This window comes from Nocardia mikamii NBRC 108933 (genome assembly GCF_001613505.1).
GTDB classification, from domain to species: domain Bacteria; phylum Actinomycetota; class Actinomycetes; order Mycobacteriales; family Mycobacteriaceae; genus Nocardia; species Nocardia mikamii.
The window spans coordinates 172,399-287,741 of sequence record NZ_BDCM01000003.1 but is presented as its reverse complement, the minus strand read 5'-3'; the positions used below and the strand labels follow the sequence as shown (position 1 = coordinate 287,741).

The 115,343-nt window shown below is 68.4% G+C and carries 98 protein-coding genes, 4 tRNA genes, 3 pseudogenes and 1 riboswitch (2 of these 106 only partly in view); of the genes and pseudogenes, 51 read left to right on the top strand and 54 right to left on the bottom strand.

Going from position 1 to position 115,343, the window contains the following annotated elements:
- The 3 genes from NMI01S_RS02820 to NMI01S_RS02810 form a co-directional block, all read left to right on the top strand.
- Nucleotides 1-981, top strand: partial view of an alpha/beta hydrolase gene (locus NMI01S_RS02820; protein ID WP_062994428.1) — the 3' portion only. The gene continues 777 nt to the left of window position 1, outside the view; 981 of the gene's 1,758 nt are visible here — the last part of the coding sequence; its start codon lies beyond the left edge, outside the window; its stop codon occupies nt 979-981.
- A 58-nt stretch (nt 982-1,039) separates the two neighbouring features.
- Complete coding sequence (locus NMI01S_RS02815) at nt 1,040-1,684, top strand: CPBP family intramembrane glutamic endopeptidase (protein WP_062994744.1); 645 nt, start codon at nt 1,040-1,042, stop codon at nt 1,682-1,684.
- 93 nt (nt 1,685-1,777) lie between these two features.
- Nucleotides 1,778-2,164: a sterol carrier family protein gene (locus NMI01S_RS02810; RefSeq protein WP_062994743.1), complete on the top strand. Its 387-nt coding sequence runs from the start codon at nt 1,778-1,780 to the stop codon at nt 2,162-2,164.
- Between the two features lie 18 nt (nt 2,165-2,182).
- On the opposite strand, the gene NMI01S_RS02805 is transcribed toward NMI01S_RS02810, so the two are convergent.
- Complete coding sequence (locus NMI01S_RS02805; protein ID WP_062994742.1) at nt 2,183-3,460, bottom strand: YhgE/Pip domain-containing protein; 1,278 nt, start codon at nt 3,458-3,460, stop codon at nt 2,183-2,185.
- Between the two features lie 175 nt (nt 3,461-3,635).
- On the opposite strand from NMI01S_RS02805, the gene purF reads away from it, so the two are divergent.
- Nucleotides 3,636-5,258, top strand: coding sequence for an amidophosphoribosyltransferase (purF, locus tag NMI01S_RS02800; RefSeq protein ID WP_062994427.1), 1,623 nt, complete (start codon nt 3,636-3,638; stop codon nt 5,256-5,258).
- A gap of 97 nt (nt 5,259-5,355) precedes the next feature.
- Here the strand turns inward: purF and NMI01S_RS02795 are convergent, their stop codons facing one another.
- Nucleotides 5,356-5,979: a TetR/AcrR family transcriptional regulator gene (locus NMI01S_RS02795; RefSeq protein WP_062994426.1), complete on the bottom strand. Its 624-nt coding sequence runs from the start codon at nt 5,977-5,979 to the stop codon at nt 5,356-5,358.
- Complete coding sequence (locus NMI01S_RS02790; protein ID WP_062994425.1) at nt 5,966-6,832, bottom strand: alpha/beta fold hydrolase; 867 nt, start codon at nt 6,830-6,832, stop codon at nt 5,966-5,968. The genes NMI01S_RS02795 and NMI01S_RS02790 overlap by 14 nt, the downstream gene beginning before the upstream one ends.
- Nucleotides 6,833-7,019: 187 nt before the next feature.
- Here NMI01S_RS02790 and purM point away from each other — a divergent pair, with 187 nt between their 5' ends.
- Nucleotides 7,020-8,138: a phosphoribosylformylglycinamidine cyclo-ligase gene (gene purM / locus NMI01S_RS02785; RefSeq protein ID WP_062994424.1), complete on the top strand. Its 1,119-nt coding sequence runs from the start codon at nt 7,020-7,022 to the stop codon at nt 8,136-8,138.
- A 298-nt stretch (nt 8,139-8,436) separates the two neighbouring features.
- On the opposite strand, the gene NMI01S_RS02780 is transcribed toward purM, so the two are convergent.
- From NMI01S_RS02780 to ygfZ, 4 genes and pseudogenes are all read right to left on the bottom strand, one after another.
- On the bottom strand, nt 8,437-8,643 hold the full coding sequence (locus NMI01S_RS02780; protein ID WP_036497777.1) for a DUF3073 domain-containing protein: 207 nt from the start codon (nt 8,641-8,643) through the stop codon (nt 8,437-8,439).
- Nucleotides 8,644-8,828: 185 nt separating this feature from the next.
- Nucleotides 8,829-9,791 carry an asparaginase gene (locus NMI01S_RS02775; protein WP_062994423.1) on the bottom strand — a complete coding sequence of 321 codons (963 nt, stop codon included), beginning with the start codon at nt 9,789-9,791 and terminating at the stop codon, nt 8,829-8,831.
- Nucleotides 9,792-9,979: 188 nt separating this feature from the next.
- Nucleotides 9,980-10,618: pseudogene (locus tag NMI01S_RS02770) on the bottom strand (MOSC domain-containing protein); the annotation flags it as partial.
- Between the two features lie 23 nt (nt 10,619-10,641).
- On the bottom strand, nt 10,642-11,757 hold the full coding sequence (ygfZ, locus tag NMI01S_RS02765; RefSeq protein WP_062994422.1) for a CAF17-like 4Fe-4S cluster assembly/insertion protein YgfZ: 1,116 nt from the start codon (nt 11,755-11,757) through the stop codon (nt 10,642-10,644).
- A gap of 164 nt (nt 11,758-11,921) precedes the next feature.
- On the opposite strand from ygfZ, the gene NMI01S_RS02760 reads away from it, so the two are divergent.
- The 5 genes and pseudogenes from NMI01S_RS02760 (at nt 11,922) to cydC (ending at nt 19,645) form a co-directional block, all read left to right on the top strand.
- Nucleotides 11,922-12,836 (top strand): aminodeoxychorismate lyase, encoded by a 915-nt coding sequence (locus NMI01S_RS02760; RefSeq protein WP_062994421.1) that lies wholly within the window; start codon nt 11,922-11,924, stop codon nt 12,834-12,836.
- Nucleotides 12,837-13,003: 167 nt separating this feature from the next.
- Nucleotides 13,004-14,452: a cytochrome ubiquinol oxidase subunit I gene (locus tag NMI01S_RS02755; RefSeq protein WP_062994420.1), complete on the top strand. Its 1,449-nt coding sequence runs from the start codon at nt 13,004-13,006 to the stop codon at nt 14,450-14,452.
- 10 nt (nt 14,453-14,462) lie between these two features.
- On the top strand, nt 14,463-15,524 hold the full coding sequence (cydB, locus tag NMI01S_RS02750; protein WP_062994419.1) for a cytochrome d ubiquinol oxidase subunit II: 1,062 nt from the start codon (nt 14,463-14,465) through the stop codon (nt 15,522-15,524).
- A gap of 6 nt (nt 15,525-15,530) precedes the next feature.
- Nucleotides 15,531-17,315 (top strand): annotated as a pseudogene (gene cydD, locus NMI01S_RS02745) (thiol reductant ABC exporter subunit CydD); the annotation flags it as partial.
- A 485-nt stretch (nt 17,316-17,800) separates the two neighbouring features.
- Nucleotides 17,801-19,645 (top strand): thiol reductant ABC exporter subunit CydC, encoded by a 1,845-nt coding sequence (gene cydC, locus NMI01S_RS02740; RefSeq protein WP_439956221.1) that lies wholly within the window; start codon nt 17,801-17,803, stop codon nt 19,643-19,645.
- 355 nt (nt 19,646-20,000) lie between these two features.
- Here cydC and NMI01S_RS02735 read toward each other — a convergent pair whose 3' ends face one another.
- The 6 genes from NMI01S_RS02735 to NMI01S_RS02710 all read right to left on the bottom strand — a co-directional run bounded on the left by NMI01S_RS02735 (nt 20,001) and on the right by NMI01S_RS02710 (nt 24,312).
- Nucleotides 20,001-20,792, bottom strand: a complete 792-nt coding sequence (locus NMI01S_RS02735) for a heme-binding beta-barrel domain-containing protein (protein ID WP_062994418.1) — start codon at nt 20,790-20,792, stop codon at nt 20,001-20,003.
- 215 nt (nt 20,793-21,007) lie between these two features.
- Nucleotides 21,008-21,313 (bottom strand): DUF1416 domain-containing protein, encoded by a 306-nt coding sequence (locus NMI01S_RS02730; protein ID WP_036497793.1) that lies wholly within the window; start codon nt 21,311-21,313, stop codon nt 21,008-21,010.
- A gap of 6 nt (nt 21,314-21,319) precedes the next feature.
- Complete coding sequence (locus NMI01S_RS02725; RefSeq protein ID WP_036497794.1) at nt 21,320-22,153, bottom strand: sulfurtransferase; 834 nt, start codon at nt 22,151-22,153, stop codon at nt 21,320-21,322.
- A 64-nt stretch (nt 22,154-22,217) separates the two neighbouring features.
- Nucleotides 22,218-22,703, bottom strand: coding sequence for a DUF4395 domain-containing protein (locus NMI01S_RS02720; protein ID WP_062994417.1), 486 nt, complete (start codon nt 22,701-22,703; stop codon nt 22,218-22,220).
- 359 nt (nt 22,704-23,062) lie between these two features.
- Entirely contained in the window at nt 23,063-23,509 is a 447-nt protein-coding gene (locus NMI01S_RS02715; protein ID WP_062994416.1) for a thioredoxin family protein, read from the bottom strand.
- Nucleotides 23,506-24,312: an LmeA family phospholipid-binding protein gene (locus tag NMI01S_RS02710; RefSeq protein ID WP_036497841.1), complete on the bottom strand. Its 807-nt coding sequence runs from the start codon at nt 24,310-24,312 to the stop codon at nt 23,506-23,508. The genes NMI01S_RS02715 and NMI01S_RS02710 overlap by 4 nt, the downstream gene beginning before the upstream one ends.
- Nucleotides 24,313-24,613: 301 nt before the next feature.
- On the opposite strand from NMI01S_RS02710, the gene NMI01S_RS02705 reads away from it, so the two are divergent.
- From NMI01S_RS02705 to NMI01S_RS02675, 7 genes are all read left to right on the top strand, one after another.
- Nucleotides 24,614-25,387 (top strand): winged helix-turn-helix transcriptional regulator, encoded by a 774-nt coding sequence (locus NMI01S_RS02705; RefSeq protein ID WP_062994415.1) that lies wholly within the window; start codon nt 24,614-24,616, stop codon nt 25,385-25,387.
- 212 nt (nt 25,388-25,599) lie between these two features.
- A complete protein-coding gene (mshD, locus tag NMI01S_RS02700) occupies nt 25,600-26,601 on the top strand; it encodes a mycothiol synthase (RefSeq protein WP_062994414.1) in 1,002 nt (333 codons plus the stop codon).
- 228 nt (nt 26,602-26,829) lie between these two features.
- Nucleotides 26,830-27,942: a phosphate ABC transporter substrate-binding protein PstS gene (gene pstS / locus NMI01S_RS02695; RefSeq protein WP_062994413.1), complete on the top strand. Its 1,113-nt coding sequence runs from the start codon at nt 26,830-26,832 to the stop codon at nt 27,940-27,942.
- Nucleotides 27,943-28,046: 104 nt separating this feature from the next.
- Nucleotides 28,047-29,018: a phosphate ABC transporter permease subunit PstC gene (pstC, locus tag NMI01S_RS02690; protein WP_062994740.1), complete on the top strand. Its 972-nt coding sequence runs from the start codon at nt 28,047-28,049 to the stop codon at nt 29,016-29,018.
- Nucleotides 29,018-29,917, top strand: a complete 900-nt coding sequence (gene pstA / locus NMI01S_RS02685) for a phosphate ABC transporter permease PstA (RefSeq protein WP_062994412.1) — start codon at nt 29,018-29,020, stop codon at nt 29,915-29,917. Before pstC ends, pstA begins: the two co-directional genes overlap by 1 nt.
- Before the next feature lie 19 nt (nt 29,918-29,936).
- Nucleotides 29,937-30,713 (top strand): phosphate ABC transporter ATP-binding protein PstB, encoded by a 777-nt coding sequence (gene pstB, locus NMI01S_RS02680; RefSeq protein ID WP_062994411.1) that lies wholly within the window; start codon nt 29,937-29,939, stop codon nt 30,711-30,713.
- Nucleotides 30,714-30,948: 235 nt separating this feature from the next.
- Entirely contained in the window at nt 30,949-32,589 is a 1,641-nt protein-coding gene (locus NMI01S_RS02675) for a DHA2 family efflux MFS transporter permease subunit (RefSeq protein WP_062994410.1), read from the top strand.
- A gap of 66 nt (nt 32,590-32,655) precedes the next feature.
- Here NMI01S_RS02675 and phoU read toward each other — a convergent pair whose 3' ends face one another.
- The 5 genes from phoU to NMI01S_RS02650 form a co-directional block, all read right to left on the bottom strand.
- Nucleotides 32,656-33,327: a phosphate signaling complex protein PhoU gene (gene phoU / locus NMI01S_RS02670; RefSeq protein WP_062994409.1), complete on the bottom strand. Its 672-nt coding sequence runs from the start codon at nt 33,325-33,327 to the stop codon at nt 32,656-32,658.
- A 98-nt stretch (nt 33,328-33,425) separates the two neighbouring features.
- A complete protein-coding gene (locus NMI01S_RS02665; RefSeq protein WP_062994408.1) occupies nt 33,426-35,960 on the bottom strand; it encodes an LCP family glycopolymer transferase in 2,535 nt (844 codons plus the stop codon).
- A gap of 169 nt (nt 35,961-36,129) precedes the next feature.
- Nucleotides 36,130-37,281 (bottom strand): tRNA dihydrouridine synthase DusB, encoded by a 1,152-nt coding sequence (dusB, locus tag NMI01S_RS02660; RefSeq protein WP_062994407.1) that lies wholly within the window; start codon nt 37,279-37,281, stop codon nt 36,130-36,132.
- 112 nt (nt 37,282-37,393) lie between these two features.
- Nucleotides 37,394-38,359, bottom strand: a complete 966-nt coding sequence (locus NMI01S_RS02655; RefSeq protein ID WP_062994406.1) for an acyl-ACP desaturase — start codon at nt 38,357-38,359, stop codon at nt 37,394-37,396.
- A 326-nt stretch (nt 38,360-38,685) separates the two neighbouring features.
- A tRNA-Lys gene (locus NMI01S_RS02650) sits at nt 38,686-38,758 on the bottom strand.
- Nucleotides 38,759-39,677: 919 nt separating this feature from the next.
- Between NMI01S_RS02650 and NMI01S_RS02645 the strand changes: the two genes are divergently transcribed.
- The 8 genes from NMI01S_RS02645 to NMI01S_RS02610 all read left to right on the top strand — a co-directional run bounded on the left by NMI01S_RS02645 (nt 39,678) and on the right by NMI01S_RS02610 (nt 47,033).
- Nucleotides 39,678-40,343 (top strand): TetR family transcriptional regulator, encoded by a 666-nt coding sequence (locus NMI01S_RS02645; RefSeq protein ID WP_030517458.1) that lies wholly within the window; start codon nt 39,678-39,680, stop codon nt 40,341-40,343.
- A 91-nt stretch (nt 40,344-40,434) separates the two neighbouring features.
- Nucleotides 40,435-40,507 (top strand) — tRNA-Glu (locus NMI01S_RS02640).
- 28 nt (nt 40,508-40,535) lie between these two features.
- Nucleotides 40,536-40,609: transfer RNA gene (locus tag NMI01S_RS02635), tRNA-Asp, on the top strand.
- 32 nt (nt 40,610-40,641) lie between these two features.
- A tRNA-Phe gene (locus NMI01S_RS02630) sits at nt 40,642-40,715 on the top strand.
- 207 nt (nt 40,716-40,922) lie between these two features.
- Complete coding sequence (locus NMI01S_RS02625; protein ID WP_084512337.1) at nt 40,923-42,131, top strand: PucR family transcriptional regulator; 1,209 nt, start codon at nt 40,923-40,925, stop codon at nt 42,129-42,131.
- A 211-nt stretch (nt 42,132-42,342) separates the two neighbouring features.
- Entirely contained in the window at nt 42,343-43,788 is a 1,446-nt protein-coding gene (locus NMI01S_RS02620; RefSeq protein WP_062994404.1) for a class I adenylate-forming enzyme family protein, read from the top strand.
- Between the two features lie 27 nt (nt 43,789-43,815).
- Nucleotides 43,816-45,618 (top strand): DUF3556 domain-containing protein, encoded by a 1,803-nt coding sequence (locus NMI01S_RS35530; protein ID WP_062994403.1) that lies wholly within the window; start codon nt 43,816-43,818, stop codon nt 45,616-45,618.
- On the top strand, nt 45,615-47,033 hold the full coding sequence (locus tag NMI01S_RS02610; RefSeq protein ID WP_062994402.1) for a phytoene desaturase family protein: 1,419 nt from the start codon (nt 45,615-45,617) through the stop codon (nt 47,031-47,033). The genes NMI01S_RS35530 and NMI01S_RS02610 overlap by 4 nt, the downstream gene beginning before the upstream one ends.
- Before the next feature lie 53 nt (nt 47,034-47,086).
- Here NMI01S_RS02610 and NMI01S_RS02605 read toward each other — a convergent pair whose 3' ends face one another.
- The 9 genes from NMI01S_RS02605 to NMI01S_RS02565 form a co-directional block, all read right to left on the bottom strand.
- Nucleotides 47,087-47,773 carry a hypothetical protein gene (locus NMI01S_RS02605; protein WP_062994401.1) on the bottom strand — a complete coding sequence of 229 codons (687 nt, stop codon included), beginning with the start codon at nt 47,771-47,773 and terminating at the stop codon, nt 47,087-47,089.
- Between the two features lie 44 nt (nt 47,774-47,817).
- On the bottom strand, nt 47,818-48,948 hold the full coding sequence (locus NMI01S_RS02600) for an FAD-dependent oxidoreductase (RefSeq protein ID WP_062994400.1): 1,131 nt from the start codon (nt 48,946-48,948) through the stop codon (nt 47,818-47,820).
- Nucleotides 48,945-49,823 carry a DUF1295 domain-containing protein gene (locus tag NMI01S_RS02595; RefSeq protein WP_084512201.1) on the bottom strand — a complete coding sequence of 293 codons (879 nt, stop codon included), beginning with the start codon at nt 49,821-49,823 and terminating at the stop codon, nt 48,945-48,947. Before NMI01S_RS02595 ends, NMI01S_RS02600 begins: the two co-directional genes overlap by 4 nt.
- A gap of 104 nt (nt 49,824-49,927) precedes the next feature.
- Entirely contained in the window at nt 49,928-50,590 is a 663-nt protein-coding gene (locus NMI01S_RS02590) for a TetR/AcrR family transcriptional regulator (protein WP_062994398.1), read from the bottom strand.
- Nucleotides 50,591-50,663: 73 nt separating this feature from the next.
- Nucleotides 50,664-51,812, bottom strand: a complete 1,149-nt coding sequence (locus tag NMI01S_RS02585; RefSeq protein ID WP_062994397.1) for an acyl-CoA dehydrogenase family protein — start codon at nt 51,810-51,812, stop codon at nt 50,664-50,666.
- Between the two features lie 11 nt (nt 51,813-51,823).
- Nucleotides 51,824-53,011, bottom strand: a complete 1,188-nt coding sequence (locus NMI01S_RS02580) for an acyl-CoA dehydrogenase family protein (protein WP_062994396.1) — start codon at nt 53,009-53,011, stop codon at nt 51,824-51,826.
- The gene (locus NMI01S_RS02575) at nt 53,008-54,648 is read right to left on the bottom strand and encodes a class I adenylate-forming enzyme family protein (protein ID WP_062994395.1); all 1,641 of its coding nucleotides are present in this window, start codon (nt 54,646-54,648) and stop codon (nt 53,008-53,010) included. The genes NMI01S_RS02580 and NMI01S_RS02575 overlap by 4 nt, the downstream gene beginning before the upstream one ends.
- A gap of 26 nt (nt 54,649-54,674) precedes the next feature.
- Nucleotides 54,675-55,409 (bottom strand): SDR family NAD(P)-dependent oxidoreductase, encoded by a 735-nt coding sequence (locus NMI01S_RS02570; RefSeq protein WP_062994394.1) that lies wholly within the window; start codon nt 55,407-55,409, stop codon nt 54,675-54,677.
- 13 nt (nt 55,410-55,422) lie between these two features.
- Nucleotides 55,423-56,235, bottom strand: coding sequence for an enoyl-CoA hydratase/isomerase family protein (locus NMI01S_RS02565; RefSeq protein WP_062994393.1), 813 nt, complete (start codon nt 56,233-56,235; stop codon nt 55,423-55,425).
- Between the two features lie 201 nt (nt 56,236-56,436).
- Between NMI01S_RS02565 and NMI01S_RS02560 the strand changes: the two genes are divergently transcribed.
- Together NMI01S_RS02560 and NMI01S_RS02555 are read left to right on the top strand one after the other, a co-directional pair.
- Complete coding sequence (locus NMI01S_RS02560) at nt 56,437-56,616, top strand: hypothetical protein (protein ID WP_036497946.1); 180 nt, start codon at nt 56,437-56,439, stop codon at nt 56,614-56,616.
- A gap of 120 nt (nt 56,617-56,736) precedes the next feature.
- Nucleotides 56,737-57,438 (top strand): polyprenol monophosphomannose synthase, encoded by a 702-nt coding sequence (locus NMI01S_RS02555; RefSeq protein ID WP_062994739.1) that lies wholly within the window; start codon nt 56,737-56,739, stop codon nt 57,436-57,438.
- 19 nt (nt 57,439-57,457) lie between these two features.
- Here the strand turns inward: NMI01S_RS02555 and NMI01S_RS02550 are convergent, their stop codons facing one another.
- Nucleotides 57,458-58,906 carry an HAD-IB family hydrolase gene (locus NMI01S_RS02550; RefSeq protein WP_062994392.1) on the bottom strand — a complete coding sequence of 483 codons (1,449 nt, stop codon included), beginning with the start codon at nt 58,904-58,906 and terminating at the stop codon, nt 57,458-57,460.
- Complete coding sequence (locus NMI01S_RS02545) at nt 58,903-61,266, bottom strand: glycerol-3-phosphate 1-O-acyltransferase (RefSeq protein ID WP_084512198.1); 2,364 nt, start codon at nt 61,264-61,266, stop codon at nt 58,903-58,905. The genes NMI01S_RS02550 and NMI01S_RS02545 overlap by 4 nt, the downstream gene beginning before the upstream one ends.
- Before the next feature lie 240 nt (nt 61,267-61,506).
- On the opposite strand from NMI01S_RS02545, the gene NMI01S_RS02540 reads away from it, so the two are divergent.
- A complete protein-coding gene (locus NMI01S_RS02540; protein WP_174554442.1) occupies nt 61,507-62,820 on the top strand; it encodes a salicylate synthase in 1,314 nt (437 codons plus the stop codon).
- 120 nt (nt 62,821-62,940) lie between these two features.
- Here the strand turns inward: NMI01S_RS02540 and NMI01S_RS02535 are convergent, their stop codons facing one another.
- Nucleotides 62,941-64,587, bottom strand: a complete 1,647-nt coding sequence (locus NMI01S_RS02535) for a (2,3-dihydroxybenzoyl)adenylate synthase (protein WP_062994390.1) — start codon at nt 64,585-64,587, stop codon at nt 62,941-62,943.
- Nucleotides 64,588-64,752: 165 nt separating this feature from the next.
- Between NMI01S_RS02535 and NMI01S_RS02530 the strand changes: the two genes are divergently transcribed.
- The 3 genes from NMI01S_RS02530 to NMI01S_RS02520 all read left to right on the top strand — a co-directional run bounded on the left by NMI01S_RS02530 (nt 64,753) and on the right by NMI01S_RS02520 (nt 67,604).
- The gene (locus tag NMI01S_RS02530) at nt 64,753-65,634 is read left to right on the top strand and encodes an oxidoreductase (RefSeq protein WP_062994389.1); all 882 of its coding nucleotides are present in this window, start codon (nt 64,753-64,755) and stop codon (nt 65,632-65,634) included.
- Nucleotides 65,635-65,756: 122 nt separating this feature from the next.
- Nucleotides 65,757-66,227, top strand: a complete 471-nt coding sequence (locus NMI01S_RS02525) for a carboxymuconolactone decarboxylase family protein (protein ID WP_062994737.1) — start codon at nt 65,757-65,759, stop codon at nt 66,225-66,227.
- A 288-nt stretch (nt 66,228-66,515) separates the two neighbouring features.
- Complete coding sequence (locus tag NMI01S_RS02520; protein WP_062994388.1) at nt 66,516-67,604, top strand: 3-deoxy-7-phosphoheptulonate synthase; 1,089 nt, start codon at nt 66,516-66,518, stop codon at nt 67,602-67,604.
- A 70-nt stretch (nt 67,605-67,674) separates the two neighbouring features.
- Here NMI01S_RS02520 and NMI01S_RS02515 read toward each other — a convergent pair whose 3' ends face one another.
- Nucleotides 67,675-68,844, bottom strand: a complete 1,170-nt coding sequence (locus NMI01S_RS02515; protein WP_062994387.1) for a pyridoxal phosphate-dependent aminotransferase — start codon at nt 68,842-68,844, stop codon at nt 67,675-67,677.
- A 229-nt stretch (nt 68,845-69,073) separates the two neighbouring features.
- Here NMI01S_RS02515 and NMI01S_RS02510 point away from each other — a divergent pair, with 229 nt between their 5' ends.
- Nucleotides 69,074-69,274: a hypothetical protein gene (locus NMI01S_RS02510; RefSeq protein ID WP_030513254.1), complete on the top strand. Its 201-nt coding sequence runs from the start codon at nt 69,074-69,076 to the stop codon at nt 69,272-69,274.
- Between the two features lie 94 nt (nt 69,275-69,368).
- Here the strand turns inward: NMI01S_RS02510 and NMI01S_RS02505 are convergent, their stop codons facing one another.
- Entirely contained in the window at nt 69,369-70,310 is a 942-nt protein-coding gene (locus tag NMI01S_RS02505; protein WP_062994386.1) for a sigma-70 family RNA polymerase sigma factor, read from the bottom strand.
- Nucleotides 70,311-70,376: 66 nt separating this feature from the next.
- Here NMI01S_RS02505 and NMI01S_RS02500 point away from each other — a divergent pair, with 66 nt between their 5' ends.
- From NMI01S_RS02500 to NMI01S_RS02485, 4 genes are all read left to right on the top strand, one after another.
- A complete protein-coding gene (locus tag NMI01S_RS02500) occupies nt 70,377-70,967 on the top strand; it encodes a GNAT family N-acetyltransferase (protein ID WP_062994385.1) in 591 nt (196 codons plus the stop codon).
- A gap of 144 nt (nt 70,968-71,111) precedes the next feature.
- Nucleotides 71,112-72,770 carry a DNA repair helicase XPB gene (locus NMI01S_RS02495; protein WP_039776139.1) on the top strand — a complete coding sequence of 553 codons (1,659 nt, stop codon included), beginning with the start codon at nt 71,112-71,114 and terminating at the stop codon, nt 72,768-72,770.
- Nucleotides 72,771-72,837: 67 nt separating this feature from the next.
- On the top strand, nt 72,838-73,503 hold the full coding sequence (locus NMI01S_RS02490; RefSeq protein ID WP_062994384.1) for a DUF3239 domain-containing protein: 666 nt from the start codon (nt 72,838-72,840) through the stop codon (nt 73,501-73,503).
- Nucleotides 73,504-73,589: 86 nt separating this feature from the next.
- Nucleotides 73,590-75,020 (top strand): M1 family metallopeptidase, encoded by a 1,431-nt coding sequence (locus NMI01S_RS02485; protein WP_084512192.1) that lies wholly within the window; start codon nt 73,590-73,592, stop codon nt 75,018-75,020.
- Nucleotides 75,021-75,051: 31 nt separating this feature from the next.
- Here NMI01S_RS02485 and NMI01S_RS02480 read toward each other — a convergent pair whose 3' ends face one another.
- The gene (locus NMI01S_RS02480) at nt 75,052-75,840 is read right to left on the bottom strand and encodes a hypothetical protein (RefSeq protein ID WP_062994383.1); all 789 of its coding nucleotides are present in this window, start codon (nt 75,838-75,840) and stop codon (nt 75,052-75,054) included.
- Between the two features lie 276 nt (nt 75,841-76,116).
- Here NMI01S_RS02480 and NMI01S_RS02475 point away from each other — a divergent pair, with 276 nt between their 5' ends.
- On the top strand, nt 76,117-76,635 hold the full coding sequence (locus NMI01S_RS02475; RefSeq protein WP_157126014.1) for an LppU/SCO3897 family protein: 519 nt from the start codon (nt 76,117-76,119) through the stop codon (nt 76,633-76,635).
- A 39-nt stretch (nt 76,636-76,674) separates the two neighbouring features.
- Here NMI01S_RS02475 and NMI01S_RS02470 read toward each other — a convergent pair whose 3' ends face one another.
- Complete coding sequence (locus NMI01S_RS02470; RefSeq protein WP_062994734.1) at nt 76,675-79,029, bottom strand: helicase-associated domain-containing protein; 2,355 nt, start codon at nt 79,027-79,029, stop codon at nt 76,675-76,677.
- Between the two features lie 41 nt (nt 79,030-79,070).
- Between NMI01S_RS02470 and NMI01S_RS02465 the strand changes: the two genes are divergently transcribed.
- Nucleotides 79,071-79,259: a hypothetical protein gene (locus NMI01S_RS02465; RefSeq protein WP_030513263.1), complete on the top strand. Its 189-nt coding sequence runs from the start codon at nt 79,071-79,073 to the stop codon at nt 79,257-79,259.
- A 156-nt stretch (nt 79,260-79,415) separates the two neighbouring features.
- Here NMI01S_RS02465 and NMI01S_RS02460 read toward each other — a convergent pair whose 3' ends face one another.
- Both NMI01S_RS02460 and NMI01S_RS02455 read right to left on the bottom strand, forming a co-directional pair.
- Complete coding sequence (locus NMI01S_RS02460) at nt 79,416-80,057, bottom strand: resuscitation-promoting factor Rpf1 domain-containing protein (protein ID WP_062994382.1); 642 nt, start codon at nt 80,055-80,057, stop codon at nt 79,416-79,418.
- A 9-nt stretch (nt 80,058-80,066) separates the two neighbouring features.
- Nucleotides 80,067-80,277, bottom strand: a riboswitch (cyclic di-AMP (ydaO/yuaA leader).
- 263 nt (nt 80,278-80,540) lie between these two features.
- Entirely contained in the window at nt 80,541-80,774 is a 234-nt protein-coding gene (locus NMI01S_RS02455) for a hypothetical protein (protein ID WP_062994381.1), read from the bottom strand.
- A 207-nt stretch (nt 80,775-80,981) separates the two neighbouring features.
- On the opposite strand from NMI01S_RS02455, the gene NMI01S_RS02450 reads away from it, so the two are divergent.
- Nucleotides 80,982-81,410 (top strand): cold-shock protein, encoded by a 429-nt coding sequence (locus NMI01S_RS02450; protein WP_174372251.1) that lies wholly within the window; start codon nt 80,982-80,984, stop codon nt 81,408-81,410.
- A 34-nt stretch (nt 81,411-81,444) separates the two neighbouring features.
- Here the strand turns inward: NMI01S_RS02450 and NMI01S_RS02445 are convergent, their stop codons facing one another.
- From NMI01S_RS02445 to NMI01S_RS02435, 3 genes are all read right to left on the bottom strand, one after another.
- Nucleotides 81,445-81,984, bottom strand: a complete 540-nt coding sequence (locus NMI01S_RS02445; protein WP_036497932.1) for a DUF2771 domain-containing protein — start codon at nt 81,982-81,984, stop codon at nt 81,445-81,447.
- A complete protein-coding gene (locus NMI01S_RS02440) occupies nt 81,981-83,735 on the bottom strand; it encodes an MFS transporter (RefSeq protein WP_062994380.1) in 1,755 nt (584 codons plus the stop codon). The genes NMI01S_RS02445 and NMI01S_RS02440 overlap by 4 nt, the downstream gene beginning before the upstream one ends.
- Before the next feature lie 90 nt (nt 83,736-83,825).
- Nucleotides 83,826-84,605, bottom strand: coding sequence for a glutaminyl-peptide cyclotransferase (locus NMI01S_RS02435; protein WP_062994379.1), 780 nt, complete (start codon nt 84,603-84,605; stop codon nt 83,826-83,828).
- A 47-nt stretch (nt 84,606-84,652) separates the two neighbouring features.
- On the opposite strand from NMI01S_RS02435, the pseudogene NMI01S_RS35755 reads away from it, so the two are divergent.
- Nucleotides 84,653-85,361: pseudogene (locus NMI01S_RS35755) on the top strand (DUF3027 domain-containing protein); the annotation flags it as partial.
- 733 nt (nt 85,362-86,094) lie between these two features.
- Nucleotides 86,095-88,935, top strand: a complete 2,841-nt coding sequence (locus tag NMI01S_RS02425) for a sacsin N-terminal ATP-binding-like domain-containing protein (RefSeq protein WP_245716678.1) — start codon at nt 86,095-86,097, stop codon at nt 88,933-88,935.
- Nucleotides 88,936-88,947: 12 nt separating this feature from the next.
- On the opposite strand, the gene NMI01S_RS02420 is transcribed toward NMI01S_RS02425, so the two are convergent.
- Both NMI01S_RS02420 and NMI01S_RS02415 read right to left on the bottom strand, forming a co-directional pair.
- Entirely contained in the window at nt 88,948-89,574 is a 627-nt protein-coding gene (locus NMI01S_RS02420; RefSeq protein WP_036497939.1) for a TetR/AcrR family transcriptional regulator, read from the bottom strand.
- An 87-nt stretch (nt 89,575-89,661) separates the two neighbouring features.
- Nucleotides 89,662-89,898 carry a DUF2530 domain-containing protein gene (locus NMI01S_RS02415; RefSeq protein WP_030513273.1) on the bottom strand — a complete coding sequence of 79 codons (237 nt, stop codon included), beginning with the start codon at nt 89,896-89,898 and terminating at the stop codon, nt 89,662-89,664.
- Between the two features lie 36 nt (nt 89,899-89,934).
- Here NMI01S_RS02415 and NMI01S_RS02410 point away from each other — a divergent pair, with 36 nt between their 5' ends.
- Nucleotides 89,935-90,399, top strand: a complete 465-nt coding sequence (locus tag NMI01S_RS02410) for a MarR family winged helix-turn-helix transcriptional regulator (protein ID WP_062994377.1) — start codon at nt 89,935-89,937, stop codon at nt 90,397-90,399.
- 28 nt (nt 90,400-90,427) lie between these two features.
- Here the strand turns inward: NMI01S_RS02410 and NMI01S_RS02405 are convergent, their stop codons facing one another.
- The 5 genes from NMI01S_RS02405 to pdxH all read right to left on the bottom strand — a co-directional run bounded on the left by NMI01S_RS02405 (nt 90,428) and on the right by pdxH (nt 96,135).
- Complete coding sequence (locus NMI01S_RS02405) at nt 90,428-90,817, bottom strand: YccF domain-containing protein (RefSeq protein WP_218020912.1); 390 nt, start codon at nt 90,815-90,817, stop codon at nt 90,428-90,430.
- A 63-nt stretch (nt 90,818-90,880) separates the two neighbouring features.
- Nucleotides 90,881-92,083 (bottom strand): GNAT family N-acetyltransferase, encoded by a 1,203-nt coding sequence (locus tag NMI01S_RS02400; RefSeq protein ID WP_062994375.1) that lies wholly within the window; start codon nt 92,081-92,083, stop codon nt 90,881-90,883.
- 332 nt (nt 92,084-92,415) lie between these two features.
- Complete coding sequence (locus NMI01S_RS02395; protein ID WP_081879230.1) at nt 92,416-93,771, bottom strand: citrate synthase; 1,356 nt, start codon at nt 93,769-93,771, stop codon at nt 92,416-92,418.
- Nucleotides 93,772-93,954: 183 nt separating this feature from the next.
- The gene (locus NMI01S_RS02390) at nt 93,955-95,247 is read right to left on the bottom strand and encodes an MFS transporter (RefSeq protein ID WP_174554435.1); all 1,293 of its coding nucleotides are present in this window, start codon (nt 95,245-95,247) and stop codon (nt 93,955-93,957) included.
- A gap of 114 nt (nt 95,248-95,361) precedes the next feature.
- On the bottom strand, nt 95,362-96,135 hold the full coding sequence (gene pdxH / locus NMI01S_RS02385; protein WP_084512189.1) for a pyridoxamine 5'-phosphate oxidase: 774 nt from the start codon (nt 96,133-96,135) through the stop codon (nt 95,362-95,364).
- Between the two features lie 173 nt (nt 96,136-96,308).
- Here pdxH and NMI01S_RS02380 point away from each other — a divergent pair, with 173 nt between their 5' ends.
- Both NMI01S_RS02380 and NMI01S_RS02375 read left to right on the top strand, forming a co-directional pair.
- On the top strand, nt 96,309-97,451 hold the full coding sequence (locus tag NMI01S_RS02380) for a citrate synthase 2 (protein WP_062994373.1): 1,143 nt from the start codon (nt 96,309-96,311) through the stop codon (nt 97,449-97,451).
- Between the two features lie 80 nt (nt 97,452-97,531).
- Nucleotides 97,532-98,422 carry a polysaccharide deacetylase family protein gene (locus NMI01S_RS02375; protein ID WP_245716676.1) on the top strand — a complete coding sequence of 297 codons (891 nt, stop codon included), beginning with the start codon at nt 97,532-97,534 and terminating at the stop codon, nt 98,420-98,422.
- Between the two features lie 29 nt (nt 98,423-98,451).
- Here the strand turns inward: NMI01S_RS02375 and NMI01S_RS02370 are convergent, their stop codons facing one another.
- A complete protein-coding gene (locus NMI01S_RS02370) occupies nt 98,452-99,267 on the bottom strand; it encodes a hypothetical protein (protein ID WP_245716675.1) in 816 nt (271 codons plus the stop codon).
- A gap of 138 nt (nt 99,268-99,405) precedes the next feature.
- Here NMI01S_RS02370 and serC point away from each other — a divergent pair, with 138 nt between their 5' ends.
- The 3 genes from serC to NMI01S_RS02355 all read left to right on the top strand — a co-directional run bounded on the left by serC (nt 99,406) and on the right by NMI01S_RS02355 (nt 102,981).
- Nucleotides 99,406-100,533, top strand: coding sequence for a phosphoserine transaminase (gene serC, locus NMI01S_RS02365; protein WP_062994372.1), 1,128 nt, complete (start codon nt 99,406-99,408; stop codon nt 100,531-100,533).
- A gap of 307 nt (nt 100,534-100,840) precedes the next feature.
- Entirely contained in the window at nt 100,841-101,932 is a 1,092-nt protein-coding gene (gene sepH / locus NMI01S_RS02360; protein WP_062994371.1) for a septation protein SepH, read from the top strand.
- Between the two features lie 317 nt (nt 101,933-102,249).
- On the top strand, nt 102,250-102,981 hold the full coding sequence (locus NMI01S_RS02355; protein WP_063920648.1) for a DUF6928 family protein: 732 nt from the start codon (nt 102,250-102,252) through the stop codon (nt 102,979-102,981).
- 9 nt (nt 102,982-102,990) lie between these two features.
- On the opposite strand, the gene NMI01S_RS02350 is transcribed toward NMI01S_RS02355, so the two are convergent.
- Complete coding sequence (locus tag NMI01S_RS02350) at nt 102,991-103,293, bottom strand: DUF2537 domain-containing protein (protein ID WP_062994369.1); 303 nt, start codon at nt 103,291-103,293, stop codon at nt 102,991-102,993.
- The gene (locus NMI01S_RS02345) at nt 103,290-104,093 is read right to left on the bottom strand and encodes a TrmH family RNA methyltransferase (RefSeq protein WP_062994729.1); all 804 of its coding nucleotides are present in this window, start codon (nt 104,091-104,093) and stop codon (nt 103,290-103,292) included. The genes NMI01S_RS02350 and NMI01S_RS02345 overlap by 4 nt, the downstream gene beginning before the upstream one ends.
- A gap of 139 nt (nt 104,094-104,232) precedes the next feature.
- Here NMI01S_RS02345 and NMI01S_RS02340 point away from each other — a divergent pair, with 139 nt between their 5' ends.
- On the top strand, nt 104,233-104,595 hold the full coding sequence (locus tag NMI01S_RS02340) for an FKBP-type peptidyl-prolyl cis-trans isomerase (RefSeq protein ID WP_062994368.1): 363 nt from the start codon (nt 104,233-104,235) through the stop codon (nt 104,593-104,595).
- Between the two features lie 6 nt (nt 104,596-104,601).
- Here the strand turns inward: NMI01S_RS02340 and NMI01S_RS02335 are convergent, their stop codons facing one another.
- From NMI01S_RS02335 to NMI01S_RS02315, 5 genes are all read right to left on the bottom strand, one after another.
- Nucleotides 104,602-105,768, bottom strand: coding sequence for a YhgE/Pip domain-containing protein (locus tag NMI01S_RS02335; RefSeq protein ID WP_062994367.1), 1,167 nt, complete (start codon nt 105,766-105,768; stop codon nt 104,602-104,604).
- Between the two features lie 76 nt (nt 105,769-105,844).
- Nucleotides 105,845-107,227, bottom strand: a complete 1,383-nt coding sequence (locus NMI01S_RS02330; RefSeq protein ID WP_062994366.1) for a sensor histidine kinase — start codon at nt 107,225-107,227, stop codon at nt 105,845-105,847.
- 37 nt (nt 107,228-107,264) lie between these two features.
- Nucleotides 107,265-107,969 carry a response regulator transcription factor gene (locus tag NMI01S_RS02325; protein ID WP_387248391.1) on the bottom strand — a complete coding sequence of 235 codons (705 nt, stop codon included), beginning with the start codon at nt 107,967-107,969 and terminating at the stop codon, nt 107,265-107,267.
- Nucleotides 107,970-108,045: 76 nt separating this feature from the next.
- Entirely contained in the window at nt 108,046-108,426 is a 381-nt protein-coding gene (locus NMI01S_RS02320; protein WP_062961902.1) for a hemophore-related protein, read from the bottom strand.
- Nucleotides 108,427-108,557: 131 nt separating this feature from the next.
- Nucleotides 108,558-110,669, bottom strand: a complete 2,112-nt coding sequence (locus tag NMI01S_RS02315) for an AMP-binding protein (protein WP_062994364.1) — start codon at nt 110,667-110,669, stop codon at nt 108,558-108,560.
- A gap of 318 nt (nt 110,670-110,987) precedes the next feature.
- Here NMI01S_RS02315 and NMI01S_RS02310 point away from each other — a divergent pair, with 318 nt between their 5' ends.
- The 3 genes in view from NMI01S_RS02310 to NMI01S_RS02300 are tightly spaced (at most 7 nt apart) and all read left to right on the top strand, a layout consistent with a single transcriptional unit that may run on beyond the window.
- Nucleotides 110,988-114,650, top strand: coding sequence for an ATP-binding protein (locus NMI01S_RS02310; RefSeq protein WP_084512323.1), 3,663 nt, complete (start codon nt 110,988-110,990; stop codon nt 114,648-114,650).
- Nucleotides 114,647-115,060, top strand: a complete 414-nt coding sequence (locus tag NMI01S_RS02305) for a roadblock/LC7 domain-containing protein (RefSeq protein ID WP_011207200.1) — start codon at nt 114,647-114,649, stop codon at nt 115,058-115,060. The genes NMI01S_RS02310 and NMI01S_RS02305 overlap by 4 nt, the downstream gene beginning before the upstream one ends.
- A 7-nt stretch (nt 115,061-115,067) precedes the next feature.
- Nucleotides 115,068-115,343, top strand: the 5' portion of a protein-coding gene (locus NMI01S_RS02300; protein WP_025347064.1) for a DUF742 domain-containing protein. It continues 99 nt past the right edge of the window; 276 of the gene's 375 nt are visible here — the first part of the coding sequence; it begins with the start codon at nt 115,068-115,070; the stop codon falls past the right edge of the window.

Sequence of the window (115,343 nt, the reverse complement as noted above, 5' to 3'; positions counted from 1 at the left end):
TGGTTCGTCTCCCACGGACCCGATGCCTTCCGGATCGGCGCGGTGACGGGTAAGCCCGCGCGCGAACCGGTCCGGGTCTACGTCGGCCTCGGCTCGGCGGGCGAGGGGCGGACCCAGGAGCAGCTGGCGGTCGCCGAACTGGAACGCACCCACGCCTTCGACCGCAAGGTGCTGGTCATCGTCACCACCACCGGAACCGGATGGGTGAACTCGACGTCCGCCGGTGCGCTCGAGTACATGTACGGCGGCGACACCGCGATCCTGGCCTCGCAGTATTCCTACCTGCCCAGCGTGCTGTCGTTCCTCGCGGACCGGGAGAAGGTCGCGGTGGCGGGGAAGAAGATGTTCGACGCGGTCTATGCCGCCTGGTCGGCGCGGCCGCCGCAGTCGCGGCCGAAACTGTTGGTCTACGGGGAGAGCCTGGGTTCGCAGGGGTCTGAGGCGGCCTTCGACGGGCTGGCCGATCTGCGCACCAAGGTGGACGGCGCGCTGTGGGTGGGGCCGCCGAATTCGAATCGGCTGTGGAAGCAGTTCGTCGAGCGCCGCGATCCCGGCACCCGCGAGGTGGAGCCGATCTACGCCGACGGTCTCGTGGTCCGATTCGCCTCCGGCGCACCGGATCTGGCGAAACCGTCACCGGAATGGCGGCATCCGCGCATCGCCTATCTGCAACACCCCTCCGACCCGATCGTCTGGTGGTCGCCGGATCTGATCTTCTCCCAACCGGATTGGCTCTCCGAACCGCGCGGCTCCGACGTGTCCACGCAGATGCGCTGGTGGCCGCTGGTCACCTTCTGGCAGGTCGCCGCCGACCTGACCAACGCCCAGGGCGTCAGCGACGGGCACGGCCACAACTACGGCACCCTGGTCCTCGACGGCTGGGCGGCCGTGCTGCCACCGCCGGAGTGGAATTCTCAACTGCAGGAGAACATTCGGACTCAGCTCGAACTGTCCGAGGCATTCGAACGCGTGGTGAAATGAGCGGCGGGATCGCCGCCGCCACGGCGGAGAACGCGCACTTCGCACGGTGCGGGTCGAGATGAGTCGCCGAGGCGCGGTACGCGCTCTTCCGGCAGCCTGCGTCGCCCTGATGTGGAGCAATCTCGTGTTGCCGCGGCTGGGGGCGGGCATACGAGGTCGCACACTCGCCAACGCCGCGTTCGCGACCGGATACGCCGCTGTCTTCGGTGGTAGGCCGGAGTGGCTCTCCCGGCGCGGATTCACCTGGGGCGCAGTCGTATTCGGTGCTGTCGGTGCTGCGTACGGCGTGGGCCTCGCCGTGCCGGGAATCCGTGATCGGATAGCGGCGGTCGCCGATCGCGAGCCGGAGGTGAGTACGGCCGAATGGGTCGGCCTCCACATTCCGGTGGGCACCGTCTACAGCGAGGAACTGATCTTCCGGGGCACGCTGGATCGGCTGTTGGAGGATGCGGGGCCCGTGCGAAGGCATTGCGGCGCACTGATATTCGGTCTCTGGCACATTCATCCGGCGCGCTCGGCGGGCGACGATGTCGCGGCCACCGTCGCCGTCACCGGCGCCGGTGGCCTGCTCTTCTCGTGGCTTCGACGCCGCACCGGTAGTGCGACGGCGCCGGCGCTCGCGCACCTCGCCCTCAATGCCGGAGGCGCCCTGGCCCCGTCCGCGGCCGCCCGGCTGCGCGGCCGGAGTCCGTCTCACCGCTAGGTGCGCGTCCTCACCGTCCAGGTGCCGGCGGGCCCGGATGCCGCGTGCCGCCACCTGCGCGATATGTCCGAGCGGCTCGCTACCCTCGGTGGAATGGCGCGACATTCGGCTGTGGACCCTGCTCAGGTGCGTGATTCGGTGGCCGCGGTCGGTGCGTGGCTGCGCGACGAGTCGGCGGCACAGCCGGGGCGGTCCGAGCTGGCGGCGGCCGTGCGCGGGACCGCGCGGAGTCTGGCCGCGGCGGCGCCGGGCGCCTCGGTGGAGGTGCGGGTACCGCCCTTCGTGGCGGTGCAGTGCATCGAGGGTCCGCGGCACACCCGGGGCACGCCGCCGAACGTGGTGGAGACCGACGCGCGGACGTGGCTGTTGCTCGCGACGGGACTGCTCGATTTCGACACCGCGGTGGAGACGGGCGCGTTGAGCGCGTCCGGAATCCGGGCGGGGGAGTTGGCCCGCTGGCTGCCGCTGGTGGCGCTGTGAATCCGGGGGCTCGGTGAACTAGGCCGGGGCGGGCTCGGTGCGGTTGATCGGCTTGCGCTCCAGCCCTTTTCGGTCGTAGAAACGCGTCACGATCAACCCGAGCGCCAGACCGATCCCGAGGCCGAGCACAGTCATCCAGAATCCGCGGGTGAAACCGGCCGCGCCGTTGCCGTCGAAATACAGCAGCGAACGCACCGCCAGGAAGACCTGATGCATGGGTTCGAACGTGGCCAGCCAGCCGAGATACTTCGGCGTCGCCTCGATCGGCACCGTGCCGCCCGACGACGGCAGCCCCAGCACGATGAACAGGATCATGTTGACCAGCAGACCGGCCGAGCCGATCGCGGCCAGGATGGAGATACCGGTGAATCCGACTGCGATGATCGCGAGCACGCCGTAGAGATACAGGCCCAGTGGATTGTCCAGAGGCATTCCCAGTGCCGCGCCGATACCGAGCAGAATCGCGGAGACCACCACCGCGGCGACCGCCATGACCGCCCACTTGATCAACAGCGTGCGGAGTCTGGAGACCGGTGTGGCGGGATAGTGCACGTACCACGGCCCGTATTCGGTCGGCACGAAGCCGAGGGCCGAGTCGATCATCGTGTGCACGATCATCGCGCCGAGCATGCCGGCCATCAGCAACAGCAGGGCGTAGAAGAAGGCGGTCAGCCCCTGGCCGGATCCGCCCGGCAGGGGATGGAACTCCTGCACCAGGATCTCCAGCGGCTGCGCCAGCGTGAGGCGGGTCGCGCCGGACAGTTCGGGAGCAGGCGGGCCGCCCGGCGCCGGGGTGAGCTGAGCCCGCACCTGCTCGACGAGCTGCTGACCCACCTTGTCGTTGATCTGTGGCAGCGCCTGATTACCGAAACGCACCACGATCTGGGTCGCGTAGGTGCCCGACCGCGGATTGGTCATCAGGGTGATGATCGGACGCTCGATATCGCCGGGTATGACACTGCCCACACCCAGGATCCCCAGCCGCTTGCTGAAATCGCTCGGAATGACGACCGCGCCGTAGACCTGGCCGTTCTGCATCTGCTGCTGGGCCTCCGGCAGCCCGAGTACGCGCAGATCGATCTGATCGGCGGGCACGGCGGCACGCAGCCCGTCGGCGACCTGGTCGCCGAAGTTCACGCGTTTTTCCTGGCCGGGTGCGCCGAGCGTGTCACCCACGTCCTGGTTGACCAGGGCGATCGGGAAGTCGTGCAGATTCCGCTGCGGATCGACGACATAGTCGAGATACAGCAGGCCCAGCAACGCTGCCACCACTGAGAGGACCGCCACAGGGAACATCCATCGAAACGGAATCAGCCGCCGCAGATTTCGACTTTGTAGTGCGGTGTCGGTGCTCGCCACGGTCGAACCGTAGCAGCAAACAGCTCGCCACCCGGCGGATCCGGACGTGGGTTTCGCGCGGATGACCCGTAGAATGATGAGTGCCCCCCGCCCGACTAACAGGGAGCAAACGGTGACCCACGCCGATCTGTCTACCCCGAAGACCGCCGCAGGCCGAAACACCTCCGCAGTCGACAACACCTCCGCAGTCGACGAGCCTGAGAACGAGCCCCGCGAGGAGTGTGGCGTCTTCGGCGTCTGGGCTCCGGGCGAGGACGTGGCCAAGCTCACGTATTACGGCCTCTATGCCTTGCAGCACCGTGGACAGGAGGCCGCCGGTATCGCGGTCGCCGACGGTTCGCAGGTGCTGGTGTTCAAAGACCTCGGCCTGGTTTCGCAGGTCTTCGACGAGCAGACGCTGGCGGCGATGCCCGGGCATATCGCCATCGGGCACTGCCGGTACTCGACCACCGGTTCCACCATCTGGGAGAACGCGCAGCCGATCTTCCGGACCACTGCGGTCGGCACCGGACTCGCGTTGGGACACAACGGAAATCTGGTCAACACCGCCGAATTGGCGACCCGGGCCCGGGAATTGGGTCTGATCAACGGCCGCCTGCCGGGAAGCTCGATCACCGCCACCTCGGATTCGGATGTGATGACCGCGCTGCTGGCCCATGCCGCGGCCGACAAGAGCATCGAGCAGGCGGCCATGGAGTTGCTGCCCACGCTGCGCGGCGCCTTCTGCCTGACCTTCATGGACGAGCACACCCTCTACGCGGCGCGAGACCCGCAGGGTGTGCGGCCGCTGTGCCTGGGCCGCCTCGACCGCGGCTGGGTGGTTGCCAGCGAGACCGCCGCGCTCGATATCGTGGGCGCTTCGTTCGTCCGCGAGATCGAGCCGGGCGAACTGCTGGCGATCGACGCGGACGGGGTGCGTTCGCTGCGGTTCGCCAATCCCGAACCGAAGGGCTGTGTTTTCGAATACGTCTACCTGGCCCGGCCGGATTCGACGATCGCCGGTCGCTCGGTGCACGCCACCCGGGTCGACATCGGCCGCCGGCTGGCCGCCGAACATCCCGTCGACGCCGATCTCGTGATCCCGGTGCCGGAATCCGGTACGCCCGCCGCGGTGGGCTACGCCCAGGGATCCGGTGTGCCCTACGGCCAGGGACTGATGAAGAACGCCTACGTGGGCCGTACCTTCATCCAGCCCAGCCAGACCATCCGCCAGCTCGGTATCCGGCTCAAGCTCAACCCGTTGCGCGAGGTGATTCGCGGGAAGCGGTTGATCGTGGTCGACGACTCGATCGTCCGCGGCAATACCCAGCGCGCCCTGATCCGGATGCTGCGCGAGGCCGGGGCGCTGGAGATCCACGTGCGCATCGCCTCACCGCCGGTCAAATGGCCCTGCTTCTACGGCATCGACTTCGCCTCGCCGGCAGAGTTGATCGCCAACGGCGCCGGACCGGAACTGGCTGGGGGGTCGCAGGATTCGGAAGCGGCGATGGTCGAGAGCGTGCGCCGTTCCATCGGCGCCGACAGCCTCGGCTATATCTCGCTCGAGGGCATGATCGCGGCCACCGAGCAGCCGCGCACCCGGCTGTGCTGCGCTTGCTTCGACGGCAAATACCCGATCCCGCTGCCCGACGAGGCCGCCGTGGGCAAGAACGTCCTCGAGGGGATCCTTTCCGGCAAGCCGGAATCGGAACTGCTGGGCGAGAACGCCAACGCGAGCGCGCTGAGCCGCCCCTGAGCGGCACGCATGACGTGGCCGGGCCTGTCGTCGTGGCGGCCCGGTGTAATTCGACCTGTGGCGCAAGCGCATTCGCCGTCGAACCCGCTTCGCGGGTCTAGGGGCTCGGTGACGTGCTCGGCGGTGTGAGCAATCCGCCGACCATCATCAGAATGCACTGTTCGGCCTCGGCTCCGGCCGCATCCGGATCGTCGGCGTGCGCGACGATCATGCCCGCCTCGGTGACAGCGGCCAGAATCAGTTGGGCCAGGGTGCGGACCGGGACCGCGGGTGCGAGTCCGGACTTCACGGCCAGTTCCAGCTGATTCATGATCAGACCGAGGCCGTGGCGCGCTTCCATCTCCCGCCAGCCTTGCCAGCCGAGTACGGCCGGACCGTCCGACATGGCGATCCGGACCGTCTCCTGCCGGCGGCTGGCCCCGAGGAAGGTGTGCAGGCCGGTCGCCATCGCGGCCAGCAGATCGGTCGGGTCGGGCAGGGCGTCGATCGCATCCCGGATCTCCTGGGTGTTGTCCGCCTCGAGTTGTTCCAGTACCGCGATGAACAGGCCGCGCTTGTCGCCGTAGTGATGATGCAGCGCGCCGCGGGTGACACCGGCCGCGGCGACGATCTCCTCCGCCGACACCGCGGAATATCCGCGTTCGGCGAACAGCCGCCGCCCGGCCGCTTCGAGACTCGCCCGCGTCGCGCGTGATCTGTCCTCCTGGCTACGGCGTGGCATGCAGCCGAGTGAACTCCACGATCAACTGGCTGAGCAACTCGGGCTGGTCCTCGGCGATGAAGGTGAGCGAATCCTCGATCGTGCGCAGGGTGGCGTCGGGCAGATCGTGTGCCAGCCGCTGCGCGAACTCGAGCCGGAACACCTTGTCCTCGGGTGCCCAGGCCAGCAGCACCGGCAGATCCCACTCGCCGAAACTGCGTGCGGCCGCGAGGGTGTGACGCTTGTGGATATCGCGCAGGAACCGGCGCAGGTCGGCGCGGATCGCCGCGGAGTTGCGGCTCGGCAGCAGATACGAATCCGCGATCTCGTGCGGCAGCGGCTGTTTGGTGACCAGCCCGTACGCGATGGGCAGACGCTGCGCCGGCCGGAAGCGCAGACTCTGCAGAACCGCGGTGAGCAGGCCGGGTACGCGCGAGAGTCGCGGCAGGGGAGTGAACGGCTGCGGGAAGAACTTCTCGTAGGCGTCGCAGTTGGTGAACACCACACGTCCGACCCGGCTGCGGTCGCGCGACAGCATGATCTGTGTGATCGCCCCGCCGGTGTCGTTGGCCACCAGGGTGACGTCGGTGAGATCGAGTTCCCGCAGGAACGCCGCGATCAGATCGGCCGCGCCGGTCGGGGAGAGGTCGGCGGCAGGCATCGGCTCCGAATGCGAGCCGAACGGCCAGTCCGGGGTGAGGCAGCGATGCCCGGCGGCGGCGACGTCCGGCACCACCTTGCGCCACAGATCGGCATTGACGAGCAGGCCGTGCACGAAGACCACGGGCGAACCGGAACCGGTGTCGTGACAGCGGATGCGGCCGCCGGGGACCGCGACGTGTCGAACCGGGCCGAGGCTGGTGCTGATTCCCATGACATGCCTTCCGGAGTGGGGGTGATGTGTTCCAGAGTTACCTACATACCGTATGTATGTCAATGGCTGATGTGACGGTAGCCTCGAATCCGTACGTGCAGCCCAATACCGGTGCAGTCTCGTTATCCGGCTCCGGTAGCGTGATCAGGCATCTGTCCGCCGATTCGGTTTGGAGCTTTCCCGAACAATGACTGAGCAGACCCCGAGTGGTGCCGGTGTGAACGACACAGGCACCGACGAGGCCCAATCCGGAGGCGCGTCCTACGCCGCCGCCGGTGTCGACATCGAGGCCGGCGACCGCGCAGTCGAGTTGTTCGCGCCGCTGGCCAAGAAGGCCAGCCGGCCCGAGGTACAGGGCGGTCTGGGCGGTTTCGCCGGATTGTTCGCGCTCAAGGGTGGCTACCGGGAACCGCTGCTGGCCGCCTCCACCGACGGTGTGGGCACCAAGATCGCGGTCGCGCAGGCGCTGGACAAGCACGACACGGTCGGCCTGGACCTGGTCGCCATGGTCGTCGACGATCTGGTCGTCTGCGGCGCGGAACCGCTGTTCCTGCAGGACTACATCGCCGTCGGCAAGGTGGTTCCGGAACGGGTCGCGCAGATCGTGTCCGGTATCGCCGAGGGCTGCATCCAGGCCGGATGCGCGCTGCTGGGCGGCGAGACCGCCGAGCATCCGGGCCTGATGGGCGCCGACGACTACGACATCTCCGCGACCGGCGTCGGCGTCGTGGAGGCAGACGAGGTGCTGGGACCGGACCGGGTCCGCCCCGGTGACGTCGTCATCGCGATGGGCTCCTCGGGCCTGCATTCCAACGGTTACAGCCTGGCGCGCCGGGTGCTGCTCGATATCGATCGGATGGCCCTCACCGGGCACGTCGAGGAATTCGGCCGCACCCTGGGCGAAGAGTTGCTGGAACCTACCAAGATCTATGCCAAGGATTGTCTGGCGCTGATCGCCGAGACCGATGTGCGCACCTTCGCCCACGTCACCGGCGGCGGCCTGGCGAACAATCTGGCCCGGGTGCTGCCGGCCGGGCTGGTCGCCGAAATCGACCGCGGCACCTGGAATCCCGCGCCGATCTTCAAGCTGATCGCGCAGCGTGGCCGGGTCGAGCGGGCTGAGATGGAGAAGACCTTCAACATGGGCGTCGGCATGGTCGCCGTCGTCGCCCCCGAGGATGCCGATCGTGCGCTCGCGGTGCTGACCGCGCGGCATATCGAATGCTGGACCTTGGGATCGGTCAAGAAGGCCAAGGACGCCGACGCCGCGCGGGTGGCGCTACTCGGCGAACACCCCCGGTTCTGACCGGAAACTCGATCGCCTCCTCGAACCCGGGTACGGCCCGGTTCGGGGAGGCGATTGTCGTTCGGCTGAGCCGCTGCGGCATCCGAAGGCGACCGGCGGAAGCGCAGCTGGGCGGCAGTGTGCCGAGGCACGTTCAACCCGGGTAGTGCCGCCCTCGGTATCACTGATACCCGCGGCGGCAACCCGTACTACGAGCCCTCATCGAGGTGGGATCGGTCGACCCTATCGGCCGAAAACGCTGCCCGACGTGCGAAGGGGGAGGCCCCTCAGGCCTCCCCCTGCAGCACGTCGATCGGAGTCAGCGGCGCCAGTCGTCGTAGTCCTCATCTTCCTCCCAGCGCTTGAGCGATTCGTCCGAATCGTGTTCTTCGGACAGCACACCGCTCCGCCGGGGGGTGTGCCCCGACAGCTCGCGCTGAAGGCTCGCGAAGTCGGTCGACGGCGAGCTGTACTTCAGCTCGCGTGCAACCTTGGTCTGCTTTGCCTTAGCCCGGCCACGGCCCATGGCTGACCCCCTCGCGTCACTGCGGGGCGGCCTGGGGTGGTTGGCGGCCCCGTTCGAATTAATAATCTTCCTGACAGACACTTTAGCGTGTGTCAGGCGGTCGCGCTTCCAGGAGTGGGTGAAGACTGCGGAACATCCACCGTCGGCGGGGCGGTCCGGCGGACCTTCGCCGAAATGGTGAGCTGCTACACCGCGCCCGGGATTGCCCGGATGATGCCGACCCGCGCCCCGCCGCCCAGGACCGGCGGCCCGGCGAGCGCGGTGTGGGCCTCGGTCCACTCGACCCCCATACGCTGGAGAATCGCCTGCGTCAGCGGCATCCGGGCCCGGTCGTGGCCGTCGTCGATCTTGTAGGCGAAGGCGCGGCCGTCCGGCAGGGCCCCCGCGTGCACACCGTCCGCCCCGATCTTGCAGACCAGACCCGGGGTCGCGCGCATGGTCTCGAGATCGGGGGCATCCGTGCCCGAAATCACTCGCGGATGGTGGCGAATCGCGTCCGCGACCCGGCGTTCCGGCGATCCGGGGGCCGCGGTGGCGAGATGGGCGTAGGCGCGGGCGAGGTTGATCAGTGAGACCGGGACGATCGGCAGGCCGCAGCCGTCGATGCCGAGATCGGTCTCGGGTTCGCCGGTGATGTCGGCGATCGTGGCCGTGACCGCCTGCTGGAGGGGATGGGAAGGGTCGAGATACCCGGTCGTCGGCCAGCCGTTGATCACACAGGTCGCCAGCATCGCGGCATGTTTGCCCGAGCAGTTCATGTAGATCTTGCGAGGGGCCGAGTGCCGATCGCGACCGGCCAGGGCCTCGGCGCGGGCCTGTTCGCCCATCGGCAGATCCGGCGGGCACTCCAGGCTGTTCTCGTCGAAGCCGAAGCGGTCCAGCAATCGCCGCACCAGCGCCAGATGGTCGGGTTCGCCGAAATGCGAGGCGGTGGCGATGGCCAGTTCGGCCTCGTCCACCGGCTCGAAACCGTTGCGCAGCAAGGTGATCGCTTGCATGGGTTTGTTGGTCGACCGCGGGAAGATCGGCAGATGCACCTCACCCAGGGCGAGCGAGGGCTCCCCGTCGGGTTCGACGATCACCACCGACCCCCGGTGCACACATTCGCGGAAGCCGGAGCGAACCACTTCCACCAATTCCACACTCATGGCCGGTCTCCTCGCTCCGCGCTGCCGGAAGCCGCTGCACTCGATTCCTCCGCCCGCAGCACTGTCCCGCTCGGCATCGCCGAGTGCGGTGTCCCGGCCCCGGCCGCCGCCGGCTTCGATGCCGTCCGGCCCGCCGCCGCGATGCCGACCCCCTCCGCGGATGCGGTGACCCGCGCCCCGTTGGCGGCCCGCCGCGCATGCCGGGCGATCTGCATGCGCACATCGTCGGAAATCGTCGGTTCGGCGGCGAGCAGATGCTCCAGCCGGGCCGGATCGTGGCCGGTGAACAGGTCGCGGACGGTGATGCCGTGCTCGGGAATGTGGTCGACGTGCACCCGGTCACCGGCACCGATCGTGCCCTCGGTCAGCACCCGCAGGTAGGCGCCGGTATCGGCCCGCAGGGTGAAGCGCTTGACCCACTGCTTCTCACCGGACCAGTGCCCGAAGGTCGCGCACGGCACGCGCGGTGCGCTCACCTCGAGCACCGCCTCGCCGACGCGCCAGCGTTCCCCGATCACCGCATCGCTGACCGGCAGCCCGGACACCCGCAGATTCTCACCGAACCAGCCGGGCGCCAGCGTGCGGCCCAACTGCTCGCCCCATTGCCGCGCGTCCTCGTCGGCGTAGGCGTAGACGGCCTGGTGGACGCCGCCGTGATGTGTCGTATCGCATACGTGGTCACCGGCCAGGCCCAGTGCGCGGACCGCGACCCGGTCGGCGACCGGGCGCTTGTCGATCGCGGTCCGGCCGACCCGGCTCACCTTCGCGGGTACCTCGAGTTCGGCATGCAGGACACAGACCGCGAGCACGTGGCCGATCGCGCCGATTTCCCGGGGCGCTGCGGGCGCGCTCACCGGCCGCGCAACTTGTCCACGGCGAGCCGGCCGGCCTGCGGCTCGTCATCGGACGGGATCGAATCCGGATCGATGGCGGCGGCCATCGGACCGGCCTCCAGCCGGGTGTCGGCGGGGATGGCGCGTTTGACCAGCGCGAGTGCGATCGGCCCCAGTTCGAAATGGTCGATCACCGTGCCGAGCCTGCCAACCGCGCGACCGCCGGCGGTCACCGCGTCACCGGCCGCGGGCCGGGCATCGGCGGAGCCGTCCAGGTGCAGCAACACCAGATGCCGCGGTGGTTTACCGAGATTGTGCACGCGGGCGACGGTTTCCTGCCCGCGATAGCAACCCTTGTTCAGATGGACCGCGCCGAATTCGTCCGGGCCGCCGATCCAGTGGGCCTCGTGCGGAATGGTCCGGTCGTCGGTGTCGACACCGATACGCGGGCGCAGCGCGGCCACTCGCAGCGCCTCGAATGCCCACAGTCCGGCCGGTTCGGCGCCGGCCGCGGTCAGCGCCGTCCACAGCTCGCTCAGCCGCTCGCGCGGCACGACCAGGTCGTAGGAATGCTCGGTGGGCCACGGCATCCGGCGCAGGAATCCGCCGCCGGGCAGGGCGACCGCGCCGTACACCTCCGGCAGCGCGGCGATGCCGAGCGTCTCGGTCAGCTCGCTCACTCGCGGTCCGAGCAGGCTCAGGACCGCGTGATCCGGTGCGGCCTCGGGTTTCGCGTCGGCCCAGAAGACCATCTTCTGCAGGAAGTCGAGCAGCGCGGGGCCGCGGTCGCCTTCGGTATCGATCCACACCGTGCCGTCGAGTTCGGTGAGCACGAAATGGTGCTGGACGCGGCCGTTGAGGTCCAGATCCAGATTCTCGGCGGAACGGCCGTCGCTCAGGTCGGCGATGTGCTGGCTGGAAATCGTGTGCAGCCAGCTCAGCCGTTCGGCGCCGGTGATCCGCGCCACGAAACGATGCGAACGGTCCACGAGGGCGACGCGCTGGGCCGCGGCACGCTGTTCCCCGAAGGGATCGCCGTAATGCCAGGCGACCGCGGCATCGGGACTATCGGGCGGGCCGGGCACGGCCCCTGGGAGACCGAGCAGTGGACTGGGGGCGGCAACCACGGACACGTTTCCACAATAGGCGGTCGCGCGGGCCCGCGCCGCGCCACGGGTTGCCGCAGGTGTGCGGTGAGTATGCCGTGGATATGCCTGTCGCCCCGGGGCTCGCCCGGGCGTTGCCGGACGATTGCGTACCCACGCCTGGAGCGCTCGATTCGCCTAGGCTGCCACGCATGGTGGATCGAGTTCTGGTGACACTCGACGGTACCGTCCGGAATCCGGACGAGCCGTTGCTCTTCGCGGACGACATCGGCGCGTTGCGCGGCGACGGCGTCTTCGAGACGGTGCTGGTGCGTGACGGTAAAGCGAGTGCGTTGGAACTACATCTGGCTCGGCTACGCCGCTCGGCCCAGGCACTGGACCTGCCGGATCCCGATGTCGCCCAGTGGCGCACCGCGGTGGAATCCGCGGTCAAGGAATGGGGGTCCGACCGCGAGGGTGTGCTGCGCATGATCGTGACCCGGGGTCGCGACGGCGCCGAGTCCAGACGGGTCGGTTCGGGGGAACTGTCGGGCCCGGCACCGGATCTCACCGGCTACGTGCTGGTGAGCGCGGTCGCCGAACGGGTGAGTAAGGCTCGCGCCGAAGGTATTTCGGTGATCACCCTCACGCGCGGCATCTCCACCGAACTCGCGACCACCGCTCCGTGGCTGCTGCTCGGCGCCAAGACGCTCTCCTATGCGACGAATATGGCGGCGCTGCGCTTCGCGGCCCGCCAGAATGCCGACGACGTGATCTTCACCAGCACCGAGCATCGAGTACTGGAGGGGCCGCGCTCGACGGTCGTGATCCAGCGCGACAAGCAGTTGCTCACCCCGCCCGCGCGCGACGGCGTACTGCCCGGCATCACCCAGCGAGCCCTGTTCGCCGCGGCGGGAAAGGCCGGCTGGGACTGCAGCTACAAATCGCTGTTCACCGCGGATCTCGTTACCGCCGACAGTGTTTGGCTACTGTCGAGCATTACGCTCGCCGCGCGGGTGGCGACGTTGGACGGGCTGCGGATGTCGGCGCCGGATTGTGCCGAAGAGATCGTGGATCTCGTGAATCGCGGGATCGAACGGGCCTGGAATATCGCCGACTGGACCTGATTCGACCGTCGTGGCGGAGCGTCGGAATCGGAACCCGTTACCGCGCAGCAATAATTGTTGGAATGTCGTGACGTAGGACTCGTTGCCCCACGGCTGTTCCGGCGTAGGCTCTACTACGACATGTCGTAGTACGTGTGGATGTCCCGCATGACACAGGAGGCCGCCGGATGGATGTCGTCGACGTCTCACGTTGGCAGTTCGGGATCACGACCGTCTATCACTTCATCTTCGTCCCGCTCACCATCGGCCTCGCGCCCTTGGTCGCCGGGATGCAGACCGCGTGGGTGATCACGGGTAAGGATCATTGGTACCGGCTGACGAAGTTCTTCGGCAAGTTGTTCATGATCAACTTCGCACTCGGCGTCGCCACCGGCATCGTGCAGGAGTTCCAGTTCGGCATGAACTGGAGCGAATACTCGCGCTTCGTCGGCGACGTCTTCGGCGCTCCGCTCGCCATGGAGGGCCTGGCCGCGTTCTTCCTGGAATCGACCTTCCTGGGCCTGTGGATCTTCGGCTGGTCGCGGCTGCCGAAACTGATCCACCTGGCCACCATCTGGCTGGTCGCGATCGGTGTGAACGCCTCCGCCTACTTCATCATCGCCGCGAACTCGTTCATGCAGCATCCGGTCGGCGCCCGCTACAACCCCGAATCCGGCCGCGCCGAACTGGAGAGCATCGGCGCGCTGCTGACCAACAACACCGCGCTGGCGGCCTTCCCGCACGTCGTCGCGGGCGCGTTTCTCACGGCCGGCACCTTCGTGGCCGGTATCGGCGGCTGGTGGATGGTCCGCAATGCCCGCTCAGGTCATCCGGAGCTGCTCGCCGAGGCTCGCAGCATGTGGCGACCGGCCGCCCGCTGCGGTATGTGGGTGATCGTGATCGCCGGTATCGCGCTGGTGTTCACCGGCGACATCCAAGGCAAGCTGATGTTCAAACAGCAGCCGATGAAGATGGCCTCGGCGGAATCGTTGTGCCACACCCAAACCGACCCGGACTTCTCGGTGCTGACCGTCGGCACGCACAACAACTGCGACAGCGTCACCCACGTGATCGAGGTGCCCGGGGTGTTGCCGTATCTCGCCGTGGGCAAGTTCAGCGACGTCACACTGCAGGGCGTCAAGGACCTTCAGCTCAGCTACAACGACAAGTACGGCCCGGGCGACTACCGGCCCAACCTGTTCGTCACCTATTGGACCTTCCGCGCCATGATCGGCTGGGCGATCGGTTCGGCCGCCATCGCGCTGCTGGGCTTCTGGATGACCCGGCGCGGGCGGATACCGGATCAGCCCTGGTTCAAGTGGCTGAGCCTGATCTGCATTCCGACGCCGTTTTTGGCCAACAGCGCGGGCTGGGTGTTCACCGAGATGGGCCGCCAACCGTGGGTGGTCGCACCGAATCCGACCGGTAACCCGGCCATCCGGATGACCGTGCAGCAGGCCGTCTCCGGACATACCGCCGGCACCGTGCTGACGTCGCTGATCGTCTTCACCGTGCTGTACGGCGCCCTGGCCGTCGTGTGGTTCTTCCTCATGCGGCGCTACGTGATCGAGGGGCCCGAATCGCCACCCACCGAGACGGAAACGCCTGCGGTCGAGAAGCTTTCGTTCGCGTACTGAGGAGCCGAGGATGAGTCTGCCCGAATTCTGGTTCTTGCTGATCGGTGTGCTGTTCACCGGCTACTTCGTGCTCGAGGGCTTCGATTTCGGCGTCGGAATACTGATGCCGATCATCGGACGCGGCGACCAGACGCGAAAACGCGCCGTACTCAACACGATCGGTCCGGTCTGGGACGGCAACGAGGTGTGGCTGATCACCGCCGGCGGTGCGATGTTCGCCGCCTTCCCGGAGTGGTACGCCAGCCTGTTCTCCGGGTTCTACCTGGCGCTGCTGCTGATCCTGGTGGCGTTGATCGTGCGTGCGGTGGCGATCGAATGGCGCGGCAAGATCCACGACCCGCGCTGGTACCGGTGGTGTGACGCCGCGATCGTCTTCGGTTCCTGGGTGCCCGCGCTGGCCTGGGGGCTCGCCTTCGCGAATATCGTGCACGGGGTACAGCTGAACGCGCACAAGCAGATCGAGGGCGGTCTGCTCGGCCTGATCAACCCCTACGGTCTGCTCGGCGCCCTGACGTTGCTGCTGTTGTTCATCCTGCACGGTGCGGTCTTCATCGCCTTGAAGACCGGCGGCGATATTCGTGACAGCGCCGAGCGGATCGCCCGCGTCGTCTGGTTGCCTGCCACCGTGGTCGCCGGCGCGTTCGCGCTGTGGACGCAGTTGGCCCACGGCCAGGGATGGACGTGGATTCCGTTGGGCGTGGCGGTCTTCGGCCTGCTGCTCGCGGGCGGTGCGGTGCTGCGGCACCGTGACGGCTGGGCATTCACCGGCACCGCCGTCACCGTGGTCGCCGCGATCGTGCTGCTGTTCGGTGCACTGTTCCCGTACGTGCTGCCGTCCACCATCGACGCCGCCTACGGGCTCACCGTCGACGGCCGGATGGTGGACGGACATCCCACCGTCAGCGCCTCCTCCACGCACTACACGCTGGTCGTGATGAGCTGGGTCGCGGTGGTGCTGACTCCGGTCGTGCTGATCTACCAGGGCTGGACGTACTGGGTCTTCCGCAAGCGCATCACCGTCGAGCAGATCCCCGCGCCGATCGGCCTGTCGATGCGCAGCGGCGCGCGGTAGGTCCCGATGGCCCGACCCGTCGACCCCCGGCTGTGGCGCCACGCCCGCTCGGCCCGCCGCTACCTGATCGTCAGCGTGGGACTGTCGCTGGTCATCACGGCGGGCATCGTGGTCGCGGCGCTGATGCTGGCCCGGATCGCGGCGGGCGTCATCACCGATCCCGGCCGGCGCACGGTCGGCGCGTGGACGGCCGAGCTGGCGATCCTGGCGGCAGCCATCGCGGTGCGGACGCTGGCGAGCTGGTGGCAGTCGCGGCTCGCGCATCGGGCCGGAGCGCAGGTGGTCGCGGAACTGGAGAATTCCGTGCTGGCCGCCGGAGCCGCCCTGCCGCCGCGCGAAATGGAAAGCCGGCGTACCGAACTCGCGGTGGTGGTCGGCGACGGACTGGGCGGTCTGCGCGCCTACCTCACCGGCTATCTGCCGGCGCTGCTGCTCGCGATGCTGGTACCGCCCATCGTGCTGACCGTGATCGCCGTGCACGACCTCGCCGCGGCGATCATCATCCTGGTGACGCTGCCGTTGATCCCGATCTTCATGATCCTGATCGGGCTGATGACCCAGGGCCGTGCCGCCGACGCCCTGGCCGCCACCACCCGGCTGTCGGAGCAGATGCTCGACCTGTTCGCCGGGATGCCGACGCTGCGGGCGCTCGGCCGGGAAACCGGTGCGGCCGAAGACGGTTCGCCGACCATGCGACATCGCGTCCGCGAACTGGGCGAGGCGCTGCACAAGCGGACCATGGCGACACTGCGGATGGCGTTCCTGTCGTCGATGGTGCTGGAAATGCTGGCCACCCTGTGCGTGGCACTGGTCGCCGTGTCGATCGGCATGCGGCTGGTCTTCGGGCATATGGGGTTGTATGCGGGCCTGCTGGGCCTGATCCTCGCCCCGGAGGTCTATCTGCCGCTGCGTGCGGTCGGGGAGAGATTCCATGCCGCGCAGGACGGAATGGCCGCTGCCGAACGAGCTTTCGGGGTTTTGGACCCGGACGGCTCGGTCGCGGGCCACGTGCCCAGCGGATCTCCCCGGGCAGATGCCCCCACGGCTCGGCGATACGGCGAACCGCCCGCGGTGCGAGTCCCGGCGACGGTCGAACCGGGGGCCGAAGATATCGAGCTGTGTGATGTGTGGGTGCGCGCGCGGGACGGGGACGCCCCCGCCGGATTGTCGGGTGTGCTGCGTCCGGGGGCGGTGACCGCTCTCGTCGGCCCCAACGGAAGCGGGAAATCGACTGCGCTGCAAGTGATATTGGGTTTGATGTCACCGGACCGGGGTGCGGTTCTGGTGGGCGGGCGCCCGGTCGGCGAGTTCGATCCGGACGTATGGTGGTCGCATATCGCCTGGTTGCCGCAACGCCCGGTGCTGCTGCCCGGCACCTTGCGCGAGAACCTCGAACTCTTCGGCGCCCGAGCCCGCGCGGCCGGGTGCGGTGAGAACGGCGACGAGGCGGCCCGCCGCGCCGCAGCCGTCGACAAGGCCTGCGCGGCAACGGGTTTCGACGAGGTCCTCGCCGAACTTCCGGACGGGTGGGACACCGTGTCGGGCCCCGGTGGCCTCGGCCTGTCCCTCGGCCAGCGCCAACGCCTGGCATTGGTACGTGTACTGGCCGCCGACCGCCCGATTCTGCTGTTCGACGAGCCCACCGCCCATCTCGACGAGCGCAGCGAAGCCACCGTTCTCGCCGCCCTCACCGAACGGGCCCGCGCGGGTGCGACGGTCGTCGTGGTAGCGCACCGGCCGTCGGTCCTCGCGATCGCCGATCACATCATCGAGGTACGCGCTCGGACGGCGTCGAATCCGGCGGAACATCCTGCCGCGCAACAGGAGCCGGCCTATCTCGACCGTGGCCGGGCGCAGCCACCGATCGACGGGTTCGGCGGTTCGCGGGCGTGCGACGACCTCGAAGAAGGACTGGCGAATCGCGCCGCAGGGCGGGCTCGGCGCACGGGCGATGGCTTTCGCGAAAATCGCGACCTTCCCGGCGGCGCGGATCGTCACCCCGAATCCCCGGGCACGGAAGGACAGGACGCCACCTGTTCCGGGCCAGGTACCTCGCGGTCGGATGGTGTGCCGGAGCGCACCGGGGACGCGGACGCGAAAACGTGCCCCGAGCGGGCTCGCGAATCGGATGGTCCGGAGCACGTCGCAGATCGGGCGGGCCAGGTGCCGGGTGGCGATGAGCACCCACCGGGCACGCCCGTTGCGCCGATCGGCAGCGGCCCGGCGAGGACGGGGGAGTGGACGCCGTGAAATCCCTGTGGTCCGAACTACGAGAGCTGCGGCGAATTTCGGAGATCTCGCCGTGGCGCGTGGTCGTATCGATCTGCTGGGGGACGATCGCGCTGGGCAGTGGACTGGCGTTGGCGGCGTTGGCGGCGTGGCTGATCGCGCGGGCGTGGCAGATGCCGCCGGTGCTGGACCTCAGCGTCGCCGTGGTCGCGGTGCGGGCGCTGGGTATCTCCCGCGGGCTGTTCCGCTACATCGAGCGGCTGGCGACCCACGACGTGGCACTGCGCGCGATGACCACCGCCCGTACGTCGGTATACGCGGCTCTCGCCCGCGCCGATTTCTGGACCCTGCGACGCGACGGCCGGTCCGAGGGCGACGTCACCGGTTCGACGGAACGCGGCGCCGACGGTGCTTCTGGTTCGTCGTCCACGCTGCGGCGTGAGAGCGCGGGCGACTCGCGCGATGCCGGTCGAGCCGAGCGGCTGCGACGTCGGCCCGCGGGCCTGGCACCTGCGGGAGAAGCCGGCCGTCCGGACTCGGGTAGCGGTGCCGGACGGGGGACCGGTCTACTGCGCCGGGGCGATCTGCTCACCCGGATCGGCGCCGATATCTCTGACCTGGGCGCGGTGATCGTGCGGGCGGTGGTTCCCATCGTGGTGGCGATCCTGCTCTCGGTCGCCGCCGTCGCCCTGCTCGCGACCATTTCCGTGCCGGCCGGTGTGATCCTCGCGGTCGCCCTGCTGGTCTCCGGCGGGTTCGCGCCCTGGCTGTCCGCGCGGGCGGCCAGGGACGCCGAACTGGCCGTGCAATCCGATCGTGGCGAGTTCCGGGCCGCGGCCGTCACCGTGCTCGATCACGCCGCCGAGCTACGAGTCGCCGGACGGCTCGACGCGGCGATGACGGCGGCCACGACCGCGTCGGCACGCGCGGTGCGCGCCGAGGACCGGGCGGCCGCACGCAGCGCCTGGGCGGCCGCGGCGACCCCGCTGTCCGTCGGAGCCAGCGTGCTCGGCGCGTTGCTGATCGGAATCGTGTTGTACGGCAACGGCTTCGGCGCATCGGCCGAGCCCCTGCAACCCGCACCGGCGGGCGGTATCACCCCGATGGCCTTCGCGATACTGGTGTTGCTGCCACTGTCGGCATTCGAGGCCGTGGCGGTGCTGCCCGCCGCGGCGCAGGCCCTCACCAAGGGCCGCGCCGCCCTGCGCCGCATTCGTGCCCTCGACCCGGCCGAGCCGGCGGCGCGGGCTGTCGCTGTCGACGACGATGCCTCGGCGCCGGCCGATGGCGCGTCCGGTGATCTGCGCGCACGGCTGATTCGCGCCCTGCCCGACCTTCCGCCGGGCCGCCGGATCGCGGTGATCGGCCCGAGCGGGGCGGGTAAGACCACGCTGCTGATGAGCTGGGCCGGACTGTTCGACACACCGCGCGCCGGCCGGACCTTCTTCGCCGAGGACGCCCACGTCTTCGGTACGTCCGTCCTGGAGAACCTCCGGGTGGCGCGCGGCGACGTGACCGATGCGGAGGCCGAAAACGCTGTGCGCGCGGTCGGTTCCGGTCCGTGGCTCGACGCCCTGCCGGACGGGGTGGACACGGATCTGGTCGGCGGCGCGGCCGCACTCTCGGGCGGGCAGCGCCGCCGTCTGCTGCTGGCGCGCGCTCTGGTCGCCCCCGCCGACACCCTGCTGCTGGACGAACCCACCGAACATATGGAGGCGGGGGCGGGTGCCGAACTGCTGCGCGCGCTGCTCGACGAAACCAGCGGGCTCGTCGACCCGGACCGCACGGTGGTCGTCGTCACCCATCAGCTGCCCCCCGATCACGGCGCCGACACCGTGGTCACGGTGGCACCCGGCGGCGAGATATCGATCACTCGCCGCGTCACCGCCTGATCCGGCGAACGCCCAGGTCGGCGCCGGGATTCGGCTCTGCGAAAAATCCGTTGCGGCCCCTCGCCCGCGGCCGGTAGTTTCGTCTGTACACGGGAAAGGAGGTGGTTCGAAGAATGGTTATTCAGAGGACGCGTGAGGTGGCTGCCGGTTGAGCGCCACAGCCGCGGTCTTCGAACCGCGGCCCGCTGCAGTGGATTCGGTCCCCGCGCGAGCGCTGAACTAATCCCAGGCAGTCACCCGGCCCCCGAGCCCCCGGTTTGTCCGACCGGGACCGCGAGAGACCAGTCTCCGCGGTAAGGCTCGGGGGCCGTGCTCTTTCCGCCTGAGATCAGGGCCGACGTTGCCCGGGCTCGGCTCAGCCGATGTAGCGCTGGAGGCGGGCGGAGAGGCGGGGCTTCAGGGCGCCGTCGGCTTCCACTCGTTCCTCGACGTAGCCGAGGTCGCCACCTTCGACGATGCCGTACAGGCGTTTGGCGCCGCCGACCACCGCGCCGGACTGGCTGCGGATCACGACATCGGTGGCCAGTTCCCAGGACGACTGGGTCAGGGCCTGACCGTAGAAGAGTTCGACGATTCCGGAGCTGTGGGTCAGCAGGAGTTCGATGACCTCGTCGTCGCCGTCGATGCCGACCCGCCAGAAGCCGCTTTCACGCAGATCGGGGCCGGAGTAGTCGCCTTCGGCGTCGATGACCCAGGAACGGGAATCCCAGGACAGATAGTCGCCGCCGTCGTGGGAGACGATGATCTGCTGGCCGAAGTGGTAGTCGCCGCCGCGCTCGGGATCGTTGCCCTCGCCCTCCCCGCGCCAGACGCCCACCAGGGGCAGCAGCGCGAGCATGGAGGCGCTCAGATCGGGACCCAGCCGCAGATTCGCGGTGTCCTCGGGCAGCGGCAACCCCGGCAGCTGCGGGATGTTGCGGCCGCCGGTGGATTTGGCGCGCTCGGCAGCGTCGGCTACCGCCTCGTCGCCACTGCGGCGAGCCGCGTCATCCGTACTGCGGCGAGCCGCATCATCGGAACTGCGGCGAGCCGCATCATCCGTACTGCGGCGAGCCGCGTCATCGGGCTCGCGCCCCTCGGCGTGCGCCTGTGAGGCGTGACCGTTGGTCGCTGCGTTTTCGACGTTCTCGCTCGCCGAATCGGTCACGACTCGGTGAAGAGCCGGTAGAGGACGTACAGCCCGAACCAGGCGATCAGCACGGAGCAGATGACCAGCAGAATCTCGAAGGTTAAGACCACATATCGGAGTTTAACGACCCGCCCGGCGAAGACGAAAACGGCCCCGGGAAAACGAATCCCGGGGCCGTTCGCGTGCGATGAGCGCAGTTTTCCGGCGCCTGCCGGCGACGCTCCGCGTCGGTGTTACTTGGCGACGCTCACGTCGACGTTGTGGACGCCCGCCCCTTCGGGGCTGACCTTGGCCGAACCGTTGCCGGCCGACGACAGGGCCCGGATGGTCCAGGTGCCGGGCGCGGCGAAGAAGCGGAAATCACCGGTGCCGGAGGCCACGACCTCGGCGGTGAACTCGTCGCTCGAGTCCAGCAGGCGGACGAAGGCGCCGCCTACCGGGTTACCGTCCGCATCGAGGACGCGTCCGGTGAGGACGGTCTCCTTCTCGGTGTCGACGTTGGCCGGAAGGGCCTGACCCTGGGTAGGTGCTGCACACATATCTATTTACGCTCCCAACTCGATCGGTGCACCGACGAGGGAGCCGTATTCGGTCCAGCTCCCGTCGTAGTTCTTGACGTTCTTGTGGCCCAGCAGCTCCTGCAGCACGAACCAGGTGTGCGACGAGCGCTCACCGATGCGGCAGTAGGCGATGGTCTCCTTCTCGCCGTCCAGGCCCGCTTCCTTGTAGATGGAAGCCAGTTCCTCGTCGGACTTGAAGGTTCCGTCCTCGTTCGCGGCCTTGCTCCACGGCACGTTGATGGCGCCGGGGATGTGGCCGGGACGCTGGCTCTGCTCCTGCGGCAGGTGCGCGGGAGCGAGAATCTTGCCGGAGAACTCGTCGGGCGAACGCACGTCGACGAGGTTCTTGACGCCGATGGCCTGGATGGCGTCGTCGCGGAAGGCGCGGATCGACAGGTCCTGCTCGGAGGCCTTGTAGGTGGTCGCCGGACGGGTCACCGCGTCGGTCGACAGCGGGCGGGCGTCGAGCTCCCACTTCTTGCGGCCGCCGTCGAGCAGCTTGACGTTCTGGTGGCCGTAGAGCTTGAAGTACCAGTACGCGTAGGCCGCGAACCAGTTGTTGTTGCCACCGTAGAGAACGACGGTGTCGTCGTTGCCGATACCGCGGGCCGACAGCAGATCCGAGAACTGCTCCCGGTTGACGAAGTCACGCCGAACCGGATCCTGCAGATCCTTCTTCCAGTCGAGCTTGACGGCACCTTCGATGTGGCCCGTGTCGTAGGCGGAGGTGTCCTCGTCGACCTCGACGATCACGACGCCGGGGGTGTTGAGGTTCTCTTCGACCCAGTCTGCGGAGACCAGGACATCGGAGCGAGCCATGTTGTTCCTTTCGATGTGACTTGCCGGGGTATGTGGAGAGATGAACGGTGGATTGTGGGGCCGGTCAGTTCGTCGAGCTGCCCGAAGTGACCGGGGTTCGCGAGGTGACCCGCTGGGCGAGCGGATAGATCTTGCAGCCCAGGCAGATTCCGAACGCCGCGTTGAGGAACGCCGCGAACAGCGCGAAGGCGGTGAAGATCGCACCCACCACGCCGGAGCCGGCCGCGAAGCCGACGAAGCCGACGATCGCGAAGACGAGACCGACCAGCTGCGCGAACCGCAGCGGCGGCACCGGCTCGGTCTCGGTCGCCGGACCGACGCGCGGCGCGACGAAGGTGGCGAACAACCACCCGTAGGGGCTGCGCCGCGGGCCGTACAGGGCGCCGAGGGCGAAGACGATCGCCTGCAGGGCGATCAGCACCGCCGCGGCGGGCGTGGAGAAGGCGGAGACGATCAGGACCAGCACGAGGACACCGGTGGTGATCCACGCCGCGAACCGCGGTCCGCGGACGTCCACCTGACCGGTGGGTGAGTTGGTGTTCTGAGGCACGGGGGCTCCTGCGCTGAAGGAAGGCTTATCTGGCTTATCCGGTTGCGGGTTATCCGTCAGATAGGTCGGATCACCGGGGGATCGAGGAGATCTCACACGCGGTGGAGAAACCGGTCGGCGGCAGGGATACGAAAGGCCGACCGGCTACATGCACAGGCAGCAACAACCGCCGAGGCGGCACAGATCGACTGTGCGGCGTCGGGTGAGCATCAGCTCTCGGCGGGTTTGCACGCCAAGCAGTTTACCCGGTTTCGGGAGGGAATTGGACCCGGGGTACGAAACTCGACCGGGCGCCGGGCGCGTGGACGGCTCGCGCGCCGCGCGAAACGACGCTCGTAAAGCCCTTGTGAGCAGGAAGTTCAGGCCGCCTCGGGGACCGTCAGTGGCGCCAGGGCACTACGCAGATCGGTGGCCTTGGGCACACCGGAGATCCGGAACCGCTCTCGCCCGTGGGCGTCGAAGACGAACGTGGTGGGCAGCGACAGGACGTTGAGCTCGCGCGCGAGTTCGGCCTCGGCGTCGATATCGATCTCGACGTCGCGGGGCGGCTGCACGGTATCGGCCAGATCGGCGACCACCCCGGCCACCACCCGCCGGACCGCGGCGCAGGGACCGCACCATTCGGCGGAGAAGTGCACAACGGCCGGTACCGCCTCGGTGACACCGACCGCGCTGAGCAGTTCGGTGCGGGAACCCGCGATCTCGGTGGTCTGGGCGGTCCGCACGCGGCCCTCGCGGTAGCGCAGGGCGACACCCGCGGCCACCCCGGCCAGCAGGACGACGGCCAGAATCGTGAGTTCAATCATGGTCGGGCAAACCTGTCCATATCAATGCGAATATTCTCCCCTTCACCCTCTACCACGATATTGCCGCCGATGGCCTGCACCTTCTTCGGGGGCACCCCGAACGGCAGATCCTTGGTGTCGATGGTGCGGGTGAAGCGGGCCAGGACCGCGGCCTTGTCCAGGTCGGGACCCAGTTCGGCGGCGGTGGTCGTCGGCGCGTTGCTCTCGACGCCACCGTGATACAGGTCGGTGGCCACCAGTTTGATCTGATCGCCGTCGAGGAACAGATCGGCCTTCACGCTGACCCGATCGGTACTGCGGGTCTCGGGTCCGAGCTGGATGGTGCCGGTGAGGACCAGCGCGCCCTGGGTGGTCATGCCCGAGCCGCCGGAACCGCCGGTGCCGTCGGATTTGTCGGCCGGGCGGGTGACCACCTCGAGGTCCGGAATGTTGAACAGCCGCCCCAGTTCGACCGGCTCGATCCGCATCCGGCCGGCCACCTGGTCGACCATCACCGAGCGCATGTCGTTGTCCACCAGATCGTGCATCGACAGGTGGACGCCGTTCAGGGTGGCTTCGACCAAGATTTCGCCCGGGATGTCGGGACGGTTCGCGCGTGCCCGGATCTCGAGATTGCGGTAGTCGCCGCGCGCGGTCTGGGCCAGGAACGGAAATCCGTGAATGGTCACTTCGGGGTCGGCGCTGAGTTCACCGCCGGCCCGCAGCGACCGCGAAACCCGGTACTCCGAGTAGGCCGCCGCAGTGAAATCGACCACTACGGCGATCGCGACCACCAGCAGCAGTCCGACGATCAGTTTTCTCATCCACATGCTCCGAGTTCAGGCCGTCCGGGCGCGCGGAACGCGGCGGTCGCGCGCGGAGGGGTGCCAGGCGTGGGTGTCCCGAGAAGAGGCTACCCGGTACGAAGATATCTGCCCGGACGGTGCGGGGCGCGCGGGTGTGGGCCCGGCGGTGGCCATCACCCCTGGTCCCCGTGCGAGTGCGGAATACATGATCGGGGCCCCGCACGCGCTAATGTAGGCACGAATTACCAGTGCCGACGCGCATGGATTCGCGAATGACGTCGAGGTTGCCCGCGGACATGCCAGATTGGGAGGAGAGCCGGTGGAGCTGCTCCTGCTGACCTCCGATCCGAACCCGGAAGCCGTGCTGCCGTCGCTGGCGCTGCTGCCGCACAATGTGCGGCCCGCGCCCACCGAGGTGGCGTCGCTGCTCGAGGCGGGGACGGCGGATGTGGCTCTGGTCGATGCCCGCACCGACCTGGCCGCCGCGCGCGGACTGTGCAGACTGCTCGGCAGCACCGGTTCCTCGGTGCCCGTGGTGGCGGTGCTGACCGAGGGCGGTCTGGTCGCGGTCAACGCCGATTGGGGACTGGACGACATCCTGTTGCCGGGAACCGGCCCCGCGGAACTCGACGCCCGATTGCGTCTGCTGGTCGCACGCAACGGCGGCGCGGCCAGTCCGGAGAACACCGGCAAGATCACGCTCGGCGAACTGGTCATCGACGAGGGCACCTATACCGCGCGGTTGCGCGGCCGCCCGCTCGACCTGACCTACAAGGAATTCGAGCTGCTGAAATATCTCGCGCAGCACGCCGGCCGGGTCTTCACCCGCGCGCAGTTGCTGCAGGAGGTCTGGGGTTACGACTTCTTCGGCGGAACCCGCACGGTCGACGTGCACGTGCGGCGGTTGCGAGCCAAACTCGGCAGCGAATACGAGTCGCTGATCGGCACCGTCCGCAACGTCGGTTACAAGGCGGTTCGCCCGGCGCGCTCGGCCAACAACAAGGGCGGTGAGCAGCCGGCCGGCATACCGGACGAGGGCGACGACGGCGCCGACGACAACCAGTTGACCCAGGTCAACGGCAGTCCGTCCTGAGGTCTGTGGGCCGGGGCGCGAACGGGACGCCGGTGCGGTTGGTTGCGGCGCGGCCGCTCGGTCGGCGAAAAGGATTGCGCCCGAACGAAACCGGCAGCCGGGACAGATGCCGGCCGCGGGCGGGAATCACGGCGGTAGCCGCGCCGGTTGTCGGAAGGGGCCGGTTGTCGGAAGAGCCGGTTGGCCGGCGGACGTGAACGGATGAGCGAGGAATGGGTGTGAGCGTGCAGGTGCCGGACTGGACCACCGAATTGGCTCCAGCGACCGCGGCGAAGATCGTGGACCTGGTGGAACGCGCGAGTGCCGCCGACGCGGTCGCGCCGATCTCCGAACAAGCGGTGCTCTCGGTGACCGCATCCGGGCCGGCCGAACACGACCGTGCCGATGCCGATGCCGATGCCGGTGCCGGTGCGCCGGTCGGACGGACGCGGCACCTCGCCGTCGAGCGCGACGGCGAATTCGTCGCGTACGCGAATCTCGTTCCCGCGCACGGTGATCACCCGGCGATGGCCGAAGCCGTCGTGGATCCGCGGGTGCGCGGACGCGGGATCGGCGCGACGCTCGTCGCCGCGGCCCTCGAAGCGGGTGGCCCGGGTGCGCGGATCTGGGCGCACGGCAATCTGGCGCCGGCGCGGGCGGTCGCGGGGCGGCTCGGACTGACCGTCGCGCGGGAGCTGTGGCAGATGCGACGGGCCCTGGCGAAGGCTCCGGGCGGCGATCGGGCAACCGTCGAGCTACCGGAGCTGGAGGTGCCCGCCGACATCGTGCTGCGGACCTATGCCGGGCCCGCCGACGACGCGGAGCTCCTGCGGGTCAACAACGCCGCCTTCGACTGGCATCCGGAGCAGAGCGGCTGGACCGAGGCCGAGATCGCGGTCCGGCGGGCGGCGCCCTGGTTCGACCCGAAGGGTCTGTTCATTGCCGCCGATCCCGCGGATCCCACGCATATCCTGGGCTTTCACTGGACCAAGGTGCACGAACCGGACGAAACCTCGGACGCGGTCGGTGAGGTCTATGTGGTCGCCATCGACCCGGCCGCCCAGGGGCGCGGTCTGGGGCGCGTGCTCACCCTCGCGGGCCTGCACTATCTGCGCGATCGTGGTCTCGGCGCGGTGATCCTCTACACCGAGGCCGACAACACCGCGGCCGTGCACACCTACACTCGTCTCGGGTTCGAGACGGCCCACATCGACGCCGCCTACACCGCCCGGTGATCCGCCCTCAGTAACGCTGCGGCAAATCTCACAGGTTCGAACCGCAATCGCGCCGGGTTGTTCACTCTGCGTTCACTTGCCCAGGTCCCGCTGTCAACCGGACGAATCTACTTTGATCGTGGGCGGCATTCGCTGCTCGGTGCGCAAGTTCTCTGCGAACGGCCACCCACAGGACCCGTCCGGTCGTTGAGGGATCGGACGTGTACGAAGCGTTTCCCGGAGGAACAGGTGAATTTCAAGCGCAGCGGCGCTCTCCTCGGCGTGCTGGCGGCAGCCGGCACTCTGACACTGACTGCCTGTGGTAGCGACGACAACTCGGCCGCGACCGGTAACACCACCAAGGTCGATGTGGCCTGCGGTGGCAAGAAGGCTCTGAAGGCCAGCGGATCCTCCGCTCAGAAGAACGCGATGGACCGCTTCATCGCCGCCTACGAGCAGAACTGCGACGGCGCGAAGCTGGACTACACCTCCAGCGGCTCCGGCGCCGGCGTGAACGAGTTCGTCGGTGGCCAGACCGATTTCGGTGGTTCGGACTCGGCTCTGGACCCGAAGAAGGACGAGCCGAAGAAGGCCGCCGACCGCTGTGGCGCACCGGCCTGGAACCTGCCGACGGTCTTCGGTCCGATCGCCGTCACCTACAACCTCGACGGTGTCACCAACCTGACCCTCGACGGCCCGACCGCGGCGAAGATCTTCAACGGCACCATCACCAAGTGGGACGACCCGGCGATCAAGGGCCTGAACCAGGGCGTGAACCTGCCGTCGGACCAGATCCACGTGATCTTCCGCAGCGACGAGTCGGGCACCACGGACAACTTCCAGCGCTACCTGGACGCCGCCTCCAACGGCGCATGGGGCAAGGGTGCGGGCAAGGCGTTCGCCGGCGGCATCGGCGAGGGCGCGAAGGGCAACGAGGGCACCTCGGCCGCCATCAAGAGCACCAAGGGCTCCATCACGTACAACGAGTGGTCCTTCGCCCGGTCGCAGAACCTGTCCACCGCGCAGATCATCACCGACGCCGCGGTGAAGCCGGTGGCGCTCAACGCGGAGTCGGCCGGTAAGGCCATCGCCTCCGCGAAGATCGTCGGTCAGGGCAACGACCTGATCATCGACACCAACTCGTTCTACAAGCCGACCGACCCGGGCGCCTACCCGATCATGCTGGCCACCTACGAGATCGTGTGCTCGAAGTACGCCGACGCCGACACCGGCAAGGCCGTCAAGGCGTTCCTGACCTCGGCGATCACCAACGGTCAGAACGGACTCGAGGACTCCGGCTACGTGCCGATCCCGGATGCGTTCAAGACCAAGCTGACCACCGCGATCAACGCCATCTCCTGATTGCGAACCCCATGACCGTCCACGACGAAGTCACCGCCGCGGGCCAGTCGGATTCGACCGGCCCGCGGACGGGCAATGAAGTCCCGCCGGGAGATACTTCCTCCATGCCGAGTGAGTCGAGCACCAAGCCGGCCGGTCGCGACACCGGCGGTCACAGCCGCCGGGGGGAGACCGTTTTCCGTTCCCTGGCCACGGCCGCCGGGGCGACGATCGTCGCGGCGATCGCGCTCATCGCGCTGTTTCTGCTGATTCGCGCGGTGCCGTCGGTGGCGGCGAACAAGGCGAACTTCTTCACCAGCGCCGAGTTCAACGTCACCAATGCCGACAACATGCACTTCGGCATCCGCGACCTGTTCATGGTCACGGTGCTGAGTTCGCTGCTGGCACTGCTGATCGCCGTGCCGCTCGGTGTCGGTATCGCGTTGTTCCTGACGCAGTACGCGCCGAAGGTGTTGTCGCGTCCGTTCGCGATGCTGGTCGATCTGCTCGCGGCGGTGCCTTCGATCGTGTTCGGTCTGTGGGGTTTCCTGGTGCTGGCCCAGAAGCTGGCACCCTTCGAACAATTCCTGAACGACAAATTGGGCTGGTTCTTCCTGTTCAAGGACGGCAACGTCTCCATCAGCGGCGGTGGCACGATCTTCACCGCCGGTGTCGTGCTCGCGGTGATGATCCTGCCGATCATCACCTCGGTCAGCCGCGAGGTCTTCCACCTGACTCCCCGGGCGCACATCGAGGCCGCGCAGGCCCTGGGCGCCACCAAATGGGAGGTGGTGCGGATGACCGTGCTGCCGTACGGCCGCAGCGGTGTGATCGCCGGTTCCATGCTGGGCCTCGGCCGCGCGCTCGGTGAAACCATCGCGGTGCTGATCGTGCTGCGTACCGCCGCGACACCCGGCCACTGGTCGCTGTTCGACGGCGGCTACACCTTCGCCTCCAAGATCGCCTCGGCCGCTTCGGAATTCAGCCAGGCGCTGCCCACCGGCGCCTACATCGCGGCGGGCTTCGTCCTGTTCGCGCTGACCTTCATCGTCAATGCCCTGGCTCGGATCGCCGCCGGCGGGAAGGTGAACGGGTGATGACCACCACGTTGGACAAGCCGATCAAGGCGCCCACGTTCCGCCACGTGAGCCTGGGCCGCAAGGTTCGCAACAACCTCGCCACCTCGGTCATGTGGCTGTGCTTCGGCATCGCGCTGGTGCCACTGGGCTGGGTGCTGATCCTGGTGCTCAACAAGGGTTTCCACGCGATCGTCAGCAGCGGCTGGTGGACCAAATCGCAGAAGGGCGTGCTGCCCGACCAGTTCGCGGGCGGCGTGTACCACGCGATCTACGGAACGATCGTGCAATCGGCGGTCGCCGCGGTGATCGCGGTGCCGCTGGGCATCATGGCCGCGGTCTACCTGGTCGAATACGGTCGCGGCTGGCTGGCGAAGACGACCACCTTCATGGTCGACATCCTCGCCGGTGTGCCCTCGATCGTGGCCGCGCTGTTCGTCTTCGCGCTGTGGATCGCCACCTTCGGTTTCCCGCAGTCGGCCTTCGCGGTGTCGCTGGCTCTGGTGCTGCTGATGTTGCCCGTGGTGGTGCGCAGTACCGAGGAAATGCTCAAACTCGTACCCGACGAATTGCGCGAGGCCTCGTACGCGCTGGGCATTCCGAAATGGAAGACGATCCTGCGGATCGTCGTGCCCACCGCTCTGCCCGGCATGATCAGCGGTATGTTGCTCGCGGTCGCCCGCGTCATGGGTGAAACCGCGCCGGTGCTGGTCCTCGTCGGCTATTCGAAGTCGATCAATTTCGACATCTTCAACGGAAACATGGCCTCGCTGCCACTGATGATCTACCAGGAACTGGCCAACCCGGAAGCGGCCGGCCGGATGCGAGTGTGGGGCGCGTCGCTGACGCTGATCCTGATCATCGCCCTGCTGTACATCGGCGCGGCCGTGGTCAACAAACTGCTCACGCGGAATCGATAGAAGCGAACGGAATACGACAATGGCCAAGCGGATCGACGTCAAAGATCTCAACATCTACTACGGCAAATTCCACGCCGTATCCGATGTGTCGCTGACCGTATTGCCGCGCAGCGTCACCGCTTTCATCGGTCCGTCCGGTTGCGGTAAGTCGACGGTGCTGCGTTCGCTCAACCGCCTGCACGAGGTGACGCCGAATGCCCGTGTCGAGGGCGCGGTGCTGCTCGACGGTGAGGACATCTACGGCTCCGCGGTCGACCCGGTCGGCGTGCGGCGCACCATCGGCATGGTGTTCCAGCGGCCGAACCCGTTCCCCACCATGTCGATTCGCGACAACGTGGTGGCCGGACTGAAGCTGCAGGGGGTGCGCAACCGCAAGGAGCTCGACGAGGTCGCCGAGCGCTCGCTGCGCGGCGCCAACCTCTGGAACGAGGTGAAGGATCGTCTCGACAAGCCGGGCGGTGGCCTGTCCGGCGGTCAGCAGCAGCGTCTGTGCATCGCCCGCGCGATCGCGGTCTCGCCCGACGTGCTGCTGATGGACGAGCCGTGTTCGGCGCTGGACCCCATCTCCACGCTGGCGATCGAGGATCTGATCTCCGAGCTGAAGAAGGAATACACGATCGTCATCGTCACCCACAACATGCAGCAGGCGGCGCGTGTGAGTGACCAGACGGCGTTCTTCAACCTGGAGGCCCAGGGCAAGCCCGGCAAGCTCATCGAAATCGACGAGACCGAGCGGATCTTCTCCAACCCCACCCAGAAGGCGACCGAGGATTACATCTCCGGCCGCTTCGGCTGAGCTGTACCGCCTCCTCAGGCGTCTGGTGGGGTGCGCCCCATCCGAGTTCGGAGACCCCGTCGCTGGTGCGACGGGGTCTTTCCGGTTCCGGACTACGGGAACGACGTATGACACACATCACATAGCCGGTCGGAGTGTGTCCTCACTCATCTCCTACCGTAGTCGGTTGTCTGAAACTGGCGGTAACAGTTACCTTTCTCCTGAACTAAACCGATCGTTATAGTCAGGAGGCGGGATGACGGTGTCAACGGCGAGACCTGTACCCCAGCAGGGGATTCCGATCGCGACGCGGATGCGGATCTTCGCGTTGATCGCGATCTGTCTGGCCGAACTGCTGGTCGTACTGGACAACACGCTGGTCAATGTGGCTCTGCCGTCGATGGCGGTGCAGTTGCAGGCGCGGATGAGCGGACTGCAGTGGATCGTGGACGCGTTCACCCTGGCGTTCGCCGGGCTGCTGCTGCCGCTCGGCCATCTGGGCGACCGTTACGGCCGCCGCCGGCTGATGATCATCGGCCTGGCGGGCGTGGCCGTCATGTCGGCCGCCGGTGCGATGTCCTCGGGCCTCGGCCAGGTCATCGCCGCGCGCGCCGGCATGGGCGTCTTCGCCGCCGCGGTCTTCCCGGCGACGCTGGCGTTGATCATCAACCTGTTTCCGGAGGCGCGCGCCCGGGCCGCGGCCATCGCGCTGTGGACCGCCATGGCCGGTATCGCGGTGGCGATCGGACCGGTGACCGGTGGGTGGCTGCTCGAAAACTTCAGCTGGCACGCCGTGTTCTGGATCAACGTGCCGATCGCGGCGATCACGATCGCGGCTGTGCTGGTCGTCGTCCCGGAATCGCGGGCCGACCACAGCGGCCGGCTCGATGTGCTCGGCATCGGCCTCTCGCTGGTGGCGGTCACGACGCTGGTGTGGACGATCATCGAGGCGCCGAAGCACGGCTGGCTGTCCGGGCGCAGCGTCGGCGGTTATGCGCTCTCGCTGATTCTGCTTGCGCTGTACGTGATCTGGGAGTTGCGGGTCGAATCACCGGTGCTGAACATGCGGCTGTTCCGGATCCGGCGCTTCTCGATCCCGGCTCTGGCGATCACCGTCTCCTATTTCTGCGCCTTCGGATTCCTGTTCCTGATCACCCAGTACTTCCAAGGGGTGAAGGAATTCAGTGCCCTCGAATTCGGCATCCACTCCTTGCCTTTCGCGGCGGCCGTGGGCTTCGGCGCGCCCCTGGCGACGCTGGCCGCGCAGCGTATCGGCACCACCGCCACCGTGGTGTGCGGTCTGCTCCTGCTGGCGGCCGGAATGTTCTTCGCGGGCCGGGTGACCGTCGAAACACCCTATCTGGGAACGGTTCTGGTCTCGATGGTGCTGATGGGCATCGGCTTCGGCGTCGTGCAGGGGCCGGCCACCGAATCCATCATGGGGGCGGTGCCGATCGAGGAGGCGGGCGCCGGATCGGCGGTCAACGACACCACCCGCGAGGTGGGCGGCACCCTCGGCGTCGCCGTCCTCGGCTCGATCATGACCTCCGTCTACACCGGACGAGTCGGCGCCCGCATCGACGCGATCCCGGACGCGATCATGAATCCGACCCAGAAGAGCCTGGCCCGCGACACCCCGATCAGCGTGCTGGAGATCGTCAAGGCACCGATCAGCCCGTTCTTCACCGGCGCGAAAGCCGATCTGGTGCATGCCATGAAGGTGGCCGCCCTCGCGGGCTCGACGGCCGCATCCTGGGCGGCGGTCGGCGCACTACTGGTCTGCGCGGCGCTCGTCGCGGCACTGTTGCCCTGGAAACCTCAGCGCGGCGCGTCGTTACTGCTGGGCCGAACCACGGAGGAAGTCCCGGCGAAAGCCGAAACCATCAGCCGCACATGAAAGCTCGCTGCCCGTCCGCGATCCGGACGGGCAGCGGCCTCCGTCCGGACGGGCGGGACGGCTCTCTCAGATCTTCTCGGTCTCGGCGTCCGGGTCGGGCGGCAGCACACCGGTCACGAGGAAGACGACCCGGCGGCCGATCTCGACCGCATGGTCGGCGAAGCGCTCGTAGTAGCGGCCCAGCAGCGTGACATCGACGGCGGCGGCCACGCCGTACTTCCATTCCCGGTCCATCAGCAGCGAGAACAGGTGGCGATGCAGATCGTCCATCGCCTCGTCGTCCTCGTTGAGCTGCGCGGCCCGCTCCGGATCGCGCGTCTCCAGGACCTCCTTGGCGGCGGCACCCATATTCACCGCGATGCGGCCCATCTCGGCGAAGTAGCCGTTCACCGATTCCGGGAGCGCGTGGTTCGGGTGCCGGCGGCGGGCCACCTTGGCCACATGCAGCGCCAGCACACCCATCCGATTCACATCGGAGACGATCTGGATGGCGCTCACCACCTGCCGCAGATCGCCGGCCACGGGCGCCTGCAGCGCCAGCAGGGCGAAGGCCTTCTCTTCGGCTTGCGCAATCATCTCGGCGATCCGGTCGTACTCGGTGATCACCTGTTCGGCCAGGGAGATGTCGGCCTGCAGCAGCGACTGGGTCGCCCGCTCCATGGCCGAGCCGGCCAGTCCGGCCATCTCACCCAGAAGATCGGCGAGTTCGGCCATTTGTTCGTTGTAGATGACACGCATGAAACCAAAGACTAGTTCCCGGCTCTGACCAAGTCACGAACGGTGGGTGAATCGTCGGTGCCGGGCGGACCGGCGATGTCGTCGCAGGTGAGCGCGGCTCACTTGCAGAGGTCGTCGCCCGCGTTGACGTGTTCGAGGTCGGAGGGGAGTGTGACCGGCGTCGCGGCGGTATCGGTGGCTCCGGCCGGGGCGGGAACCGGCGACCCGAACGCGGTCGGCGTGCCGACGGTGCCGGAGAAGTCCGCGCCGAGGGCCACCTCCACGATGCTGCCCAGGCTCGAGGAGACGGCCAGTTTCGCGCCCGGCAACGCCGAGGCAACCGTCGCGGCCTCGGCCTCGTGACCGGCCGAGTAGCGGACCGTGGTGTTGTCGATCGTGCCGCCGGAGTAGTTGCCGACGTTGTAGATCTGGAAGCCGTCGGAAGCGAACCTGGTCGCCGCCGTACTCGCCACGCCGGTCACTCCGGATCCGTTGGAGACCTGCACCGACACCGTGCTCGGATCCACAGCGGTCAACTGCGGCGGGGCCGGAGCCGGAGCAGCCTTGGACGGTTCCGGCGCCTTCTTCTCACCCGGCAGCGGCTGGTCGTCGATGATCGCCTGGAAGATCGCCTTGATATCCGATTCGCGGGGAATCTCGTTGCCGTAGGAGGTGGTGCCCGCGGTCGGCACAGTCAGGAACGTGATCGCGCCCGCGCTCACCTTCTGCAGCGAGCGGCCCAGCATCAGCAGATCCTTGGTGTTGACGTTGTCCATGAAGGCGTGGCTGCTGAACGCGCTGATGAAGCCGTTGAGCTTGCCGATGTCGAAGAGCACCTTCGAGGACAGGGCACCGCGCAGCAGCGAGGACAGGAACAGCTGCTGGCGGTGGATGCGGTCGTAGTCGCTGCGCTCCTCGCCCTGGACGTGGCGGGCGCGGACGTAGTCCAGCGCGGTCGGGCCGTTGAGGATCTGACGGCCCGGATTCGGCAGCACCGTACCGAGCTCCTCGTCGACCAGCGGCCGGTTGGTGCACACCTCGACACCGCCGATGGTGTCGACCATCGACTGGAAACCGCTGAAGTCGATGCCGACGAAGTGGCTGATCTTCAGGCCGGACAGTCTCTGAATCACCTTGGTCAGGCATTTCGGCCCGCCCAGGGCGTAGGTGGCGTTGAGCTTGTCACCGATCGCGGAGGGGAATTTCGCGTCGGTGTATTTGGCCTTGTCGTTGTCCCAGCCCTCGCATTCGGGGCGGCTGACGTCGAGGTCACGGGGGAACGAGACGGCGACCACGCGGGAGCGGTTCGCCGGAATGTGCACCAGCATCACCGTGTCCGACCGTGAACCCTCGGCATCCTCGGTGGTGCCGGCGCCGAGCTGGCTGTCCACACCGGCGCGGGTGTCGGTGCCGACGATGAGGAAGTTCTCGTCACCGGTCTGGCCGCCGGGATCGACGATATCGGAGGAATTCTCGTCCAATGCCGATACCTGGGTGAAACCGTTGTCGGTGGCGCGCAGGTAGTTCCAGCCGACCCCGGTCATCACGAGCGCCAGTACCGCACACATCGACGTGGTCACCCGGGCCGCGAGCCGGGCACGCCGGCGTCGGCGCTGCCGGCTCGCCGCCAGCCGCGACAACGGCGGCTTGCCGACCGTCTCGGGGCCGGCCGAAGCCGTTGCCTCCGTGCCGGATTCGTCGTCGGGTACCGGCAGCTGGTCGGTCACCTGCTCGGCGACGGGCGCTTTGACGGTGCCGGGCCGATCCACCGGACTGTCGGCGGCCGGAGCACGCTGGACCGCGGTCTGCTGGGCATCGGCGGAAACCGGTGCGGCACTCCGCGTTGCGGTGGATTCCGGTCGTTGCGATCCCGGTTTCGACGCTGCGCGTGGAGCGGATGCGCCCCCGAGACGACGCGGGTCCGCGGCCGCACCCGGCGGAACCGGAGCGGCCGGCGGGCGTGTGCCCGCCGCGGGTTCACGCTGCGCGGCGGCCGGTCCGGGTTGGGGCGGCGCGACCTTCGGATCGGCTCGCCTGCCCGGTGCCGCAGGTGTGGCGGACTGCTCGGAACGCGGTCGGCGAGTGCGCGGATCGGGGGCCGGGCCGGATGTACCGCTCGCGGTGTTGCCGTCGGCAGGTTTGCGGCCGCGTGGGTTCGGGATGGCGCTCGATGCGCCGGTCGGTGCCTTCCCGCGGACCGCGGGTCCGGCTGCGGCCGGACGCGGCCCGCCGCCGGGGGCGAGGTCGCGTGGGTCGTCACGGCGTTCGCTGCCCCGGCCGGGCGGGTTCCCCGGCTGGGCGCCGCCACCGGTCGCACGGTTCGCGCCGGTGGCGGGCCGGGCGGCGGTGTTATCCGTTGCGCGCCCGCGGTTTCCGGCCTGACGGCCGGTGTTCTCGGGCTGCGGGGTGCGGCCGCGGCCGGTGCCGCTCTCGTTCGCGGTGCGGCGCTTACCGGCCTCGTCCTTGCGGCGGCGCTCGATACGTTCACTGTCGACCCGCTGCACGAGGTCGTGGACGGTGATCGGCTTGGAGCTCTGCGGTTCGTCCGCACGCCGGTTACGGGGGGCGTCGTCGGAATCCGGCGCAGGGTATCGCTCCCACGGGGCGCGACCTCCGGGCCGGGACGAACGCCCGCGCCGATCGTCGTCACCCACCAACGAACCTCACTTCACTCTTCGTCGCGACCGGAGCTGTCGATTCCATCACTCCGGTGGCGGCACGCGCAGTCACATCCGGCCGAATCGGCTCCAGCCATGATAACGATTACGGCACAGTTGGCCACTTCTCAACCAGCCATCACTGTCGGCGCAGGTCGGATGCGCGTCAGCCTCCGCTGTGCATCACGTCGGCGGCCGAGGGCACGGTGGGATCCTCGGGATCGTCGAGCCAGCCCTCCGGCAGCACCACCTTCGCGGCGGGGGAACCCTGGCGCCCGCGCGGTCCCTGCGCATCCGCGGGGAACGGCACGTCCGGCGGCAATTGCTCGATCAGCTCGCGCAGCTGTGTGAGACTGCCCACGGTCGCGAAGCTGCGGCGCAGCTGCGAACCCAGCGGGAAGCCCATGAAATACCAGGCCATATGTTTGCGGATATCGCGCATGGCCTTGTCCTCGCCGTCGTGGTCGACGAGCAGGGTCGCATGCCGGTACAGGATTTCGCCGACGCGGCCCAGCCGCGGTCCGTCCGGAATCGGTTCCCCGCGCAGCGCGGCGCTCAGTTCGGCGAACAGCCACGGCCGGCCCAGGCAGCCGCGCCCGACGACCACACCGTCGCAACCGGTTTCGGCCATCATCGCGAGTGCGTCTGCGGCGCTGAAGATATCGCCGTTGCCGAGTACCGGAATCGTGGTGACGGCCTCCTTGAGCCGCGCGATGGCCGACCAGTCGGCGGTGCCGGAATACAGCTGCGCGGCGGTACGGGCGTGCAGCGACACCGCGGCGGCGCCCTCGGCCTCGGCGATGCGACCGGTGTCGAGATAGGTCCGATGATCGTCGTCGATGCCGATGCGGAATTTGAACGTCACCGGCACACCGGCGGGTTCGGCCGCCGCGACCATCTCCCGCACGATCTCGGCGAACAGCCGTCGCTTGTAGGGCAGCGCCGCACCGCCACCGAGCCGGGTCACCTTCTTCACGGGGCAGCCGAGGTTCATATCGATGTGGTCGGCCCAGCCCTCGCCGACGATGATGCGCACCGCCTCGCCGAGCGTCTTGGGGTCCACGCCGTAGAGCTGCATCGAGCGGGGATGCTCGTCCTCGTCGAAAGCCATCATGTGCAGCGTCTTCTCGTGCCGCTCGACCACCGCGCGGGCGGTGATCATCTCGCAGACGTAGATCGAGGTGCGGCTGCCGAATTCGCGGCACAGCTTCCGGAACGCGACATTGGTGATCCCGGCCATGGGCGCGAGCACCACCGGCGGATCGACGGGGTAGGGGCCGATTCGCAATCCGGTTCTGGTGTCGAGTGCCGCGGTCACGAGTTCCAGTGTCCCATCCGAATGGCAGTGCGAGAGATCACAGGTCCCCCAGTGCGTGCGACGGGACCGGTGCTGTACGGCACCGGTCCCGGTCGTCGTCGTGCGGGCGAGCTCAGCTCGCCACGGTGAGGTCGCGCTCGCGCTTGGCGGCCTCGCGGGCCAGCATGCGGTCGCGCTGCTCCTCGAACTTCAGGACGTCCTTGCCCAGCTTGTCCAGGAACAGGCCGAGCCGCTCGCGGGTCTGCTCGCCGCGCGCGGTGAAGTCGTCGCGCTCGAAGATCTGCCACTTCTTCAGCACCGGCTGCACCACGTCTTCGAGGTGCTGACGCAGGTCGTAGATGCCGTGCTTGGCCATCAGCACACCGTTGCGGCGGAAGTTCGGCATTCCGGCGCCGGGCATCTGGAAGTTCTCGAGAATGAGGGTGATCGCGTCGAGGGCCTGATCCGGCGCCAGATCCAGCGCCGCACCGCACATGTTGCGGTAGAAGATCATGTGCAGGTTCTCGTCGGCGGCGACACGCTGCAGCATGCGGTCGGCGATCGCGTCGTCGCACACCTTGCCGGTGTTGCGGTGGCTGACGCGGGTGGCCAGCTCCTGGAAGGTCACGTAGGCGACCGAGTGCAGGAAGCCGGCGTCGGCCTCGGCGGGGGAGGCGAAGCCGTTGGTCATGTGGACCATGCGGGCCTGTTCCAGCGCCACCGGGTCCACGCCGCGGGTGACCACGAGGTAGTCGCGCATCACGATGCCGTGGCGGTTCTCCTCGGCGGTCCAGCGTCCGACCCAGGTGCCCCAGGCGCCGTCCTGGGAGAAGTTCTCGGCGATTTCGCGGTGGTAGGAGGGCAGGTTGTCCTCGGTGAGGAGGTTGGTGATCATCGCGGCCTTCGCCACTTCACTGAGCTTCGACTGCTCCGGATCCCAGTCGACACCGCCCAGCGCGGCGAAGTTGCGGCCCTCGTCCCACGGCACGTAATCGTGCGGGTGCCATTCCTTGGCCATCGAAAGGTGCCGGTTGACGTTTTCTTCGGCAACCGGCTCCAACTCCGTCAGCAGCTCGAGTTGAGTCAGATCCCTTGCCATACATACGCCCTTCGGTGTTGTCCTGCGATATTGCTGGTCGCCCCCCTGCTGGCCGTGCCGCAGCCGCCCATACCTTACGGCACCGTAGGTGTGATACGAAGCGCACCTGTATGAGTTCACAGCGTCGGTGACAGAACTCATATGGGTGTTCGGCACATGCCCCAACCGGTTGCGAGTGTAGGGGGGAGACCTGTGCCCCAACGGTGTATCGGCTGGGAGGCCCGAACGTTAGCCGAGTATCGGATTGCACAGGTCCGGGGCACCCGGGCCGCGGGACGACGCCGGAGACGGCGATGGGCCGGAGCTTTCACTCCGGCCCATCGGTGTGCCCCCACCAGGGCTCGAACCTGGGACCTGCGGATTAAAAGTCCGTAGCTCTACCAACTGAGCTATAGGGGCGCGGTCCGCAAGTCTAATGTTTCGCGCGCGGAAGTGGTAACCGGTATCCGTGTGACGGTGTGGCGGTGGGTATCTGCCCTGGTCGCGCGGCGTTCGACGGCGGGGTGACCGCTCCCGCGAGCGGGATCGCCGTCGGTGATATCCGGGCGCCCCCCGCAACGCCGGGCGGCGCCCGCCTCGACGGCCCGAGGGATCCGGACACCGGGCCCGCCGGTTCCGGAGCGCCGCGGCGTCCCGTATACCCGGCCGATTGCCGGGCAATCGCCTTGCTCAGCAATTTGTTTCAGCGCGGAAGTGTGGAAACATTGTCCAAACGTAGTGCGTGACAACATATTTGGTACGGGAGGTGATCGTGTCGGTGGATCCGCCCGGTGGCGACCGCAGCGGCCGGGATGAGTCCCGGGTATCCACGGCGCCGGCCGGTGGTGGTGAACATTGCTGGGGCGCGCCGGAATTCGCATACCCGGGCGCTAACCGGGCATTTGCCACAACCGGTTCCGGTTCCCGGTGAAGTGACTCCCCGGTACGTGGCGCGTCGTCCCGGGATTCGGGGTACGGTGATCGCTTGGTGAATTCCGGCGAATCCGGGAGATCTTCCGGCCGTTGGGATTCGGCCGAAGATTGTGGTGCCGGCACATCTCGCGACCGGCCGGGCCGGTCACGAGGTCGGAGGAGGCGACGTCGCAGGAGGCGGATCCGAGACGAACAAAACGCCCGGGTGCGCACCCCCTGCGGCGCACCCGGACGTCGAAACTATACCAGCTGGTGTGTTTCAGGTATCCCTGCGAATTTTCGTACCAAAAGTCTGAAAGCCGGGCGTTAGCCCGGAATTAAGTATTTGAAAATCTAATAACTTCTCGTCGAGGACCGTCCCCTATCGGTTCCTCCGGCGGCAAGCAGCTTCGGAGGCGTTTCGAGCATGGCACGGCAGCAAGAGCGGGCCCGCCGGACACGGGCGGCGATCATCAGGTCCGCCGCCGTTGAATTCGGGAAGAGCGGCTATGCCGCGGCATCGCTGAATCGCATATTGGAGGGATCGCGCGCGACCAAGGGCGCGATGTACTTCCATTTCGACTCCAAGGAGGATCTGGCCCGGGCGGTGCTGGACGCTGCCGTCGAACGATATCGGGCGACCACCGAAAGGTGGCTGGCCAGAACGGATCTCGAGCCGCTGGACATCATGCACGGGATGATCGACGAGGTCGCGCTGCGCTTGGAGAACGACATCATCGCCCAGGCGGAGTTCCGGCTCGTGATCGAACCGGAGTTCTATCAGGACGCGCGGGCCGGCGGCAGTCGCATCGTCAGCCGGTCGGCGCGGCTGCTCGCGGTGCGCGCCGTCGACCGCAAGCAGCTGCGCCTGGACACCGACCCGGACCGCTTCACCCGCACCCTGGCCGCCGCGCTGGCCGGACAGCGCTACATCATCGATCTGCTCGGTGGCGGGGTCGATCTGCGCACCCGATTCACCGAGGCGCTTGAGGTGATCATCGAGGCGATGGCGACTCAGGATTGGCTCGAGGAGTTCCGCCGGCACGGCTGGAAGGCCTCGGCACGCCTGGAAGATCTGAATCTGGGCCTCTGACCAGCCGATTTGGGAATAGCGCAAAGCCTGTCATAAGCTATGCGAGCTCCCAACGGAAGCCGTTGAGGTACGGACCGGAGAGATCCGGCGGGCCCCCTTCGTCTAGCGGCCTAGGACGCCGCCCTTTCAAGGCGGTAGCGCGGGTTCGAATCCCGTAGGGGGTACGGTGGCAACACCGTTGAGAGCATGCAAGGCCCTGTGGCGCAGTTGGTTAGCGCGCCGCCCTGTCACGGCGGAGGTCGCGGGTTCGAGTCCCGTCAGGGTCGCTTTGTTGTACGGCATTCGGTTCGGGTGCCCCGGCCAGGTAGCTCAGTTGGTACGAGCGTCCGCCTGAAAAGCGGAAGGTCGCCGGTTCGATCCCGGCCTTGGCCACTTCAATCCCCTCGACCTGCGGTCGGGGGGATTTTTTCGTGTCCGGGTTGCCAGGGACAGATATGAATCGCTCGTTTGTCTCGGGGAGACGAAATCTGCGCGGAACGGCGGTCGGGGCGGGGTTGGGGGCCTACCGTCCGTGGTGTGGTGAAGGCGCGGAATGGTGACCTCGGGTCGGGCGAGTATGTCGCTCGGATCGCCGCGCGGATGAACGAGCAGGTGACCGGGGTCAGCTCGCTGATCAAGGATGCGCTCGAGCAGCTCATTCCGGAGTTGCGGGGGGATGCGCGGACGGTGGAGTTGCTGGGGGCGAGTGTCGAGGGGAATGTCGACACGATTCTGCATGCGCTGCGGCACGGGATCGCGGTGGAACGGATCACCGCGCCGACCGCCGCGCTCGAATACGCGCGGCGGCTCGCGCAGCACGGGGTGCCGGTGAATGCGCTGGTGCGGGCGTACCGGCTGGGTCAGCGGCGGTTGACCGAGCTGGTGTTCGCGGAACTGCACTCCATCGATATGGAGCCGACGACGCGGATCGCGGTGATCGAGGAGATCACCGACGTGCTGTTCGCCTACATCGACTGGATCTCGCAGCAGGTGGTCGCGGTCTACGAGGAGGAGCGCGACCGCTGGCTGGAGAATCGGAACAGTGTGCGCGCCATGCGCGTTCGGGAGGTACTGGCCGAGGACACCACGGTCGACGTCGATGATGCCACCGCCGCGATCCGATATCCGCTGCGCCGGCACCACGTGGCGATGGTGCTCTGGTATCCGGACGCCGACTCCGACAGCGACGACCTGGCGCGGTTGCAGCGGTTCGTCCGGGAACTCGCCGGCGCGGTCGATGTGGCTGCCGCCCCGCTGTTCGCCGCGGCCGACCGCACCAGCGGATGGGTCTGGCTGCCGTACACCTCGGATCCCGGTGAGCCGGCCGCGCGGATCCGCCGGTTCGCCGCCGCCCGCCCGGACGCACCTCATATCGCGATCGGCGCCGCGGGGGTGGGAGTCGAGGGGTTCCGCCGCTCGCATCGCCAAGCCCAGCGGGCCCGCACGGTGGCGGCCCGGAGTGGGGCGGCGGACAAGGTCGTGGCGGCCACCGATCCGGGCTTGACCGCGGCCGCACTGCTCGGCGAGAACCCGGCGGCCGTCCGGGACTGGGTCGCCGACGTCCTCGGCCCGCTGGCGACCGACACCGCCGGCGACGCCCGGCTGCGCGACACCCTGCGGGTGTTCCTCCGCGCCGGATCCAGCTACAAGGCCGCGGCGCAGGAACTGGATCTGCACTACAACTCGGTGAAGTACCGGGTGAGCCGGGCGGTGTCCCGGCGCGGGCGACCGATCGCCGCCGACCGGCTCGATGTGGAGATCGCGCTGCTCGTCTGCCATTGGTACGGCAAATCGGTCCTCATGCGCTGAGCCCGCGACCGCGCGCCGATACATGCACGGGCGCGGCCCAACGCTGAGGGCCGGGTGGACGGCACCGTGGACGGAACCCGGCGGGGGCGCAGATTCTTTGTCTCGCGAAGACGACACTTCCGGAGTAATTCGTCCACATACGACGGTGTGGTCCAGCTCACTAATTTCTACCGTTGACGTGTCCGTTCGAGACCGAGGATTCAGGACCGTCATGCACCTTTCCGAGTTACCCGACCTTCGCGGCCGGCACGACCCCGCCGGACCCTGTGTGGCCGACGATCAAGTCGAGTTGACCAACGCCGAGTTCGCCGATGCGGTACGGCGCGCGGCCAGTGCCCTTGCCGCGCACGGAGTTTCCTCCGGCGATGTCGTCGCGGTGATGTTGCCCAACACTGTGGCACTGGTGGTGTCCCTGTTCGCCGCATGGCGTCTGGGCGCCGCGGTGACGCCGATCAATCCGTCGCTGGTCCCGGCCGAGGCCGGCTATCAGGTCGCCGATGCCGGGGCCGAGGTGCTGGTCACCGATCGGCCGATGGATATCGGGGTCACGGTCCTCACCCCTGCCGCGCTCACCGCGCGACCGCCCGCCGCTGTCGCCCCCGAAACTCGCGACGACGCGCTGGCCCTGCTCGTCTACACCAGCGGGACCACCGGGCGGCCCAAGGGCGTCATGCTCGATCACGCGAACCTGAACGCCATGTGCGCCATGGTGATCGGTGCCTTCGAACTCACCGCCGCAGACCACAGTCTGCTGGTGTTGCCGCTGTTCCATGTCAACGGCATCGTGGTGAGTACTCTCTCCCCGCTGCTCGCCGGCGGGCGCACCACGATCGCGGGACGGTTCAGCCCGAACGCGTTCTTCGACCGGCTCGAACGTAGCCGCGCCACCTACTTTTCCGCGGTGCCGACCATCTACACGATGCTGGCCGATCTGCCGCCGGACACCACCCCCGATACCTCGGCGGTGCGATTCGCGGTCTGCGGCGCCGCCCCCGCCAGTGCCGAACTGCTGCGCAAGTTCGAAAATCGTTACGGCATACCGATCATCGAGGGCTACGGGCTGTCCGAGGGCACCTGCGCGAGCGTCGTCAATCCGCTGCGCGGCAGCCGCAAGCCGGGCACGGTCGGTCTCCCGCTGCCCGGCCAGACGATCCGCATCGCCGACCCCGACGGCAATCCGGTCGCCGACGGTGTCACGGGTGAGGTGCTGATCCAGGGCCCGAATGTCATGCGCGGCTATCTGAACCGGCCGGAGGACACGGCCCGCACGATCATCGACGGCTGGCTGCACACCGGCGATATCGGCCGCATCGACGAGGACGGCTACCTCGTCCTGGTGGACCGCGCCAAGGACATGATCATCCGCGGCGGCGAGAACATCTATCCCAAGGAGATCGAGAGCGTCGTCTACCAGCTGCCCGAGGTCGCCGAGGCCGCGGTGGTCGGCCGGGCCAGCGAGCTCTACGGCGAGGAGCCCGTGCTGTTCCTCGCACTGAACTCCGGCGCCACCCTCACCGCCGAACAGGTGCTCGCCCATACCCGGCGGAATTTGTCGAAATACAAACTGCCGGTGGCGATCACATTCCTCGACGATCTGCCCAAGAACGCCGTCGGCAAACTCGACAAACCGTCGCTGCGCCGCGCGCCTACCGCCTGATCCGCCCCACGAGAAGGAGATATTCCGATGGGATTCACCAAGCCGGATCTGCCGGCAGTCGATCCGGACACGTTCCTGCAGAAACCGCTGATGGAGCGAATGCGCATCCTCGGCGCGGATTGGGCCGAAAACGGCTTCGGCTCACCGAAGATGGTGCACTGCGTCTACATCCTCAAGCTGGTCGTGCTCTACGCGATCGGCGGAATCACGGTGGCCACACTGACTTCCGGGCTCCCGGCGTTCTGGCATGTGGCCGAATGGTGGAATCAGCCGATCGTCTATCAGAAGGCGGTCGTCTGGACGGTGCTGCTGGAAGTCGTCGGTCTCGCCGGTTCGTGGGGGCCGTTGGCCGGCAAGGTGAAACCGATGACCGGTGGCATCCTCTTCTGGGCTCGGCCCGGCACCATCCGGCAACGCCCGTGGGCGTGGGTCCCCGGCACCGGCGGTGATCGCCGCACCTGGTTCGACGTCACCCTCTATCTGGCCCTCCTGGCGAGTCTGGTGATCGCGCTGGCTCTGCCCGGCGCGCACAGTGATTCGCTCGCGGCGGCACTGCCGGACAACGCGTCCGGGCTCATCGCTCCCGCCGCGCTGCTGGCGCCGATCGTGCTGCTGATTCTCAACGGCCTGCGCGACAAGGTCATCTTCCTCGGTGCCCGCGGCGAGCAGTATCTGCCGGCGCTGATCGCGTTCACGGTGTTCCCGTTCGTCGACATGATCGTCGCGTTGAAACTGCTGATCGTGGTCGTCTGGGTGGGTGCCGGATTCTCCAAACTCGGCAAGCATTTCTCCAACGTGGTGCCGCCGATGGTGTCCAACAGCCCGTCGGTGCCGTTCAAGTCGGTCAAACGCGCGCACTACAAGGACTTCCCACGCGATATGCGTCCCTCCGGCGTCGCGCATTTCATGGCCCACGTCAACGGCACCTGTGTGGAGATGCTGGTTCCGCTGGTGCTGCTGTTCTCCACGAACAAGTGGGTGACGCTGATCGCGGTGCTGATCATGGTGATCTTCCACCTGTTCATCGTGTCCACCTTCCCGCTGGCCGTGCCGCTGGAATGGAACGTGCTGTTCGCCTACGCCACCGTCTTCCTTTTCCTCGGATTCCCGGCCTGGAACGGGTACGCCGTGTGGGACATGTCGCCGGTGTGGCTGGTCGTCCCGGTGGTCGCCGCGCTGCTGTTCTTCCCGGTGCTCGGCAATCTGCGGCCCGACAAGGTCTCGTTCCTGCCGTCGATGCGGCAGTACGCGGGCAACTGGGCCTCGGCGGTGTGGACGTTCGCTCCGGGCACCGAGGAGAAGTTGAACCGGGTGACCCGCTCGGCCAGCAATCAGATCGACCAGTTCATCGAATTCGGTTACGAACCGCAGTGGGCGGAGATCACCCTGCAGAAGACGATCGCCTGGCGCACCCTGCACAGCCAGGGCCGCGGCCTGTTCTCGCTGCTGATCGCGCGGCTGCCGGATATCGATTCGCGCACGGTCCGGGAGGGGGAGTTCCTCTGCAACTCGATCGTGGGGTTCAATTTCGGTGACGGCCACTTCCACGACGAGGAGATGATCCGCGCGGTGCAGGACGAGGCTCGCTTCGAACCCGGCGAATGTGTGGTCGCCTGGGTGGAATCGGAGGCGTTCGGCAGCGGCGTGCAGCACTACAAGCTGATCGACGCCGCACTGGGCGTGGTCGAACGCGGCACCTGGCGGGTCGCGGACGCGGTCGCCGAGCAGCCGTGGTTGCCGAACGGCCCGATTCCGTTGCGGCCCACCTGGGTTCGCTCCGCTTCGGTGAGCGCCGAGCCGACGCCGGACGATTTCGGAGTGGTGGCGTGACAACAGCTCTGGTGGTCGGCGGCGGGCCCAACGGACTCGCCGCCGCCGTCGCCCTCGCCTCCGAAGGGGTCGAGGTCACCGTGCTCGAGGCGGCCGAGCAGATCGGCGGCGGCACGCGCAGCAGCGAGGCCATCGTCCCCGGCCTGCTGCACGACCACTGCTCGGCCATCCACCCGATGGCCGTCGGTTCGCCGTTCCTCGCGGGTCTCGGCCTGGATCGTTACGGGCTCACCTGGCGACTGCCGGAGATCGACTGCGTGCATCCGCTCGACGACGGCACCGCCGGCGTGCTGTATCGCTCGGTGGAGCGGACCGCGGCCGGACTCGGACGTGACGAATCGCGTTGGCGGCTGATGTTCGACCGCCCGGTGCGCCGCTACGACGCGTTGAGCGAGGACATCATGCGGCCGCTGCTGCGCGTACCGCATCACCCGCTGACGTTGGCTCGGTTCGGGTTGCCGACACTGCTGCCCGGTTCGGCCGTCGCCCGGGTGTTCCGGACCGAGCAGGCACGCGCACTGTTCGGAGGCGTCGCGACCCATGCCTTCCGGCCGCTGCACCATCCGCTCAGTTCGGCCGTCGGCCTGGGCATCCTCACCGCCGGCCATCGGTACGGCTGGGCGGTGGCCGAGGGCGGATCACAGTCGATCGCGAATGCGCTGGCGGCACTGCTGGCGGAGCTGGGCGGAAAGATCGAGACCGGGGTGCGGGTCGAGTCGGCGGCCCAGTTGCCACCGGCCGACATCACCATGTTCGATCTGGCGCCCGATGCCGTCGCTCGCATTCTCGGCGATCGGTTACCGCGGCGAGTTCGGCACGCGTTCGCCCGTTTCCGGCGCGGGCCCGGGGCCTACAAGGTCGACTTCGCGGTCGCCGGTGGGGTGCCGTGGACGGCTCCGCACGCGCACCGGGCCGGGACGGTCCACCTCGGTGGGACCTACGCGGAGCTGGCCGCCGGTGAACGCGAGATCCACGCGGGCCGGATGCCCGAGCGGCCCTTCGTGCTGGTCGGACAGCAGTATCTGGCCGATCCGCAGCGTTCGGCGGGTGACATTCACCCGGTGTGGAGTTACGCCCATGTGCCCAACGGGTATTCGGGCGACGCGACCGAGGCGATCGTCGCGCAGATCGAGCGGTTCGCTCCCGGGTTCCGGGAACGCATTGTGGGACAGGCGGTTCGCTCGACCACGGAGATGGACGTCTACAACCCGAACTATGTCGGCGGCGACATCATGACCGGCGCCAAGGACATTCGCCAGCTGATGTTCGGACCGCGAACCACGTTGTCCCCCTACAGTCTCGGCGTTCGCGGCATGTACATCTGCTCGGCCGCGACCCCGCCCGGGCCGGGCGCTCACGGCATGTGTGGCGCCAATGCCGCCCGGCTCGCGGTGGCCGAAGTGGTGGACCGGTAGACGATTCGGGGCGGCGAGACGGAGATCGGCTCGGAGAAAGCCCCGCGTCGTCTTCACTTCAAGACGTTGACCGCCCGCGCGATGACCAGGCCCGCGGTGATCAGCGACAATGCCGATTCGGCCATCATCAGCGTCTTGGCCCAGCGCGTCATCGGCATCACGTCCGTGGGGCTGAAGGCGGTGGCGTTGGTGAACGAAAGGTAGAGATAATCCACGAATTCCGGCTCCCAGTCGGCGGGGGAGAGGTCGGGATTCTGCATCTGGACGAACAGGAAATCCGGAAGCGGTTTGCGGGCATGAGCCCGTGCGGCGGGGCCGCCGCGATCGAATTCCCAGAACCAGAGCGCGAATACGGTGACATTGGTCAGCCAGATCGCCGCGCCCGAACCGAGCAACACCGGGGGATCGTCGCTGAGGGTGCCGTTGATCAGTCCGGCCACCAGCCGGAACACCGACCAGGCGGTGGCGATGCCCAGCAGCGCGGACAACCCCAGGCTGCACGAGCGCAGCCAGGTCTCCTCCCGGTCGAGCCGAACGGGACTGCTCACCACCAGCACGATCAGCAGCACCGTCTCCAACGTCGGCAGCAGCCAGATCGGCCGGAGTTGGAAGTGATCGGGTAGCAGCAGCTGCAGGACGATGATGCCCACCATCGCCGCCGTCGCCGCCCACCGCGATTCGCCGGTCGTGCGGCGCGCCCACGCCGGAACGTCGTCGGTGTCGTTCTCGGAACCGCTCACCCGTGCAGTATTGCCCGCTCCGTGTCTATCGGCAGCACGGCACGCTACCGGTGCTCGCCGGAGCCGGAGTTCGCTTCGGCCTCGCGGACGCCACCGTAGATGCCGCGCCGGACGACGAATCGCTGGAGCGCATCGGTGGTCCGGAGCGGGAAACGGAAGCTGCGCCCGTTCGGTGCGAACACCGTCAGGCCGTCGCGCTGGACGCCGAGCACCGAACCCCACCGGCGCTTCGGCGGCCGGTACCCACGAAGGGCGGTGCCGTTCGTGTGCGCACGGATGTTGTGTGCCACCACTTTGTGGCCCTGATTGCGCGCCGAGGAGCGCAACCGATCGGTGGCCGCGACGTCGCCCACCGCGAAGACATCGTCGTAACCGGCGACGCGCAGGGTGGGCAGCACCCGGACGAATCCGCGCTCGTCGAGCATGTCGGCCGGAAGCCACGCGGTGTTCGGCCGGATCCGCCCGATCGCCCAGACGACCACATCGGCGGACGTCGGCGGCTGGCCGGTGGACCACTTCACCGGCCCGGAGGTGAGATCCGGGGCGGGCGGCGGTATCGCGCGACGGCCGGGGTGGATCACGACTCCGAGTGCGCCGAGCCGGGATTCGACCCGCGTCCACACCCGGTGGTGGTGTTCGGGGAGGGCCCGCTGCCCCGGGAAGTAGAGATGGACGTCTTTGGCCGGCCAGCGTTCGGCGATCTGCGCCGCACAGCTCACCGCCGCCGCGCCCCCGCCGACGACCGCTACCGTGCCCGCGTCGGCGATGCGCCGATGGGACGAGGCGAGGTCGGCGTCGACGTCGGCACGGTCTTGCAGGGTGGGGTGCCGCCAGAAGCCGTTGGTCACCCCGGTGGCGATCACCAGGAGGTCGTACGGCTCGTCGCTCGAGGATCCGTCGACACGCCGCACCCGGACGGTCCGGTGCGCGGTGTCGAGTGCGGTGGCGCTGCCGTGCACGATGCGCATCCGGTCGAGACCACGAAATCGGTCGTAGGCAATGCGATAGTCGCGCATCCACTCCTGCGGGCGGGCCAGTCGCAGGCCGAGTTCCTGGCCGCTGACGAAGCCGGGCTTGGTCGTGATGCCCACGAGGTCGGCGTACCGGCCGAGCCGGGTTCCGGTCAGGACACCGGTATCGCCCAGTCCGACGATGACGACCCGAGGTGCGGTCATACCGCTCGTTTCCGTGGTGGCAGCGGCACGAATGCCGAAACCCGGTGCACCACATCGCGATACGCGGGCCGTCGCTGGAGGCTGCGCTGTTCCATCATCGGAATGCTCACACCGACGAACATCGCGACCATCGCCACCACGCCCGCGAGAACCCACCAGCTGCCCGGGGCGGCGGCCAGACCGAACAGGCCGAACGAGAGCCAGACGCCGCACTCCCCGAAATAGTTCGGATGCCGCGACCACGCCCACACCCCTCGGTCCATGACCTGGCCGGGGTTCTCGGTGGCGGTGAAGCGATGTATCTGCAGGTCGGCGACGGCTTCCAGGGCCACCGCGCCCGCACCGATCACGAAGGCGACGACGTCGAGCACGCCGAACGGTGCGCCGGCGCGCGTCGCGACCACGTACACCGGAATCATGCCGGCGAACACCTGCAGCGTGGGAAAGACGTGGATCCCGAACAGATCCGCGGCGAAGGCGAATCTGCCCGCTCGCTCCCGCACCATCGGATAGCGCCAATCCTCGTGGTGCATCCCGGGAAATGTGGTCACCCAGTTGGCGGTGAGCCGCACCGCCCACACCAGCATGACGGCGATCATCAGCCACCAGCGCGCGGGTTCGGACGGCTCGCCGCTGCGGATCCACCAGTAGAAGGCCAGCAGTGGCGGGATCACGCTCCAGTACGGGTCGTAGAAACTGGAATTCTTGTAGATCCGGCTGAATACGAAGACCACGATCGTCGCGATCAGATCGGCGATCAGGCCGTCCAGCCACAGCAGTCCGGTGTCCGGACCCCACAGCAGCCACACCAGTGCCACCCCGACGGCTACCACATAGGCGGCCGTGACTCGAACCAGGGAGTCCGCTCTGCTCATGAGCGCACTCTATGCACCATGCATGCGGAGCGACGCGGGATTCGGGCAAGACCGTGCTGATCGTGCAAAGCGCCGGTACGAGACAGCGTGACCGACACGTTGATTCACTCCATGAGATGTCGATATTCGTCCGCGGCGCCGGGGGTGAGCAGAGTGGGAAGCACGAAACGCACCTGTGCCCGGATGTATTGCTCGACGGTGTAGCGCGGCGCGAAATGCCACTGTTTGAGGGCCCAGGCGTGGGCGAGCATCATCAGGTTGAAGACGACGAGATCCGGATCCAGGTCGTTCATCAGCCCGGCCGCGATTCCCGCTTCGACGGCGGCCCGCAGCGGGGCCGAGGTTTCGACCTCGAGTTCCTTGATCCGTTCCCGGCCCTCCGGATCGAGGGTCCGGCTCTCCCGATAGGTCAGGACCACGGCGTCGAGGTTCTCGTCGACGATTTCCACGTAGTGGCGGAAACCGGCGACGAGCCGCTCCACCGGATCGTCGCCGACCGCGTCCATGGCCGGATCCAATTCGTCCCGGAAGGCGTCGAGGATGTCGACGATGGCCGCGAGCAGCAGGTCTTCCTTACCGCCGAAATACTTGTAGATGAGCCCGACGCTCACATCGGCCTGATCCGCGAGCGCCTGCATCGACATCTGATGAAAGCCGGTGGTCTGCATGACGGCGACGGCCGCGTTGAGGAGTTGGCGCCGGCGCGAACTGGTTCGCACCGCACGCACCGCCTCCTCGAGTTCCATCGGTGCGGATCGCTTCGCCATCGGGCATACCTTTCCGTATCTGCGCAGTCGAATGAACGACGGTTCACTCAACTCTAGAGTGGTCCACCGAGAATCAGATGCCCAGCTCCTTCGCGATGATCGTCTTCATGATCTCGGTGGTGCCGCCGTAGATGCTCTGAATACGCGCGTCGACGAACGCCCGAGACACCGCGTATTCGCGCATATAGCCGTAGCCGCCGTGCAATTGCAGACAGCGGTCGGCCACCCGCATCTGCAGTTCGGTGGTCCACCATTTCAGCCGGGCGGCGCGGGCCGCGGTGAGGCCGCCGGCGATGTGTTCGGCGAGGCAGTCGTAGAGGAAGGTCCGCGCGATATCGAGTTCGGTCGCCAACTCCGCGAGCACGAATTGCGTGTTCTGAAAACTCGCGACCGAGGTGCCGAAGGCCTTGCGTTCACGCACGTAGTCCAGGGTCTGCGCGAGTACGCCCTCGGCCGCCGCGACCGCGCCGACCGACAGCGACAGCCGCTCCTGCGGCAGGTTCCGCACCAGCTGATAGAAGCCCTCGCCCTCCGCGCCGAGCCGGTTCGCCACCGGCACCCGCATCTCGGTGAAGCTCAGTTCGCTGGTGTCCTGGGCGTGCAGGCCGATCTTCTCCAGGTTGCGGCCGCGGCCGAATCCCGGTGTGCCGGCCTCGACGACCAGCAGCGTCAGCCCCCTGTGCTTGTCCTCGCCGGTGCGGACCGCGACCACGAACAGGTCACCGTTCTGCCCGTTCGAGATGAAGGTCTTACTGCCGTCGACCACGTAATGCTCGCCGTCGCGGACGGCGGTGGTGCGAATGCCGGTGAGGTTGCTACCGGTACCCGGTTCGGTCATGGCGATTCCCAGGACGGTCTCGCCGGTGACGACGCCGGGCAGCCAGCGGGCCTTCTGCTCCTCGTCGGTGAGATCGGTCAGATAGGGCAGCACCACATCGTTCTGCAGGGAGAACGCGATACCCGCCGCGGCCGCACCCGCCCGCGTGATCTCCTCGATCACGATGGCGTGGTAGCGGAAATCCTCCACCCCCGGACCGCCGAAACGCTCCGGGACCGGGAAGCCGAGCAGTCCCAGCTTGCCGGCCTCGGTGAACAACGATCGGTCCAGGCAGCCGGCCCGTTCCCAGTCCTCGTGGACCGGTGCGACCCCCTGCCGGACGAAATCGCGCACCACGGAACGGAATTGGCGGTGTTCGGAGTCGTACTCCAGTCGTGCGTTCATGAGACCTCTTGTCAGCGGAAGGCGTTCTGGCCGGTGAAGGCCTGGCCGAGCACGAGTTGGTGCATCTCCGGCGTCCCCTCGTAGGTGAGCACGGATTCGAGGTTCACCATGTGCCGGATGACCGGATATTCGAGCGAAATACCGTTGCCGCCGAGGATGGTTCGCGCGGTGCGGCAGATCTCGATCGCCTCGCGGGTGTTGTTGAGTTTGCCGAAACTCACCTGTTCGGGGCGCAGTCCCACCGAATCCTTGAGCCGGCCCAGATGCAGTGAAAGCAGCTGGCCCTTGTGCAGTTCGACGGCCATATCGGTGAGTTTCGCCTGGGTCAGCTGGAATCCGGCGATCGGGCGGCCGAACTGGTTGCGCTGCATCGAATAATCGCGGGCCGCCTGCCAGGCCGTGCGGGCGGCGCCCATCGAACCCCAGATGATGCCGTAGCGCGCCTCGGACAGACTCGACAGCGGCGCCTTCACACCCCGGCCCTCGGGCATCATCGCCTCGGCGGGCAGGCGCACGTCGTCGAGGACCAGTTCGCTGGTGATCGAGGCGCGCAGCGACAACTTGTGCTTGATGGTGTGCGCGCTGAATCCCCGGGTGTCGGTGGGCACGATGAACCCGCGGATGCCCTCGTCGGTATCGGCCCACACCACCGCGACATCGGCGATCGAGCCGTTGGTGATCCACATCTTGCGCCCGTTGAGGATCCAGTCGTCACCGTCTCGCTTGGCGCGGGTCCGCATGGCCCCCGGATCGGATCCGACATCCGGTTCGGTGAGGCCGAAGCAGCCGATGATCTCGCCCGCGGCCATACCCGGCAGCCACCGCTGCTTCTGTTCCTCCGAACCGTTGTTCCAGATGGAGAACATGGCCAGTGAGCCCTGGACCGAGACCAGGGACCGGATACCGGAATCGCAGGCTTCGAGTTCGAGACAGGCCAAGCCGTAGTGCACGGCCGAGGCGCCACCGCATCCGTATCCCTCGAGGTGCATGCCGAGCACACCGAGTCTGCCGAATTCGCGGGCCAGATCGCGAGCGCCGGGCAGGTCGCCGGCTTCGAACCAGTCGGCGATATGGGGGGTGATGTTTTCGGCGCAGAAGCCGCGCACACTGTCGCGGACGGCCCGCTCGTCCTCGGTCAGCAGCGAATCGATGGCCAGCGGGTCGAGTGCGTCGAATGCGGGGGGACGTTTCGCGCTCATGGGTTTTCCTTGTCCGGATAGGTGAACAGGCCGGCCGCGGCGTCGTCGCGGGCCTGTTCGGTGAGTTTGTAGTGCAATTTCTTGCCGGTGGCCGACACCGGCAGCGAATCGACGAAGCGGTAGGCGCGTGGGCGTTTGAACGCCGAGAGCATGGGATGGGTGCGGCAGTGCCGGTCCAGCTCGGCCACGCCGACGCCGGGCTCTGCGGCGACCACGTAGGCCACCACCACCTGCCCCCAGCGCTCGTCGGGAATGCCCACCACCAGGCAGTCGTCTACGCCGGGATGTTCGTTGAGCGCCTCCTCGACCTGGACGGGATGGACGTTCTCGCCGCCGGACAGCAGCATGTCGTCCTTACGTCCGACGATGGTGACGAATTCCTGCTCGTCCCAGGTGGCGAGGTCACCGATATACAACCAGCCGCGATGGAACTTGCGGGCCTCCTGGTCGGGCGAGTCGACATAGGCATTGGCGCCCTTCGGGGATCGGACGATGATCTCGCCCACCTCCGTGCCGTCCTTGGCGACGGTCTCCTCGGGCTCGGCCGGCCGGTCGTCGAATACCCGCACCACCGCCACGTCGTCGTCGATACACGCGCGCCCGGCGGTTCCGGCCATGGCCGGCAGATCGGTCGGCCGCAGAAAGGTGTTCCAGAAACCTTCGGTGCTGCCGTAACCGTTGAAGATGTTGGGATTCAACACCTTCTGATACCGCAGCGCGGCCTCGCGTTCCAGCGGAGCGCCCATCGTCACGATGCCGCGCAGGCTCGACAGATCGCGCCGCCTGGTCTCCTGCGCGTGGGCGAGCATGGCCAGATTGGTCGGCGCGCCGATGAGGAAGGTCAGGCCGTAGCGCTGCACGTGGTCCAGGGTGGTGCCGGCGTCGAAGGCGCGCATCGGCACCAGCGACGAGCCCAGGTAGAACGTGGGATTCGGTCCCGCGCAATACAATCCGCCGCGGTGGAACCACGGGGTCATGTTCAGCGTCTTGTCCTCGGGCGACAACGGGAAATGCATGACGACGTCGTGCGCGCTGAAGATCTCCACCAGGCTGTTGAGCGGTACTCCCTTCGGCATCCCGGTGGTGCCGGAGGTGTAGAGGCGGGTGGTCTCGTCCCACACCGTGCGCTGCGTGTCGAGCGGCCGCGCCGTCGTCGCGAACAACTCGTCGAAGCGGACCGCGCCCGGGAGCGGTTCGCCCGGACCCGAAGCCACCAGCAGTTCGGGACGGAAGGCGCTGCGCTCCAGGGCCTCTCGCACCATAGGCGTGAGTTCGGTGTCGTAGACGAACACTCGGGGGCGGCTCGACGCGAGGATGTAGGACGTCTCACCGGCGGCGAGCCGGAAGTTCATCGGCGAGCCGACGGCACCGGCGGCCTGCGTCGCCAGATACAGCTCGGCGAACTCGACCCCGTTGAACAGCTGATATGCCACGACGTCACCCGGCTCGACACCGACGTCGGCAAGGCCGGTGGCCAACCGGTCGACACGGTCGCCCAGGTCGGCGTAGGTGACGGTCCCGGTCGCCGGATCCTCGATCGCCGGGTGCCGGGCGTAGCGGTGGACGTTGCGCCGGAAACCGTTGAGATAGGTGAAATCGTGTTCGAAGTACTGCCGGTAGGCGTGGGCGTCGTACATCTGGTCCTCCGAAGTCGGCTCGGCGCTCAGCCGGCCATGGTGAGTCCACCGCTGACGCTGAGCACCTGACCGGTGATGAACGAGGCGTCGGGGGAGGCGAAGAACAGGGCCGGGGCGGCGACCTCTTCCGGCCGGGCGAGGCGGCGGAACGGAATCGCCTTGATCAGAGCCTGTTTCAACTTCTCGTCCTGGGCCTGGAACAGCGGGGTGTCGGTCGGGCCGGGGCAGACGCAGTTGACAGTGATCGAATAGCGGGCCATCTCGCGCGCCAGGGATTTGGTCAGGGCGATCACGCCGCCCTTGGCGCCGGCGTAGATGGTTTCTCCCGAGCTGCCGACGCGTCCGGCGTCGCTGGCCAGGTTGATCACCCGCCCGCCGCCTGCCTCCACCATGCCCGGCAGGAACGCGCCGCACATATGCACCGGTCCCAGGTAGTTGATCGCCACCACCTTCTGCGCGAATTCCGGTGTGGCGTTGAGGAATTTGTCGGTGCGATCCCAGCCGGCGGCATTGACCAGGATGTTCGGCACGCCGACCTCGGCGTGCACCTGATCACGCAGGGCCTGCACCTGGGCGGCGTCGGCGATGTCGACCTTCATCGCGACGATGCGGTCGGACTGCTGTTCGGCGGTGCGCTCGGCGGCGTCGAGGTCCAGGTCGGCGGCCACGACCCGGTCGCCGCGGGCGGCCAGGGCCAGGGTGATCGCCCGGCCGATGCCCGATCCCGCTCCGGTGACCACCGCAATGGTGTTGTCGCTCATGATGTCCGGCTCCTCAGTTGCCGGTGACCGCGCGGGCGGAGGGGAAGTCGGGGGCACGCTTCTCGCGCAGGGCGGTATAGCCCTCGGTGACATCCGGGCCCATGAAGCAGAGCATTTCGTAGGCGGCGGACTGGTCGAAGATCGGACCAGCCTGCTTGAGCCAGTTGTTGAGCGCCTTCTTCGTCCACCGGATGGCCAGCTGCGAACCGCCGGCCAGCTTGTTCGCGACCGCCAGCGCGTCGTCGAGTACCCGGTCGCGCGGCACCGCGCTGGTGACCATGCCGATGCGCTCGGCCTCGGCGCCGCCGACCATCTCGCCGGTCAGCAGGTAGTACTTGGCCTTGGCCATACCGGACAGCAGCGGCCAGAGGATCGCCGCGTGATCGCCGGCGGCCACGCCGAGCTTCACATGCCCGTCGCCCAGTTCGGCGTCCTCGGCGCAGATCGAGATATCCGAGAGCAGGGCCACGACGAGCCCCGCGCCGACCGCGACGCCGTTGATCGCGGCGACGACCGGCTTCTCGCAATTGATCATGTTGTAGACCAAGTCGCTCATCTCCTGCAGCATGTTGGCCACCCGCTCGTGGTTGCCGGCCATGCGCTCGACCATCGCCAGGTCACCGCCGGCGGAGAACGCCTTCCCGGCGCCGGTGATCACCGCGACCCGGGTCTCGGGATCGGCGGAGACATCCGTCCAGACCCGGGCCAGCTCGGCGTGCATCTGCTCGTCGGCGGCGTTGTATTTCTCCGGTCGGTCGATGGTGATCAGCAGGACACCGTCGTCCGGGCGTTTGAACGTGAGCTGGGAATAGGTCGAGAAATCCATGGCACTTCCTTCTGCTCCGACGAACCGGCGAGCGGATCGCCGCCGCGATGAGTGAATTGGTATTTGTTGTGAATGAACGTACATTCAACGCATATGTGTGTCAAGGACCACAGTCGCCGCTCGGCCCCGGCCCGAGGCAGTCCGACGTGCGGATTCGCCGGTTTCCTGACAGGCCGGGCGCCGGATGCGACGATGATCGGCATGGGCGATTCCGACGATCAGTGGTACTACTGCCTCAAACATCACCGCGCCGAACAGGGCAAGCGGTGCTGGTTCGCCGATCGGATGGGGCCGTATCCGGACCGCGCCACCGCCGAGCGGGCGCTCGAGATCGTGCGCGAACGCAATGCCCGCGAGGATGCCCGCGACGGGAGAGACTGAGCCGCTCGTGCCCTCTCAGGTGGGTGGGCTACGGTTCTCCAGAGCACGTCGTGCCCGGATCCGGGCACGCGCAGTCAGGTCGAATCGAGTGGAGGGCGACTTGTGAAGGTGACCGTGGTGGTGCCGACCTACAACGAGCGGGAGAACCTGCCGGTGGCGGTGGAGCGGCTGACCGCACTACCGGTCGCCGATCTGCATGTTCTGGTGGTCGACGACAACTCCCCGGACGGCACCGGCGAGGTCGCCGACAAACTGGCCGCCGACCTGCCCTCGGTGGTGGGTGTGCTGCACCGCACCGAGAAGGACGGCCTCGGCCGCGCCTACATCGCCGGCATCACCGCGGCCCTCGACCAGGGCGCCGACGTGGTGATCCAGATGGACGCCGACCTCTCCCACCCGGCCGAGGTGATTCCGGCCATGCTGGAGAAGCTCGAGACCTCCGATGCCGGTGTGGTCCTGGGATCCCGCTACGTCGAGGGCGGCTCCACCGCGGCGGAGTGGAAGTGGTACCGCAAGGCGCTGTCGGCGTGGGCGAACTTCTACGTCAACGCGATCCTGCGGCTCGGTGTCAGGGACGCGACCGCGGGATTCAAGGCGTGGAAGGCGGACACGCTGCGCGCCATCGATGTGGCGTCCATCCACAGCAACGGCTACTCGTTCCAGGTCGAGATGAACTACCGCACGATCAAGCAGGGCATCTCGATCGCCGAGGTGCCGATCCGCTTCGAGGAGCGCACCAAGGGCGCGTCGAAGATGAGCCTCAAGGTGCAGCTGGAATCGGCGCTGATGCCGTGGAAGCTGTTGTTCGGCCGCCGCGTCTAGCGACTGGAGCGTCCGGAGGTCAGGGCACCGCCACCACCGCCGCGTCGACCGGCCAGTCCCGCAGCGTATCGACGAACAGTTGCCGCACCCGCGCGATGTCGTCGTCCATGTGCTGGGGATCCCAGCCGCTCACATCGATCGGTGCCAGCACCGCCACGTCCACCGTGCCCTTGCGCACGATTGCCGAGTTCCGCCAGGCGATTTCGCCCGCGTTGCGGATGACGAGCGGAATGATCGGCACTCCGGCTTCGATCGCGATGTGGAAGGCGCCCTTCTTGAACGGGCCGATGCGTGGCGTCATCGAGCGCGTGCCCTCCGGCGCCACCACGAGCGAGAGTCCGCCGCGCAGGGTGTCGACGACCGGTTCCAGCGCCGCCTTCGCGCCGGTGGTGTCGGAGCGATCGATGAAGGTCGCCTCGGCGAACCGCAGCAGCGGGCCGAAGACCGGATTGGTGGTGACCTCCTTCTTCACCACCGCGGTGAATCCCGAGCGCAGCACCGCGGCCAACACCACCATGTCGAACTGGCTCTGGTGATTGAACAGGAAGACCGCCGGACGGGGCTGCCGGGCGTGCTCGGCGCCCACCACCCGCACCCGCACGCCGGTGGTCCGCAGCGTCGCGTCGGCGGCGGTGGCGATCATGGCGTCGGCCATCGCGCGGTGGCGGCGGGTGGCCGCGCGGGAGACGACCCCGAAGGCCGCGCCGCTCAGCAATCCGGTGAAACCTACCGCGGTACGGGCGAAGTCGGTGACACCCGCCGGGTCCCGCGGCTTGAAGGTCAGGGTCGGCCAGTCGCGTTCACCGGCGGTCATCGACATCCGCGGACCCGGATTCACCGCGACCGGATGGCCGACCGTTTCCAGCAGCGGAACGTCCGGGGCCGCATCGGCATAGGCGTAACTGCCGGCGGGATCGATATCGTTTTCGGCGGCGAAGCGGCGCACCGCCGCGGCCTTCTCGGTGCGCCACAGCGGTTTTCCCTCGGTGAAGCCGGTGAGCACACCGTCGGCGGTGGCCATCGCGGTGTAGAGCACATGGTCCACGCCCAGTTCCCGGGCCACCGGCAGCACCTGGAAACGGGTGAGGCTGGTGACGATCACCACCGTATGCCCGGCCGCCTCGTGCTCCCGGATCAGTTGCCACGCTTCGGGATACACGTGCCCGTGCACGGTACTGCGGAAGAGCTGTTCGCCGAGTTCGGTCAGCTCCTGTTCGGAACGGCCCACCCATACCCGGGCGACGCGCTGCAGGAACCGCTCGTATTCGCCCTCGGTCCGCGAACCGCGAATGCTGTAGAGCATCGTGTCGGTCAGCGCCCGGCGCGAGTCGCGCCCGCGTAGCAGGCGCAGCGGCGCGGCGGCGGGCGCGAAGCCCGCGACCACCGTTCCGCCGAAGTCGAAGACGGCCGCCACGCGCGGGCCCTGCGGCCCGGTCCGGATGGCGGAAATCGCTTCGGAAAGGTTCACACTGTCCCCTGCGGTGCGCGATTGGACGGGTCGAGGGCGGCCGCACGGGAAATGCGGATACCGATGGTGCGCAGTTCGTCGGCGAGTTCTCGCCGACGCCGCGCGAGATCCGGGGTGTCGGGATCGAGCAGACCGTGATTTTCCGCGAGTTTCATCGCGCTGGAGAACAATTCGGAGGACACCGACTCGGTGCTGTGCAGCCGTTGCTGCAGCAGCATCTGGCGTCCCACGGCCAGGCATTCGTCGACGAACTGTTTGCGGTCCAGCGGCGCGGCCGGATCGGCGGCGGCCAGGCGCTCGGCCACCACCAGCTGGGCGTCGAAGAACGACCGCACGACGCGGTGCGCCATGATGAAACCCGAATCCGCCAGTGCGCAGACCAATTCCGCGGCGCTGGCGCGCTGCTCCCAGTGCGGATCCAGCAGTAGCAACTCGGCGTTCATCGCCGCCGCGAATTCGACCCGGTCGGGAAAGAAGAATTCGAACTTCAGTAGATCGCGCAGCCGGTAGGCCGCATCCCAGATCACTTCGATACCGGGAGCGGCGCCGGCTTGTTCGTCGGCCACCTCGAGGATCGCCAATTCCAGGATCGCGCGGTCCACGAACCAGTGCACCGCGCTGTTGCGGTAGAACGCCGCCTCCAGATGGGCGCCCGCTTCGATCGAATACACCGGTTCCAGCCCACCGCGGTAGACCGTCACCACCTTGGCCAGCGACAGCTGTTCCAGCACCACCGCCAGGCCCTGATCGTCGCGCAGCGTATCCAGCTCGCCGGTCGGAAGGGCGCGCCGCTCGATGTATCCGCGGACCGGCTCCAGCGTCTGACGTACCTCGCCGAGAGTGAGCGCGCGCTCGTGCACACCCAGCAGGGCCAGCGTCACCAGTGCGTTGACCGTGACCGGCGTGACCGCGTTGATACCGACCGCCACCTCGAAGGCCAAGCGCTGCACGGCCTTACGCTGCCGGTCCGTCGCTTCCTCGCTGTCCGGGGCCGGCGATTCCGGATCACCGTGTGCGGCCAGCCGGTCGCGGGCCGACAGTGGGGCGCCGAAGCGGACGTAGACCCGCCCCGCGGAATGCTGCTGGCTGCGGATGTAGCGGGCCAGCCAGGTCAGCCCCTCGGGCTTCTTGGTGCCGCCGACCTGTTCGGTGGCAATGGATCCCAGTTCGTTGAGCCGCTCGTAGGTGATCGACACCGGCACCAGCATGACATCGTCGATGCGCCGCGAACGGATGGCCGAGGCCAGATAGTTCAGCAGTCCGAACCGGGGCGGGCGCAACTTCCCGGTACGGGTGCGCCCACCCTCGAAATACCACTCCAGATTGAAGCGTTTGGCGAGCAGATAGGCGAAGTACTCCTCGACCACGGCCTTGTAGATCTCGTCGTCGCCGAAGCTGCGGCGGATGAAGACGGTGCCGGTGCGGCGCGCGATCGGCCCCATCGGCCAGAAGCTGAGATTGGCGCCGCCGATCACGTGGTTGGGTGGAAAGTCGTTGCGCGCCAACGCGTCGCCGAGGACGAATGCGTCCACGTAGGAGCGGTGCGAGGGCAGGAACACCAGCGGATAGTTGCGATTGAGCCGCCGCAGCGCGGCCAGTCCGGACCGGTCGCAGTCGATCTTCCAGGCCGAGGCGTGCACCGGCCGCATCGCCTGGGTGAACAGATCCGAGATCAGCCGGCTCTGCGCGGCCACGAGTTCCCGCAGTGCCTTCTCGGCCCGGCGGTACACCTCGCGGGGTTGCGTTCCGGTCTCGGTGGCGATGGCGTCGAGGCGGCGCAGGAAGTCGGGGGAGTCGAGAATCTCCTCGACCACCATCCGGGGGACCTTGTAGCGGTCGCCGATCACCGATCGTTCGGCGCGTTCGAGCGCCACCGTGCCCGCGCGGACGATCGCCCGCGCGAACGGTTCCGAACTGTCCGCGGCCCCGGGGTTGTTCGCGCGCAGATCGCTGAGCCGCGCGGGCTGTCCGGTGAGGATGAGATGGCGGTCGGGCGCCTTGTTCACCAGCCGGCGCTGGAGCAACCGGTGTGGCCGGCGCGGATCGCTCAACAGCGCCAGGTCGGCGAAGGTGGTGCGCCGCACGCCGTCTCGTTCCGGCGGGAGCCACAGCACCCGGATCGGGATCACCAGCGGGTCGTCGCGGCGGCCGACGAGCCGGGCGGCGATGGCCGCGGCGTCCAGGTCGATCTGGGTGACGGGAGCGTCGATGCCGAGTTCGGCGGCGATCCCGCCCTCGGCGAGCCAGCCGCCGATCAATTCGCGTTCCACCGGCGACACCGCGTCGACCAGGGCCACCGCCGAGCGCGGCAGATCCTTCGCGGTACTCGGAGCCGGATTGCCGGCGGCGTGATCGATCATGGCGGGCCCCTCCTCGACGGCGCTCCACCATTCAAGCTCGCGGAAGCGGATTCGCGCAGGAAGTTGGCCACGACGCTCGCAAAGCGAGTCCGATGTGTGCTCCGGCACAATACCCGCAAGCACAGGTAATGCTAACCTCACCTCTGGTAGTTAGGTAAGCATAACCTTGGAGGAACGGTGTCGACCACGGACGAGCGGGTGCGAAACGGTTACGGGGACGGTCCGGGGGCGACGGGGCAGCTGGCAACGGGGACGGAGGTGACGGGCACGGCGCCGGCGATCGCACCCGCCGACGCCGTGGCGGCGCTCGCCGCGGCCGACCGCTTCGGCGAGTACGTCGGCTACGAGGGTCCCGACGGCTGGGTGTTCGCCGCCGATCCGATCGGCAGCATCGAATTGGATTCCGGCGAACTGCGTGTCGAGTGGGAGGGCCGGACCACCGTCGAGCCGTGGCAGGGCCGTCCGGCCGCGGTCGTCGACGCGGCGCTGGCCGCGCTCCCGCTGCAGGGGCGCAACGCCTACGGCTGGATCGGATTCGAATTCTGCGCTTGGGCGCTGGGCGCCGATGCGCACGTACCGGCCCGAACCACCCTGGCGCATCTGATGATTCCGCGCATCGAGGTGCGCATCGACGCCTCCGGTGTGCGGGTGTCCGGTGCGACGCCCCGCGAGACCGCGGAGATCCACGAACTGATCGCCCAGGCGAATGCGCAACCTCCGGCCCGGCCGCGGCCGGTGGATGTCACCATCGACCCGACCGACTACCGAGGCCGGGTCGCCGAGGCGGTCGACGAGATCCGGGCCGGGCGGTATCAGAAGGTGATCCTGTCGCGGAAGGTGGATCTGCCCTTCCCCGTGGACGTTCCGCAGACCTATCGGCTCGGGCGCGCCAACAACACGCCCGCCCGCTCGTTCCTGTTGCGGCTGGGCGGCCTGGAGGCGGCCGGATTCAGTCCCGAACTGGTGGCCTCGGTCGACCGGCACCGGGTGGTGACGACCGAGCCGCTGGCCGGCACCCGCGCCTTCGGCCGCGGTGAGACGGCCGACGCCGCCGCCCGCGAGGAGCTGGTCGGTGATCCGAAGGAGATCGTCGAGCACGCCATCTCGGTGCAGACCTCGTTCGGCGAGATCGCCGCGGTGGCCGAGCCGGGCAGCACCGCCGTCTCCGATTTCATGGCGGTGCGTGAACGCGGCAGCGTGCAACATCTGGCCTCCACCGTGCGGGGCACCCTCGCCGAGGACAAGAGTGCCTGGGACGCGCTGGAAATGCTGTTCCCCTCGGTGACCGCCTCCGGCATCCCCAAGCGCACCGGCGTGGACGCGGTGTTCCGCCTCGACCACGACGCTCGCGGCCTGTATTCCGGTGCGGTGGTGACCGTTTCGCCTGGCGGCGCGCTGGAGGCCACGCTGGTGCTGCGGGCGATCTACCAGACCACGGAGGGCGCCTGGCTGCGCGCCGGGGCCGGCATCGTCTCCCAGTCGCGCCCGGAACGCGAATTCACCGAGACCTGCGAAAAGCTGGGCAGCGTAGCGCCGTACGTCGTCGAAGCCTGACGGAGCGGAACACGGACCGAGCCCGGCGGGGGTTCCCGCCGGGCTTCTTCGTACCGGGCGCTTGAGCCGAATCCTGTTCGGCGGCACGGCTGTTCGGCGGCGGCTGTTCGTCGGCGAGGCTCAGCGCTGTGCGGTCGCGGACTCCGTGTCGTAGCGGGCGCGCAGGACCTTCTTGTCGATCTTGCCGACGGCCGTGAACGGCAGCGCGTCGGCCTGCTCGAGGATGTCGGGCAGTTTGTAGGTCGCCAGGCCGCGAGCGGTGAGGAATTCCTTGACCTCGACCAGGCTCGGCATCTCGCCGTCGATCACCAGGACGGCACAGACCTTTTCGCCGAGGGCCGCGTCGGGCAGACCGACCGCGGCCGCATGACGGACCGCGGGGTGGGCCATCAGGTGTTCCTCGAGTTCGTCGCAGGAGATGTTCTCGCCGCCGCGATTGATCACATCCTTGATCCGGCCGGAGACGATCAGATGCCCGCTCGGTAGTTGCCGCACCAGATCACCGCTGCGGTAGTAGCCGTCGGGGGTGACGGCGCGGGAATTATGTTCCGGGGCGCGGTAATAGCCGCGGATGGTGTAGGGGCCGCGGGTGAGGAGTTCGCCCTCCTCGCCGGGTGGGACGTCGTTGCCTTCGCCATCGACCACGCGGACCTCGTCGGCGGGGGAGAGCGGGCGACCTTGGGAGACCACGATCGTTTCCTCGGGGTCGTCGAGGCGGGTGTAGTTGATCAGCCCCTCGGCCATGCCGAACACCTGCTGCAGTGTCGCGCCCAGCGCCGGAGTCACCTCGCGAGCGTTGACCTCGGCCAATTTCGCGCCGCCGACCTGCAGCAGCCGCAGGCTCGACAGATCGGCCTCCTCCCATTCCACTGCCGCACACCACAATTGAGCCAGCGGCGGTACCACCGCCGTCACGGTGACGCCGTGGCGTTCGATGGTCGCGAACGCGTTCTCCGGACTCGGGTCGGCCAGCATGACGATCGACGCGCCCGCCGCGACCGTGCCCAGAATGCCCGGGCACGACAGCGGGAAGTTGTGCGCGGCCGGCAGTGCCGCCATGTACACGTCGTCGGAGGTCAGCCCGCAGACCTCGGCGCTGGCGCGGGCGTTGTAGTGGTAGTCGTCGTGGGTGCGGGCGATGAGCTTCGGCAGGCCGGTGGTGCCGCCGGAGACGAGCATCACCGCGATACCGGACGCGTCGACGTCCGGCAGCGAATCGCCATCGCGCGCAATGGTTCTCAGATCGACGTACGCGCCGGGATCACCGAGGACGAAGATCGTGCGCAGCGACGGCACCCGCTCGGCCACCGCGGCCGCCAGCTCGCGGTAATCGAAGTCGCCGACCTTGTCGGCCACGATGTAGCCGGCGGCGCCGGAGAGCCGGGTCAGATGTTCGATCTCGGCCTGCCGATGGGCCGGCAGGGCCAGTACCGGCACGATCGCGGCGCGCAGGAGCCCGAACAGCACCTCCACGAATTCGATCACGTTGGGCAGTTGGACCACGACCCGGTCGCCGGGCTCGAGTCCGGAGGCGAGCAACCCGTGGGCCGTGCGGTCGGCGCGGCGATCGAGTTCGGCATAGTCGATCGGTCCGGCGTCGGTGTGCAGGGCGGTTCGCCGAGGCCGGGTGCGGGCGGCGTCGCGCAGCAAGTCGCCCAGCGGTTCGCCGCGCCAGTAGCCCGCGGCTCGGTAGCTCTCGGCGAGTTCGGCCGGAAACGGTACGAAACCGTCGAGCAGGTCCTGCTGGGCGGGGGATATCGAAGTCACGGGTATCGCCTCACGGGTCGAGCTGCGCAGTATCGAAGCTGCCTTAGATAGGTTAGGCAACCCTATATTAGAAGTAGTGGTGACATGTCCGGGTGGTCCGAAACGCCGCGGCCCGGCTCCGCGACAAGAGCGCGCACCCGCCCGTGCCCGCCTAGACTCGTGCGGGTGAGCGGTTGGAACATCTCCGATATTCCGGACCAGAGTGGGCGCACGATCATCGTGACCGGCGCGAACAGCGGACTGGGCGCGGCCACCACCCGGGCCTTGGCGCAGGCCGGTGCGCAGGTGATCATGGCCTGCCGCGACGAGGTGAAGGCCCGCGCGGTCGCCGACACCATCGGTGAACGGGTGCAGGTGCGCCGGCTCGACCTGGCCGACCTGTCCTCGATCCGCGAATTCGCGCGCACGATCGATGGCGCCGACGTGCTGATCAACAACGCCGGGGTGATGGCCCTGCCGCTGCGCCGCACCGCCGACGGCTTCGAAATGCAGTTCGGGACCAACCATCTCGGCCATTTCGCGCTGACCGGCCTGCTGCTCGACAAGATCTCCGATCGCGTCGTCACGGTGTCCAGCGGCGCCCATATGATCGGCCGCATCGACCTCGCCGATCCGAACTACCAGCACCGGCGCTATGAGCGCTGGCGCGCCTACGGGCAGTCGAAACTGGCGAATCTGATGTTCGCCTACGAACTCCAGCGCCGCCTCACCGCGGCCGGTTCGCCGAAGGTGTCGGTGGCGGCCCACCCCGGCTACGCCAGCACCGAACTGCAGTCGCACACCGAGTCGTTCCTGGACGCGATCATGGCCCTGGGCAACCGGATTCTCGCCCAGTCGGCCGAAATGGGCGCGCTGCCAAGCCTTTACGCCGCCACCGCGAAGGTCGAACCCGGCGCGTTCTACGGCCCGACCCACCTCGGCGGCCTGCGCGGCTACCCCGAGCGCTGCGGCTCCTCGGCCGCCTCCCGCGACGAGGTCACCGCCCGCCGCCTCTGGGACCTGTCCGAACAACTCACCGACGTCACCTACTCGTTCGCCCGCCGGTGAGTCGATCCCCCTTCCACGTGACCGGCATCACTTCCGGTGATGTCACACCCCGTGGGTGCTCTTCCGTCATCTCTGTGTAGCGACGCCGCGCCGCGCGGCTCACTTTCCACAGGAGGATGGTCATGGAACCCCGTTTCGCTCTCTTCGCCAACGAGATCGCCGCCAAGTTCGTCAAGCGGATCGGTAACGCCGGCCAGGTCGTGGACAACTCGCCGCTGCCCAAGGCCACGCAGGAGTTGGTCAAGCTGCGCGCCAGCCAGATCAACGGGTGCGGCTTCTGCACCGATATGCATTCCAAGGACGCGGCCGCCGCGGGGGAGACCTCGGTGCGGCTCAACCTGGTCGCCGCGTGGCGCGAGGCGATCGTCTTCACCGAGGCCGAGCGGGCCGCGCTCGCGCTGACCGAGGAAGGCACCCGCATCGCCGATGTCCACCGCGGCATCAGCGAGCAGACCTGGGAGCAGGTGCGCAAGCACTACGACGACGAGCAGATCGGCGCTCTGATCTCGCTCATCGCGCTGATCAACGCCTACAACCGGCTCAACGTCATCGCCGGCACCCCGGCCGGCACCTACGAGCCCGGCATGTTCTGATTGCCGCACGCGAATTCGGGCCCGGCACAGGATCGTTCGATCCCGGCCGGGCCCCGTCGCATCCACGGCGGCTGTGGGGACCGTCACGTCCGCCCACCCGACCGGACCCGCCCGCACCGCGCCCCTGGTACAGTCGCCCTCGTGCAGCGCGCGTATTTCTGGTTTACCAAGCCGGCCCCGGGTGGGTCGGTCGGTGACCCGCGCTGACCTTCTCCCACCCCGAGCCGGACTGCAGACCGGCTCCACGGGATTTCGCTCGGTGGGTCGGCCTGAGAAAAGGAACCCGTCATGACCACCGCAGCCGATGTCGACGCCGCACACAGTGACCTCGACGATCAGCGCACGCTGAGTATCAGCCCTCTCCTCTCGCCCGCCGAGGTTCGCCGCGAGCATCCGATCGACGATGCGCTCGCCGATACCGTGCGGGCCGGTCGCGCCGCCACCGTCGAAGTCCTCGACGGCGCCGACGACCGCCTGATGGTCGTCGTCGGCCCGTGTTCGGTGCACGACCCCGAGGCTGCCCTCGACTACGCGCGCCGCCTGGCCGCCAAGAGCGCCGAACTCTCCGACCGGCTGCACGTCGTGATGCGCGTCTACTTCGAGAAGCCGCGCACCACCCTCGGGTGGAAGGGCCTGATCAACGATCCGCATCTGGACGGTTCGTTCGACGTCAACACCGGTCTCGGACTGGGGCGGCGGCTGCTGGTCGACATCACGGGTCTCGGCCTGCCCGTGGCCTGCGAATTCCTCGATCCGATCACCCCGCAGTACATCGCGGATCTGGTGTCCTACGGCGCGATCGGCGCGCGCACGGCGGCCAGCCAGGTGCACCGGCAGCTCTCCAGTGCGCTGTCGATGCCGGTCGGGATCAAGAACGGCACCGACGGCGATGTGCAGGTGGCCGTGGACGGGGTGCGCGCGGCCGGGGCCAGCCACGTCTTCCCCGGCACCGATCTCGACGGCCGCTCGGCGCTCATCCGCACCAGCGGCAACCCCGACTGCCACGTGATCCTGCGTGGCGGTAGTGCCGGCACGAACTACGACGCCGCCTCCGTCGCCGAGGCCTGCCTGCGCCTGGAGAAGTCGGGACTGCCGCAGCGGGTGGTCGTCGATGCCAGCCACGGCAACAGCAACAAGGACCACAACAAGCAGGTCGACGTGGTCACCGATATCGCCGAGCGGATCGCCGCCGGCGACCGCGCGGTGGTGGGTGTGATGATGGAGAGTTTCCTGGTCGCCGGCCGTCAGGACCTCACCCTCGGCCACGCCGACGAACTGACCTACGGCCGGTCCATCACCGACGCCTGCCTGGACTGGGAGACCACGGCGGCGCAGCTGGACCGCCTCGCCGACGCGGTGGCCCGGCGCCGGGGCTGAGACATGGTGGCGGTCACCTTCGCTCGCGGCTCGCGGCGTTGGTGACCGCGCGATCGTGCGCCACCGGCGATCACACGTGGGCCGCGTGCAGACGGCGGACCGCCTCGTCGAGTGTGTCGTCCCGCTTGCAGAACGCGAAGCGCACCAAGCGATTCCACGAGTCGCGGTCGTCGGCGAAGACTTCGATCGGGACCGCGACGACGCCGAGCCGCTGCGGCAGCTCCCGGCAGAAGACCAGCGCGTCGGCAGAGCTCAGCGGGCTGATGTCGGCGCAGACGAAATACGTCGCATCGCTGCGCTTGACCAGGAATCCGGCGTCGGCCAGTGCTTCCGACAGGCGAATGCGTTTGTCGGACAAGCTGTTACGAAGGTCGGCTACCCACTGCTGCTCGTTCTCGAGGGCGTAGGCGACCGCCGGTTGGAACGGCCCGCCGCCGACGAAGCTCATGAACTGCTTGGCGGCCAGCAATCCGTCGATCAGCGGTGCCGGGCCGCACGCCCACCCGATCTTCCAGCCGGTGACGCTGAATGTCTTCGCGGCACTGGAGATCACGACCGTGCGCTCGAACATGCCGGGCAGCGTCGAGATGCTGATATGGGTGTTGCCGTCGTAGACGAGATGTTCGTACACCTCGTCGGAGACCACGATCAGATCGTGCTCGCGGGCCAGTTCCGCGATCGCCTCGAGGTCGGCCCGGGACAGGATCGCCCCGGTGGGGTTGTGCGGCGAATTCAGCAGCAGCATACGGGTTTTCGGGGTGATCGCCGCGCGCAGGCTGTCCAGGTCGAGGACGAATCCGTTGCCGTCGGGCACCAGCCGCGCGGTGCGGCGGGTGGCGCCCGCCAGGGCGACCACCGCGGCGTAGGAGTCGTAGTACGGCTCGATCAGCACCACTTCCTCGTCGGCCTCCACCAGGCCGAGCACCGCCGCCGCGATCGCCTCCGTGGCGCCGACGGTGACCACCACCTGCGAGTCGACGTGGTAGTCCACGCCGTAGCGTCGTTTCCGGTCCGCCGCGATCGCCCGGCGCAGAACCGGCATGCCGCGCCCCGGCGGGTACTGATTCAGCCCGTCGGCGATGGCGGTGCGGGCCACCTCCAGCATCGCGGCCGGGCCGTCCGTATCGGGGAATCCCTGACCGAGGTTGACCGCGTCGTGGCGCACGGCCAGTTCGGTCATCTCCGCGAAGATCGTGGCGCGGAACGGGCGCAGGCGGGCGACGGTGGGGATGGCTGACATGGTCCCAACGTAGCGATATCGCCCCCGTGGCCGCGGCGCGCACCCCGGCCCGGGGACCGGGTCGATGCTTGCCGTGCGTTCGCCAGGGTTGCGACGCGATAGCGAAAGGGTATGTTTCACATTTCATTCGTGCGTTTGACCTGCGTTGTTGTGTGGTTTCCCGATGGCGGCTAGCCTCCCCGTGTTCTATCTCACAACCACTTCGGTGGTGGCTCGAAAGGGGCGATGTATGGCCTCCTATCTCGACCTTCTGCTGCATCCGGCGGCGGGAACGGTCCTCGGATACATCAACGACACCCTGCACAACATCTTCAGCAACGATTGGGGCTGGGGTTCCTCGACGCCGAACTGGGGTACCGGATCGTCCACGGGCAACTGGGGACTCGGTTCGAGCACCCCGGACATGTGGACCGGTTCGTCCACTCCGTAGTCCGTCGATACAGCAGTGACGACCTTGTCGTGGTGTGGGTCCCTCAGGGGAGAGAAGAGGTCGAGCCGCCGGGACGCTCGATGCGTTCCGGCGGCTACGCCGGATCCCGGGGCAGGCGAATGCCACCGAGCTTCGCGGGATTGGCGATATCGTAAGTGCCCCAGATCAATCCGTCGCGGACGGTGAAGCCGACCACGCGCGGTGGTGATCCCGGCGCGCCGTCGCGCGGGGCGCGCTCGTGCAGCAGCAACCCGAGTTGCCCGTTGACGCCGACGAATTCGAATCGATCGGAATCGGTGGGCGAGAGTTCGGCCCGGTCCACCTGATACATCCGGATGAGCCCGAGGACGAACCGCGCGATCTTGTCCGCGCCGACGATCGTCCGCGCGGCCGTCTTCGCGGTGCCGCCGGTATCGCCGATGAAGACGGAATCCGGATGCAGGGCCGCGACGACCGCGTCCACATCGCCGGAATACAGCGCCTCGAGCAGTCGCTGCACGGCAGCGAGATGTTCGGTGTCCGACACCGGTTCCGGGGCCGCGGCCAGCGATTTCCGGGCCCGGACCGCGAGTTGCCGCGCCGCCTCCGGCGTCACCTCGAGCAGTTGGGCGATCTCGTCGAACGGCACCGAGAACCCGTCGTGCAGGACGAAGGCCACTCGCTGCGGCGGCGTCAGCGCGTCGAGGACCACCAGCGCGGCGAAACGGCAATCCTGTTTGCGCACCACCGTTTCCAGCGGATCCGGCAGATTCGACGGCGTCACTGCGGTGACGATCGGCTCCGGAAGCCATTGCCCCACATAGCTTTCCCGCCGGACAGCGGCGCTGCGCAGCCGATCCAGGCAGATCCGGCTGACCACGGTCGTCAGCCAGGCGCGCAGGTCCTCGATCTCGGACTGGTGGGCGGTGGCCAGTCGCAGCCAGCTCTCCTGCACCGCGTCCTCGGCGTCGGCCACGCTGCCGGTCAGCCGGTAACCCACCGACAGCAGATGCGGCCGATGGGATTCGAACAGATCGGCGAGCAACGCGGCAACCATTGGCCCGATTCTACGGTCGCCGGAAATCCGCTGGGCCACCGCAGGGTTGCGTGCCAGCATGAAGCGGTGGAGGACTGTGTACTGACCGACGAGACGGTGTGGTTGTCGCGCCCGCGCGAGGCCGATATCGACGCGATCGTCGCCTGCTGCCGGCAGCCGTCGATTCCGGAGTGGACGACGGTGCCGGTGCCGTATCGGCGGGCCGACGCCGTGGGATTCCTGACCGATATCGTCGCGCCCGGGTGGGCGGCCCACAGTCCGGTCTGGGCCGTGCGCACGGCGGCGGACGGGCCGGTGGCCGGCATGGTCGGCCTGGAAGCCGGCTCGCAGCCCGGGGCCGCCGAGATCGGCTTCTGGCTCAGCGCCGAGGTGCGCGGGCGCGGGTTGATGACCCGCAGCGTCGGGCTGGTCTGTGATTTCGGTTTCGCCGCCGACGGGCTCGGCCTGAGCCGCATCGAGTGGCGGGCGTTCGTCGGCAACCTCGCCTCCGCCGCGGTGGTGCGGCGGACCGGCTTCCATTACGAAGGTCTGCTACGCGGGGCCGGCGTGCAGCGCGGCGTGCGCAGGGATTCCTGGATCGCCGGGCGGCTGGCCGGTGATCCGCCGCGGCCGGCCACCGACTGGCCGCCCCTGCGCGGGCCCGGATCGGCACGCTGAGCCGCTTCCGGGTGCGAGTGCGCTCACAGCGAACATCTGCCCAGCTCGCGTAGGGTTGATGAAGGTTTGTCGGGGGGTCCGGCAACAATGTGGGACGTATTCCCCGAGCGCAGGGGGCCGACCCGAGAATCTGGAGGAGGTGCCGTGACGGACGGACCGCTCATCGTGCAGAGCGACAAAACCCTGCTGCTCGAGGTGGATCACGAGCAGGCCGATGCGGCCCGGCAGGCGATCGCGCCGTTCGCCGAACTCGAACGCGCACCCGAGCACGTGCACACCTACCGGGTGACACCGCTGGCGCTGTGGAACGCGCGGGCGGCGGGGCACGACGCCGAACAGGTCGTCGACGCGCTGGTCAACTATTCGCGCTACGCGGTGCCGCAGCCGCTGCTGGTCGACGTCGTCGAGACCATGGCCCGCTACGGGCGATTGCAACTGGTCAAACATCCCGCGCATGGGCTGGTGCTGGTCAGCCTGGATCGTGCTGTGCTGGAAGAGGTGTTGCGGCACAAGAAGATTCAGCCGATGCTCGGCGCCCGCATCGACGACGACACGGTCGTCGTGCACCCCTCCGAGCGCGGTCGGATCAAACAGATGCTGCTGAAGGTCGGGTGGCCGGCCGAGGACCTCGCCGGATACGTCGACGGCGAGGCCCATCGCATCGATCTGGACTTCGGCACCCACGAATGGCATCTGCGCGACTATCAGGAGCTGGCCGCCGATTCGTTCTGGGCCGGCGGTTCCGGTGTGGTGGTGCTGCCCTGCGGCGCGGGCAAGACGATGGTCGGCGCCGCCGCGATGGCCAAGGCCCAGGCGACGACGCTGATCCTGGTCACCAACACCGTGGCCGGTAGGCAGTGGAAGCGGGAACTGCTCGCGCGCACCTCGCTGACCGAGGACGAGATCGGGGAGTACTCCGGCGAGCGCAAGGAGATCCGCCCGGTCACCATCGCCACCTATCAGGTGATCACCCGCAAGACCAAGGGCGAATACAAACACCTGGAACTGTTCGACAGCCGCGACTGGGGCCTGGTCATCTACGACGAGGTCCACCTGCTGCCCGCCCCCGTGTTCCGGATGACCGCGGATCTGCAGTCCCGGCGCCGGCTCGGGCTCACCGCGACGCTGGTGCGCGAGGACGGCCGCGAGGGTGACGTGTTCTCGCTGATCGGCCCGAAACGCTACGACGCGCCGTGGAAGGACATCGAGGCGCAGGGCTGGATCGCGCCGGCCGACTGCATCGAGGTGCGGGTCACGCTCACCGAAGCCGAACGCATGGCCTACGCCACCGCCGAACCGGAGGAGCGCTACAAGCTCTGCTCCACCGCGCGCACGAAGCTCCCCGTCGTCGAATCCATCCTGGCCCGGCACCGCGATGCGCCCAGCCTGGTGATCGGGGCCTATCTCGACCAGCTCGACGAACTCGGCGAACATCTCAACGCTCCGGTCATCCAGGGCTCGACACGGACCAAGGAGCGCGAGGCGCTGTTCGACGCGTTCCGCAACGGCGAAATTCCGGTTCTCGTGGTCAGCAAGGTGGCGAACTTCTCCATCGATCTGCCGGAAGCGTCCGTGGCCGTTCAGGTTTCGGGCACTTTCGGTTCCCGTCAGGAGGAGGCCCAGCGCCTGGGCCGGTTGCTGCGCCCGAAATCCGACGGCGGTCAGGCGCACTTCTACTCGGTGGTGGCACGTGACACGCTGGATGCCGAATACGCGGCCCACCGCCAGCGTTTCCTTGCCGAACAGGGGTATGCCTATCGCATCACCGATGCGGACGACCTGCTGGGCCCGGCGATCGGGTAGGCGCGGCCGGTCGGCCGTGGTGGCGCCGCTGGGTTACCGCTGCCGGACAGATGTAAGGATTTGAGACGTGCGACGCTTCGAATTCGCGGTCGACCGCGAACATGCCCGGGCGGTGAACGAAGTCGTCCGCGATATCCGGCGGCTGCGGATACTGGCCTTCACCGCGGCCATCGTGCTCGGTCTCGGCACCGCTGGGCTGATCTGGCTGAATCACCCGTACTCGTTCCTGCTGGCGGTGGCCTTCGCGTTGGCGACCATCACCGCGCTGTTCGTCGCGCTGTGGACGCCGTACCGCTCGCGCATCGAGAAGTTGTACGCCGAGGGCGAGCTGGTTCCGGCCGTCGTCTCGGGGCGGCACCCGAAAGGGATCACCCTGCTCGCGCTGGTGAACCTCGCCAAGCCCGGGGCCGTGCCCCGCTACGCGCTGATCACCCGCGTGGTGCGCGCGCTGCCGGGGCACGAGACCGACGCCGGGGAACAGGTACCGGCGGTGACCGTGCGAGCCGATCGGGCGCCGCGCTCGGTCGGCGATCTGCGCCAGCCGGTGAGCGCCATGCCCATCGCGTGGGGCACCCGCGACATCGGCGTGATCGAGCGCGCCCGCGCCGCGATCAGCGATGTGGAGTGGAAATTGCTGGCCGACAATCTCGGCCTCGCCGAGAAGGTGGGACGGGTCGACTCCCGGCGGCTGCTGCTGGATCCGCAACAGCTGCCCGAGGAACTGCGCGGTTGACGCGTGTGGCGGCTCCGGTGTGCAGCGGGGCCGACTAGCATCGTCGGTTGGTCGGCACGCCGTGCCGCGAAAGGGGTGGAGGGTCGATGAAGTCGCATGCCTGGGCACGGTGTCTCACGGCGGGAGCGTTGTGCGGGGTGGCGCTGGTGCTCCCGGCCCAGGTGCAGCCGGTGCCGGCGCAGGCCCAGCCCGCCGCCGATCCGTTCACCGGATCGTCCGGCCTCGGCGACCCCTACTATCCCGATGACGGCAACGGCGGCTACGACGTGCAGCACTACGACGTCGCCATCGATTACGACCCACCGAGCAGGCATCTCACCGGCAAGGCGCGGATCGACGCGGTGGCGACCCAGCCGCTGCGCGCGTTCAACCTCGACTACGCCGGACCCGCGGTCGCGAAGGTGTCGGTGAACAATCTGCCGGCGGGCTTCACCACCGGTGGTGAACACGAACTGACCGTCACCCCGGCGCTGCCGGTGTTGCCCGGGCTGCCGTTCACGGTGACCGTCGACTACGCGGGCACCGAATCCGACGATCCCGATTCCGGCTGGACGATCTCGCCGAGCGGCGGCGCCTTCGCCGCCGGTGAACCGCATTCGGCGACCACCTGGTACCCGCTCAACGACACCCCGGTGGACAAGGCGACCTTCGATCTACAGGTGACTATTCCGCAGGAATGGCAAGCGGTGTCGAACGGCCTGCGGATCAGCGATACCGTCGCCGGGGACAAGCGCACGGTGCAGTGGAGTTCGAGCCATCCGTCGATCGGCTATCTCACCACGGTCGCGATCGACCACTTCGATTTCCTCGAACAACGCCGCGCGAACGGCACTCCGCTGATCAGCGCCTTCGCGCCGGGGGCGGACAGGGGCAGGACGCTCGAGCAGCGGCTGCCGGAGGTGCTCGATTTCCTCGAATCCCTGTACGGCCCCTATCCGTTCGAGAGCGGCGGCGGTATCTACGTCGACACCGATCTGCACTTCTCGCTGGAGACCCAGACCCGGCCCATCTACGCGCCGTGGACCGATCTCGACACCGTCGTCCACGAGAACACCCATCAGTGGTGGGGCGATTCGATGTCGGTGCGGAACTGGTCGGATATCTGCCTGAACGAATGCTTCGCCAGCTATACCGCCGATTATCTGTGGCCGGAGCGGAAAGAGGGCAAGGATGTGGACACCCTCTATCGCCGCACCATCGCCAAAACCCTCGACAATCCGGGGTACTGGGAGATTCCGCTGCAAAACCCCGGGGCCGGAAACGAATTCACCACGGTGTATTCACGGGGCCCGCTGTTTCTGCACGCCCTGCGCCACGAACTCGGTGACGACGTGTTCTTTCCCGCCGTGGCGCAATTCGTGCGGTCACATGCCTACGGCAACGCGTCCATGCCGGAATTCCGTAGCTTCATCCAAACGAAGACCGCGACGGATCTGAGCGGATTCTTCACCGCCTGGCTCGATACCACCGCGCCGCCGCCGGACCAGTACCTGTACCCGGGTTCGCTGCGCGGCTGAACATTCTCGGCGGCAAGGGTTTTCGCGGCTCTCAGCGCACCTCGTCCACGCGTCGCCGCGCCTGCTCGAGGTCCGCGTCGGCTCGTCGCAACGCCGCTTCCGCGGATTCCACCCCCGCGGCGGCGAATCGGCGGGATTCCTCGGTCCGCGCGAGTTCGTCGCGCAGCGCGGTGATCCGCTCGTCCAGGGCGGCCACGTCGGAGCGTTGCCGCTCGAGGTCGGCAGCCGTCGAATCTCGTTCTGCGCGAGCGTCTTCCAGAGCTTCCCGGGCGGCAGCAGCCGCATCGGCGCCGGTGTCGGCAGGTTCCTCGGCCTCCTCGTCCGGGACAGCAGCCAAGGCGGGCCCGGCCGGGCCGAAACCGGCGTAGTCGACCGCGGCGGCCAGCACGCCGGCACGGACCTGGTCGGTGACCTCCGGATCCGCCAGTGCCGCATTGAGAGTCTGCGCGACCGCGCGCAACACCGGTTCGGTGAGATTCTTCCCGGCGTCGGAGGCGAGGCGAGCGGCCTTGTCCGTCAACGCGTTCACCGCCTTGCGGCGTTGGTCGGCCAGGGCGCGCATCCGATCGGCCGACAGTGTCCGTTGCGCTTCGCGCAACGCCTCGCCGAGATCCAGCAGTGCCCCCAATTCCTGGGTTGCCTTGTGCGCCAGCAGATTCACCGCCCACGCCGCGACGGTCGGGCGCCGCAGCCGCGATATCGCCGTGGCCAGCTGTTTATCGCCGTTCGCGCGCGCGGTGCGGGCCGCTTCGTCACGGGCGGCCACGAATTCGCCGGGGTCGAGGGCATAGAGCTCTGCGGTTTTCTGCTCGAGCTTCATGCTGCAGAGCGTAACGATTCGGGCGAGGATATCGACTACAGATCACGCGTGTGCGGCTGCACTCGCGGATTGTCGAAAGGTGTATCGGATCGTGAATTATTTCGGGCTCCTGCTACTCAACCACCTGCTGCCCAGCATCGTGGACTATTCGCTGATGGGTCTGTACGGCCTGCACTCGCTGCACATGTGAGGCAGGACCCGCCCGGCAGGGCGGGCGGGTATCCTCCCCACCACGTTCGCCATAGGTGAGCGGCTCGGCGAGAAAGGTTTTCGTAGGTGAAGTTCGCAGGACCGAGACCGGTCAAGGGTCTCGTGCTGGCGCTCATGGCGGTCGCCGCCCTGACTGTGACCGGCTGTTCGATGTTTTCCGATGCGGCAAAATCCGATACCGCCCGCGCGAAGGTCGGTGACTGCATCAATGTGCTGGAGGGATCGCCCGCAGATTCCGAGACCGAGCCGGTGGACTGCTCCTCGGCCAAGGCCGTCTACACGGTGAAATCGACCTCCGACAAGAAGCAGGACTGCGGGACCGAATACTCCTCGTACGAGGAGACCTTCAACGGCGGTACCACCGCGTTCCTGTGCCTGGCGCCCAATCTCAAACAGGGCAGCTGCTATCACGAGGACAAGACGACCGGATACTCCTACGCCGAGTGCGACTCGGCGGAGGCGACGGTCAAGGTCGTGAAGCGGGTCGACGGTCAGAACGACGAATTCCTGTGCGACGCGAATTCGACCTTCCTGACGCTCTCGGAGCCGAAGACCACGTTCTGTCTGGCCAACCCCAAGAGTTGACCCCCGCTGTCGGAGTTCGGGCCCGCTTTCAGCCGCGGGTCACGACTCGACCAGCGCCACCGACGCGATCCGGTGCAAGGTGAAGTGCCGGATCGCGCCGGTGTCCGGATCGGTCGCATCCAGCTGACCGCCGGCCACCCGCACCGGTTCCACGATGCGCTGGGTGGCCACGCCCTGGGCGTCGACATAACCGATGTGCACCGGGCGGCGCACCCGCACCGCCAGTTGCAGCAGCGCCAGCGCGGCCGCGGTACTCGTGCGGGTGCCGTCGCTGCGTACGCGCTGGCCGGACCGGCTGCGGGCGGCCTTCTCCCCGGCGCGTAGTTCGCCCACCAGCAGCCGCAACTGTTCGGCACTGGGCGGAGTGGGCCGCCAGGCGTGGCGTTCGTTCGGACGGGTGGACAGCCGCGCCCCGCGCGGGCGCAGATCCACGAGCGCCCCCGACGAATCCTCGCCGGCCGGGCTGAAACCCGCCGCGCGCAGCCGCTCCAGCACCTCGCCCAGCGGCGCCTGCGAGATCGCCACCGTCGGTGCGACGGCCCGCAGCGCCAGCTCTGCTGCCACGGGTGCGGCCAGCACCTCGGCCAGCAGCGCCGGATCGTCACTGCGCACGAACGATTGCGCCATCCCGGCACGCAAGCGTCCGTGCCGGCGTGCCACATCGTCGATCAGGTACGTCAGCGATTGCGGGACCGGAGTCCGCGAATGGGCGGTGAACAGCTGATGCAGTTCGGCGGCGGTCATGCCGGCGTCGAGCGCGCGCCGCACCGATCCTTCGCCGATGCGGTAGACGGTGGCCGCGCCCGCGGATTCGATATCGGCGACCAGGGCGATGCGCTCCCGCAGGTCCGGCACGAGCGGTCCCGGGGCGACCACGGTCAGATCGGCTTGGACGAGCACGTGATCGACCGGCTCGGGCAGCGCCGCGTCCATTTCGGCCTCGGCGTCGGCGACGGTACCGTGCAGCAGCGCCCGGCCCGCGGAGGTCAGCGCGCCGCGGCCGACGATGCCCAGCGCCGCCGCCTCCGACAGCGTGCGCTCGACCGCCTCGATGCGGAAATGTCTGCGCCGCCGCGGCATTCGCCAACTGAGCACGCGCGCCACATCGGCGGCCGTGATCGCCGTACCCGGCGGGAACTCCGCGGTCACCGACAGAATCGCGCGCCGATCGGGGACCGCGTGTGCCGTGCGCAGCTCGGCCGAGAGGGCGGCCAGCGGTTTGTCGTTCACATCGCGCAGGCCGATCATCCAGGGGAATCGGTCCAACTCCAGCCAGGCATGCGCGAGCACCGCCCATCGGCGCGCCGCGGGGCCCTCCAGCCAGCCGTCCGAGGCGATGGTGGGCGCCCAGTAGTCCTCTCCGGCGTCGTTGTCCGGTGCGGGCTCGGGAATTCCCTTGTCCAGCAGCCGGGCTGCCGCCAGCACCTCCACGAGCAGCCCTACCCGGGTCTCGTCGAGTCCGGTCTGTTTGGCGATGCGCCGCAGTTCCCGCACACCCAGGCCGCCCGCCCGCAGCACCGGCGCCGGCAACTGGGAGAGAACCTCGAGGATGTCGCCGGCGTGGCGCAGCAACTCGCCGACCTCACCGGCGGCCGCGGCGTTCACATCGGCGACGGAGTGCTCGCGGGTCTGCGGCTGCGGCGGTGTGAGGACATGGGGATCGGTGACCGGCTCGCGCCGCAGCACCTGGCCGACAGCCGACGGGAGCTCGACCGTCTCGTCGTCGATCCAGATCAGGAGCCGGCGGGCCAGCAGCCGTGGGATGGGCCGCTCCGGATCGGTGCCGGGCGCGGCGTCGCGGGTGCGGCCGCGGGGGCCGGTGGCCGCCAGCTTGTCGAGCAGAGCGCGTTCCGCGCCGCCGATCTCGCGCAGCGCCGCCTCGATCTCGGGTTCGGTCAGTGCGTCGGGGAGTTCCGTGGTGGCGCCCATCTGCCACGGCAGTGCCTCGGGCGCGGCGGCGACGACGAACAGATCGTCGGTGCCCCACACCAGCGCGCGCTCGATCAGGCGCGCGAGCGCGGTGTCGACGGCCGCGGCGGGGACCCGATCGGCGAGCAGTTCGTGCAGGCGCCCGCGAGGCAGCGGTCGCTCCTGGCGGCCGCCGCCGAATGCGTTGTGCGCGGCGAGGGTTTCGATCACGGCGAACTCGAGTGTGTTCAGATCGTCGGCGGCGCGCAGTACCGACGCCCGCTGTTCCGCGCGGGCGGCCAATACGGTCATCGAACCGGGCAACGGCACGGCGAGATCGGGGCGCAAACCCAGCAGCCGGACGAGATCGTCGTCGTCGCGGGAGCTCAGCCAGTCGGTGAGTGTGCCGAGCTCGGCGGGTCCGGCGTCGGCCCCGGAATGCGTCCCGGCGCCGTCGTCGGAGGCTCGGGCATCGGTCGTGGTCATCCAATCCAGACTACGGCGAGCGAACATGCCAGAATGAGGCCGTGGTGAACAAATCGAAGAAACCCTACGTCGACAACGGCTGGCCCCAGGTGGACCACGGTGACCACGCGGTCACCGAATTGTCGTCGACCCGTTCCGGTGGACTGTCGCCCTACGGCGAGGACACCGAGTTCCCGGTGCCGGCTGACACCCTGCCCTACGTGCATCCGCACACGGTGGTCAACCGCTGACGCGAACACGAAGAAGGCCCGCGTTCCGGTAGGAGTGCGGGCCTTCTTCGTATCCGAGGTCTCCTCGGGCGCGCGGAGTTCGCCGCCTCGTTACGCAGAGAAGGCCCGCATCGCGAGATGCGGGCTTCTCTTGCAGGGGGAAACGATGTGAGTGGTCTAGTTGGGCAGCAGGCCCTTGTTCGCCTCGTAGAAGTTCACGATCGACGGATCCAGCTTGGCGCCACTGGCTTTGAAGGCGTTGTACGCGTCGAGCGCCGGCTGCGGCAGCTGCACGCCCTGCCCCTGTGCGACGGTGACGGCCTTGTCGACGGCGGAGAACACCTGCTGGTTGCCGTCGGCCGGGGCCTGGGTCGAGGCCTCGCTCTCGGGGGCAAGCGGCTGCCAGCGCGGAGACTGGGCGGGAGAGGCGGGCACGTCGCGCTGAGTCGCGCTGCCGTGCAGGCCGAGGCTGGAGGAGCAGGAAGGCCACGCGCCCCAACCCTGGGTCGCGAGCACCTTCTCGGCGACCGCGATCTGCTGGTCGCGGCTGGCCTGATTGGCCGACGGAGCGTACTGCGTGCCGCCGTGAGCGGCCCACGTCGACTGCGAGAACTGCAAACCGCCCTGGTAGCCGTTGCCGGTGTTGATGCCCCAGTTACCACCGGATTCACACTGTGCGAGGCGGTCCCACTCCGAATCGGGAGCCGCGGCGGCGTGTCCAGCGAGAGCCACACCCGCGCCACCCATGATCGCGGTGGAAACAGCGACCTTGGCGACGGTGCGACCGGTGTTGGTCTGCTTGCGATGGCGTCCACTCATGTCGGGTCGTCTTCCTCTCGTACGCGCCTGCGAGGTGAGCTGTCGGGTTCGGACTGAGAGGCCGTCCGGTCCCGGCTCGCCGGGACTTCACCCCAAGGGAGCGGTCGTTGCCGGCCGTTCCCGCTTCCCTGCGGAGGCTTCGAAACCCGGTTGAGCTCCGAAAACCTCTGTGGGAACGTGGGTTCCCCGCCCTCGCCCCTGGTTCCGTCGGGGTCCGTACCCGCGGGGCGAGGCTCGGTGCGGCGGGCCGGTGGTGCCGGGATGTCCCGGCTGCGATAGACGGTACGACGATCCGGCTGAAAAATCACTATTTGGTAACCGGCGTGTATGGCCGGTCGTACTGTGCCGCAAGACCTTCCGAATCCGCGTCTGTGCAGGTGAGTGCGGCGTGTCACCTTCGAGTGCGGGTCGTGACCGTGGCGTTATCGCGTCGTTATGTGACGAAGATCACATGTGTAATCGCCCGGCGTGTTGGGGAAACGCTCAGCGAGCGCGCCGGCCCGACCAGAGCGCGAACGCGATCGCGAGCAGCAGGCCGAGCGGAGTCGCCGCCATCGCCACCAGATACAGCCACAGCGGCGGATCCCCGTCGGTCAGGATCGGCGTGAGGAAAATGGCGACGATCGCGAGCACGCCGACCGCGAACAGGCCCACGGCCACCCGCAACAGCACGTCGCTGGAGCCCCGGGGCGAGCGGGGCGAGGAGGAGTCCGGCATGGGTGCACCGTAAAACGGATGTGCTTGCCCTATCCCCACCGGGGTAGACTCGAACCAATCGCGTCCTGCATCAGCTGTGTGGGGCGCGTTCTTTTCGCACAGAGATAGGTTCCGGCGTTCTGCCGGGACCTACGTCCGTGTCCGGGGTCGTTCGCCGTCCCGCCGGATTCGGACGTACCGGACAACGATGACGAACGGGTGAGCGCAGTGCCGACCGGCAAGGTGAAGTGGTACGACGTCGACAAGGGCTTCGGCTTCCTTTCCCAGGATGAGGGCGAGGACGTCTACGTTCGGTCGTCCGCCTTGCCCAAGGGTGTCGACGCGCTCAAGCCCGGCCAGCGCGTGGAGTTCGGGATGGCCGCCGGTCGCCGCGGCCCGCAGGCGCTGAGCCTGAAGCTGCTGGACCCGCTGCCCTCGGTACGCAACGCGCAGGGTCGCAACGACCGCGTCCGCAAGGAAGCTCCGGCCCATCCGCGCAAGGCGCCCGACGACCTGCACGGCATGATCGAGGACATGATCACCCTGCTGGAGGCGACGGTGCAGCCGGAGCTCCGCAAGGGCAAGTACCCCGATCGCAAGACCGCGCAGCGGATCGCCGAAGTGGTGCGCGGGGTGGCCCGCGAACTCGATCACTGAGTTCGCGAGCACCGCGTTCGCGAGCGGACCGCGGTCACGCGGCCTTGATCGACCACGCCTGATACGGCGAGAAGGCTTCGTTGCCGGCCTCGTCGCGCACGAGCAGCAGCAACTGCACCTCGACGCCGATCAGGCGCAGGTTCGGTTCGGGATGGCTGTCCACCGTCACGGCCAGGGTGCCCTGCGGGTAGTCCCGGTACGACGCCAGGTGCTGCACGGTCTTGCCCGGATTGTCGATCTGCTGGTACTCCAGCACCATCACCCAGGGCGCGTCGGCGATGTGCCGCGGTAGCGACAGCTGCACCGGGTAGCCCAGCGGCGGATTCAGTTCCGCGGTGATCTCGGTGCGCTTGCAGTCGGGGGAGACGCGGCCGTGCGGATCCGGTTCGCCGATCGTGCAGTACAGATAGGGCGGAACCGTGACGGTTCTGCCGTGCGCGTAGGCGGTGACCGTGGGATCGGCCTCGTGCGCGTTGTGCACCGCCACCGCCACGATGCCGGCGACGGCCGCGGCGACGACCAGAACTGCCGCCAGGGCCAGCGCGAGGATCGTGCGGGTGCTGGGCTTGGTCACTGTGGCTGTTTTCCTGTCGCTAGGGGGACTTCCTGTTTGACGTGCTGCGGACGGTTACCGCCCAATCCGGGGAGCAGCGAATGCCCACGGTAGCTCACGAAGGTTTGCGCCAAACCGAACGCCAGGACCGCCGTGACCACCGCGAAACCCTCCCAGTACACGGTCGGCAGCAGCACGCCGCCGGCGCCACCGACCACCCAGGACAGCTGCAGCACCGTTTCCGAGCGCCCGAATCCGGAGGCGATCGATTCCGGCGGCAGATCGTCCTGGATCGAGGCGTCCAGCGAGACCTTGGCCAGTGCGCTGGCACAGGCCGCCACCAGCGCGGCGACCGCGGCGCCGATCAGATTGTCGAGCAGCATCGCGACGACGGCGACGGCGGTGCACGCCGCGGTGCACTCCACCACGATCAGTGACGGCCGGCCCAGTTTCAGCCGGGCGCCGGTCGCGTTGCCGGCGAAGTTGCCGATCGCCGCGGCCGCGCCGACCAGCCCGAGCATCGCGGCCTGCTGCACCGGGCGGTGTTCGGTCGATTTCGCGACGAAGGCCACATAGAAGGTGAGGAAGCCGGTCAGCACCCGGATCGCGCTGTTGCCCCACAGGCCGGTGACCACCGACCGGCCCAGCGGCTGCCGGCGCCGGCTCGGTTTCACCGGCGATTTCTCGCCGCGGTCCAGCACTTCGGTGCCGCCGTCGCGGCTGTGGTAGCCCAGCGTCGCCGGCACCTCGCCCTCGGTGACCTCGACCCAGGACGGAATGCGCAGGCTCAGATAGGCCCCGGCCGCCGCGATCAGCGCCGCGAACACCAGGGCGCCGACGGACCCGGCCACCGCGGCGACCGCTCCGGCCACCGCGCCCGCGCCGAGCGTCCCGCCGACCAGGCCGAATACGGTGAGCCGGGAATTGGTGCGGACCAGATCGATACCGGGCGGCAGCACCCGTGGCGTCACCGCGCTCTTGAGGACCGCGAACGATTTACTCGAGATCATCATGCACAGCGCCAGCGGGTACAGCGCCCAGCTGTCGAAATTGAAGATCAGCAGGATCGCGAAGACCACCCGGATCGCGAACGAGGCCGACAGTGCGAGTCTGCGCCCGCGTTGCAGCCGGTCCAGCAGCGGGCCGATCAGCGGCGCGATGACCGCGAACGGCGCGATGGTGATCAGCAGATACAGCGCCACCTTGGTCTTGGATTCGGCGGTGGCACTGGCGAAGAACAGCGTGTTGGCCAGCGCCACCGCGATCGCGGCGTCGAGGGCGAAGTTGGCCATCGTCGCGTAAACGAGTGCGGTGAGCCCGGATTCGCCGGCGCCGTCGGCCCGCGCCGCGCGCTGGAAGGTGTGGAAACCCTTCTCGGTGAGGTGCCTGGTGCGCATCGCCATCACCCGCGTCACCGTCATCTTGCGAGGGACACGTTGACGTTCGGCGATTTTCGCGTCCTTGGGCCGGGGACGCTCGGGCGCGCTCGGGGCCTCGGCGCCCGGGGCCTCGGCCGCCTCGCCGGAACGGTCGTCGCCGTGCGATCCGCGCGGGGGGAGTGCCCGCGGCGGTTCGCCCGACGCCATGCGCCGGGTCACGAATTCGGGCACGTCCGGTTCACCATTGCGGCGAGGTAGCGGAGGCAGCGGCGCGGACGACGGGGCGTTCGGCGGCGGGTACCGGTCGTAGCCGGGATGCCGCCGGGTAGCGGGATACTCCTCGCCGTCCCGCGGACCGGGTTCGGTGCCGGAGGGTTCGCGGGAGGCAGTCACGATTCGATTCTCTCGCACTCGGCCGACGCGTGGACATCGGCCGGGCTGTGATCCGATGCGTGTCGGTCGCCGTCATGGCGACCGTCGCGCTCACATCGGGACGAATCGGACCTCGAACATGGTGGGCCAGTATTTTCCGGTGATCAGGAAGCGGTCGGTGCCGGGGATCTGGGCGATGCCGTTGAGGACGTCGGCTCCCGTGCGCTCGGTGGGGCGCAGCAGGCCGCCGGCCTCGATCTCGGCCAGTACCGCGCCGCTGACGGGATCGATGTGCAGGATCTGATCGGTCGGCCAGACGTTGGCGTAGATCGAACCGTCTGCGGCGCAATCGAGTTCGTTGAGCCGGGCGTCGTGATGGCTGGTGAGCCGGATCGTGCCGGTCGTCGCGAAGGTGGCGGGGTCGCGGAAGGTGAGGGTGTCGCTGCCGTTGCTCATCACCACGCGGTCGCCGCGGGTGCACAGGCCCCAGCCTTCGCCGTCGTAGTGGACGCGGCGGCGTTCGGCGAGTGTGCGCGGATCGCGGGCGAAGGCGGTCTCGTCCTTCCAGGTGAGTTGCCAGACGGTGTCCCCGGCGCGGGTGACGCCCTCGCCGAAGTAGTCGTCGGAGAGCGTCGCGGCGGCGATCGGCGCGCCGGTGGCGAGATCGGTGGCCCGCACTCCGGAGTCGCCTTCCATCCCGGTGCTCTCGTAGAGAACCGGGCCGTCGACCTCGAGTCCCTCGGTGAACGCGGCGCGGTCGTGCGGCCGGGTGGCGACCACTTCGACCCGCAGGCGCGCGGTGTTGTCGTCGCGCTCACAGGCCGTGGCGGACAGCATTGTGGCCGCCGCGATCAGCACTGCTGCGGCCGCCGCACGGCGTTGGCGTTTCATACGGCAAAATGTAGGACGTGAGCGCAGTGTCTGTTTCGGAGTCCGGTGTGCGACCGATCCTGGCGGGGGCGGTCGACCTGGCTCGCCGTGCGCTCCTGGAGTTGCAGCCCACGGGTGTGGGCGAACATCTGGGCGTCACCGGCGAGAACGAGTGTGCGGCCACCCATCACTTCGCGGCGACCCTGCCGGGGTACCGCGGCTGGCAGTGGGAGGTCGTGGTCGCGGCCGCGCCCGATGCCGAGTACGCGACGGTCAGCGAGTCCGCCCTGCTGCCCGGGCCCGACGCCCTGGTGGCGCCGGACTTCGTGCCGTGGGATCAGCGTATCCGCCCCGGGGATCTGGCCCCCGGCGATCTGCTCGCCCCGCGCGTCGACGATCCGCGCCTGGTGCCCGGATATCTGGAGACCGGCGACCCGGTGGTCGACGAGGTGTGTGAGGAGATCGGCCTCGGCCGCCGCCAGGTCCTCAGCCGCGAGGGCCGAGTGGAGGCCGCCGAGCGCTGGTACTCCGAATTCGGTCCCGACACCGAGATGGCGCGTTCGGCCCCTGGAACCTGCGGAGTCTGCGGCTTCTTCGTGCCCCTCGCCGGCGCCCTGCGCGCCGCCTTCGGCGTCTGCGCCAACGCGATGGGCGCCGACGGCCGGGTGGTCCACGTCGAATACGGCTGCGGCGCCCACTCCGACACCGAGATGCCCACCGGTGCCGGCTCCCCGCTCTACGAGGCCTACGACGATGCGGCGATCGAGGTCGTCCCCGCCGAGGAATTGACCGCGCGGGACGGGGCCGGCGAAGCGGAGACGACAGCGGACGCACCCGCCGGCGCAGACACGCCCGCAGCGTCGGAGGCGGCCGTTCGGGACGCATCGGTCGATGAAGGTGCCGCCGCGGGCGAATCGCCGTCGAGCCCCGGCGAAACCGCCGCCGAGGTGTCGTCCGCCGACGTGGATGCGACCCGGGTGCGTGCCGCCGATGCCGCTCCGGAAACTCCTGCGACCGAAGAACTTTCGAGCGCTGTCGGCGACGCCTCCGAGCCAGCCGAGCCCGGGTCCGCTTCCGCTGCTGCGGCCGACCCCGGTACCGCTGAGGGTGCGCCCGCGGACAGCGCCGGGATTACTTCCCCGCACCTGGCAGCGGCACCGTCGGCCGAAACCGTCTCGACCCCCGCGACCTCGGTGGCCGGAGGGGCGGAATCGGGCGCTGCGGCCACCGGTGGCGATGCCGATGGATCCGCGAATGCCGAAATCCATTCCGCGACCGCAGATGCCGCCGACACGGACGCCGAGTCGGCGTCGGAGTCCGAGTCCGCTGCGCCCGATGCGGCCGGCGCTCCCGCCGCGGCCGAGACGGATCGCTCCACCGCCGAGAGCGCGGCCGGCGCCGAACCGGTTCGCTACAGCGATGCCTGGGCGGTGTCCGCGGTGCGGGTGCAGCCCGGTGAGTCCGGGGCGGCGGAGGAGAACTGACGAGCGCGAGCGGGGGAGCCGTAAGGGTGACACAGGATCCGTTCGGCACCGCGGACTTGCGTGCGGGAGTACTCACCGCGTGGCGGAATTCGCCGACTCGCCTGCGTGAGGACGCCGCCACCGAGGCGGATCTGGTCCGGGCCGGGTATCGCGATCGGTTGCTCACCGAGCTGGCACAGAACGCCGCCGACGCCGCGGCCAAGGCCGGGGTCTCCGGCCGGGTCTCGGTGCGGCTGCGCGGCCGGGCTCTGCATATCGCCAATACGGGTGCCCCGCTGGATCTTTCCGGCGTGCACGCGCTGACGGCGTTGCGCGCGTCGGGCAAGACGGGTACGGCGGTCGGCCGGTTCGGTGTCGGGTTCACGGCGGTCCTGTCCGCCGGTGACGAGGTGGAATTTCGTTCCACCACAGGATCTTTACGATTCTCCCGGGCGCAGACCCTGACCGAACTGCGCGACAACGGTATCGACATCCCCGTCGGCGCGGACGGCCCCGCCGTCCCGGTGCTGCGTTTGGCCTGGTCGGTGGCCGTCGCCCCGGAGACCGGTTTCGACAGCGAGATCGTGGTGTGGCTGCGCGAGGACGTCGACGCCGCGGACCTGCTCGCGGCCATGCGGGCCGAGGCGGTGGATCTGCTGCTGGAACTGCCGGGCCTGCAGACGATCCGGATCGAGGACGACGAATCCTGGCGCGCGGTGGAGGATCTCGGCAACGGCCTGCAGCAGGTCTGCATCACCGCGCCCTCCGGCGAGGACTTCCGGTGGTGGCAGTACACCACCGAGCGGGCGCGCTGGCTGCTCCCGATGCGTGACGGCCGGGCCGTTGCGGCGCCCGCCGATGTGCTGCGCGCGCCGACCCGCACCGACGAGGAATTGTCCCTGCCCGCCCTGGTGATCGCCGATATCGCCCTGCAACCGGATCGGCGCCGGCTGATGCCCGGCGCCCGGGTGGCCGAATTGGCCGAGGGCTATGCGGATTTCGCCCGCGCCCTGCCGCCGGGGGACCGGCTGGTGCTCGTTCCGGCGCCCGGCTTCGCTCGCAGCGAGGCCGACGGCCTGCTTCGCGAGGCATTGGTGAAGCAGCTGCGCGAAAATCCGTGGTTGCCGGTGCTGGCCCCGGCTGCCGGTGCGAGCGCCGACTCGGCCGATGCCGATGTCGCGCTGCCCGATTTCGGCGGCGCGGCCGGCACGTCCGCGGACGACGCGGCGGCCCCGGTGCGTACCGATGCGGCGCCGTCGCGTGCGAGTGTATTTCTGGGCGTCACAACCGAACTCGCCGATCTGCTGGCGACTCTGCTGGGGCCGCTGGTGGTTCCGGAGTTGTCGGGCCGCGGCACCGCCGAACTGCTCGGCGTTCTGGACGTTCACCGCATCGGCCTGGCCCGCGTCGCCGAACTGACCGGAAGTGTGCAGCGCCCGCCGCAATGGTGGTATTCGCTCTACGACGCGCTGGAACCGTTCGTCACCGACCCGCTCGCCGCCGAGGAGTTGGGGGCGCTGGCCGTGCCGCTCTCCGACGGCCGTCTGGTCACCGGCCCCCGCACGGTGGTGCTCGACGATCAGCTCGAGGACGCGGTGGCGGTGCCGTGGGCGCGGCTGGTCCACCCGGAGGCCGCGCACGAGCTGCTCGGCCGCCTCGGCGCCCAACAGGCCGGTGTGGAGGATCTGCTGATCGACACCGCCCTGCGCGCCGAACTCGATCACCGCCCCGACGACGAGGATCTGCGCGAGGCCGTGCTCGGTCTCGCCGCCCACCTGCCGGCCGGCGTCACGTTGCCGACGTGGCTCGGCGCGCTCGAATTGCCCGACAGCACCGGTGAATTGCGCCCCGCCGACGAACTGCTGCTCCCCGCCGCCCCCCTGGCCGAGGTGCTGGTCGGCGAATCCCCGTTCGGCACCCTCGACCCGGAGGTCGCGCAGCACCATCCGGCCACGGCGTTGCGTGCGATCGGCGTCGGCTGGGGGTTCACCGTCGTCACCGAAACCGATCCCACCGGTCCCGACCACGATCTCGACGACGAGGACCGCTGGTGGCAGGGGTTGCCGGAAGATCCGCCGGAGTTCGCGGCGGTGCGGGATCTGGATCTGGTCGCCGACGACGCGTGGCCGCAGGCGCTGCGGCTGCTGCTGTCCGAACCGGCCACCCGCGCGCTGCTCGCCGACCGCGACGGCTACACCGCGTGGTGGTTGCGTCGGCACGCGCGGGTCGACGGCCGTCCGCTCGGCGTGCATCGGGCCGGATCGGATCCGGTGTTCGCCGATCTGCTGCCCCAGCTGCCGGGCTTTTCCGCGGCCGATCTGGCGGCCCTCGACTCGGTGCTCGCCGACCCGGCGAACATCACCGCGGACCTGGCCGTGGCCCTGCTCGAGGCACTGGCCGATCCGGCGAATAGGCCCACCCCGGAAGCGGTTTCGCAGACCCACCGCCGGCTCGCCGCGGCCGTGCCGCGGCTGGATCTCGACGAGATCGGGGTGCCGGAGCGGGTGCGTGCGTTGTCGGGGGCGGTGATCGATCCCGATCGGGCGCTGGTCCTGGACCGCCCCTGGCTCGGTCTGGCGCTGCCGCCGGATCGCCTGGTCGCCGGCGATATCGACCATGCGGGCGAGCTGGCCACGCTGCTCGATGTGGCCGCTGCCTCGGAGGCTGTGCATGCCGAGGTGCTCGGCGCCGGAAAACGCACGACCTGGGCGGACGAGCCGCTGGGTGTGTTGTTGCGATTGCAGTTCGGACTGCCGGCACCGGCCGGTGAGCTGGTGCTGCACGATCGTCTGGAGGTCCGGCTCACGGGCGCCTACGAGGCCACCGTGGCCGTGCCGTGGTGGCGTTCGGGTGACACCACCCACGTGCAGCGGCAACCGAGTTCGTGATACGCGACGCGGCTATTTCGCGTAGGTGGTGATCATTTCCGCCAGCACGTCGAGCTGGGTGCGCACCGCCGCGCTGTCGTCGTCGACGAGCCAGCGCAAAACGATTCCGTCGATGACATTCAGGGTGAATCGGCTCAACGTCTGAACCGGAATTCGCCATTCGGTTCCGGTGGCCACGCGCCCGTGCTCGAGAACGTCGGCGACCGTGGCGTCGTTGAACAGATACTGTTCGCGCGCGATCGCGAGTTTCGCTGGGGTCTGCTCACTTTCACGCAGAGCGTAGGTGGTGGTTTCGTAGGTGAGCAGTTGTCGTTGCGGTGTGGATTCGATGTTCAGCCAGAGCAGTTCCAGGCTGGCGCGCACCAAATTTTGAAGGGATTCTTTTCCACTTCCGACTTCCTGCCAGACCGTTTCATTGGTCTCGACGGAATCGCGCAATTCCATCGACAATGCTTTGACCAGCTCGGTCATCAGCGCATCTTTGTTTTCGAAACAGTAATGCACCACACCGAGCGATACCCCGGCCGCCTGCGCGACATCGCGCGTAGTTACCCCGGCGACGCCCTTTTTCTCCGCGAGGCCGATGGCAGCCTCGATGAGGTGGGCTCGTCGTTCTTCGACGCTCAATCGGGAGGACACGGAAGCGAGTTAAGCCGCCAGGACGCGATGAGTCAATTCGCACACTGTAAAGTCGGCGCGCTCGGGCGTGGCGCGTGTCGGCCGGTGTCACAGCCCTTTCTGCGCGCCTTTGTCACCTCTGCGGGCGCCGCGGCGCTGAATCACGAAAATGCTGTAGCCGAGCAGTCCCACTCCGAGCCCCATCAGGCAGATCGGCCGCGCGTCGGCCCAGCTGTCGTTGCACCAGACCACCACCGTGGCCACCAGCCACACCAGCGAGCCGACGGCCAGAACGGGACGTGGATCGGTCAGCCGCGGCGGGATCTCGGGCACCTCGGGGGTCACGAAGTCCACGATAGCGGCGGGAACGGCGAACCACATATGTGGTGTCACGTATCGTTTGCCACTGTGACCACGCCTTCCGATATCCGCGCGCTCGCCGGTGAACTGTCCCTGGCGGTCGTGCGGCTGACGCGCCATCTGCGCGGCCGTCGCGCCGACGCGCAGATTTCGCTCACCCAACTGTCGGCTCTGGCGACCCTGGCCAGGGACGGGGCGATGACTCCCGGTGTGCTCGCCGCCAAGGAGCGGGTACAGCCTCCGTCGATGACGCGAGTGATCGCCTCGCTCTCGGAACTGCAACTGGTCAAGCGCGATCCGCACCCCACCGACGGCCGCCAGGTCATCGTGTCGCTGTCCGACGCCGGCAAGGCGCTGATCCAGGACGAGAACAACGCCCGCGAGGCCTGGATGTTCGCTCAGCTGTCCGGTCTGACCCCCGATCAGCTGCGGGTGCTCGACGACGCGGTCTCGATCATGAAGCAGCTGGTCGCCGACTCGGAGTAGGGCCCGCCCGGCGTCCCGATGCGGGCGCTCAGGCCACGAAAGCGTGGTCGCTGGAGACGATTTCACGCCCCAGCGGCATCAGCGAGACCGGGATGAGTTTCAGGTTCGCCCAGCCGAACGGAATCCCGATGATCGAGACGAACAGCGGAATGCTGGTGACGAGGTGCCCGATCGCCAGCCAGAATCCCGCGAAGATCACCCAGATGATGTTGCCGATCAGCGAGGGAGCCCCCGAACCCGGCTTGGCCACCACTTCCCGGCCGAACGGCCACAGCACATAGGCGCCGATCCGGAACGACGCGATCCCGAACGGGATGGTGATGATCAGGATGCAGCAGAGGATTCCGGCCAGGAAGTAACCCACCGCCAGCCAGAACCCGGCGAAAATCAACCAGAGCACATTCAGTACGAACCGGATGAGGGTCACCTCCCCAGCATGCCAGGGCGGTGCCGTACTCACCAGAGACGACAAGGTTCCAGGTCAGAAGAACCAGCCGAGGACCGGTTCGCGTTCGGCCCGGAAGGCGCGGTCCACCTTCGCGAGCACCCGCGCGTTCTTCGCGCGCACCCGGTTCGCGGCGGCGAAGGTGCGCGCGGAGTGGGCGCCGAGGTACAGACTTCCGAGCACGTCGATGCCGAGCTCGAGGTCGGGGGTGCGGGTGGTGGGTTCGCATTCGGCTCGCCCGTCGCGCACGCGCAGGGCGAAGGTACCCCCGGCGTGCCGGAACGGATCGTCCACGGCGACAACGACATCCAGATCCGTCTCGTAGTCGCGCGCGGACAGGGCGGCGGGGACGTCCATCGGCCGCGCCCACAGCCCGTCGTGACGGCTCACGGTGCGGACCAGGCGAGAGTCGGTGAGCAGGTGGGGCAGCGGGTCGTCGTCACCGATGGTGGCGGTGACGGTATCCACCAGGTCCAGCCCGAGCAGGGCACGCCACAGGGCCGCATGCGCCTCGGCGGTGACCGCGCGCAGTTCCACCACCTCGGCGGTGAGCTTGCGCGGCTCCGGGTTGTCGTAGCGGTAGAGCGCGTACCCGTCGGGATGGGTGAGGGCGTACAGGGCGGCCTGGCCGCCGCTGCCGACCAACTGGATCAACCACGCCGGATGCGGGCGGGCCTGGGCGCCGGGGACCAGTCGCCGCCAGCGGTCGTAGATGCCGGGTGCCACGGAGATCGCGTCGTCGAGGGAGCTCAATGTGACGCCGCCGGGATCCGGCGCGGTGGGCAGGAATTCGGCGAACCGCCGGTCGATGGTGACGCGGTTCTCCACCACACACGGCCCGTATCCGAACCGTCCGTAGATGGTGGCCCGGCTGGCGGTGAAGATGGTCAGCGCCAGCCCCGCGGCCTCGGTGCGCTCGTGCAGTTCGGTGTACATCGCGCGCAGAATGCCGCGACGGCGATGGGTCGGCGCCACCGCGACACCGGCCACGCCGCAGACCTCGACGGGGTGGGCGCCGGGCACCGTGAGCGTCATCGTGGTGTCCCGGGTGTGTCCGACGACGCGGCCTTCGTCCACCGCGACGAGCGCACGGTCGAGCGGGAACAACTTCAGCCGCTGCGCGGTGACGACCGGATCCTCCCTGGGCGAGACGCCGAAGGCGTTCGACAACAGCAACCCGATGCCGGGGAGGTCCTCCTCGGTCGCGGGCCTGAGCGTGACCTCCGATGCGATCGCCATACCTCGACCTTCGCACGCCGGCCCGATCCCGCGCACCAGGATTTTCCTGGCGCAGTGCACCCGCCGGAGCGAAGGCCGAAGATACGGATCGGGGCCTGCCGTCCCCTCCGAGGCAGGCCCCGATCCGGCGCCCCGGTGTCGGTTCCGGGCCGCGACGACGATGGTGCCGGGCAGCGCCAGCGAGCCGCTTAACGTGCGCTTGTCATTCGCGCGAATCCGCTTGCGGCGCAGTGCCCACCGAGGCGGACCAGTGAAAAGCCGTGCGCGGCAATCACCCTCGACATGCGCGAAGCCCGCCTTCCGAATGGAAGGCGGGCTTCGGGTCAGGTGATTCAGCGACCGGCGATATCGCCGTAGTCGCGCGCACCGTAGCCGGTGTAGATCTGGCGCGGGCGGCCGATCTTCAAAGGCTCGCTGTGCATTTCGCGCCAGTGCGCGATCCAGCCGGGGAGCCGGCCCATCGCGAACAGCACGGTGAACATGCGGGTCGGGAAGCCCATGGCCCGGTAGATGACGCCGGTGTAGAAGTCGACGTTCGGGTACAGGCGGCGATCGACGAAGTAGCTGTCGGTCAGCGCGGCCTCTTCCAGCGCCTTGGCGATGTCCAGCAGCGGGTCCTGCACGCCCAGCTTGCCGAGGATCTGGTCGGCGGTCTTCTTGACGATCGTCGCGCGCGGGTCGTAGTTGCGGTAGACGCGGTGCCCGAAGCCCATGAGCTTCACGCCGTCTTCCTTGTTCTTGACCTTGCGGATGAAGTCCTTGACCGCGGCGTCGACGGTGCCGCCGTTGATGTTGGCCTTGATGTCGTCCAGCATCTCCAGCACGGCCTGGTTGGCGCCGCCGTGCAGCGGGCCCCACAGCGCGTTGATGCCGCCGGATACCGAGGTGAACAGGTTGGCGTCCGAGGAGCCGACCAGGCGCACGGTCGAGGTGGAGCAGTTCTGCTCGTGGTCGGCGTGCAGGATGAGCAGCATGTCCAGCGCGGCGGCGACCTCCGGGTCGACCTCGTAGGGTTCGGCCGGGAAGCCGAACGTCATGCGCAGGAAGTTCTCCACCAGGCTCAGCGAGTTGTCCGGGTAGAGGAACGGCTGGCCGACCGACTTCTTGTAGGAGTAGGCCGCGATGGTGGGCAGCTTGGCCAGCAGGCGAATGGTGGACAGCTCGACCTGCTCGGGGTCGCGCGGGTCCAGCGAGTCCTGGTAGTAGGCCGAGAGCGCGTTGACCGCCGAGGACAGCACCGGCATCGGGTGCGCGTTGCGCGGGAAGCCGTCGAAGAAGCGCTTGAGGTCCTCGTGCAGCAGCGTGTGGCGGCGGATCCGGTCGGTGAAGTCTTCCAGCTGTGCCTGGGTCGGCAACTCGCCGTAGATGAGCAGGTAGCTGACCTCGATGAAGTTCGAGCTCGCGGCCAGCTGCTCGATCGGGTAGCCGCGGTAGCGCAGGATGCCGGCCTCACCGTCGATGTAGGTGATCGCCGACTTGGTGGGCGCGGTGTTGGTGAAGCCCGGGTCGTAGGTGACGTATCCGGTGCTGGCCAGCAGCTTGCCCAGATCGATTCCGTCGTTGCCCTCGACGGCCTGGGCGACAGTCATGGCGTATTCGCCGCCAGGGTAGGAAAGTACCGGCTTGGCGTCGCCTGCGCCGTTGGCGTCCGAAGGCGTTTGCGCGACTTTGATGTTCTCAGCGGGCACGGAAGGATCCCTCTCAGGCTAGAACCGTAGGCGTCGGGCGCGGTCGGCGTCCGGCGCACTTATCTCAACGCTAGCCGCTCACCGGTAGCGCCGATCCGTGAGGGTCGCCATCTGCTACCTCACGGTCACATGTGTGCGATGTGAGCTCGCGGGCCCGATCATGCTAATGGCCCGCGCGGGTGCTCACGAGTGCTGATCGGCCGGAATCTCGGCGTGGACGCGGGGAACGCGGTAGCGGACGAAGGCGGGGAAGACGGCCGCGGCGATCAGCACGCCGATCACCACCAGGACCCCACCACCGGCCGCCGCCACGGCGGTACCCATGGCCGCCGCGGTGAAACCGTGGGCAACATCACCGATGCGGGGCCCGCCTGCGACGACCACGGTGAACACGCCCTGCAGCCGGCCGCGCATCTCGTCGGTCGCCACCTCCTGCAACATGCTGGTTCGCAGCGCGGCGGAGAACATGTCGACCGCGCCGCCGAAGGCCAAGCAGGCCAGGGCGATCCACAGTCCGACCCCGACGCTCAGCTGATGGCCGGTGGCGCCGACGGCGAGTCCGAAGCCGATCATCGCCACACCCCACAGCGCGATGCACACGACCACGGCCATGCCCTGGCGCCGCACGTGGCCGAGCCATCCCGAGAACACGCCGCCGGCGACCGCACCCGCCGACATCGCGGCGAAGAGCAGGCCCAATGCCACACCGCCGGTCACCGGATCGCCGAAGGTGTCGTGCGCCATCTGCGGGAACAGCGCCCGCGGCATGCCGAACACCATCGCGATGATGTCGACGGCGAAGGAGGCCAGCAGGATGGGCTGGGTGGACAGATAGCTGAAACCCTCGACGACCGTGCTCAATCCGGCCTTGCGGGCCACTCCGGTCGGCGGGACGGCGGGCAGCCGCCACACCGCCCACAATGTGGCCAGCAGGGCGATGGAGTCGATCAGATACAACATCGACAGTCCGGTCACCGGAATCAGCGCGCCCGCGAGTACGGGCCCGGCGATGGCGCCGAACTGCATGACGGTCATGTTCAGCGAGTTGGCGGCCGGGAGCAGATCACCCGGCAGCAGACGCGGAATGATGGCAGCGCGGGTCGGCTGATTCATCGCGAAGAACGCCTGTTGCACCGCGAAGAGTCCGAGGACCAGCCAGACGTTGTTCACCCCGGCCGCGGCCTGCAGCCAGAACGCCACCGAGGTCAGCCCGGTGCCGGTGCTGGTGATGAGCAACAGGGTCCGCCGGTCCATGACATCGGCGACCGCGCCGCCCCACAGGCCGAAGACGATCAGCGGCACCAGGCCGAAGATCCCGGCCAGGCCGACATATCCGGAGCTGCCGGTGATTTGGTAGATCTGCTGCGGGACCGCGACCACCGAGAGCTGGGCTCCGATGACGGTGACGATATTGGTGACCCACAGGCGCCGGAAATCGATGTCGCGCAGCGGTGCGACATCGGCGAGCACCTTCACCACGGCCGGACTTTCACCATGGCGCGGCGTCTTCGAGAAATCATCCCATGAATATAGCCGGTGCCGGCCGATCCGCTACTCGGGTATATCGCCCGTCGCGGCGGGGATTCCGGGTCAGGGTTGCAGGCGTTCGATGCGGGCGGAGCCGATCGCGGTCGGTCCGTCCGGCAGCGTCATCCGGATGCGGTTGTGCAGCCGGCTGCGCCGGCCCTGCCAGAATTCGATCTGTTCCGGACGCAGGATGTAGCCGCCCCAATTGGCCGGAACCGGAATCTGTTCCACGCCGTCGAAACGGGCCGTGACGTCGGCCAATGCCCGATCCAGATCCTCCCGCGAGGCCACCGTGCGCGATTGGTGCGAGGCCCACGCGCCCAGTTGCGAATTGCGCGGGCGTGAGCGCCAGTACGCCGTGGTCACCTCCGTGGAGACCTGGTCCACCGGGCCTCGCAGCGTCACCTGCCGGCCGACCTTGGGCCAGGCGAAGGTGGCCGACGCATACGGCACCGCGTGGAGTTGATCACCCTTCGCGGAGTCGTAATTCGTGTAGAAAGTCACACCCTCCGCGGACACTCCCTTGCACAGGACCGTGCGTGAGGCGGGGCGCGGGCCGGCGTCGGTGAGCTCGACCGTCGCCAGCACCATGGCGTTGGGTTCGGTGATACCGGCGTTGGTGGCGAGTTCGATCCAGTTGCGCAGCAACGGTTCCCACCCGTCGGCCGGCCAGCTCTCGGTCAGGTCCGGATCACCGCCGTATTCGGCCCGCATCGCGGCGATGTCGACATCGACGCGGGGTACGGCCCCGAAGCGGTCCGGCAAAGTCGATGAATTCGCGGTCGGAAGACCCGATTCGCCCCCCGCCGAGCCCGGTGAATTCTGCTCCTCGCGCATGGTCCAAACGTTACTCCCCAGTACTGGGGGGATAAGGTTGCAGGTGATCGGCCGGAGTGGCATACGGCCGCGCCCGGCCGAGCCGGGACAGCACCACCCCGGCCGAGCCGGGACAGCACCATCGCGTGGCCGCCCACAGATCGTGCGGCCCGATTTGCAAGGAGAGTCACAACATGACTACCAGCGCTGCGGCTCCTACTGGTCCGGCCGTACCTCCCGATTTCGTCAGTGGCCTGGAAGGCGTGGTGGCGTTCACCACCGATATCGCCGAGCCCGACAAGGACGGCGGCGCGCTGCGCTACCGCGGGGTCGACATCGAGGACCTCGTCGGTAACCACGTCACCTTCGGTGACGTCTGGGCGCTGCTGGTCGACGGCCGCTTCGGGCAGGGACTGCCGCCCGCCGAGCCGTTCCCGCTGCCGGTGCACACCGGCGACGTGCGCGTCGACGTGCAGGCCGGTCTGGCGATGCTCGCCCCGATCTGGGGCTACCAGCCGCTGCTGGACATCGACGACGCCACCGCCCGCGAGAACCTCGCGCGCGCGTCGGTGATGGCCCTGTCCTATGTCGCGCAGTCCGCGCGCGGTATCTACCAGCCGGCCGTGCCGCAGAGGGAGATCGACGAGGCGAGCACGATCACCGAACGCTTCATGAAGCGGTGGAAGGGCGACCCGGATCCGCGCCACGTCGAGGCCATCGACGCCTACTGGGTGTCGGCAGCCGAACACGGTATGAACGCCTCCACGTTCACCGCGCGTGTCATCGCCTCGACCGGCGCCGATGTGGCCGCCAGCCTCTCCGGCGCGATCGGCGCCATGTCCGGCCCGCTGCACGGCGGTGCCCCCGCGCGGGTGCTGCCGATGATCGAAGAGGTCGAAAAGACCGGCGACGCACGCGCTCTGGTGAAGGGCATCCTCGATCGCAAGGAGAAGCTCATGGGCTTCGGCCACCGGGTCTACCGGGCCGAGGACCCGCGCGCCCGGGTGCTGCGCGCCACCGCGAAGCGACTGGACGCCCCGCGCTACGAGGTCGCCGCCGCGCTCGAGCAGGCCGCGCTGGCCGAACTGCGCGAACGTCGCCCCGACCGTGCCATCGAGACCAACGTCGAGTTCTGGGCCGCCGTGATCCTGGACTTCGCCGAGGTGCCGGCGCACATGATGCCGGCCATGTTCACCTGTGGCCGCACCGCGGGCTGGTGTGCGCACATCCTCGAGCAGAAGCAGCTGGGCAAGCTGGTGCGCCCGGCCGCGATCTACACCGGACCGGCGCCGCGCACCGCGGAATCCGTGCCCGGTTGGGACACCATCGTCCGGTAGTTCCGGGCCCGCCACCGTTCGAGCGCCTTCGCACTTTCTGCGGAGGCGCTCGTCGCTTCTCTGCCGTAGCATCTGCTCGCGTGGGTGGTGCAGAACTGTCGCGACGTCGGCTTCTGGCAGCGGGCGCGGCGGTAGCCGCGGGTTTCGCCGCTGCGGGATGCGCTACGGCCGAAGGGAATTCGTCGGTCAAGACGATCATCTCCACCGCGCCGCCCGCGCCGGTGCACCCCCCGGTTCCGTCGGCGGCGAGTCCGGTGACGGCGGGGCTGTCCGCACAGCCCGATCCGGTGGCCGTGGCCGCGCGCTATGCCGGACGGCAGCCCACCGGATGGGGGATGGACCTGCCCGGCATCATCACCTCGATCCCGGCGCAGGGTAAGCAGATGGCGTTGACCTTCGACGCCTGCGGCGGACCGGACAACGACGAGATCAACACCGAGCTGATGAATTACCTCGTCGCTCACGACATTCCGGCGACGCTGTTTCTCAACAAGCGCTGGATCGACGCCGATCCTGGCCGGGCCGAGCGGCTGGCCGCCAACCCGTTGTTCGAACTCGCCAACCACGGCACCCGGCACTGTCCGCTCTCGGTCACCGGTCACACCGCCTACGGCATCGCCGGCACCGCGTCCCCGCAGCAGGCGATCGACGAGGTGTGGGGCAATCACGAGCGGCTCACCCGGCTGCTCGGGCATCCGCCGCGGTTCTTCCGTGCCGGCACCGCGCATTACGACGATGTGGCGGTCGCCATCGTGCGGGATCTGGGGGAGACGCCGGTCGGCTTCAGCATCAACGGTGACGCCGGCGCGACCTTCTCGGCCGCGCAGGTTCGCACCGCGATGTCGGCGGCGCAGCCGGGCGCGATCTCGATCGCCCATATGCACCGCCCGAAATCCGGTACCGCCGAGGGAATGTCGGTGGTCCTGCCGGTATTGCGTTCGCGCGGTTTCGAATTCGTCAAACTGCCCTGAGTCTTGGTCGAACTGCCCCGAGTCGCGCCTCAGAGTTCGGCCGAGGCCTCCCAGTCCACGGCCACCGACTCGCCGCGGTCCACGGCGAAGAACGCGACCTCGAGCTGCCGGCCCAGATCGACCAGTTCGATCGCCGGTAGCGGCACCGGCTGCACGATCCGTACCCGCCACGGCTGCGGTTCGTCCCAGGCGCGCAGTTCCAGATCCAGCCGCAGCACCGGATCGTCGCGGCCCGAATAGTCGGCGGCGATCGGCGTGGCGGCCAGCACGGTCGCCTCGGCGCGGCGGCCCGCGGACAGGATCTTCGAAATACTCACCCGCGTCGCCTCCGTGACGCCGGGTACGTACAGCACCAGCCGCTCCCGATCACCCGGATCGACGCGGCAGCCGACCACATCACCCGGTTGCATGGACGTCCGGTCGGCGTCGCTCACTCGTTGCCGCACCCGGGTCTCGTACGGCAGTGCGCCGTCGACCTGGATCCGGACCCAGAAGCGATAGCCCGCATCGATCCGGCCCGCGGCATCCGCCCGTTTCCGGGTGCCGTCGACGGGGAGGGCCGCGAAGGTGGAGGTCCGGCAGGGCCGGACACCGAGAATCGTGGCCGTCCCGGGCAGGCCGCGCAACAGTAATTCGTGGCGCGCCCCATCGGAGAGCATGCCCGTACGCAGCATGATTCCGACTCCCTCGAGCCGCTTGGCCAGGCGCGCGCGCAGGCCGGGCCCACCGCTGCCGGACCGGGTCGATCCGTGCGCCTCGTCCCGGGGTACCGCGGTGGGCCCGGATGCCGCGGATGCGGCACAGATGCCCGTGGAGTCCGGTTGCTCCCGCCCTGCCATGCTCATTGCCCAACGGTAACGGGCGGCCGTGCGCCGACACGGTGTTACGGATATCTGCGCGGTTGCGGCGAGTCCGTCGCATCCGTGTGCGCAACCTCGACCCACCCACGCGCGAGACCCACATCACGCTCTAGGCTTGAGCCCATGACCGCTGCCTTTCCGAGCATTCCCGACGATCTGAAGCCCGCCGACGGACGGTTCGGCTGCGGCCCGTCCAAGGTCCGTCCCGAACAGCTGCGCTCCCTCGTCGAGGTCGGCGCGTCCGTGATGGGCACCAGCCACCGTCAGAAGCCGGTCAAGGATGTCGTCGCGCGCGTCCGTTCGGGCCTGCGCGATCTGTTCTCGCTGCCCGAGGGCTACGAGGTCGTGCTCGGCAACGGCGGCACCACCGCATTCTGGGACGCCGCGGCCTTCGGCCTGATCCGGGACCGTTCGCTGCACCTCACCTACGGCGAGTTCTCCTCGAAGTTCGCCGCGGTGGCCAAGCGCAACCCGTTCATCGGCGATCCGATCGTGGTCTCCTCGGACCCGGGCACCGCGCCCGAGCCGGTCTCCGACCCGGTCGCCGACGTGATCGCGTGGGCGCACAACGAGACCTCCACCGGTGTGTCGGTTCCGGTTCAGCGGCCCGCCGGCTCGGACAACGCGCTGATCGCCATCGACGCCACCTCCGGCGCGGGCGGTCTGCCGGTGAATATCGCCGACGCCGACGTGTACTACTTCGCGCCGCAGAAATGCTTCGCCTCCGACGGTGGCCTGTGGGTCGCGCTGATGAGCCCGAAGGCGCTGGAGCGAGTCTCCGAAATCAAGGATTCGGGTCGCTACACCCCCGAATTCCTCTCGCTGCCGATCGCGATCGACAACAGCACCAAGGATCAGACCTACAACACCCCGGCGCTGGCCACCCTGCTGTTGTTCGCCGATCAGATCGAGTGGATGAACAACAACGGTGGTCTGGACTGGACCGTCAAGCGGACCCTCGATTCCTCGTCGCGGCTGTATTCCTGGGCCGAGTCCAGCGAATTCGCCACCCCGTTCGTCGCGGAACCGGCGCACCGCTCGCAGGTGGTCGGCACCGTCGACTTCGACCCGTCGGTGGATGCGGCGCAGGTCGCAAAGGTGTTGCGCGCCAACGGCATCGTCGACACCGAGCCCTACCGCAAGCTGGGCCGCAACCAGCTGCGCGTCGGCATGTTCCCGGCGATCGACCCCGAGGACGTGTCGCAGCTGACCCGCTGCATCGACTGGGTGGTGCAGCAGATCAGCGCCTGATCGCCACAGCGCTCGGATAAAAGCTCGCGAAAGTCGCGGAATTTCGTCACCGAAATCCGCGGCTTTCGCGTTTACGCTGTTGTGGTGTGCGCCAACCGAAATCGTGCCGGAAGTTTGCCGGGGCGCGGGCCGGTGAGCGTGGAAACAGAGCAGATTAGTCGTCGCCAGCACCGCGGCGGTAGATTTCAGGCCGCGTGTCTTGCCACACGAATCTCAGAAGTGCACTACTGTTCCAGAACGTGGGCGGTGTCGCGAGCTAGTTGGTGCTCGGCGCAGCTGTGATCGGCGCAGCGATAAGGAGGTAACGGTGCGTGAACTTCGAGTGATCGGATTGACGCCCGATTCCGCGCACATCGTGTGCGTCGATGCCGAGACCGGTCAGAAGTACCGGCTCGCCGCCGACGAGAAGCTGCGTGCCGCCGCGCGTGGAGACCTTGCCCGATTCGGCCAGATCGAGATCGAAACGGAGGCGACCATGCGTCCTCGCGATATCCAGGCTCGGATCCGTGCCGGTGCGTCGGTGGAGCAGGTCACCGAGGAGTCCGGCATGCCGGCCAGCCGGGTGGAGCGTTTCGCCTATCCCGTGCTGCTCGAGCGTGCCCGCGCGGCCGAGCTGGCGCAGAAGGCGCATCCGGTGCGCAAGGACGGTCCCGCGGTGGAAACGCTGATCGAGATCGTCTCGGCCGCCTTCGCCGAGCGCGGCCACAATATCGATATCGCCGAATGGGACGCCTGGAAGGACGAGAAGAACTACTGGGTGGCCCAATTGCAGTGGCAGGCGGGCCGTTCGGTGATCGCCGCGCACTGGCGCTACCAGCCGGACGCGCACGGCGGCTCGGTGGTGCCGCTCGACGATCCGGCCTCCGACCTGATCGATCCCGATTTCGGCCGCGCGCTGCGCGGACTGGCCACCATCCTGCCGGAGCCGGCGCCCGAGCCCGCCCCGGTGGTGGAACCGGTGCCGGCCGGGCCCGTTCAGACCACCGCGGTGGCCGAGACCGGCGAGGCCGGTTTCGACGAGTACTTCGAGCAGCGGGCCGCCGTGGGCGGCACGGCGGTTCCGGTCAGCGCCAAGAGCACCGTGGCGGCGAATCCGCCGAGCACGACGACGGCGGCTCCCGCGACCCCGGCGCTCCCGGCCGCGCCGGCCGCCGCGGCTCCCACCGTCCCGGCCGAGCCGTCCGAACCGGTCGCTCCCGCTGCTCCTGCCGCGGATCCCGAGCCTGCCGTCGCCGCGGAGCCGGAGACGGCCCCGGCCGCGAAGTCCACCGCCGCGGCAGCGAACGCCAAGCCCGAGACCAAGCCCGCGCCGCCGAAGACGGCCCGGGCGAAGCGGGGTAAGGCGCCGATGCCGTCCTGGGAGGACGTGCTGCTCGGCGTTCGTAGCTCCGGGCACTGAGTCCGCCGCCGGGTACGAAAACCCGGTCGGTCACATCGAATTCGCGGCGGAGGCCATCGGTCTCCGCCGCGAAGTCCGTTCGGCGTGATCACCCCCGTTCGGGCGCGTTGCCGCCGGAATGTTGGGAAACGGGGGTTGACACGCGCGGCAGAAGTCAGAAGCGCCGGTGTTTCCGCTGTTGGGGGAGTAGATTTTTCGTACGCGCCCGATTCTCGTCGGACGCGCAGCGAGCAGGCCGCGGCGGCGGATGTGGTTCGGCTCCCGCGATTGCTCGGGAGTAACCACGCTTACCCGTCCGAGCTCGGGAGGTGTCGCAGGTGCCATCCACAGCCTCGTCGATCTGGTATATCGACGATCCGGACCCGGCGGCGGTTCTGCGCTCCCACCCCGATCCCGATCCGGAGGCCGCGCTCGCACTGGCCAAACAACTCAATCCCGACCACGACGTGGTGCCCGCCGCCTCCGGCACCCTGAAGGTCTGGGCCGGCCCCGATCCCGGCTCGATGTACATCGGCTGCTTCCCGGGCGTCACCGTGGTCTGCACCGTGCAGGCGGCGCGTAGCCATCCGACCCGGCTGCCGGAACTGCTCATCCGGCCGCTGGCCTCCGAGCACACCTACCTGGTGTCCTACGACGTTCCGCTGGGCTGGGGCGCCTTCGCGCATTGGGAGCGCGGGGAATTCCGTCGGGCCTTCAGTGCCACGCGGGTGAACATCGTCGAGGACGAAGGGCTGCCGCTGGTGTGGGAGCGCTCGTACTGGGCCGGCGACCATCCGGTGCGGCTGCGGCCCGGTGATTTTCCCGATCCGCAGATCCTGCCGTTCGACCCGCCGGAGTTCGCCGACGCCGCGAACGAGGAGTGGCTCGGATTCCGTTACCGGGCGGGGTCTTCCGACGGCGCTCTGCATCCGGACCGGATCGAGGTGTGCGGCTTCAGCCTCTACCCCGCGGGCCAGGCGCCCGCCCCCGCGGCGCAGGAGACGTCGGTGACGATTCCGGCGAGTAAGCGCTGGTTCGGCTGGCTGCGCGGACGCGACCGCGTGTTGTGATCGTGAAACCTAGTGGGCCGCAGCGTCGATCAGCAGCACCACCCAGCCGATCAATACCCCGAGGCCGAGTCCGCCGAGCACCCAGCGGGTGACCGGGGTGTGGCGCCAGCGCCACGCGGTCGGTGCGGTACCGGCGACGGCGATCACGTTCACCGCCACCGCGAGCGTCCAATGGACATGGGCCAGTGCGACACCGAACGAGTACACCCCGGCGGCGGTCAGTGCGGCGACGAAGACCGCTACGGCGATGCCCGCCGCCCACGGTGTCGGTTCGCCGGGCGTGGCGTCCGGGCGGCCGAGCGGTCGATTCACGAGGTCCGCACCCTTTCGTAGAAGGCCATCGCGGCCGCGGTCGCGACATTGAGCGAATCGGTGCCGGGGGTCATCGGAATCCGGGCGCGGACATCGGTGGCGCGCATGGCCGCCTCGGTCAGACCGGGGCCCTCCGCGCCGAGCAGCAGCGCCACCCGGTCGCCGGTCATCGCGGTCGCCAGATTCACCGCCGCCGGGTTCGGCGTCAGCGCGATGATCCGGAAACCGAGCTCGCGCAGCGTATGCAGGCCGTCGGGCCAGGTCGGCAGCGACGCGAACGGTACGCGCAGCACGTGTCCCATCGACACCCGCACCGCGCGGCGATACAGCGGATCGGCGCAGCGGTCGCCGAACAACACCGCGTCCGCGCCGAGTCCGGCCGCGTTCCGGAAGATCGAGCCGATATTCTCGTGATCATTGACGCCCTCGAGCACCGCGACCGTGCGGGCGGTCTCCAGGATTTCCTCGGGCAGCAGTTCCGGCGGGCGGCAGGCGGCGGCGAGTACGCCGCGATTGAGATGGAATCCGACGATCTCGGTCATCACCTCGGCGCCGACGCGGTAATAGGGGATGTCCACGCCGGCGAGGTCGGGGGCGAGCTGATCGAATCGGCGACCCACCCCGAGCAGGGCGAACGGCTGGAAACGCGAGGCCAGCATGCGCTGCACGACCACCACGCCCTCGGCCACGACCAGGCCTTTCCCACCCGGAAGGTCGGGGCGCCGGTCGGCCGAGTTGAGGTCGCGGAAGTCGGCGACCCGAGGGTCGCCGGGGTCGACGATATCGATCACGTGGGCCACGGCCACCTATCCTGCACCCTGGCCGCGAATTCGGCCGAGCCAACTGTCGTGTGAAACACGGTTTGGCGGGCAACGCTATGGTGAACTCTTTATTGGTTTATCCACAGAACGATTTATCCATCGCAACGGAAGAGGACGCATGACCAAGCCGGAAGTCGAGTTCCAGGAAGGCCCCGCGCCCACCACGCTGGAAGTGCAGGATCTGGTCGTGGGCGAGGGAGCCGAGGCCGTACCCGGCGGCACCGTGGAGGTGCACTACGTGGGCGTCACCTACGACACCGGCGAGGAATTCGATTCGTCCTGGAACCGTGGCGAATCCATCACCTTCCCGCTGCGCGGTCTGATCCAGGGCTGGCAGGACGGTATTCCCGGGATGAAGGTCGGCGGCCGCCGCCAGCTGACCATCCCGCCGGAGCTGGCCTACGGTCCCGAGGGCTCCGGCCACCCGCTGTCGGGCAAGACGCTGATCTTCGTCATCGATCTGCTGAACGTCGTCGAATAGGAACGTTCACTGCCGGACGATCTCGACCGGATCGGACAGATTCGTCGCCAGGACGGACTGCTGGGATGTGCTGTGTGCCGGTAATGCGGTGAGGGCCTTGCCGGTTTGATCGGTCAGATTCGTCGAAATCCGCTGCATCTGGGTGACCCCGCCGGTCACCGCTCCCAGCGCACCCTGCAGTTGGGTGGTGGCCTGATCAGCGAGCTGCGGAATCTGCCCGGCCAGGGCGGCGCCCTGGTCCAGCTGGGCGGTGGCCGAGGTCAATCGGTTCGCGGCATCGCGCAGGATGGTGCCGAGGCCGGTATTCGGATCCGTGCTGCTCCCGGTCAGCCGGGCCACGCCCGCCAGTTGGGTGTCGGCCTGGCCGGCGATCGAGCGCAGTGCCTCCAGCTTTCCGATGATGTCGGTGAGCTGAGGATCCGCCGCGAACGGCAGCGCTCGCAGCAGCGGCAGGACCTGGTCGAGCCCGGTACTCATCGCGTTCGCACCGGCACTGATCTGCCCGATGGTCAGTCCGGTGGCATCGAAGGCGCCGGCCATGTTCTCGGCCTGATTCGTCGCCTGACCCAGCGTGCTGTGTACCTGGCCGAGCTGCGAATTCAGCGTCGCCGCACCGGATTTCGCGGAATCCAGGAAACCCAGCATCTGCTGGGCGCCGCCGGTGAACTGTCCGGCGGCGTCGGAGGCCGTCCGCACGCCCGCGTCGAGCAGCTGGGACGTGAAGGCGGCCTGCTGCATCGAGCCGCGCGCGTTCGCGACCGCGGCCAAGGTCTGATCCACGCCGGCGGCCGCGATTCGCCGCGTCACCGCCGCGACCGCATCGTCGACCGCGGCGGTGTCGGCGTGCTCGTTGGTGGCCACGGTCAGCTGTGCTCGATGCGGTCGTGCCGTGGCGAGGGTGGCCAATGACGAACTGAGGTCGGCGGGCAGGGTGATCACCGCGGCGTGATCGGTGGTGCGAGCGCCCGGTTCGGCCACGGTCCAGGTGTCGTCCTCGGATTGCAGCGCCTTCACGATGCGGGCTCCGGCGGGGCCGGTATCCGCGTTGACGATCGCGATATCGGTCGGCGCGGCACCACCCCGGGTGGCGGCGATCACCCCACCCGTCGCCGCACCGGCGACCACCAGGGTCACCACACCGAGCACTGTCCAGTGAAAACGTCTACCTGCCACGCCGTTCGACGGTAGCGACGGTGGCTGCGCGAGTATTGGCGGATATCTGAGGGTTCGGTGAGGGAACTCGGACGAGTCAGATTTCCGGCGATGGCGGTGCGGACATCGGCCGGTCCGGCAATTCCAGCACCAGGCGCACACCGCCGAGGGTGCCGTCATCGAAATAGGCTCGGCCCCCGTGCAATTGGGCCTGTTGCGCGACCAGGGCCAGGCCCAGCCCGGAGCCGCCCTTGGTGGCGTTGGCGCCGCGGATGAAGCGGTCGAAGACGGTCCGCCGTTCCTCGGCCGGGATGCCCGCGCCGTTGTCGTCGACAGAGATCACGATCCAGCCGTCGGGGCGGCGATGCGCCGACACCAGCGCCTGAGTGGCGCCGCCGTGGCGGGCGGAATTGGTGAGCGCGTTGTCGACCGCCAGCCGCAGTCCGGTCGGCAGGCCACGGGTGATCAGTTCGGGATCGGTTTCGATGCGGACGGTGAGTTCCGGGAAGTGGCGCATCGCATCGTGGGCGGCGTGATCGACCAGATCGCCGACATCGGTTTCGACGTGGTCGCCTTCGTCGGTCAGCTCGCCGGCGGCGAGCCGTTCCAGCGCGGCGAGCGTGGCCTCCACCCGGCCCTGACTGCGCTGCAGATCGCCGAGGATCTCCGCGCGCTGCTGCTCGTCGAGGTCCAGGGTGCGCAGCACCTCGAGATCGGTGCGCATCGCGGTGAGCGGGGTGCGCAGTTCGTGCGCCGAGACGGCGGCGAAATCGCGGGCCGTCTCGAGTGCCGCCGCGGTTTCGGCCTGGGCGAACTGCACTCGCTCCAGCAGTGAATTCACTGCCTCGGAAAGCTTTTCGGCCTCCCAGACGCCGGATCCGTCCACCCGGACCTCGGCCGTGCTGGTGCCGCTGCGCGCACTCACCTGCCGGGTGAGATCGCGGATCGGGCGCACCGCGCCGCCACCGAACACCCAGCCCAGCCCGGCCGCCGCCGCCACCGCCAGCCCGGCCGCGAACAGCACCCAGCGCCGCTGCTCGGACATGGTGTGATAGGCGTCGGTCAGCGGGATCGCGATCGATACGGTCCGTCCCTCGGGCTGATTCTCGGTCGTGGTCAGCACCCGGAACGGCGTGCCCCCCAGCGTGACCGTATGTGAACCCGGGTCCTCGGCCGGGAGGCGCACGCTGGTGGAGGCGATGATCTCACCGTGGTCGCGGACCGTCACCGCCATATCCTTGTTCGGGGTCACCAGCGACAGCACCCCGACCGCGATGAGCGGCTGCATCAGCACGATGCGCGAGGCGATGTTCAATTCCTGGTCGGCCTGGGCGAGATTGTTGCGGCCCAGTGCCACCACCGACACCCAGCTCAGCACCGCGGTGATGATGATCGCGCCCAACGCCGCCGCCCCGGCGACCCTGGTGCGCAGCGAATAGGAATGTCGCAGCCCGAAGCGCCGCCGTCCCGGTGCGGTCATCCCGCACCGGCGCAGGTCGTTTCGGCGGGCGCGCCGGTCATTTCGGCATCCGCAGCACGAAGCCGACGCCGCGGATGGTGTGCAGCAGCCGGGGGGTGCCGTCGGCCTCGAGTTTGCGACGCAGATAGCCGACGAAGACGTCCACCACATTGGTGTCCGCGGCGAAGTCGTACCCCCACACCAGCTCCAGCAGTCGTTCCCGGCTCAACACCACCCCGGCGTTGCGAGCCAGTGTGGACAGCAGTTCGAATTCCCTTTTGGTGAGCTCGATTTCGTTACCGTGCAGCAGGGCGCGATAGCCCGCCACATCGATCTCCAAGGGGCCCACGGCGATCGAGCCCGGCGCCGCGGCGGGGGCGGTATCGGTGCGGCGGCGCAGCAGCGCCCGGATCCGCGCCACCAATTCGGCGAGGACGAACGGTTTCACCAGATAGTCGTCCGCGCCGGATTCCAGTCCGGCGATCCGGTCGCCGACCGAACTGCGCGCCGAGAGCACGCAGATCGGCACCTCGTTGCCCATCGCACGCAGCGCGGTCACCACGCCGGCGCCGTCGAGCACCGGCATGTTCATATCGAGCACGATGGCGTCGGGCGCCTGTTCGGCCACGCTGCGCAGGGCCGCGGCGCCGTCGCGGGCGATGACAACCCGGAATCCGGACAGTCGCAAGCCGCGTTCCACCGAGGACAGCACATCCTCGTCGTCGTCGACCACCAGCACCGTCGGATTCTCGCTGCTCGCCACGGTGTGCAGTGTAATTTGACCGCGCGGCCCCGGGGGTGGCCCGAGGCCCGCGCGAGTTGCCGACCCGGTGCCCGGGTCAGTAGTTGTGGCAGGAATCGGCGACTTCCTGAATCGTCTGGCTCAGACCGGCGGCCCGCGGGTCCTGCTGGGCGCGCTGCGCCTCGTCCGGATGCTGGGCCAGATACTGCTGGAATTCGGCGCGGCGCTGTTCCACCGGCTGATCGAATTTGGCCTTCAGCTCTGCCTTCTGGTCCGGATTGTTGTCCAGGATCGAAGCCAGCTGCGGCGCCTTGTCGTGCAGGGCGGCGTCGACCTGAGCGAAGCTGCAGGTCGAATTCAGCAGCGGCGCAACCAGTTCGGTCGGACCCGCGGATGCGGTGGCGGGGACCAGCAGGGCGGCCCCGGCGGCCAGGCCCGCGGCGGTGAGGGTGGTTGCGGCAAATCCGCGAATGCGCATGATTCTCTCTCCCTGTGCGTCGGCACGTACGTGTCCGGCACGGTATCGCCGGAGTCTGGGGCGCGCGTGAACCGATTCTGAGAAGACTCTGAACCGGCCCCGGGTGCGCGCCCGACACTCGAATGCCCCGATCAGGAACCGATACTCGAGCCGTTCGTACTCGCGGCCGGGTCGGCCGTGCTCTCCGCTGCCGAGTCGGCGGTCGGATCGGTCCCGGCGAGCAGTTGATCCTCCAGCGCGATGAGCACCGCGGGATCCTCGATGGTCGCGGGCATCTCCCACGTCTCGCCCGAGGCGATCTGGCGGATGGTGCGGCGCAGGATCTTTCCGGATCGGGTCTTCGGCAACGCCCGGACCACCGTCACGTCGTGCAGGGTCGCGATCGCGCCGATCTGCTCGCGCACGCGGGCGATGATCTCGGCCCGCAGCTGCGCCAGTTCGATGTCGACGCCGTTCTTGAGCACCACGTAGGCGATCGGCAGCTGCCCCTTCAGTTCGTCGGGCACTCCGATCACCGCGGTCTCCGCGACCGCCGAATGTCCCGAGATCGCGGCCTCGATGCCGCCGGCCGAGAGCCGGTGCCCGGCCATATTGATCACATCGTCGCTGCGGCCGAGGACGTACAGATATCCGTCCTCGTCGAAATAGCCGGAGTCGCCGGTCAGATAGTGCCCGGGGTAGGCGGACAGATAGGAGCGGCCGAAGCGTTCGTCGTCGCGCCACAGGCCGGTCAGCGAGCCGGGCGGGAGCGGGAGGCCGATCACGATATTGCCCTCGGCGCCGGTGGCCACCGCATCGCCTTCGTAGTCGAGGACGCGCAGGCGGTAGCCGGGTACCGGAACCGAGGCCGAGCCGGGTTTGATCGGCAACTGCTGCAGGCCGAGCGGGTTGGCGCACACCGGCCAGCCGGTTTCGGTCTGCCACCAGTGGTCGACCACCGGGCAGTCGGGCAGGTCGGCCAGCACCGTCTCCCGGGTCCACTCGTAGGTGGCCGGGTCGAGCCGTTCGCCGGCGCAGAACAGTGCGCGCAGCGAGGACAGATCGTGGCGGCGGGCCAGCGCGGCATCGGGATCGGCGCGGCGGATCGCGCGCAATGCGGTGGGGGCGGTGAACATCACGTGCACCCCGTACTGTTCGACCAGCCGCCAGTAGGTGCCGGAGTCGGGCGTACCGATCGGTTTGCCCTCGAACAGTATGGTCGTCGCGCCGACCAGCAGCGGGGCGTAGACGATATAGGAATGGCCGACCACCCAGCCGATATCGGAGGTGGTCAGCATCACCTGACCGGGGGAGACGTCGTAGATGTTGCGCATCGACCAGGCCAGCGCCACGGCGTGGCCGCCGTTGTCGCGCACCACGCCCTTGGGTTTTCCGGTCGTGCCCGAGGTGTAGAGGATGTAGAGCGGATCGGTCGCGGCCACCGGCACCGGGTCGGCCGGTTCCGCGTCGCGGACCATGTCCTCCCAATCCAGCCAGCGGGCCGCGATGGTGGCGGTGGAATCCGGCAGGGTGTCGGTGGCCGGCTGCGGGGCGGCGAACCGGATGGTCGGGAAGCCCTCGCGTTGCTTCACGACCACATTCCGTGGCGCGGTGGTGTGCACCTGGTCGAGTGCCTGCAGCACGATGGGCGGGTATTCGAGGCGCTTGTTCGGTTCCAGGCCGCCGGAGGCGGTGACGATCAGGACGGGTTCGGCGTCGTCGATGCGGGCGGCCAGTTCGTGGGCGGCGAATCCGCCGAAGACCACCGAATGCACCGCGCCGATCCGCGCGCAGGCCAGCATCGCGATCACGGCCTCGGGGATCATCGGCATGTAGATCACCACGCGGTCGCCGGTACGCACCCCGAGCCGCAGCATGGCGCCGGCGAACCGGGCGACCTCGGCCAGCAATTCGGCGTAGGTGTAGACGACTGTGGCGCCCGTCATAGCGGAGTCATATATTAAGGCGGGCTGATCCGCGCGACCGCCCGTTTTTTCGGAAATGCCCGTTTCGGCGGCGGTATCGGTATCGTCGTTCGTCGAGGCGGGTTCCGCTGTGAGATCGCGCACATGCCGATCGAGGGCGTTGTAGGAGGTGTTGAGGCGAGCATCGGGAAACCACCGAGCCGTCGGTCGTGCCGTGGTATCGAGAATCTGTTCGGGCGCAACGTCCCAGCTGATCGCCTCGGCCGCGCTACGCCAGAAGTCCGACGGATCGACCAGGCTGGTCTGGTAGGTGGGCCGGTACTCCTGCTTCGCGTTCAACCGTATGACTCCCTGCCTCGCATCGATGCCCGCCTCGATAGATCAGCCTGATTGTGGCAGACTTCACGCGACGTCCGGGCGGCCGCCGCGACCTTTGATTTTGGCTGGAACAGCCAGGTCAACGGCTGGTGGTTGCCAAGAGGTCACACAAGAAGTTATTGATCCGTTAGAATCGCATGTCACCTATTTCGGCCGTCATGGACGCAATTTCTCGGCCAGCCGCAGTTCCCGGCCCGTTCTGCTTATCGAGCCGCGCGTGCGATCGTGGAGGCTCGCCGATGGCGCGTGGCTGGGGCCAGTTTGGAAAGTGAGTTGGAGATGCGTGACGCCGCTAGGCCCGTTGGGAAGCGCTGGGCGCTCGGCAACTGGGACCTGCGCTGGAAGGTTACGGCCGTGCTGGCCGTGCCGCTGCTCGTCGCGGTGGTACTCGGTGCTTCCAGGATCGCGTCCGAGTTCAGTGACTCGAGCCACCTGGATCAGGCCGTCGAGCACGTCGAGGCGATTCCGGCCGTCACCGGCCTGAGTGGTGCCGCGGCCACGGTCGCCGGTGGCCAGATGGCCGCGATCAGCCCGACCCAGTCGCTGGTTCAGGACGCGGACCTGACGCGACTGGACGGCGCCATCCAGACCGCGCAGAAGGCCACGGCCAAACTGGACGGCGTTCCGGGTGCGCGCGATGCGATCGAGCAGATGATCAAGGGCGCCCAGGCGGTGCGCGACCAGGGCACCAAACCCTCGCCGGTCCTCGCCGACGCGATCGCCCAGGAAGAGGCGATCCGCCAGAACAGCGTCCGCACGGTCGAGGAGATCGTCTCGACCATCTCCGACCCCGGCGTCGACGCGGCGAAGCTGCGCCTGGTCGACTCGCTGAACACCCGCGCGGTGATGGTCCAGGAGATCGCGGCCTCGGCCAAGACCCTGACCGGTGACGCCAAGGGCGGTCTGCACGACTTCCAGGTCGCCGGCAACACCGAGAAGTACATGCTCGACCTGCTGGCCAAGCGTCTGCCCGAGAACGATCCGACGATCGCCGAGCTGAACGGCTTGCTGCAGAACCGGATCACCATGACCAGCGGGCCGAACGTCGACGTCGGCCAGCTGCCGCTGATGGATATCAAGCAGTCGCTGGTCGACAGCCTGAACGGCTACACCAAGATCGTCGGTTCCTCGACCCAGGACATCACCTCGCGGGTGAACGACCTGGCCGGTAACGCCCGGACCGGCGCCATTCAGTACGCGATCATCGTGGTCCTGACGATTCTGGCCGCGCTGATCTTCGCCGTGCTGGTCGCACGGGCCATGATCGTGCCGCTGCGCAAGCTGCGCCTGGCCGCGCTGCGCGTCGCCGAACACGACCTCGGCTACGAGGTCTCGCGCCTGCGTGACGGCGCCAGCCCCGAGGATGTGCCGCTCGAGCCGATGCCGGTGCACACCGAGGAAGAGGTCGGCCAGCTCGCTCGCGCGGTCGACGACATCCACGGTCAGGCCCTGCGCCTGGCGGCCGACCAGGCCTCCATGCGTACCCAGGTCAACGATATGTTCGAAACCCTGGCGCGCCGGTCGAAGTCACTGGTCGACCATCAGCTCTCGCTGATCGAGGCGATGGAGTACGACGAGAAGGACCCGCGCCTGCTGGAGAACCTCTTCCGGCTCGACCACCTCGCCGCCCGTATGCGCCGAAACGGCGACAACCTGCTGATTCTGGCCGGCACGCGGCAGCGGCGCAGCAAGTCCGCGCCGGTCGAGATCGCGGACGTACTGCGTGCCGCCATCTCCGAGGTCGAGGACTACGAGCGCGTGAAGCTGGGCGCCACCCCGCGTGGCGCCATCACGGAACCGGCCGCCTCCGACCTGGCGCACCTGTTCGCCGAGCTGCTCGACAACGCGCTGCGCGCCTCGCCGCCGGAGACCGACGTCAAGTTCACCTTCGCCCAGGCTCACGACCAGGGTCTGCTGATCGAGGTCGCCGACCGCGGTATCGGTATGCCGCCCGCCGAGATGGCATCGATCAACCGGCGCCTGGAGACGACCGCCGAGGTCGGTGCGGACACCGCGCGCCACATGGGTCTGTTCGTCGTCGGCCGGCTGGCCGAGCGGCACGGCCTCAACGTGCGCCTGCGCCCGACCTTCGACACCGCCCGCGACCCGGGTGTCACCGTCACCGTGCACGTGCCCAAGGCGATCATCGTGGCGCCGTCGGGCGGAACGGTCTCGCTGCCGGATCAGTCCGGTGAGCAGATGTCGGTGCCGCCCCAGCGGCCGTCCGTGGCGTCGTCGATGCAGATGCGCGGCGTCACCCGGACCCCGAGCGGCAACATGATGGTCACCGTGGATCCGGGCGTGAGCGGGCCGATTCCGATCACGCCGGCCGCGGATGCCGGCGACGACCGCACGGTGCGCACCAACGGTGCCGCCGCCGCGGCGAACGGTTCGGCCGCGGGCGGACTTCCGCAGCGCCAGCCGGGCGGTGCGGTTCCGGGCGGGCTGCCGCAGCGGCAGCCGGGCGCCAACGGACCGGCCGCGCGTCATCCGCTCGCCGACGCCGAGCCGGGCACGGGCTTGCCGCAGCGTGAGCCGGGTGCCAACGGACCGCAGGCTCCCAAGGCGCAGCCGAACGCGAATCTGCCCCAGCGCGGCGGATCCCCGACGGCGCAGCCGACCTCGGGTCTGGCCGCCAATATGCTCAAGCGTCAGCCGGGTGCGGCGGGTCAACCGCCGCGGCCGGGCCGACCGACCGGACTGCCGCAGCGGCCGCCGGCCGGGGGTAACGGCCTCTCGCAGCGCGAAGGCGGTCTGCCACAGCGTGATTCGGGCTCGAGCCTGCCGCCGCGGGAAGGTGGCCTGCCGCAGCGCGGCGGCTCCGGCCTGCCGCAGCGGCCGCCCGCCGGTGAGGACCGCCCCGCGGCCGGCCTGCCGGCCCGCGAACTCGGCGCCAACGGCCTGCCGCAGCGGACTCCGGGCACCAACGGCGCCCCGGCGCGTGAGGGGGGCCTCCCGCAGCGGGAATCCGCGAGCGGTGGTCTGCCGCAACGGGAACCGTCCAACGGCGACCTGCCGCAGCGCGGCGCCGGAGGCGGCCTGCCGCAGCGGACGCCGGGTTCCAACGGCGCGCCGTCGCGCGAGGGTGCGCCCACCGGTCTGCAGCGCGATGCCGGTAATGGTCTGCCGCAGCGGGACGCCGGCAGCGGTCTGCCGCAGCGCGACGCCGGCAGCGGTCTGCCGCAGCGGAATGCCGGAAGTGGCCTCCCGCAACGGGATTCGGGCAGCGGTCTGCCGCAGCGTGGTGCCGGTGGTGGACTGCCGCAGCGCGAAGGCATCGGCGGACTTCCGCAACGCGACGCCGGAAGTGGTCTGCCGCAACGAGAGTCGAATGAGGGTCTGCCGCAGCGTGCCCCGGCCGCGGGCGGTCTGCCGCAGCGGCAACCGGGCGCCGGTCTGCCGCCGCGGCCGGAACCCACCCCGGGGCTGAGCCTGCCCGGACGTCATGCGCCGCAGCGGGACAGCTCCGCCGCGGACGCGAATGCGGAATCCGGTGAGGGTCGCGAACGCGGCCGTCACAGTTACCGGTCGAATCCGCAGAAGACGGCATCGTTCTTCCAGACCCGGCTGCAGCCCGCAGCCGACGCCGGCCCGTCGGAAGGGGGGAGTCCGATCTTCGCCGAGATGATGTCGGCGTGGCTCGCGGACCCCAACCCGGACCGGTCCCAAGTCGCCGCCTCCTTCGAATCCCCAGGTGACGAAGGCTGGCAGGCTGCCCGGCGGGCAGTGGAAACCTCGTCGGAGAAGCGGACGGCGGCCGGATTGCCGCAGCGCGATCCCGGTAATCGGCTGGTCCCCGGTGGTGTCACCGGGCGGGCCGATCGGACGCCGAGCCGCGACCCAGAGTCGATCAGGTCAAGTCTGAGTCGTCACCAGCAGGGCGTCCGGGATGGCCGCGCAATGGGAGCAATGAACCTAACCGGAGATAAAGGAGACCGATGAACCCCGATCTAGGTGGTACGAACCGTCAGCTGGATTGGCTGGTTTCGAACTTCGCCAACGAGGTTCCGGGCGTCGCTCATGCCGTGCTGGTTTCGGCGGACGGCCTGTTGATGGCCGCGAGCGCTCAATTGCCCGTTGACCGTGCCGAACAGCTGTCCGCCGTGACCGCAGGTTTGGCCAGCCTCTCTGTCGGCGTTTCGAACCTGTTCGAAGGCGGCACGGTACTGCAGTCCGTGGTCGAGATGGAACACGGTTACCTACTGCTCATGGCAGTCGGTGACGGGTCCTATCTGGCCGTGCTGACGAACACGTCCTGCGATATCGGCCAGGTGGGCTACGAGATGGCTCTGCTGGTCGAGCGGGTGGGCCAGACAGTCCAGGCCACACCTCGCGTCACGATGGGTTCCTGATGGTGGGATGGACATAGACAACCAGCACGTGGGGAGCGCCGAGCCCAGCCTCGTCCGTCCGTACTCGCTGACCGCCGGTCGTACGCGGCCGACGGTGGAGTTGGCATTGGAGGCGCTCGTCGCATCGCATCCGGTCGCCCTGGAGCGGCAGTTCGAACTGACCAACATCGAGACGTCAATCGTGGAGTTGTGCAGAGAATCGCCATCTGTCGCGGAACTGGCTGCCCGACTGGGTATTCCGATCGGGGTGGCTCGAGTGCTCGTCGCCGACCTCATCGAGGCG

Bases quoted from the DNA above. Each gene is read 5' to 3' on its own strand.
- NMI01S_RS02815 (WP_062994744.1), top strand. From the start codon at position 1,040: ATGAGTCGCCGAGGCGCGGTACGCGCTCTTCCGGCAGCCTGCGTCGCC.
- NMI01S_RS02810 (WP_062994743.1), top strand. From the start codon at position 1,778: ATGGCGCGACATTCGGCTGTGGACCCTGCTCAGGTGCGTGATTCGGTG.
- NMI01S_RS02805 (WP_062994742.1), bottom strand. From the start codon at position 3,460: ATGTTCCCTGTGGCGGTCCTCTCAGTGGTGGCAGCGTTGCTGGGCCTG.
- NMI01S_RS02795 (WP_062994426.1), bottom strand. From the start codon at position 5,979: ATGCCACGCCGTAGCCAGGAGGACAGATCACGCGCGACGCGGGCGAGT.
- NMI01S_RS02790 (WP_062994425.1), bottom strand. From the start codon at position 6,832: ATGGGAATCAGCACCAGCCTCGGCCCGGTTCGACACGTCGCGGTCCCC.
- purM (WP_062994424.1), top strand. From the start codon at position 7,020: ATGACTGAGCAGACCCCGAGTGGTGCCGGTGTGAACGACACAGGCACC.
- NMI01S_RS02780 (WP_036497777.1), bottom strand. From the start codon at position 8,643: ATGGGCCGTGGCCGGGCTAAGGCAAAGCAGACCAAGGTTGCACGCGAG.
- NMI01S_RS02775 (WP_062994423.1), bottom strand. From the start codon at position 9,791: ATGAGTGTGGAATTGGTGGAAGTGGTTCGCTCCGGCTTCCGCGAATGT.
- NMI01S_RS02760 (WP_062994421.1), top strand. From the start codon at position 11,922: ATGGTGGATCGAGTTCTGGTGACACTCGACGGTACCGTCCGGAATCCG.
- NMI01S_RS02755 (WP_062994420.1), top strand. From the start codon at position 13,004: ATGGATGTCGTCGACGTCTCACGTTGGCAGTTCGGGATCACGACCGTC.
- cydB (WP_062994419.1), top strand. From the start codon at position 14,463: ATGAGTCTGCCCGAATTCTGGTTCTTGCTGATCGGTGTGCTGTTCACC.
- NMI01S_RS02730 (WP_036497793.1), bottom strand. From the start codon at position 21,313: ATGTGTGCAGCACCTACCCAGGGTCAGGCCCTTCCGGCCAACGTCGAC.
- NMI01S_RS02725 (WP_036497794.1), bottom strand. From the start codon at position 22,153: ATGGCTCGCTCCGATGTCCTGGTCTCCGCAGACTGGGTCGAAGAGAAC.
- NMI01S_RS02715 (WP_062994416.1), bottom strand. From the start codon at position 23,509: ATGATTGAACTCACGATTCTGGCCGTCGTCCTGCTGGCCGGGGTGGCC.
- NMI01S_RS02710 (WP_036497841.1), bottom strand. From the start codon at position 24,312: ATGAGAAAACTGATCGTCGGACTGCTGCTGGTGGTCGCGATCGCCGTA.
- mshD (WP_062994414.1), top strand. From the start codon at position 25,600: ATGGGTGTGAGCGTGCAGGTGCCGGACTGGACCACCGAATTGGCTCCA.
- pstC (WP_062994740.1), top strand. From the start codon at position 28,047: ATGCCGAGTGAGTCGAGCACCAAGCCGGCCGGTCGCGACACCGGCGGT.
- pstA (WP_062994412.1), top strand. From the start codon at position 29,018: ATGACCACCACGTTGGACAAGCCGATCAAGGCGCCCACGTTCCGCCAC.
- pstB (WP_062994411.1), top strand. From the start codon at position 29,937: ATGGCCAAGCGGATCGACGTCAAAGATCTCAACATCTACTACGGCAAA.
- NMI01S_RS02675 (WP_062994410.1), top strand. From the start codon at position 30,949: ATGACGGTGTCAACGGCGAGACCTGTACCCCAGCAGGGGATTCCGATC.
- phoU (WP_062994409.1), bottom strand. From the start codon at position 33,327: ATGCGTGTCATCTACAACGAACAAATGGCCGAACTCGCCGATCTTCTG.
- NMI01S_RS02655 (WP_062994406.1), bottom strand. From the start codon at position 38,359: ATGGCAAGGGATCTGACTCAACTCGAGCTGCTGACGGAGTTGGAGCCG.
- NMI01S_RS02645 (WP_030517458.1), top strand. From the start codon at position 39,678: ATGGCACGGCAGCAAGAGCGGGCCCGCCGGACACGGGCGGCGATCATC.
- NMI01S_RS02625 (WP_084512337.1), top strand. From the start codon at position 40,923: ATGAACGAGCAGGTGACCGGGGTCAGCTCGCTGATCAAGGATGCGCTC.
- NMI01S_RS02620 (WP_062994404.1), top strand. From the start codon at position 42,343: ATGCACCTTTCCGAGTTACCCGACCTTCGCGGCCGGCACGACCCCGCC.
- NMI01S_RS35530 (WP_062994403.1), top strand. From the start codon at position 43,816: ATGGGATTCACCAAGCCGGATCTGCCGGCAGTCGATCCGGACACGTTC.
- NMI01S_RS02600 (WP_062994400.1), bottom strand. From the start codon at position 48,948: ATGACCGCACCTCGGGTCGTCATCGTCGGACTGGGCGATACCGGTGTC.
- NMI01S_RS02595 (WP_084512201.1), bottom strand. From the start codon at position 49,823: ATGAGCAGAGCGGACTCCCTGGTTCGAGTCACGGCCGCCTATGTGGTA.
- NMI01S_RS02590 (WP_062994398.1), bottom strand. From the start codon at position 50,590: ATGGCGAAGCGATCCGCACCGATGGAACTCGAGGAGGCGGTGCGTGCG.
- NMI01S_RS02585 (WP_062994397.1), bottom strand. From the start codon at position 51,812: ATGAACGCACGACTGGAGTACGACTCCGAACACCGCCAATTCCGTTCC.
- NMI01S_RS02580 (WP_062994396.1), bottom strand. From the start codon at position 53,011: ATGAGCGCGAAACGTCCCCCCGCATTCGACGCACTCGACCCGCTGGCC.
- NMI01S_RS02575 (WP_062994395.1), bottom strand. From the start codon at position 54,648: ATGTACGACGCCCACGCCTACCGGCAGTACTTCGAACACGATTTCACC.
- NMI01S_RS02570 (WP_062994394.1), bottom strand. From the start codon at position 55,409: ATGAGCGACAACACCATTGCGGTGGTCACCGGAGCGGGATCGGGCATC.
- NMI01S_RS02565 (WP_062994393.1), bottom strand. From the start codon at position 56,235: ATGGATTTCTCGACCTATTCCCAGCTCACGTTCAAACGCCCGGACGAC.
- NMI01S_RS02560 (WP_036497946.1), top strand. From the start codon at position 56,437: ATGGGCGATTCCGACGATCAGTGGTACTACTGCCTCAAACATCACCGC.
- NMI01S_RS02545 (WP_084512198.1), bottom strand. From the start codon at position 61,266: ATGATCGATCACGCCGCCGGCAATCCGGCTCCGAGTACCGCGAAGGAT.
- NMI01S_RS02525 (WP_062994737.1), top strand. From the start codon at position 65,757: ATGGAACCCCGTTTCGCTCTCTTCGCCAACGAGATCGCCGCCAAGTTC.
- NMI01S_RS02520 (WP_062994388.1), top strand. From the start codon at position 66,516: ATGACCACCGCAGCCGATGTCGACGCCGCACACAGTGACCTCGACGAT.
- NMI01S_RS02515 (WP_062994387.1), bottom strand. From the start codon at position 68,844: ATGTCAGCCATCCCCACCGTCGCCCGCCTGCGCCCGTTCCGCGCCACG.
- NMI01S_RS02510 (WP_030513254.1), top strand. From the start codon at position 69,074: ATGGCCTCCTATCTCGACCTTCTGCTGCATCCGGCGGCGGGAACGGTC.
- NMI01S_RS02505 (WP_062994386.1), bottom strand. From the start codon at position 70,310: ATGGTTGCCGCGTTGCTCGCCGATCTGTTCGAATCCCATCGGCCGCAT.
- NMI01S_RS02485 (WP_084512192.1), top strand. From the start codon at position 73,590: ATGAAGTCGCATGCCTGGGCACGGTGTCTCACGGCGGGAGCGTTGTGC.
- NMI01S_RS02480 (WP_062994383.1), bottom strand. From the start codon at position 75,840: ATGAAGCTCGAGCAGAAAACCGCAGAGCTCTATGCCCTCGACCCCGGC.
- NMI01S_RS02470 (WP_062994734.1), bottom strand. From the start codon at position 79,029: ATGACCACGACCGATGCCCGAGCCTCCGACGACGGCGCCGGGACGCAT.
- NMI01S_RS02460 (WP_062994382.1), bottom strand. From the start codon at position 80,057: ATGAGTGGACGCCATCGCAAGCAGACCAACACCGGTCGCACCGTCGCC.
- NMI01S_RS02455 (WP_062994381.1), bottom strand. From the start codon at position 80,774: ATGCCGGACTCCTCCTCGCCCCGCTCGCCCCGGGGCTCCAGCGACGTG.
- NMI01S_RS02435 (WP_062994379.1), bottom strand. From the start codon at position 84,605: ATGAAACGCCAACGCCGTGCGGCGGCCGCAGCAGTGCTGATCGCGGCG.
- NMI01S_RS02410 (WP_062994377.1), top strand. From the start codon at position 89,935: ATGTGGTGTCACGTATCGTTTGCCACTGTGACCACGCCTTCCGATATC.
- NMI01S_RS02400 (WP_062994375.1), bottom strand. From the start codon at position 92,083: ATGGCGATCGCATCGGAGGTCACGCTCAGGCCCGCGACCGAGGAGGAC.
- pdxH (WP_084512189.1), bottom strand. From the start codon at position 96,135: ATGCGCGAGGAGCAGAATTCACCGGGCTCGGCGGGGGGCGAATCGGGT.
- NMI01S_RS02380 (WP_062994373.1), top strand. From the start codon at position 96,309: ATGACTACCAGCGCTGCGGCTCCTACTGGTCCGGCCGTACCTCCCGAT.
- NMI01S_RS02370 (WP_245716675.1), bottom strand. From the start codon at position 99,267: ATGAGCATGGCAGGGCGGGAGCAACCGGACTCCACGGGCATCTGTGCC.
- serC (WP_062994372.1), top strand. From the start codon at position 99,406: ATGACCGCTGCCTTTCCGAGCATTCCCGACGATCTGAAGCCCGCCGAC.
- NMI01S_RS02340 (WP_062994368.1), top strand. From the start codon at position 104,233: ATGACCAAGCCGGAAGTCGAGTTCCAGGAAGGCCCCGCGCCCACCACG.
- NMI01S_RS02330 (WP_062994366.1), bottom strand. From the start codon at position 107,227: ATGACCGCACCGGGACGGCGGCGCTTCGGGCTGCGACATTCCTATTCG.
- NMI01S_RS02320 (WP_062961902.1), bottom strand. From the start codon at position 108,426: ATGCGCATTCGCGGATTTGCCGCAACCACCCTCACCGCCGCGGGCCTG.
- NMI01S_RS02310 (WP_084512323.1), top strand. From the start codon at position 110,988: ATGCGTGACGCCGCTAGGCCCGTTGGGAAGCGCTGGGCGCTCGGCAAC.
- NMI01S_RS02305 (WP_011207200.1), top strand. From the start codon at position 114,647: ATGAACCCCGATCTAGGTGGTACGAACCGTCAGCTGGATTGGCTGGTT.